General features: G+C 61.1%; 98 protein-coding genes and 1 pseudogene (1 of these 99 only partly in view). 48 read left to right on the top strand and 51 right to left on the bottom strand.

The window, feature by feature from the left end; genetic code table 11:
* Positions 1–87 carry the beginning of a TetR/AcrR family transcriptional regulator gene (locus HX868_RS27970; protein ID WP_177005062.1) on the bottom strand. 498 nt of this gene lie to the left of the window's left edge, so the window shows 87 of its 585 coding nt (coding positions 1–87); it begins with the start codon at positions 85–87; its stop codon lies beyond the left edge, outside the window.
* 112 nt (positions 88–199) lie between these two features.
* Between HX868_RS27970 and HX868_RS27965 the strand changes: the two genes are divergently transcribed.
* Positions 200–1,114: an ABC transporter six-transmembrane domain-containing protein gene (locus HX868_RS27965; RefSeq protein ID WP_177005061.1), complete on the top strand. Its 915-nt coding sequence runs from the start codon at positions 200–202 to the stop codon at positions 1,112–1,114.
* A 3-nt stretch (positions 1,115–1,117) separates the two neighbouring features.
* Here the strand turns inward: HX868_RS27965 and HX868_RS27960 are convergent, their stop codons facing one another.
* Both HX868_RS27960 and HX868_RS27955 read right to left on the bottom strand, forming a co-directional pair.
* Positions 1,118–3,094 carry a methyl-accepting chemotaxis protein gene (locus tag HX868_RS27960; protein WP_177005060.1) on the bottom strand — a complete coding sequence of 659 codons (1,977 nt, stop codon included), beginning with the start codon at positions 3,092–3,094 and terminating at the stop codon, positions 1,118–1,120.
* Between the two features lie 177 nt (positions 3,095–3,271).
* Positions 3,272–4,192, bottom strand: coding sequence for a LysR substrate-binding domain-containing protein (locus HX868_RS27955; RefSeq protein ID WP_016975905.1), 921 nt, complete (start codon positions 4,190–4,192; stop codon positions 3,272–3,274).
* A 152-nt stretch (positions 4,193–4,344) separates the two neighbouring features.
* On the opposite strand from HX868_RS27955, the gene HX868_RS27950 reads away from it, so the two are divergent.
* Positions 4,345–5,742 carry a NorM family multidrug efflux MATE transporter gene (locus HX868_RS27950; protein ID WP_122729853.1) on the top strand — a complete coding sequence of 466 codons (1,398 nt, stop codon included), beginning with the start codon at positions 4,345–4,347 and terminating at the stop codon, positions 5,740–5,742.
* 113 nt (positions 5,743–5,855) lie between these two features.
* Here HX868_RS27950 and HX868_RS27945 read toward each other — a convergent pair whose 3' ends face one another.
* Positions 5,856–7,520 (bottom strand): putative bifunctional diguanylate cyclase/phosphodiesterase, encoded by a 1,665-nt coding sequence (locus HX868_RS27945; protein ID WP_177005059.1) that lies wholly within the window; start codon positions 7,518–7,520, stop codon positions 5,856–5,858.
* Positions 7,521–7,775: 255 nt separating this feature from the next.
* Between HX868_RS27945 and rep the strand changes: the two genes are divergently transcribed.
* Both rep and HX868_RS27935 read left to right on the top strand, forming a co-directional pair.
* Complete coding sequence (gene rep, locus HX868_RS27940; RefSeq protein WP_028618459.1) at positions 7,776–9,785, top strand: DNA helicase Rep; 2,010 nt, start codon at positions 7,776–7,778, stop codon at positions 9,783–9,785.
* Positions 9,786–9,843: 58 nt separating this feature from the next.
* Positions 9,844–10,416: a xanthine phosphoribosyltransferase gene (locus HX868_RS27935; protein WP_025856334.1), complete on the top strand. Its 573-nt coding sequence runs from the start codon at positions 9,844–9,846 to the stop codon at positions 10,414–10,416.
* Positions 10,417–10,452: 36 nt separating this feature from the next.
* Here HX868_RS27935 and HX868_RS27930 read toward each other — a convergent pair whose 3' ends face one another.
* The 6 genes from HX868_RS27930 to dadA form a co-directional block, all read right to left on the bottom strand.
* Positions 10,453–12,375, bottom strand: a complete 1,923-nt coding sequence (locus tag HX868_RS27930; RefSeq protein ID WP_177005058.1) for an acetyl-CoA hydrolase/transferase C-terminal domain-containing protein — start codon at positions 12,373–12,375, stop codon at positions 10,453–10,455.
* A 133-nt stretch (positions 12,376–12,508) separates the two neighbouring features.
* The gene (locus HX868_RS27925; RefSeq protein ID WP_177005080.1) at positions 12,509–12,922 is read right to left on the bottom strand and encodes a c-type cytochrome; all 414 of its coding nucleotides are present in this window, start codon (positions 12,920–12,922) and stop codon (positions 12,509–12,511) included.
* A gap of 181 nt (positions 12,923–13,103) precedes the next feature.
* Positions 13,104–13,652, bottom strand: coding sequence for a cupin domain-containing protein (locus tag HX868_RS27920; RefSeq protein ID WP_003176893.1), 549 nt, complete (start codon positions 13,650–13,652; stop codon positions 13,104–13,106).
* A gap of 116 nt (positions 13,653–13,768) precedes the next feature.
* A complete protein-coding gene (gene alr / locus HX868_RS27915) occupies positions 13,769–14,842 on the bottom strand; it encodes an alanine racemase (RefSeq protein ID WP_177005057.1) in 1,074 nt (357 codons plus the stop codon).
* A 79-nt stretch (positions 14,843–14,921) separates the two neighbouring features.
* Positions 14,922–15,275, bottom strand: coding sequence for a RidA family protein (locus tag HX868_RS27910; RefSeq protein WP_028618462.1), 354 nt, complete (start codon positions 15,273–15,275; stop codon positions 14,922–14,924).
* A complete protein-coding gene (gene dadA, locus HX868_RS27905; protein WP_177005056.1) occupies positions 15,247–16,548 on the bottom strand; it encodes a D-amino acid dehydrogenase in 1,302 nt (433 codons plus the stop codon). Before dadA ends, HX868_RS27910 begins: the two co-directional genes overlap by 29 nt.
* A 156-nt stretch (positions 16,549–16,704) precedes the next feature.
* Between dadA and HX868_RS27900 the strand changes: the two genes are divergently transcribed.
* Positions 16,705–17,193 carry an Lrp/AsnC ligand binding domain-containing protein gene (locus HX868_RS27900; protein ID WP_003176896.1) on the top strand — a complete coding sequence of 163 codons (489 nt, stop codon included), beginning with the start codon at positions 16,705–16,707 and terminating at the stop codon, positions 17,191–17,193.
* 8 nt (positions 17,194–17,201) lie between these two features.
* Here HX868_RS27900 and HX868_RS27895 read toward each other — a convergent pair whose 3' ends face one another.
* A complete protein-coding gene (locus HX868_RS27895; protein ID WP_016975913.1) occupies positions 17,202–17,555 on the bottom strand; it encodes a YkgJ family cysteine cluster protein in 354 nt (117 codons plus the stop codon).
* Between the two features lie 114 nt (positions 17,556–17,669).
* Here HX868_RS27895 and HX868_RS27890 point away from each other — a divergent pair, with 114 nt between their 5' ends.
* The gene (locus HX868_RS27890; RefSeq protein ID WP_177005055.1) at positions 17,670–18,962 is read left to right on the top strand and encodes an NAD(P)/FAD-dependent oxidoreductase; all 1,293 of its coding nucleotides are present in this window, start codon (positions 17,670–17,672) and stop codon (positions 18,960–18,962) included.
* A 1-nt stretch (position 18,963) separates the two neighbouring features.
* On the opposite strand, the gene HX868_RS27885 is transcribed toward HX868_RS27890, so the two are convergent.
* On the bottom strand, positions 18,964–19,188 hold the full coding sequence (locus HX868_RS27885) for a DUF1127 domain-containing protein (protein ID WP_016975915.1): 225 nt from the start codon (positions 19,186–19,188) through the stop codon (positions 18,964–18,966).
* A 167-nt stretch (positions 19,189–19,355) separates the two neighbouring features.
* Here HX868_RS27885 and HX868_RS27880 point away from each other — a divergent pair, with 167 nt between their 5' ends.
* Both HX868_RS27880 and HX868_RS27875 read left to right on the top strand, forming a co-directional pair.
* Positions 19,356–20,780 carry an aminotransferase-like domain-containing protein gene (locus HX868_RS27880; protein WP_177005054.1) on the top strand — a complete coding sequence of 475 codons (1,425 nt, stop codon included), beginning with the start codon at positions 19,356–19,358 and terminating at the stop codon, positions 20,778–20,780.
* A 62-nt stretch (positions 20,781–20,842) separates the two neighbouring features.
* Positions 20,843–22,411, top strand: a complete 1,569-nt coding sequence (locus HX868_RS27875) for a phospholipase D family protein (protein ID WP_033901954.1) — start codon at positions 20,843–20,845, stop codon at positions 22,409–22,411.
* Between the two features lie 90 nt (positions 22,412–22,501).
* Here the strand turns inward: HX868_RS27875 and HX868_RS27870 are convergent, their stop codons facing one another.
* Together HX868_RS27870 and HX868_RS27865 are read right to left on the bottom strand one after the other, a co-directional pair.
* Positions 22,502–23,644 (bottom strand): MFS transporter, encoded by a 1,143-nt coding sequence (locus HX868_RS27870; RefSeq protein WP_177005053.1) that lies wholly within the window; start codon positions 23,642–23,644, stop codon positions 22,502–22,504.
* A 160-nt stretch (positions 23,645–23,804) separates the two neighbouring features.
* Positions 23,805–25,298 carry an aldehyde dehydrogenase gene (locus HX868_RS27865; protein ID WP_177005052.1) on the bottom strand — a complete coding sequence of 498 codons (1,494 nt, stop codon included), beginning with the start codon at positions 25,296–25,298 and terminating at the stop codon, positions 23,805–23,807.
* A gap of 229 nt (positions 25,299–25,527) precedes the next feature.
* Between HX868_RS27865 and HX868_RS27860 the strand changes: the two genes are divergently transcribed.
* Positions 25,528–25,890 carry a cupin domain-containing protein gene (locus tag HX868_RS27860; RefSeq protein WP_177005051.1) on the top strand — a complete coding sequence of 121 codons (363 nt, stop codon included), beginning with the start codon at positions 25,528–25,530 and terminating at the stop codon, positions 25,888–25,890.
* A gap of 71 nt (positions 25,891–25,961) precedes the next feature.
* Here the strand turns inward: HX868_RS27860 and rpmG are convergent, their stop codons facing one another.
* A complete protein-coding gene (gene rpmG / locus HX868_RS27855) occupies positions 25,962–26,117 on the bottom strand; it encodes a 50S ribosomal protein L33 (RefSeq protein WP_003176906.1) in 156 nt (51 codons plus the stop codon).
* An 11-nt stretch (positions 26,118–26,128) separates the two neighbouring features.
* Positions 26,129–26,362 carry a 50S ribosomal protein L28 gene (rpmB, locus tag HX868_RS27850; protein WP_010207494.1) on the bottom strand — a complete coding sequence of 78 codons (234 nt, stop codon included), beginning with the start codon at positions 26,360–26,362 and terminating at the stop codon, positions 26,129–26,131.
* 458 nt (positions 26,363–26,820) lie between these two features.
* Between rpmB and HX868_RS27845 the strand changes: the two genes are divergently transcribed.
* Positions 26,821–28,413, top strand: a complete 1,593-nt coding sequence (locus tag HX868_RS27845; RefSeq protein ID WP_177005050.1) for an ABC transporter substrate-binding protein — start codon at positions 26,821–26,823, stop codon at positions 28,411–28,413.
* A gap of 28 nt (positions 28,414–28,441) precedes the next feature.
* Here HX868_RS27845 and radC read toward each other — a convergent pair whose 3' ends face one another.
* A complete protein-coding gene (gene radC / locus HX868_RS27840) occupies positions 28,442–29,116 on the bottom strand; it encodes a RadC family protein (RefSeq protein ID WP_095013996.1) in 675 nt (224 codons plus the stop codon).
* Between the two features lie 157 nt (positions 29,117–29,273).
* Between radC and coaBC the strand changes: the two genes are divergently transcribed.
* The 4 genes and pseudogenes from coaBC (at position 29,274) to argB (ending at position 33,530) form a co-directional block, all read left to right on the top strand.
* Positions 29,274–30,482, top strand: coding sequence for a bifunctional phosphopantothenoylcysteine decarboxylase/phosphopantothenate--cysteine ligase CoaBC (gene coaBC, locus HX868_RS27835; protein WP_016970585.1), 1,209 nt, complete (start codon positions 29,274–29,276; stop codon positions 30,480–30,482).
* A gap of 5 nt (positions 30,483–30,487) precedes the next feature.
* Positions 30,488–30,943 carry a dUTP diphosphatase gene (gene dut / locus HX868_RS27830; RefSeq protein ID WP_110620471.1) on the top strand — a complete coding sequence of 152 codons (456 nt, stop codon included), beginning with the start codon at positions 30,488–30,490 and terminating at the stop codon, positions 30,941–30,943.
* A 240-nt stretch (positions 30,944–31,183) separates the two neighbouring features.
* Positions 31,184–32,605: pseudogene (locus HX868_RS27825) on the top strand (phosphomannomutase/phosphoglucomutase); the annotation flags it as partial.
* Positions 32,606–32,624: 19 nt separating this feature from the next.
* Positions 32,625–33,530, top strand: coding sequence for an acetylglutamate kinase (gene argB, locus HX868_RS27820; protein ID WP_016975925.1), 906 nt, complete (start codon positions 32,625–32,627; stop codon positions 33,528–33,530).
* Positions 33,531–33,678: 148 nt separating this feature from the next.
* Here the strand turns inward: argB and pyrE are convergent, their stop codons facing one another.
* Entirely contained in the window at positions 33,679–34,326 is a 648-nt protein-coding gene (pyrE, locus tag HX868_RS27815; RefSeq protein ID WP_177005048.1) for an orotate phosphoribosyltransferase, read from the bottom strand.
* An 82-nt stretch (positions 34,327–34,408) separates the two neighbouring features.
* Between pyrE and HX868_RS27810 the strand changes: the two genes are divergently transcribed.
* Positions 34,409–35,188 (top strand): exodeoxyribonuclease III, encoded by a 780-nt coding sequence (locus HX868_RS27810; protein WP_003195493.1) that lies wholly within the window; start codon positions 34,409–34,411, stop codon positions 35,186–35,188.
* A 58-nt stretch (positions 35,189–35,246) separates the two neighbouring features.
* Here HX868_RS27810 and HX868_RS27805 read toward each other — a convergent pair whose 3' ends face one another.
* The gene (locus tag HX868_RS27805; protein WP_177005047.1) at positions 35,247–35,615 is read right to left on the bottom strand and encodes a DUF4870 domain-containing protein; all 369 of its coding nucleotides are present in this window, start codon (positions 35,613–35,615) and stop codon (positions 35,247–35,249) included.
* 22 nt (positions 35,616–35,637) lie between these two features.
* On the bottom strand, positions 35,638–36,360 hold the full coding sequence (gene rph, locus HX868_RS27800) for a ribonuclease PH (protein WP_003213280.1): 723 nt from the start codon (positions 36,358–36,360) through the stop codon (positions 35,638–35,640).
* A 295-nt stretch (positions 36,361–36,655) separates the two neighbouring features.
* Here rph and HX868_RS27795 point away from each other — a divergent pair, with 295 nt between their 5' ends.
* The 6 genes from HX868_RS27795 to HX868_RS27770 all read left to right on the top strand — a co-directional run bounded on the left by HX868_RS27795 (position 36,656) and on the right by HX868_RS27770 (position 41,950).
* Entirely contained in the window at positions 36,656–37,519 is an 864-nt protein-coding gene (locus HX868_RS27795) for a YicC/YloC family endoribonuclease (RefSeq protein WP_177005046.1), read from the top strand.
* A gap of 10 nt (positions 37,520–37,529) precedes the next feature.
* On the top strand, positions 37,530–38,150 hold the full coding sequence (gene gmk / locus HX868_RS27790; protein WP_177005045.1) for a guanylate kinase: 621 nt from the start codon (positions 37,530–37,532) through the stop codon (positions 38,148–38,150).
* A 167-nt stretch (positions 38,151–38,317) separates the two neighbouring features.
* Complete coding sequence (gene rpoZ, locus HX868_RS27785; protein ID WP_003176920.1) at positions 38,318–38,581, top strand: DNA-directed RNA polymerase subunit omega; 264 nt, start codon at positions 38,318–38,320, stop codon at positions 38,579–38,581.
* A gap of 60 nt (positions 38,582–38,641) precedes the next feature.
* Complete coding sequence (spoT, locus tag HX868_RS27780) at positions 38,642–40,747, top strand: bifunctional GTP diphosphokinase/guanosine-3',5'-bis pyrophosphate 3'-pyrophosphohydrolase (RefSeq protein ID WP_016975931.1); 2,106 nt, start codon at positions 38,642–38,644, stop codon at positions 40,745–40,747.
* 22 nt (positions 40,748–40,769) lie between these two features.
* Positions 40,770–41,150 carry a RidA family protein gene (locus HX868_RS27775; RefSeq protein ID WP_003176922.1) on the top strand — a complete coding sequence of 127 codons (381 nt, stop codon included), beginning with the start codon at positions 40,770–40,772 and terminating at the stop codon, positions 41,148–41,150.
* A gap of 56 nt (positions 41,151–41,206) precedes the next feature.
* Positions 41,207–41,950, top strand: coding sequence for a hypothetical protein (locus tag HX868_RS27770; RefSeq protein WP_177005044.1), 744 nt, complete (start codon positions 41,207–41,209; stop codon positions 41,948–41,950).
* A 31-nt stretch (positions 41,951–41,981) separates the two neighbouring features.
* On the opposite strand, the gene HX868_RS27765 is transcribed toward HX868_RS27770, so the two are convergent.
* On the bottom strand, positions 41,982–42,839 hold the full coding sequence (locus HX868_RS27765; RefSeq protein ID WP_177005043.1) for an SDR family oxidoreductase: 858 nt from the start codon (positions 42,837–42,839) through the stop codon (positions 41,982–41,984).
* A gap of 188 nt (positions 42,840–43,027) precedes the next feature.
* Here HX868_RS27765 and exbB point away from each other — a divergent pair, with 188 nt between their 5' ends.
* The 6 genes from exbB to HX868_RS27735 all read left to right on the top strand — a co-directional run bounded on the left by exbB (position 43,028) and on the right by HX868_RS27735 (position 49,914).
* Positions 43,028–44,008 carry a tonB-system energizer ExbB gene (gene exbB, locus HX868_RS27760; RefSeq protein ID WP_177005042.1) on the top strand — a complete coding sequence of 327 codons (981 nt, stop codon included), beginning with the start codon at positions 43,028–43,030 and terminating at the stop codon, positions 44,006–44,008.
* 6 nt (positions 44,009–44,014) lie between these two features.
* On the top strand, positions 44,015–44,440 hold the full coding sequence (gene exbD / locus HX868_RS27755) for a TonB system transport protein ExbD (protein ID WP_003195519.1): 426 nt from the start codon (positions 44,015–44,017) through the stop codon (positions 44,438–44,440).
* On the top strand, positions 44,437–45,186 hold the full coding sequence (locus tag HX868_RS27750) for a TonB family protein (RefSeq protein ID WP_016975935.1): 750 nt from the start codon (positions 44,437–44,439) through the stop codon (positions 45,184–45,186). Before exbD ends, HX868_RS27750 begins: the two co-directional genes overlap by 4 nt.
* Positions 45,187–45,431: 245 nt before the next feature.
* A complete protein-coding gene (locus HX868_RS27745) occupies positions 45,432–46,352 on the top strand; it encodes a hydrogen peroxide-inducible genes activator (protein ID WP_010207523.1) in 921 nt (306 codons plus the stop codon).
* A gap of 8 nt (positions 46,353–46,360) precedes the next feature.
* Positions 46,361–48,436 carry an ATP-dependent DNA helicase RecG gene (recG, locus tag HX868_RS27740; RefSeq protein WP_177005041.1) on the top strand — a complete coding sequence of 692 codons (2,076 nt, stop codon included), beginning with the start codon at positions 46,361–46,363 and terminating at the stop codon, positions 48,434–48,436.
* Between the two features lie 77 nt (positions 48,437–48,513).
* Positions 48,514–49,914 carry an aminoacyl-tRNA deacylase and HDOD domain-containing protein gene (locus HX868_RS27735; protein ID WP_177005040.1) on the top strand — a complete coding sequence of 467 codons (1,401 nt, stop codon included), beginning with the start codon at positions 48,514–48,516 and terminating at the stop codon, positions 49,912–49,914.
* A gap of 117 nt (positions 49,915–50,031) precedes the next feature.
* Here HX868_RS27735 and HX868_RS27730 read toward each other — a convergent pair whose 3' ends face one another.
* The 13 genes from HX868_RS27730 to tagH all read right to left on the bottom strand — a co-directional run bounded on the left by HX868_RS27730 (position 50,032) and on the right by tagH (position 67,469).
* Complete coding sequence (locus tag HX868_RS27730) at positions 50,032–50,406, bottom strand: helicase (protein WP_177005039.1); 375 nt, start codon at positions 50,404–50,406, stop codon at positions 50,032–50,034.
* 123 nt (positions 50,407–50,529) lie between these two features.
* Positions 50,530–51,459, bottom strand: coding sequence for a type VI secretion system-associated lipoprotein TagQ (gene tagQ, locus HX868_RS27725; protein WP_177005038.1), 930 nt, complete (start codon positions 51,457–51,459; stop codon positions 50,530–50,532).
* Positions 51,460–51,543: 84 nt separating this feature from the next.
* The gene (locus HX868_RS27720) at positions 51,544–53,253 is read right to left on the bottom strand and encodes a formylglycine-generating enzyme family protein (protein WP_177005037.1); all 1,710 of its coding nucleotides are present in this window, start codon (positions 53,251–53,253) and stop codon (positions 51,544–51,546) included.
* Positions 53,246–54,430, bottom strand: a complete 1,185-nt coding sequence (locus HX868_RS27715) for an ABC transporter permease family protein (RefSeq protein WP_177005036.1) — start codon at positions 54,428–54,430, stop codon at positions 53,246–53,248. The genes HX868_RS27720 and HX868_RS27715 overlap by 8 nt, the downstream gene beginning before the upstream one ends.
* On the bottom strand, positions 54,430–55,134 hold the full coding sequence (locus tag HX868_RS27710; protein WP_177005035.1) for an ABC transporter ATP-binding protein: 705 nt from the start codon (positions 55,132–55,134) through the stop codon (positions 54,430–54,432). Before HX868_RS27710 ends, HX868_RS27715 begins: the two co-directional genes overlap by 1 nt.
* Entirely contained in the window at positions 55,134–58,094 is a 2,961-nt protein-coding gene (locus tag HX868_RS27705) for a serine/threonine-protein kinase (protein WP_177005034.1), read from the bottom strand. The genes HX868_RS27710 and HX868_RS27705 overlap by 1 nt, the downstream gene beginning before the upstream one ends.
* Positions 58,091–58,810, bottom strand: a complete 720-nt coding sequence (locus HX868_RS27700; protein WP_028618488.1) for a PP2C family protein-serine/threonine phosphatase — start codon at positions 58,808–58,810, stop codon at positions 58,091–58,093. The genes HX868_RS27705 and HX868_RS27700 overlap by 4 nt, the downstream gene beginning before the upstream one ends.
* On the bottom strand, positions 58,811–59,464 hold the full coding sequence (gene tagF / locus HX868_RS27695; protein WP_177005033.1) for a type VI secretion system-associated protein TagF: 654 nt from the start codon (positions 59,462–59,464) through the stop codon (positions 58,811–58,813).
* A complete protein-coding gene (tssM, locus tag HX868_RS27690) occupies positions 59,461–62,961 on the bottom strand; it encodes a type VI secretion system membrane subunit TssM (RefSeq protein ID WP_177005032.1) in 3,501 nt (1,166 codons plus the stop codon). Before tssM ends, tagF begins: the two co-directional genes overlap by 4 nt.
* A complete protein-coding gene (locus HX868_RS27685) occupies positions 62,958–64,247 on the bottom strand; it encodes a DotU family type VI secretion system protein (RefSeq protein WP_177005031.1) in 1,290 nt (429 codons plus the stop codon). The genes tssM and HX868_RS27685 overlap by 4 nt, the downstream gene beginning before the upstream one ends.
* Before the next feature lie 6 nt (positions 64,248–64,253).
* Positions 64,254–65,588 (bottom strand): type VI secretion system baseplate subunit TssK, encoded by a 1,335-nt coding sequence (gene tssK / locus HX868_RS27680; protein WP_177005030.1) that lies wholly within the window; start codon positions 65,586–65,588, stop codon positions 64,254–64,256.
* 18 nt (positions 65,589–65,606) lie between these two features.
* The gene (gene tssJ / locus HX868_RS27675; RefSeq protein ID WP_177005029.1) at positions 65,607–66,116 is read right to left on the bottom strand and encodes a type VI secretion system lipoprotein TssJ; all 510 of its coding nucleotides are present in this window, start codon (positions 66,114–66,116) and stop codon (positions 65,607–65,609) included.
* 57 nt (positions 66,117–66,173) lie between these two features.
* On the bottom strand, positions 66,174–67,469 hold the full coding sequence (tagH, locus tag HX868_RS27670) for a type VI secretion system-associated FHA domain protein TagH (RefSeq protein ID WP_177005028.1): 1,296 nt from the start codon (positions 67,467–67,469) through the stop codon (positions 66,174–66,176).
* 394 nt (positions 67,470–67,863) lie between these two features.
* On the opposite strand from tagH, the gene tssA reads away from it, so the two are divergent.
* The 12 genes from tssA (at position 67,864) to HX868_RS27610 (ending at position 85,154) form a co-directional block, all read left to right on the top strand.
* Positions 67,864–68,883 (top strand): type VI secretion system protein TssA, encoded by a 1,020-nt coding sequence (gene tssA / locus HX868_RS27665; protein ID WP_177005027.1) that lies wholly within the window; start codon positions 67,864–67,866, stop codon positions 68,881–68,883.
* A gap of 54 nt (positions 68,884–68,937) precedes the next feature.
* Positions 68,938–69,444 carry a type VI secretion system contractile sheath small subunit gene (gene tssB, locus HX868_RS27660; RefSeq protein ID WP_010207547.1) on the top strand — a complete coding sequence of 169 codons (507 nt, stop codon included), beginning with the start codon at positions 68,938–68,940 and terminating at the stop codon, positions 69,442–69,444.
* 2 nt (positions 69,445–69,446) lie between these two features.
* Positions 69,447–70,943 (top strand): type VI secretion system contractile sheath large subunit, encoded by a 1,497-nt coding sequence (tssC, locus tag HX868_RS27655; RefSeq protein WP_010207548.1) that lies wholly within the window; start codon positions 69,447–69,449, stop codon positions 70,941–70,943.
* Between the two features lie 134 nt (positions 70,944–71,077).
* Positions 71,078–71,566: an Hcp family type VI secretion system effector gene (locus tag HX868_RS27650; RefSeq protein WP_005792512.1), complete on the top strand. Its 489-nt coding sequence runs from the start codon at positions 71,078–71,080 to the stop codon at positions 71,564–71,566.
* Positions 71,567–71,644: 78 nt separating this feature from the next.
* Positions 71,645–72,160 carry a type VI secretion system baseplate subunit TssE gene (gene tssE / locus HX868_RS27645; protein WP_177005026.1) on the top strand — a complete coding sequence of 172 codons (516 nt, stop codon included), beginning with the start codon at positions 71,645–71,647 and terminating at the stop codon, positions 72,158–72,160.
* On the top strand, positions 72,157–74,016 hold the full coding sequence (gene tssF / locus HX868_RS27640) for a type VI secretion system baseplate subunit TssF (RefSeq protein WP_177005025.1): 1,860 nt from the start codon (positions 72,157–72,159) through the stop codon (positions 74,014–74,016). The genes tssE and tssF overlap by 4 nt, the downstream gene beginning before the upstream one ends.
* Positions 73,980–75,023, top strand: coding sequence for a type VI secretion system baseplate subunit TssG (gene tssG / locus HX868_RS27635; RefSeq protein WP_177005024.1), 1,044 nt, complete (start codon positions 73,980–73,982; stop codon positions 75,021–75,023). Before tssF ends, tssG begins: the two co-directional genes overlap by 37 nt.
* On the top strand, positions 75,016–77,679 hold the full coding sequence (gene tssH, locus HX868_RS27630) for a type VI secretion system ATPase TssH (RefSeq protein ID WP_177005023.1): 2,664 nt from the start codon (positions 75,016–75,018) through the stop codon (positions 77,677–77,679). The genes tssG and tssH overlap by 8 nt, the downstream gene beginning before the upstream one ends.
* Positions 77,680–77,829: 150 nt before the next feature.
* Positions 77,830–79,770, top strand: a complete 1,941-nt coding sequence (locus HX868_RS27625; protein WP_177005022.1) for a type VI secretion system Vgr family protein — start codon at positions 77,830–77,832, stop codon at positions 79,768–79,770.
* 15 nt (positions 79,771–79,785) lie between these two features.
* Positions 79,786–80,220 (top strand): DcrB-related protein, encoded by a 435-nt coding sequence (locus HX868_RS27620; protein WP_177005021.1) that lies wholly within the window; start codon positions 79,786–79,788, stop codon positions 80,218–80,220.
* A 12-nt stretch (positions 80,221–80,232) separates the two neighbouring features.
* The gene (locus HX868_RS27615; protein WP_177005020.1) at positions 80,233–84,681 is read left to right on the top strand and encodes an RHS repeat-associated core domain-containing protein; all 4,449 of its coding nucleotides are present in this window, start codon (positions 80,233–80,235) and stop codon (positions 84,679–84,681) included.
* Complete coding sequence (locus HX868_RS27610; RefSeq protein WP_071494648.1) at positions 84,678–85,154, top strand: Imm26 family immunity protein; 477 nt, start codon at positions 84,678–84,680, stop codon at positions 85,152–85,154. The genes HX868_RS27615 and HX868_RS27610 overlap by 4 nt, the downstream gene beginning before the upstream one ends.
* Positions 85,155–85,264: 110 nt before the next feature.
* On the opposite strand, the gene HX868_RS27605 is transcribed toward HX868_RS27610, so the two are convergent.
* From HX868_RS27605 to HX868_RS27595, 3 genes are all read right to left on the bottom strand, one after another.
* The gene (locus tag HX868_RS27605; RefSeq protein ID WP_003176958.1) at positions 85,265–85,540 is read right to left on the bottom strand and encodes an HU family DNA-binding protein; all 276 of its coding nucleotides are present in this window, start codon (positions 85,538–85,540) and stop codon (positions 85,265–85,267) included.
* 191 nt (positions 85,541–85,731) lie between these two features.
* Positions 85,732–86,880, bottom strand: coding sequence for an NAD(P)/FAD-dependent oxidoreductase (locus tag HX868_RS27600; protein ID WP_177005019.1), 1,149 nt, complete (start codon positions 86,878–86,880; stop codon positions 85,732–85,734).
* 37 nt (positions 86,881–86,917) lie between these two features.
* Positions 86,918–87,085 (bottom strand): rubredoxin, encoded by a 168-nt coding sequence (locus HX868_RS27595; RefSeq protein WP_015886569.1) that lies wholly within the window; start codon positions 87,083–87,085, stop codon positions 86,918–86,920.
* A gap of 194 nt (positions 87,086–87,279) precedes the next feature.
* On the opposite strand from HX868_RS27595, the gene HX868_RS27590 reads away from it, so the two are divergent.
* Both HX868_RS27590 and ubiA read left to right on the top strand, forming a co-directional pair.
* A complete protein-coding gene (locus HX868_RS27590; protein ID WP_177005018.1) occupies positions 87,280–87,843 on the top strand; it encodes a chorismate lyase in 564 nt (187 codons plus the stop codon).
* A complete protein-coding gene (gene ubiA / locus HX868_RS27585; protein WP_177005017.1) occupies positions 87,843–88,733 on the top strand; it encodes a 4-hydroxybenzoate octaprenyltransferase in 891 nt (296 codons plus the stop codon). The genes HX868_RS27590 and ubiA overlap by 1 nt, the downstream gene beginning before the upstream one ends.
* 31 nt (positions 88,734–88,764) lie before the next feature.
* Here ubiA and HX868_RS27580 read toward each other — a convergent pair whose 3' ends face one another.
* Positions 88,765–89,145 carry a COG4315 family predicted lipoprotein gene (locus HX868_RS27580; RefSeq protein ID WP_177005016.1) on the bottom strand — a complete coding sequence of 127 codons (381 nt, stop codon included), beginning with the start codon at positions 89,143–89,145 and terminating at the stop codon, positions 88,765–88,767.
* A 155-nt stretch (positions 89,146–89,300) separates the two neighbouring features.
* Between HX868_RS27580 and phoB the strand changes: the two genes are divergently transcribed.
* From phoB to HX868_RS27565, 3 genes are all read left to right on the top strand, one after another.
* Positions 89,301–89,990, top strand: a complete 690-nt coding sequence (gene phoB, locus HX868_RS27575; protein ID WP_003176964.1) for a phosphate regulon transcriptional regulator PhoB — start codon at positions 89,301–89,303, stop codon at positions 89,988–89,990.
* Between the two features lie 35 nt (positions 89,991–90,025).
* Positions 90,026–91,348, top strand: coding sequence for a phosphate regulon sensor histidine kinase PhoR (gene phoR / locus HX868_RS27570; protein WP_177005015.1), 1,323 nt, complete (start codon positions 90,026–90,028; stop codon positions 91,346–91,348).
* A gap of 124 nt (positions 91,349–91,472) precedes the next feature.
* Positions 91,473–92,813, top strand: coding sequence for a hemolysin family protein (locus tag HX868_RS27565; protein ID WP_010207573.1), 1,341 nt, complete (start codon positions 91,473–91,475; stop codon positions 92,811–92,813).
* 106 nt (positions 92,814–92,919) lie between these two features.
* Here the strand turns inward: HX868_RS27565 and HX868_RS27560 are convergent, their stop codons facing one another.
* The 8 genes from HX868_RS27560 to HX868_RS27525 form a co-directional block, all read right to left on the bottom strand.
* On the bottom strand, positions 92,920–93,582 hold the full coding sequence (locus tag HX868_RS27560) for a M23 family metallopeptidase (protein ID WP_177005014.1): 663 nt from the start codon (positions 93,580–93,582) through the stop codon (positions 92,920–92,922).
* 88 nt (positions 93,583–93,670) lie between these two features.
* Positions 93,671–94,579, bottom strand: coding sequence for a response regulator (locus HX868_RS27555; RefSeq protein WP_016978633.1), 909 nt, complete (start codon positions 94,577–94,579; stop codon positions 93,671–93,673).
* 168 nt (positions 94,580–94,747) lie between these two features.
* A complete protein-coding gene (gene phoU, locus HX868_RS27550; RefSeq protein ID WP_016978634.1) occupies positions 94,748–95,509 on the bottom strand; it encodes a phosphate signaling complex protein PhoU in 762 nt (253 codons plus the stop codon).
* A 70-nt stretch (positions 95,510–95,579) separates the two neighbouring features.
* Positions 95,580–96,413 (bottom strand): phosphate ABC transporter ATP-binding protein PstB, encoded by an 834-nt coding sequence (gene pstB / locus HX868_RS27545; RefSeq protein WP_010207582.1) that lies wholly within the window; start codon positions 96,411–96,413, stop codon positions 95,580–95,582.
* Between the two features lie 72 nt (positions 96,414–96,485).
* Positions 96,486–98,156 (bottom strand): phosphate ABC transporter permease PstA, encoded by a 1,671-nt coding sequence (gene pstA, locus HX868_RS27540; RefSeq protein WP_016978635.1) that lies wholly within the window; start codon positions 98,154–98,156, stop codon positions 96,486–96,488.
* Between the two features lie 15 nt (positions 98,157–98,171).
* Positions 98,172–100,205, bottom strand: coding sequence for an ABC transporter permease subunit (locus HX868_RS27535; protein WP_177005079.1), 2,034 nt, complete (start codon positions 100,203–100,205; stop codon positions 98,172–98,174).
* 384 nt (positions 100,206–100,589) lie between these two features.
* Positions 100,590–101,576, bottom strand: a complete 987-nt coding sequence (locus tag HX868_RS27530) for a phosphate ABC transporter substrate-binding protein PstS (protein WP_016978637.1) — start codon at positions 101,574–101,576, stop codon at positions 100,590–100,592.
* Positions 101,577–101,754: 178 nt separating this feature from the next.
* Positions 101,755–103,044, bottom strand: a complete 1,290-nt coding sequence (locus tag HX868_RS27525; RefSeq protein WP_010207587.1) for an MFS transporter — start codon at positions 103,042–103,044, stop codon at positions 101,755–101,757.
* 444 nt (positions 103,045–103,488) lie between these two features.
* Between HX868_RS27525 and HX868_RS27520 the strand changes: the two genes are divergently transcribed.
* From HX868_RS27520 to HX868_RS27510, 3 genes are all read left to right on the top strand, one after another.
* Positions 103,489–103,893, top strand: a complete 405-nt coding sequence (locus tag HX868_RS27520) for an acyl-CoA thioesterase (RefSeq protein ID WP_003176975.1) — start codon at positions 103,489–103,491, stop codon at positions 103,891–103,893.
* 58 nt (positions 103,894–103,951) lie between these two features.
* Positions 103,952–104,854, top strand: a complete 903-nt coding sequence (locus tag HX868_RS27515; protein WP_177005013.1) for a D-hexose-6-phosphate mutarotase — start codon at positions 103,952–103,954, stop codon at positions 104,852–104,854.
* Positions 104,855–105,014: 160 nt separating this feature from the next.
* Positions 105,015–110,600 (top strand): hypothetical protein, encoded by a 5,586-nt coding sequence (locus HX868_RS27510; RefSeq protein WP_177005012.1) that lies wholly within the window; start codon positions 105,015–105,017, stop codon positions 110,598–110,600.
* Between the two features lie 46 nt (positions 110,601–110,646).
* On the opposite strand, the gene HX868_RS27505 is transcribed toward HX868_RS27510, so the two are convergent.
* From HX868_RS27505 to purE, 4 genes are all read right to left on the bottom strand, one after another.
* Positions 110,647–111,183, bottom strand: a complete 537-nt coding sequence (locus tag HX868_RS27505; protein WP_177005011.1) for a DUF3299 domain-containing protein — start codon at positions 111,181–111,183, stop codon at positions 110,647–110,649.
* Positions 111,184–111,260: 77 nt separating this feature from the next.
* Entirely contained in the window at positions 111,261–111,506 is a 246-nt protein-coding gene (locus tag HX868_RS27500; RefSeq protein WP_016978642.1) for a GlsB/YeaQ/YmgE family stress response membrane protein, read from the bottom strand.
* Between the two features lie 104 nt (positions 111,507–111,610).
* Positions 111,611–112,696: a 5-(carboxyamino)imidazole ribonucleotide synthase gene (locus HX868_RS27495; protein ID WP_177005010.1), complete on the bottom strand. Its 1,086-nt coding sequence runs from the start codon at positions 112,694–112,696 to the stop codon at positions 111,611–111,613.
* Between the two features lie 11 nt (positions 112,697–112,707).
* Complete coding sequence (gene purE / locus HX868_RS27490) at positions 112,708–113,199, bottom strand: 5-(carboxyamino)imidazole ribonucleotide mutase (RefSeq protein WP_003176980.1); 492 nt, start codon at positions 113,197–113,199, stop codon at positions 112,708–112,710.
* A 388-nt stretch (positions 113,200–113,587) separates the two neighbouring features.
* Here purE and HX868_RS27485 point away from each other — a divergent pair, with 388 nt between their 5' ends.
* Positions 113,588–114,220 (top strand): zinc metalloprotease, encoded by a 633-nt coding sequence (locus HX868_RS27485; RefSeq protein ID WP_177005009.1) that lies wholly within the window; start codon positions 113,588–113,590, stop codon positions 114,218–114,220.
* A 64-nt stretch (positions 114,221–114,284) separates the two neighbouring features.
* Here HX868_RS27485 and HX868_RS27480 read toward each other — a convergent pair whose 3' ends face one another.
* Positions 114,285–115,193, bottom strand: coding sequence for a LysR substrate-binding domain-containing protein (locus HX868_RS27480; RefSeq protein ID WP_177005008.1), 909 nt, complete (start codon positions 115,191–115,193; stop codon positions 114,285–114,287).
* Positions 115,194–115,343 lie beyond the last annotated feature (150 nt).

The raw sequence follows: 115,343 nt of genomic DNA, 5'->3' as shown, positions 1-115,343 counted from the left end.
GCGGGTGGACACATCAGCAAACCCCTTGCTGCGAAACAGCTCCAGGGCGGCGGCGATGATCTGGTCTTTGCGGTCGATACGCGACATAGGCAATTCCTTTCGGCGCCAGCAGATAAGCGGCGCTTGCTTTTTGAGCGATCGCTCAAGGATACTTGAGCAGTCGCTCAATAATAGCGTCTATCATCCCTTTGGTGCACCCATGACATCCGTCACCCCTCAAATCCTGATCGAAGAAAGCAAGAAAATTGGCCAGCAATCCGCCGGCCAAACCCTCAAGGCGATCGCCAAAGCCTATCCCGGCAAGCTGTTCGGCACGCTGTCATTGGTCGCGCTGGAAAATGCCCTGCTGCTGGCATACCCGTTGTTTGCCGGGTTTGCGGTGGATGCAATCATCCGTGGCGACGCCAGCAACGCGCTGTTCTATGCCGCCGTGGTCCTGGCGTTCTGGGTCGTCGGTGCGGCACGCCGGGCGCTGGATACACGGACTTTTACCCGTATCTACGCCGACCTGGCGGTGCCGGTAATTCTGAACCAGCGCCTGCAGAACCACAGCACCTCCAAGTCAGCGGCACGGGTGGTGCTCGCACGGGAATTCGTCGACTTCTTTGAGAAGCACGTGCCGATCATCGCCACGGCGCTGGTATCGATTATTGGCGCGGCGGTGATGCTGATCGTGATCGAGCCCTGGGTCGGTCTCGCGTGCCTGGGCGCACTGGTGCTGTGCATCACGCTGTTGCCGCGCTTTGCCCAACGTAACCAAGAGCTGCATGAGCGCTTGAACAATCGCTTGGAAAAGGAAATCGGCCTGGTGGAAAAAGTCGGTGCGCCGACCTTGCGACGCCACTACCAGGTGCTGTCGCGCCTACGGATCTGGTTGTCAGACCGCGAGGCGGCTGCGTACCTGTTTCTCGGTACGCTGGCCGCCTTGCTCTTTGTGGTCGCCATCAGCCAGTTGGCCTTGTCCCCCGCCGTCAAGGCCGGTCACGTGTACGCGGTCATGACTTACCTGTGGACCTTCGTCACCAGCATGGACGAAGCCCCAGGCATGGTCGACCAACTGGCGCGCCTCAAGGACATCGGCAAGCGCGTGGACCCAGGGCTGGGCGACCGCTAGGTCTCAACGAAACCTATCCACCTCATGCCGCAAGCCTGCCGCCAGGGTCTCCAGTTCCTTGGCGGTGATCGCCAGGTTCGACACCACTTCGCGCTGCTCGCTGTTGGCCAACGCGATGCTCTGCAGGTTGCTGCTGAGCAAGGTTGCGGTGCTGCTCTGTTCTTGGGTGGCGGTGGTGATCGCCGCGAACTGCTGACCGGCGGAGCGGCTTTGCTCGTCGATACGCGCCAGGGCCGACGCCACGTCGGCGTTACGCGACAGGCCTTCCTGCATCAACACATTGCCGCGCTCCATGGTGCTGATGGCGTTGCCGGTTTCCTGCTGGATGCTCTGGATCATCCCGGAGATCTCGTCGGTGGCCTCTCGGGTACGCGACGCCAGGTTGCGTACTTCATCGGCGACCACGGCAAAGCCTCGGCCTTGCTCACCCGCGCGTGCGGCTTCGATGGCGGCGTTGAGTGCCAGCAGGTTGGTTTGTTCAGCAATCGAGGTGATCACACCGACGATCCCGCCGATTTCCTGGGAGCGCTGGCCGAGCGTGTTGATCACCGTGGCGGTGCTGTTCAGGGCGGTGGCGATGTGTTCCAGGGACGACGAAGCCTCTTGCATCGAGTTGCGCCCGATACGGGTTTGCTGGGCATTTTCCTGGGCCAGGCGTTCGGTGCTGCCCATATTGTCGGCGATGTTCAACGAGGTGGCGCTGAACTCTTCTACCGCGCCGGCCATGCTGGTGATCTCGCCGGACTGCTGCTCCATGCCTTCATACGCGCCACCGGACAACCCGGACAACGCCTGGGCGCGGCTGTTGACCTCTTCGGCCGCCTTGCGGATATGCGAGACCATGGTCGACAGCGCTTCACCCATCTGGTTGAAACTGCGCGCCAACTGGCCGATTTCGTCATGGCTGGACACATTCAGGCGTGCGCTCAAGTCGCCCGCACCCAGGGCTTCGGCCTGGCGCACCAGGTCGCCCAATGGCGCTAATTTGCTACGCAGCAGCCAAACCGTTGCGCCGACCGCCAGCAGCATGGCCAGCACGCTACCGATCACCAGGCGGATGCCGACGTCCCAGGTCACCGAGCGAATCTCGGCCTTGGGCATGCTCGCGACGACAGCCCACGGCCCGCCGTCGAAAGGCACCGACACACTGTAGAAGTCTTCGTTTTTGTCCGCCCAGAAGCGGCCCGAACCCGGCGCCTTGGCCAGGTCCAGCATCACTGGGATCGCCTGGTCCAGCGCCTGCACGCCCGCCGGCGGCACCAGCCAACGCTTCTGCTCGTCCAGCAACGCCAGGGAGCCGGTCTGGCCGATGCGGAAGCGCTTGAGGTTCTCGAACTGGGCATTCTGCGCATCGGTGTAGTCAAACCCGATGAACAACACGGCGATGACCTGGCCGCGGCTGTCACGCACCGGGCTGTACTGGGTCATGTAGGAGCGGTCGAACAACACTGCACGGCCGATGTAGGTCTGGCCGCTGAGCACGCGCTGATAGGCTGGCCCCTGACGATCCAGCACCGTACCGATGGCACGATTGCCGTCCTGCTTGGTCAAGGAGGTGCTGATACGGATGAAGTCTTCGCCGCTGCGCACAAACACCGTGGCCACGCCGCCGGACATCTGCTTGAACTCATCCACTTCATCGAAGTTGTTGTTCAGCACTTCACTGCCCAGGTACAGGCTAGGGGTCTGTACCCCAGCCACAGTCACCGGCTGGTCTGCATGCACACTCAAGCCCGCGCCGAAGCGCTTTTCAAACAGCCCACTCAAACGCTGGGTACTTTCGCGCAAGGTGCTGTGGAACGTATTGAGTTGGTCGGCGAGCAAGCGCGCCTCACTGGCCAGGTGTTCCTCACGGGTCGCGAGGTTGGCGGAGTCGAGAGAACGCAAGGCAAACACCGTACTGCCGCTGATGACGACAGCCAGAATCACGGCTAACGCGAGGCCTAACTGGGAGGCAATCCGAGCACGAGGTTGAGACATGACAGCTCCTGGCCGAGGCCAGGATCATCCTGATCTCATAGCGCTGCTCGGCAAATTATCTAGTGGGAAGCGTTGGTGCACGATGGTTCCAACACACCTACTTCGGCGGGCCGAGGCAATACTTGAGCGAATCACAGGGGTATCGCGCAAACGATTGCACGAACGGTCTGTCTCCGCTCAGTCGAGACGTTCGACCTGGGGCAATTCCATGGCCTTGACCTCTGCTTGCAGAAACTCCGCCAAACGCCGTAATCGCTCGCCGCCAGGGCGGGTTTTCGGCCACACGAGGTAATAATTTTCGCGACTGGCGACCGCCGTCGGCCAGGGCAGGCTCAGCCGCCCTTGGGCCACATCTTCGGCCACCATCAGCAAGTCGCCCATGGAGACGCCGTAACCTCGCGCGGCGGCAATCATGCCCAGTTCGAGGGTGTCGAACACCTGTCCGCCCTTGAGCGATACCTGGGATGACAAGCCCATGCGCTCCAGCCAGTTGCGCCAGTCACGACGGTCAGGCGTGGGGTGCAGCAGCTCGGCGGTGGCCAGGCGCGCGGCATCCCAGGGCCCATCCTCCAGCAGATTTGGCGCACCGACCGGAATCAGCAATTCCGGGAACAGATAACTGGCCTCCCAATCCGCCGGGAAATGCCCGTAGCTCAGCAGCACCGCACAGTCGAACGGCTCCTGGTTGAAATCCACCTCGTCCACGCTCATCCAGGCGCTGGTCAGTTGCACCTCATTGCCCGGCTGCAACGCGCGGAAACGGCTGAGCCGCGCCAACAGCCAACGCATGGTCAGGGTGGACGGCGCCTTCATGCGCAGGATGTCGTCTTCGGCATTCAAGGTATGGCAGGCCCGCTCCAGCGCGGCGAAACCCTCGCGCACGCCGGGCAATAGCAGGCGCGCCGCTTCGGTGAGCTGCAAAGTGCGACCACTGCGCTGGAACAGGCGGCAGGCGAAGTGCTCTTCCAACGTGCGGATATGTCGGCTCACCGCACTTTGCGTAATCGACAACTCCTCCGCCGCACGGGTGAAGGAGTTGTGCCGGGAAGCGGCCTCAAAGGCCCGCAAAGCGTAAAGAGGAGGAAGGCGACGGGACATTGGGAAGGCTCCGACAACGCAATGCGCAAACCCTACCAGAATCGAGCCGGCATGAGTTTTAATCATGTGAACGATCGCATTTATCCCTTTGTGCAATCAGCTGAGAGCGCCGAGAATCAACCCTTCCCCAATCCTCCGATTTCTCGAGTGTGATGATCATGCAACATCCAGCACGTACCGAACTCTGGGCCATTCTGCGGCTGTCAGGGCCGTTGATTGCTTCACAGTTGGCGCACATGCTGATGGTGCTGACCGACACCCTGATGATGGCGCGCCTGAGCCCCGAAGCCCTGGCCGGTGGCGGCCTGGGCGCGGCAAGCTATTCGTTCGTGTCGATCTTCTGCATCGGCGTGATTGCCGCCGTGGGCACGCTTGTCGCCATCCGTCACGGCGCCGGTGATATCGAAGGCGCCACCCGCCTGACCCAGGCCGGGCTGTGGCTCGCCTGGCTGATGGCCTTGGCGGCTGGCTTACTGCTGTGGAACCTCAAGCCGCTGCTGCTGATGTTCGGCCAGACGGAAACCAACGTGCAGTCGGCCGGGCAATTCCTGACGATCCTGCCGTTCGCGCTGCCCGGTTACTTGAGCTTCATGGCCTTGCGCGGCTTTACCAGCGCCATCGGCAAAGCCACTCCGGTGATGGTCATCAGCCTCGGCGGCACAGTACTGAATTATCTGCTCAACCACGCACTGATCGAGGGCATGTTCGGCCTGCCCAAGCTCGGCCTGATGGGCATCGGATTGGTCACCGCCATCGTCGCGAACGGCATGGCACTGGCGCTGATGTGGTACATCCGCAGCAACCGCGCCTATGCCGCCTACCCACTGGCCCCCGGCCTGATGCGCCTCAATACCCAGTACCTGCGCGAGTTGTGGCGCCTGGGCCTGCCGATTGGTGGCACCTATGCGGTGGAGGTCGGGTTGTTTGCCTTTGCGGCGCTGTGCATGGGCACCATGGGCAGCACGCAGTTGGCGGCGCACCAGATCGCGTTGCAGATTGTGTCGGTGGCGTTCATGGTGCCGGCGGGGATGTCCTACGCGGTGACCATGCGCATCGGCCAGCATTACGGCGCCGGGCAGTTGCTGCAAGCGCGCCTGGCCGGGCGTGTCGGCATAGGATTTGGCGCAGCGGTGATGTTGGGATTTGCCGCCATGCTGTGGCTTTATTCCGACCCGTTGATCGGACTGCTCATCGACCATAACGACCCGGCGTTCCACGACGTGATCGTCCTGGCCGTCAGCCTGCTGGCCGTGGCGGCGTGGTTCGAGTTGTTCGACGGCGTGCAAACCATCGCCATGGGCTGCATTCGCGGACTCAAGGACGCCAAGACCACCTTCCTGATCGGGGCGGGCTGCTATTGGCTGATTGGGGCACCGTCGGCCTGGCTGATGGCCTTCACCCTGGGCTGGGGGCCGACCGGCGTATGGTGGGGCTTGGCGCTGGGCCTGGCGTGCGCGGCAGTCAGCCTGACCTGGGCGTTTGAAGCGAAGATGAAGCGGATGATTCGGCAAGAACCGGAACCTCACCAGGCACTCCACACCGCGCATTAACCTGTAGGAGCCGGCTTGCCGGCGATAGCGCCGTGTCAGTCAGAACATCTGATACTGATACACCGCTATCGCCGGCAAGCCGGCTCCTACAGTTGACTGGGTTCGCAACCCATTCAACCCAGCAAGGCGTGCTGGCCATTGCCGAACGTCAGGTACTCCACCAACTCCGGCAACGGCAGCGGCTTGCTGATCAGGTATCCCTGGGCCTGGTCGCAGCCAAACAGCCTCAACAGCGCAAGCTGCTCCGGCGTTTCCACGCCTTCAGCGACCACTTCGAGGTTGAGGTTGTGCGCCAGGTTGATCATGGCGTGCACCAGCTTGCGGTTCTCTTCGCGCTCTTCCATGCCGCCGACAAAGCTCTTGTCGATCTTCAGCAAGGCAATCGGCAGGCTGTTGAGGTGCACGAACGATGAGAAGCCGGTGCCAAAGTCATCCAGGGAAAACCGCACACCCAGGCGGCCGAGGGCGTCCATGGTCTGCTTGACCAGGTCGCTGCGGCGCATCACGGCGGTTTCGGTGAGTTCAAACTCCAGCCATTGCGCCTCCACGCCCCGCTCGGCAATCAGCCGACTGAGGGTGGAGAGCAACTGGCTGTCCTGGAACTGGCGGAACGACAGGTTGACCGCCATGTGCAGCGGCGGCAGGCCGCGTTCGCGCAGGTCCTGCATGTCGCGCAGGGCGCGGGAGATCACCCAGTAGCCCAACGGCACGATCAGCCCGCTTTGCTCGGCCAGGGGCACAAATTCACTCGGCGGCAACAGGCCGCGCTCGCCATGCCGCCAGCGCACCAGGGCTTCAAGGCCGACGATGTGCCCGTCGTCCAGGTCCAGGCGCGGTTGGTAATGCAGCTCCAGTTCGTCACGACGCAGGGCGCGGCGCAGCTCACTTTCCAGGTCGGCCAGGCTGCGTGCGTTGCGATTGATGCGTTCATTGAAGATATGAAAGGTGCAGCCCTGGGTGCTCTTCGCCTGTTGCATGGCGATATGGGCATGCCACATCAGCGGGTCGGCGCCAGCACGGGCGCGGGCATGGGCCACGCCCAGGCTGCAGCCGATCAGCAGGCTTTCGCCATCCACCCAGTAGGGTTCCGCCATGACTTCGGTGATGCGCTCGGCCATCCACTCGGCACGCTGAGGTGCGCGACGGGTGTCGATCAATAGCGCGAATTCGTCACTGCCCAGGCGCGCCAGTTGGTCACCGACCTCAAGCTGGCTCTTGAGCCGCGAGACCACTTGCAGGATCAGCCGGTCGCCGGCCTGATGGCCGAGGGCATCGTTGGCGTGACGAAAATTGTCGAGGTCCAAATGGCCGAGGGCCAGGCCACGGCCTTCATTTTCGGCCAGGCGCGCGGTCAGCAGGGTCTGGAAGCCCTGGCGGTTGGCGATCCCGGTGAGCGGGTCCTGTTCGGCCAGGCGTTGCAGGGTGTTTTCCAATACCCCGCGCTCGCGGACGTGGCGCAGGCAGCGGCGCACTGTATCGGCATCCAATACATCCCGTACCAGCCAATCGCTGACGCCAAGCGGCGAAACCAACGGTTCCTGCTCCAGCAGCAATACACACGGCAGGCTGCAGCGGCCAGGACCGGGTTGCAGGCTGGGCGTGGTCAACAGCACGGCGCTGTGGTCGTCATCGAACAGACGGCTCACGGACTCCCAATTTGGCGCGCTGATCAGCACAGCCCCATCGCCCATCGGCGCCAGGCACTCGCGCAACAACGCTGCCCACGCCGGCTCATCGGCCAGCAGCAGCAAACGCAAGGGTTCGACAGGCGTAGACAAGCTAGCTCCCTAGACTCTGCAAAATTTCGTGGCGGCGGGCATTATGACGTGCGGCCAGATAATCACCAATGATAGGGGTTATCAAACACGCGAACTGTAAACATTAGTCGCAAATAACCCCGACATCCTGCGGCAAAGTATCAAAACCGGCAAATTTAGATCGAGTGGTACGTCACACTGTCGTTCTGACAGAGCAGAATCCTGCGAGCCTGTTAAAATGCCCGCCCTTTTGAACAACGACTCCTGAAATTCTGTATGTCCCGACTCAATCCCCGGCAGCAAGAAGCCGTGAACTACGTCGGCGGCCCTCTATTGGTGCTCGCCGGTGCAGGCTCCGGCAAGACCAGCGTGATCACCCGCAAGATCGCGCACCTGATCCAGCAGTGCGGCATCCGCGCCCAGTACATCGTCGCCATGACCTTTACCAACAAGGCGGCGCGGGAAATGAAGGAGCGCGTCGGCACCCTGCTCAAGGGTGGCGAAGGCCGCGGCCTCACCGTGTGCACCTTCCACAACCTGGGCCTGAACATTATCCGCAAGGAGCATGTACGCCTTGGCTATAAGCCCGGTTTCTCGATCTTCGACGAAACCGACGTGAAGTCGCTGATGACCGACATCATGCAAAAGGAATACGCAGGCGACGACGGCGTGGACGAGATCAAGAACATGATCGGCGCCTGGAAAAACGACCTGATTCTGCCCGCCCAGGCCCTGGAAAACGCACGCAATCCCAAGGAACAGACCGCCGCCATCGTCTACACCCACTACCAGCGCACGCTCAAGGCGTTCAACGCGGTGGACTTCGACGACCTGATCCTGCTGCCGGTGAAGCTGTTCGAAGAACACGCCGACATCCTCGAAAAATGGCAGAACAAGGTGCGCTACCTGCTGGTGGACGAATACCAGGACACCAACGCCAGCCAATACCTGCTGGTGAAAATGCTGATCGGCAAGCGCAACCAATTCACCGTGGTCGGCGACGATGACCAGTCGATCTACGCTTGGCGCGGTGCCCGCCCGGAAAACCTGATGCTGCTCAAGGACGACTACCCGTCCCTGAAAGTGGTGATGCTGGAGCAGAACTACCGCTCCACCAGCCGCATCCTGCGCTGCGCCAACGTGCTGATCTCGAACAACCCCCACGAATTTGAAAAACAACTGTGGAGTGAGATGGGCCACGGCGACGAGATCCGCGTGATCCGCTGCCGCAACGAAGACGCCGAAGCCGAGCGCGTGGCCGTGGAAATCCTCAGCCTGCACTTGCGCACCGACCGGCCTTACAGTGATTTTGCGATCCTGTACCGCGGCAACTACCAGGCCAAGCTGATCGAGCTGAAGTTACAGCATCACCAGGTGCCGTATCGCCTGTCGGGCGGCAACAGCTTTTTCGGACGCCAGGAAGTGAAAGACCTGATGGCCTACTTCCGCCTGATCGTAAACCCGGACGACGACAACGCCTTCCTGCGCGTGATCAACGTGCCGCGCCGCGAGATCGGCTCCACCACCCTGGAAAAACTCGGTAACTACGCCACCGAACGCAAGATCTCGATGTACGCCGCCACCGACGAAATCGGCCTGGGCGAACACCTGGACACGCGCTTCACCGATCGCCTGTCGCGCTTCAAGCGCTTCATGGACAAGGTGCGCGAGCAGTGCGCCGGCGAAGACCCGATCAGCGCCCTGCGCAGCATGGTCATGGACATCGACTACGAAAATTGGCTGCGCACCAACAGTTCCAGCGACAAGGCGGCGGATTACCGCATGAGCAACGTCTGGTTTCTGATCGAAGCGCTGAAGAACACCCTGGAAAAAGACGAAGACGGCGAAATGACCGTCGAAGACGCCATCGGCAAGCTGGTGCTGCGCGACATGCTCGAGCGCCAGCAGGAAGAGGAAGACGGCGCCGAAGGCGTGCAGATGATGACCTTGCATGCGTCCAAGGGCCTGGAATTTCCTTACGTGTTCATCATGGGCATGGAAGAGGAAATCCTCCCGCACCGCTCCAGTATCGAAGCCGACACCATCGAAGAAGAACGCCGCCTGGCCTACGTGGGGATTACCCGCGCGCGTCAGACGCTGGCCTTCACCTTTGCCGCCAAGCGCAAGCAATACGGCGAAATCATCGATTGTGCCCCCAGCCGGTTCCTGGATGAACTGCCGCCGGACGACCTGGCCTGGGAAGGCAATGACGACACCCCGACCGAGGTGAAGGCCGTTCGCGGCAACACCGCCTTGGCGGATATACGCGCGATGTTAAAGCGCTAGAATCGACTACTTTTTAATCTACTTTCGGCGCGCACCGCGCCATTAGAGGAAGCTTTCCGTGGAAGCACTGCACAAGAAAATTCGCGAAGAAGGCATCGTGCTTTCCGATCAGGTACTCAAGGTCGACGCCTTTCTGAACCACCAGATCGACCCGGCACTGATGAAACTGATCGGCGACGAATTCGCCGCACTGTTCAAGGATTCGGGCATCACCAAGATCGTCACCATCGAAGCCTCCGGCATCGCCCCGGCGATCATGACCGGCCTGAACCTGGGCGTACCGGTGATCTTTGCACGCAAGCAGCAATCCCTGACCCTCACGGAAAACCTGCTGTCGGCGACGGTGTACTCCTTCACCAAGAAGGTCGAAAGCACCGTGGCGATCTCCCCGCGCCACCTGACCAGCAGCGACCGTGTGCTGGTGATCGATGACTTCCTGGCCAATGGCAAGGCGTCCCAGGCGCTGATCTCGATCATCAAGCAGGCCGGCGCAACGGTCGCCGGTTTGGGGATTGTGATTGAGAAGTCATTCCAGGGTGGCCGTGCGGAGTTGGACGCGCAGGGTTATCGGGTTGAGTCGCTGGCGCGGGTGAAGTCGTTGGAAGGCGGCGTAGTGACCTTCATCGAATAATCAACGCCGCACCCGTAGGAGCGAGCTTGCTCGCTCCTACAATGCAGAGGCTTGAAGTCCTGCGAGCAAAAGCCGCTGATACAGATCCTCTTTCAGCCCCTCCGGCTTATCCAACCGCATCCGTTTCAGATGCTCTGGAAACGCCTCCGGCTCCGGCGCATCCAACGCCGCCTTGCCCAGCTCCAGCATCTCCGTCAGCTTGAATTTGCTCTTGAGCCAGTTCAACGCCCGCAACAAATCGCGCTCTTCCTCCGTGAAATCGCTGCCCAGCGGATACTCCGGGAACAGCCGGCGATGCCGCGCTTGAATACCTTGCAGCCGCTCCGGCGTGTTGTCGGCAAAACGCGGATCCAACCGGAAATCCTTCGGCAACTTGCCGGCCTTCTGTGCCTGTTCGATCAAATCGTCCTGGAAGCGTGAGTCGGTGATATTGAGCAACGCCTCGATCACCTTGGCATCTGTCTGCCCGCGCAAATCAGCAATGCCGTACTCGGTAATGACGATATCCCGCAGATGCCGAGGAATCGTGCAGTGGCCATAATCCCAGACGATATTGGAACTGACCTCCCCCCCCGACTCGCGCCAGCTGCGCAGGATCAGGATCGAGCGCGCACCTTCCAGCGCATGCCCTTGGGCAACAAAGTTGTACTGCCCGCCCACGCCGCTGAGCACGCGACCGTCCTCCAACTGATCGGCCACGCCCGCGCCGAGCAACGTCACCATGATCGCGCTGTTGATAAACCGCGCATCCAGGCGTTGCAGGCGCTTGAGTTCTTCCTGGCCGTACAGTTCGTTGATGTAGCTGATGCGGGTCATGTTGAATTCGAGGCGTTTGGCGTGGGTCATTTCCTGCAGGCGCTGATAGAAACTTCTCGGGCCGAGGAAAAAACCGCCGTGGATCGAGATGCCATCCGGCTGCGCAGCATCGTCAAGCATGCCGGCGTTAGCCTGTTCCTGGGTCGCCACGTCGGGGTAGACCTTGCGGCGGATAATCCCCGCGTCCGCCAGCACCAGCAGGCCGTTGACGAACATTTCGCTGCAACCGTAGAGGCCACGGGAGAACGGATCGACACCGCCTTCGTGACTGATCAGCGGCGCCCACTGGTAAACGTCCAAGTCCGTCAGCAGCAATCGGTAGGCTTCGTTATCCGCCTGGCGCGCGAGCAACGCGGCGGTCAGCGCATCGCCCATGGAACCTATGCCGATCTGCAAGGTGCCGCCATCGCGCACCAGGGTGCTGGCATGCAGGCCGATAAAGTGGTCCTGGAACCCCACCGGCATGTTCGGCGTGGAAAACAGCGTGGTGCTGTCTTTTTCATCGATCAGGTAATCGAAGGCGTCCATCCCCAGTTCAGCGTCCCCGGGCATGTAAGGCAAGTCGCTGTGAACCTGGCCGACCACCAGAATGGTTTCGCCGGCCTCACGACGCTTGGCAATCATGGGCAATAGGTCGAGGGTGATATCCGGGTTGCAGCTCAGGCTCAGGCGATCCGGATGCTCACTGCTGCTGGCGACCAATTGCGCCACCAGATTCAACCCTGCGGCGTTGATATCGCGGGCGGCGTGGCTGTAGTTACTGCTCACGTAGTCCTGCTGCGCCGACTCGCTGTGCAGCAAGCTGCCGGGCTGCATGAAGAACTGCTGCACATGGATATTTTTCGGGAGGCTGTCTTTGTGCAGGTCGGCAAGGAAATCCAGCTCGGGGTAATCGCCAAACACCCGCTCGATAAAGGGTTCGAGAAAGCGCTTCTGCAAACCATTGCCCATCGTCGGCCGGCCCAGGCTCAGCGCGGTGTAGATCGTCAGTGCCCGCTCCGGCAACTTGGCGACGCGCCGGTACAGCGCGTTGGCAAACAGGTTCGGCTTGCCCAAGCCCAACGGCATGCCCATGTGGATATGCGCCGGCAACCGCTCCAGCACATCGTCAACTGCTTGCTCGATTGAACACAACTGCACCATCCGACCCTCCTGAACATTCCATGATTAGGGGTTGGACCGAGCTTGCCGGGTCTTTGCTGCAAAGAACAGCGCTGAAACATAAATCACAGATACAAAAAAGCCGCTCGTAAGCGGCTTTTTGACGAAGATCGGTTTATTTCAACCCGGACATCTTCTCGATCGCACCTTTCAGGTCATCATCCGAGCAATCAGCACAAGTGCCTTTGGGCGGCATCGCGTTCAGGCCGGTGATGGCCTTGGCCAGCAGACCGTCGAGGCCGCCCTGGTGGTCGGCGCGTTCTTTCCAGGCGGCTGTATCGCCGATTTTCGGCGCGCCCAACAGGCCGGTGCCGTGACAAGCGTTGCAGTGCTTGGCGATGATCTCATCCGGCGTCTTCGCAGCGCCACCGCCTGCGGCGACCGCCACTTCCATGCCCTTGCACTCCTGGCCCTGGACGCAGACTTGGCCGACCGGCTCCAGGCGCTTGGCAATATCATCATTGGTCGCAGCTTGAGCGCTGACAGCCCATAGGGCCAGTACGGTTGCTGGTGCAGCCAGCATTTTCATAATTAGGTTCACGCGTTCACCCTCAATGGTGGCTATTCACGCCTGCGGCCACGGTTTCGCAGGCGGCGAAAGTATAACGGTTAGCCCGCCTGGCCGAAACAACCCTATTAAATAAAGGGAGATTGGGCTTCACGGATACAGCTACGGGAGTCTCTGCAACGCTGGCAGGACGCCTCTTTTCTTAAAAGTTCGCGGGTGTGGCTGCGCTGATTAGTCGCGCCGGCACGTCGAACGGATTGCGAAAACGATGAGGCTTGGTGCTTTCAAAGTAGTAGCTATCGCCGGCTTCGAGCACAAAAGTTTCAAGACCGACCACCAACTCCAGTCGACCTTCCACCAGGATCCCGGTTTCTTCGCCTTCGTGGGTGAGCATTTCTTCGCCCGTGTCGGCGCCCGGTGGGTAGATTTCGTTGAGAAACGCAATCGCCCGGCTGGGGTGCGCCCGGCCTACCAATTTCATGGTGACGGCGCCGTCAGAGATGTCGATCAGCTCATTGGCTTTATAGACGATCTGCGTCGGTATTTCCTGCAGGATCTCCTCGGAAAAGAACTCGACCATGGACATGGGGATGCCGCCCAGCACCTTGCGCAAGGAGCTGATCGAGGGGCTGACGCTGTTTTTTTCGATCATCGAAATGGTGCTGTTGGTGACACCCGCGCGCTTGGCGAGCTCGCGCTGGGAAAGACCCTTCAGTTTACGGATGGATTGCAGTCGTTCGCCGACGTCCAATGCAGGAGCCTCCTAGGATTCAGGCTTTGTTGTAATTGAGCGTTATCATGGCGACAGCGTTCAGTATTTACAACACTTGGGCCTAAATCCCGGGCGGTTGTGTTCGTACCGGGCGATCAAGCGCCGGAATAGAGCCTTGGCACGCGGCGCAGGTTGCAGAACAGTTGGTAGGGAATGGTCTCGGCGGCCACCGCAACATCACTGGCAAGGATGTTTTTACCCCACAGTTCCACGGTGGAACCGAGCCCGGCCTGCGGCACGTCCGTCAGGTCGATGCACAGCATGTCCATGGACACACGCCCCAACAATTGGCTGCGCTGCCCCGCCACCAGCACCGGCGTGCCGGTTGGCGCGTGACGCGGGTAGCCATCGGCATAACCCATGGCAACCACGCCGATGCGCATCGGCTTGGGCGTGATGAATTTGGCGCCGTAACCCACCGGCTCACCCGCTGGCAGTTCACGCACGCAGATCACCTTGGATTCCAGGGTCATTACCGGCTGCAAACGGGCCGCCACGGCCTGGTCTTCGCCAAACGGGGTGGCACCGTAAAGCATGATGCCGGGGCGCACCCAGTCGCTGGACACATTTGGCCAGCCCATCACCGATGGTGAATTGCGCAGGCTGACCTCAGCCGACAAGCCCTGGCGCGCCGCCTCGAACACCGCTACCTGCTCATCGCTGCGCACACAGTCGAGTTCATCGGCGCGCGCGAAGTGGCTCATCAACACGATCTTGGCGACTTTGCCACTGGCCAGCAGGCGTTGGTAAGCCTCGTGATAATCCTTCGGATGCAGGCCAACACGGTGCATGCCGGAATCGAGTTTGAGCCAGATAGTCAGCGGCTTGCTCAGCTTGGCCTGTTCGATCGCATCCAACTGCCACAGCGAATGCACCACGCACCAGAAGTCATGCTCGATGATCAGCGGCAGCTCGTCGGCCTCGAAAAAACCTTCCAGCAACAGCACCGGCGCACGAATTCCGGCGGCACGCAGCTCCAGGGCTTCCTCGATACACGCCACGGCAAACCCATCGGCCTCGGCTTCCAGCGCCTGGGCCACGCGTACGGCGCCATGCCCGTAGGCATCGGCCTTGATCACGGCAAGGGCCTTGGCCCCCGTGACTTCACGGGCCAATTGGTAGTTGTGGCGCAGGGCTTGGAGGTCGATCAGGGCACGGGCAGGACGCATGGCGGCAGGCTTCTAGGCGGCAGAGTGAAGAAAAACCGGCACCGACCAACAGCATCGGCACCGGGAGAGGGATCGTTGTTTAAGGCAAGGCCGCCACGACGGACAGCTCTACCAGGATTTCCGGTTCGCACAGCTTGGCTTCAACCGTGGCGCGGGCAGGTGCAACACCCTTGGGCAGCCACTTGTCCCACACCGCGTTCATGCCGGCGAAATCGGCGTCGATGTCTTTCAGGTAGATCGTCACCGACAGCAGCTTGCTCTTGTCCGTGCCAGCCAGGTCGAGCAAACGCTCAATATTGGCCAGGGTTTCACGGGTCTGCTGTTCAATCCCGGCGTTCATGTCGTCACCGACTTGCCCGGCCAGATACACGGTACCGCTGTGAACAACGATCTGGCTCATGCGCTCATTGGTGAGCTGGCGCTGGATTGACATGTTGTGCGGACTCCTGGTGGTTGCCATAACGGGAAATATCGAGGCCTTCGGCGCTGATCTGCGGGGTCTTCGAAGCCATCAGGTCAGCCAGCAAGCGACCGGACCCACAGGCCATGGTCCAACCGAGGGTGCCATGGCCGGTATTCAGGAACAGGTTCTTGAACGGAGTGGCACCGACAATCGGCGTACCGTCGGGGGTGGTCGGACGCAGGCCGGTCCAGAAAGTGGCTTCGGTCAAATCGCCGCCCTGAGGATAAAGGTCGTTGACGATCATCTCCAGGGTTTCGCGTCGACGCGGGTTCAGCGACAGGTCAAAACCGGCGATTTCAGCCATGCCACCGACACGGATGCGGTTGTCGAAACGGGTGATCGCGACCTTGTAGGTCTCGTCGAGAATGGTCGAAGTCGGCGCCATCGCCGGGTTGGTGATTGGCACGGTCAACGAGTAACCCTTGAGCGGGTACACCGGGGCCTTGATCCCCAGCGGCTTGAGCAATTTCGGCGAGTAACTGCCGAGGGCCAGTACGTAGCGGTCGGCGGTTTCCAGCTTGCCATCGATCCACACGCCGTTGATGCGGTCACCGGCGTAGTCGAGGCGCTGGATGTCTTGTTCGAAGCGGAACTCCACGCCCAGTTGCTTGCACATGTCGACCAGGCGGGTGGTGAACATCTGGCAGTCGCCGGTCTGGTCGTTCGGAAGGCGCAAGGCACCCGCGAGGATATCGGTGACGCTGGCCAGCGCCGGCTCAACGCGGGCGATGCCGGCGCGGTCGAGCACTTCAAACGGCACGCCGGACTCCTTCAGCACAGCGATGTCCTTGGCCGCGCCATCCAGTTGTGCCTGGGTACGGAACAGTTGGGTCGTGCCGAGGCTACGGCCTTCGTAGGCAATGCCGGTTTCTGCGCGCAGTTCGTCGAGGCAGTCGCGGCTGTACTCGGACAGGCGCACCATGCGCTCCTTGTTCACCGCATAACGGTTGGCGGTGCAGTTGCGCAGCATCTGCGCCATCCACAGGTATTGATCGATATCGGCGGTGGCCTTGATCGCCAGCGGCGCGTGGCGCTGCAACAGCCATTTGATTGCCTTGAGCGGCACGCCCGGCGCAGCCCATGGCGACGCATAGCCTGGGGAAACCTGGCCGGCGTTGGCGAAACTGGTTTCCATGGCAGCGGCGGGCTGACGGTCGACGACCACCACTTCAAAGCCGGCCCGCGCCAAATAGTAGGCACTGGTCACACCAATGACGCCGCTACCCAAGACCAGAACGCGCATTTTTATATCCTCATCGCGGGCATGGCCGCTGACGTGTGTTATTCGAGCAATGATGAGCGCAGTTTAAAAAACAATTGCCAGTGCATTTCACTATATAACTGCCTATATTTGGCGACAATTCTCGGCAAAAACCCTTTTCACAGAGGCGTATCCCCTATGCGAACCAACACCCAGACCAAGCGGGAGCTGGACAAGATCGACCGCAACATCCTGCGCATCCTGCAAACCGACGGGCGCATTTCGTTCACGGAGTTGGGGGAAAAGGTTGGGTTGTCGACTACGCCCTGCACCGAGCGCGTGCGCCGGCTGGAGCGTGAAGGGATCATCATGGGTTACAACGCGCGGCTCAACCCGCAGCATTTGAAGGGTAGTTTGCTGGTATTTGTCGAGATCAGCCTGGATTACAAGTCTGGCGACACCTTTGAGGAGTTCCGCCGCGCGGTGCTGAAACTGCCCCATGTGCTGGAGTGCCACTTGGTCTCAGGCGACTTCGACTACCTGGTGAAAGCGCGGATTTCCGAGATGGCGTCGTACCGCAAACTGCTGGGGGATATCCTGCTCAAGTTGCCCCATGTGCGGGAGTCCAAGAGCTATATCGTGATGGAAGAGGTGAAAGAGAGCCTTAACCTGCCGATCCCGGACTGAAGAGCGGGCTAAACCAAAACCTGCCGTGTGCTCGCCATGTACTCATGGATCTGTTTCTCCACCCGCGGATGTATCAGCTCCACCGGGCGCCGCCCGTTCGGGCACGGCAAGGTCTTGGTGGTGCCGAACAGCCGGCAGATCAACGGTCGCTCGTCGTAGACCGTGCAGCCGTTGGGCCCCAGGTGCACGCAGTTCAGTTCATCCATGGCCGCATCCTGCTCGGCGGCGGTCTTGCGCGGCAGACGCGACATTTCCTCGGGCGAGGTCGTCACCGGCCCACAGCAGTCGTGGCAACCGGGGACGCACTCGAACGAAGGAATCTGCCGACGCAGCGCGCTGATTTTCTGACTGTTGCAACTCATCGAAACATATACCGAACGGCGAATAGGCGTGGATTCTGCCGCAAAACGCCCTGCGCAGACAGCTGCATCCGACCGCTGTATCCTGCGTCAAATTTTCCAAACAGGGAGGCTCCCATGACTGCCAGCGCCCGGCACACCACTTCCTATTACGCCGCCAGCAGCGTGCCGCAACCCGATTACCCGGTGCTGACAGGCGACGTGACAGCCGATGTGTGCGTGGTGGGCGGCGGTTTTTCCGGGCTGAACACGGCGCTTGAGCTGGCCGAGCGGGGGTTCAGCGTGGTGCTGCTGGAGGCACGCAAGATCGCCTGGGGCGCCAGCGGACGTAACGGCGGTCAGCTGATCCGTGGCGTCGGCCATGGCCTGGATCAGTTCACCAATGTGATTGGCACCGATGGCGTGCGCCAGATGAAGCTGATGGGCCTGGAAGCCGTGGAGATCGTGCGTGAGCGCGTCGAACGCTTCCAGATCCCCTGCGACCTGACCTGGGGTTACTGCGACCTCGCCAACAAGCCTCGCGACCTGCAAGGCCTGGCCGACGACGCGGAAGAGCTGCGCGGCCTGGGTTATCGTCACGAAGTGCGCTTGCTGCAGGCCAACGAGATGAGCAGCGTAATCGGTTCGGAGCGCTACGTGGGCGGCATGATCGATATGGGTTCCGGTCACCTGCACCCGCTGAACCTGGCCCTTGGCGAAGCCGCCGCCGCGCAGCAACTGGGCGTGAAGCTGTTCGAGCAATCTGAAGTCACCCGTATCGACTACGGCCCCGAAGTCAACGTGCACACCGCCCAGGGCAACGTGCGCGCCAAGACCCTGGTGCTGGCGTGCAATGCTTACCTCAATGGCCTCAACCCACACCTGAGCGGCAAAGTGTTGCCCGCCGGCAGCTACATCATCGCCACCGAGCCGTTGAGCGAAGTGCAGGCCGCCCACCTGCTGCCGCAAAACATGGCGGTGTGCGACCAGCGCGTCACCGTGGATTACTTCCGGCTGTCCGCCGACCGTCGCCTGCTGTTCGGCGGCGCTTGTCACTACTCCGGTCGCGATCCGAAGGACATCGGCGCCTACATGCGTCCGAAAATGCTCCAGGTTTTCCCGCAATTGGCTGACGTTAAAATCGATTATCAATGGGGCGGCATGATCGGCATCGGCGCCAACCGCTTGCCGCAGATTGGCCGCCTGGCCGACCAACCCAACGTGTATTACGCCCAGGCCTACGCCGGCCATGGCCTCAACGCCACCCACCTGGCGGGCAAGTTGCTGGCCGAGGCCATCAGTGGCCAGCAACAGGGGCGCTTCGACCTGTTCGCCCAGGTGCCGCACATCACCTTCCCCGGCGGCAAGCACCTGCGCTCGCCGCTGTTGGCGTTGGGGATGCTCTGGCACCGCCTCAAAGAGCGGGTGTGATTCAGTCGCGCCAGAAGGGTTTCAGACCTTCCTGGCGCGCCTGTTCGGCGGTCAACCCGACATCGCGCAGTTGTTCGCGGGTCAGATGCAGCAATGCCTTGCGCGTGTGACGACGGTGCCAGAACAGACCCCAGCGGCTGATATCGCGCGGCGCCGTCGCCCGCTCTTGCCCTGCCTGCAGTTCCTGACCGTGTAGCGCCAGCCGCACATCGCTCATGCCGTTCATTTTGCTGCCCCTCATTTGCCTTGTTGCCTTGAGTGGCAAGGATGGGCGCAAGGCGAAAACCATTACAGATTCAACCCAACTTTATTAAATCCATACAGATACTGCCTAATGGCGGCTGAATCCTGTATTTTCGGGCTATCTGTAATGGTTTCTCGGGAGCGACCGCCATGACCCTGTACATGAACCTCGCCGAATTACTGGGCACCCGCATCGAACAGGGCTTCTATCGCCCTGGAGACAGGCTGCCTTCTGTAAGGGCTTTAAGCGTGGAACACGGGGTCAGCCTGAGCACCGTGCAACAGGCCTATCGTTTGCTGGAAGACAACGGCCTGGCAATGCCGAAGCCGAAATCCGGCTACTTTGTGCCAGTCGGCCGCGAGTTGCCGGCCCTGCCCGAAGTTGGTCGTCCGGCACAGCGGCCCGTGGAGATATCCCAGTGGGACCAGGTACTGGAGCTGGTTCGCGCAGTCCCGCGCAAAGATGTCATACAGATGGGGCGCGGCATGCCGGACGTATTGTCGCCGACCATGAAGCCGCTGCTGCGTAGCCTGGCCCGCGTGAGCCGCCGCCAGGATCTGCCGGGGCTGTATTACGACAACATCCTCGGCTGTATGGAGTTGCGCGAGCAGGTCGCGCGACTGTCACTGGATTCCGGCTGCCAACTGACGGCCGAGGACATCGTGATTACCACCGGTTGCCATGAGGCGCTGTCCGCCAGCATCCATGCGATCTGCGAGCCTGGCGACATCGTCGCGGTGGACTCGCCGAGCTTCCACGGCGCCATGCAGACCCTCAAGGGCCTGGGCATGAAAGCCCTGGAAATCCCCACCGACCCGATCACCGGCATCAGCCTCGAAGCCCTGGAATTGGCGCTGGAACAATGGCCGATCAAGGTCATCCAGCTGACCCCCAACTGCAACAATCCCCTCGGCTACATCATGCCCGAGGCACGTAAAAAAGCACTGCTGACCCTGGCCCAGCGCTTTGACGTGGCGATCATCGAGGACGATGTGTATGGCGAGCTGGCCTACAGCTACCCGCGCCCGCGCACCATCAAGTCCTTCGATGAGGACGGCCGTGTAGTGCTGTGCAGCTCATTCTCGAAAACCCTGGCGCCAGGTTTGCGCATCGGTTGGGTCGCGCCGGGTCGCTATCTGGAACGGGTGCTGCACATGAAATACATCAGCACCGGCTGCACCGCGACACAACCGCAGATCGCCATTGCCGAATTCCTCAAAGGTGGCCACTTCGAACCGCATTTGCGGCGGATGCGCACCCAATACCAGCGCAATCGTGACTTGATGATCGACTGGGTCAGCCGCTACTTTCCGGCAGGCACCCGTGCCAGTCGCCCCCAAGGCAGCTTCATGCTCTGGGTCGAACTGCCGGAAGGCTTCGATACACTGAAACTCAACCGTATCCTGATTGAGCAAGGCGTACAGGTGGCCGTCGGCAGCATCTTTTCGGCGTCGGGCAAGTACCGGAACTGCCTGCGTATGAACTACGGTGCCAAGCCCACCCCGCAGATTGAAGAAGCCGTGCGCAAGGTGGGTGCAGCCGCCATCAAGATGCTGGCCGAGGCCGCCGACTGACCTTTCGCGGGAATTTGCCGTCATATGCCGACAACCGCCCTGATCTGGAAGCAACTCCCTTGATGATTCAACGGCTATTACCGTTTTTCCTGTTGGGAGCCCTGGCCCTGGGCGGCTGCGCGACGGTGAGTACTCCGCGCATCCCCAGCGACGCCCTCCCCGCCGCGCAATCGTCGTTCGGCCGCTCGATCCAGGCCCAGGCGGCGCCTTATCAAGGCCGCTCCGGCTTTCGCCTGTTGCCCAACAGCAGCGAGGCGTTCATGGCCCGCGCCGAGCTGATCCGCAACGCCCAGACCAGCCTCGACCTGCAGTACTACATCGTGCACGACGGCATCAGCACGCGCATGCTGGTGGACGAACTGCTCAAGGCCGCCGACCGTGGCGTGCGGGTGCGCATCCTGCTGGACGACACCACCAGCGACGGCCTCGACCAGATCATCGCCACCCTTGCCGCCCATCCCAAGATCGAGATCCGCCTGTTCAACCCGTTACACCTAGGGCGCAGCACAGGCGTTACGCGCGCCATGGGCCGGCTGTTCAACCTCTCGCTGCAACACCGGCGCATGCATAACAAGCTGTGGCTGGCGGACAACAGCGTGGCCATCGTCGGCGGGCGCAACCTGGGGGATGAGTATTTCGACGCCGAACCCAACCTGAACTTCACTGATATCGATATGCTCAGCGTGGGCCCGGTGGCCGAACAGTTGGGTCACAGCTTCGACCAGTACTGGAACAGCGCGCTGAGCAAGCCGATTGATGACTTTGTCTCCAATACGCCCTCCAAAGGCGACCTGGCCGCTGCGCGCGTGCGCCTGGAAGCGTCTCTCGCCGAGTCGCGTCAACAGAACCACGCGCTGTACAACCGCTTGCGCACCTACCAAACCCAGCCGCGCATGGACACCTGGCGCCGTGAGCTGATCTGGGCCTGGAACCAGGCGCTGTGGGACGCGCCGAGCAAGGTGCTGGCCAAGGCCGATCCGGATCCTCGGTTGTTGCTCACCACGCAACTGGCGCCGGAGCTGGAAGGCGTCAACCACGAGTTGATGATGATTTCGGCTTATTTCGTGCCAGGGCAACCTGGACTGGTGTACCTGACGGGGCGCGCCGATGCAGGTGTGTCGGTGAGCCTGCTGACCAATTCCCTGGAAGCCACCGACGTGCCTGCCGTGCACGGCGGTTATGCGCCCTATCGCAAAGCGCTGCTGGAGCATGGAGTGAAGCTCTATGAGTTGCGCCGCCAACCGGGCGACCCCAGTGGCGGCAGCGGCCCCCACCTGTTTCGTCGCGGCACCTTCCGGGGTTCAGATTCGAGCTTGCACAGCAAGGCGATGATCTTTGATCGGGAGAAGTCGTTTATTGGTTCATTCAACTTCGACCCGCGCTCGGTGCTATGGAATACCGAAGTGGGTGTGCTGGTCGACAGCCCGGAGCTGGCAGAGCACGTGCGCAACCTGGCGCTGCAAGGCATGGCGCCGCCCTTGAGCTATGAGGCGAAACTGCAGGACGGCCAAGTCGTGTGGGTGACCGAAGATAACGGCCAACTGCACACTTTGACCCGCGAGCCGGGCAGTTGGTGGCGACGGTTCAATGCCTGGTTCGCCACCTCCGTCGGCCTGGAACGCATGTTGTAGGAGCGAGCTCGCTCGCGAAAAACGTTAACGATAACGCGTGCCGTCTGGTTTACCGCGGCGTCCTTGAGTTCTTCGCGAGCAAGCTCGCTCCTACACCGGCTGTGTTGCACCGAATGCGCCTTGGCGCAGCAACAGCAGCACCAGGCCCAGCGCACCCGCGGCCATCAGCAACGGCAATGCATGCCCGCTGATCCACTGGCTGCCCGCGCCTGCCACCAGTGGGCCAACCAGGCAACCGATTCCCCACAGTTGCGCAACATGGGCATTGGCACGCACCAGCGCATCGTCGCGGTAACGCTCGCCGATCAGGATCAACGATAGGGTGAACAACCCTCCGGCACTCGCGCCGAACAACACCCAGATCGGCCAGATCAACAGCGTGTGCATCAGCAGTGGAATCGCCAGGCTCGACACCAGCAACAACACCGCACAGCTCAGGAACAGCGTGCGTCGCGGCAGGTAGTCGGCCAGTGCCCCGATGGGCAACTGCAGCAGCGCATCGCCGACCACCACTGTGCTGACCATGGCCAGGGCGATTTCGGCGGTGAAGCCTTGTTGCAGGCAATACACCGGCAACAACGTCAGAATCATCGCCTCGAAGGCGGCGAATAAAGCCACCGCCCAGGCAATCGCCGGCAGACTCAGGCAGAAGCGCCAGAGGTCGGCGAAGGTCACGCTGAAGGACTCGGCGGTTGGCGCGCCGGAGCGGCCCAGCAACAGGAATGGCGCCACGACTAACAGGCCTGCGCCGACCCAGAAACCGTAGTCATGATCGGTACCGATCAAGCCCAGCAGCAACGGGCCTGACAGTTGACTCAAGGCATAACTGCAGCCATACAGCGCCACCAGCCGGCCGCGCCACTGCTCCACCACCAACTGGTTGATCCAGCTTTCGCCGAGGATAAACACGATAGTCAGAATCACGCCGATCATCAGGCGCAGCACCAACCAGACCGGGTAGCTGGGCAGGATCGCCAGCAAGCCGATGGACACCGCGCCCGCCCACAGGCACAGGCGCATGAGGTTGGCGGTGCCGAGCCATGAGGCCATGCGGCTGGAGATTTTCGCGCCGAGCAGTACGCCAAAGGCCGGCATGGCTGCCATCACGCCGATGGCGAAACTGCCGTAGCCCCAGCTTTCGAGGCGCAGGGACACCAGCGGCATACTGACGCCCAGGGCCAAACCGACGCTGAGCACCGAAGCCAGGACGGCGAAATAAGTCGCCCAACGCATGTCCACGCTCCTGTGGATAATTTTCAGGGAGTGCAAAACGAACTGTAGGAGCGAGCTTGCTCGCGAAAAACGTTAACGATGACGCGCCTATCCTGGATAAACGCGGCGCCTTCTAGTTCTTCGCGAGCACGCTCGCTCCTACAGGGATCAGCGGTGTTGCTTAGAGCTTGATCCAGGTCGCCTTCAGCTCGGTGTACTTGTCGAACGCATGCAGCGACTTGTCGCGACCGTTGCCCGACTGCTTGAAGCCACCAAACGGCGCGGTCATGTCACCGCCGTCGTACTGGTTGACCCACACACTACCGGCGCGCAGGGCTTTGGCGGTGAGGTGTGCCTTGGAGATATCCGCCGTCCACACCGCTGCGGCCAGACCGTAGATGGTGTCGTTGGCAATGGCGACCGCTTCTTCGGCGCTGTCGAAGGTAATCACCGACAGGACCGGGCCAAAGATCTCTTCCTTGGCGATCTTCATCGCGTTGGTCACACCGTCGAAAATCGTCGGCTCCACATAAGTGCCGCCGGTTTCTTCCAGCGTGCGCTTGCCACCGGCGACCAACTTGGCGCCATCGGCATGACCGGCTTCGATGTACGAGAGCACGGTGTTCATTTGCTGGGTGTCCACCAGCGCGCCGACGTTGGTGGCCGGATCCAGTGGGTTGCCAGGCTTCCAGCCCTTGAGGGCGTCGATCACCAGCGGCAGGAATGTGTCCTTGATGGAACGCTCGACCAGCAGGCGCGAACCGGCGGTGCAGACTTCGCCCTGGTTGAAGGCGATGGCGCCGGCGGCGGATTCGGCGGCGGCTTGCAGGTCGGGCGCATCGGCAAACACAATGTTCGGGCTCTTGCCACCGGCTTCCAGCCACACGCGCTTCATGTTCGATTCGCCGGAGCGGATCAACAGTTGCTTGGCGATCTTGGTCGAACCGGTGAACACCAGGGTGTCGACGTCCATGTGCAGCGCCAGCGCGTTGCCGACCGTGTGGCCATAACCTGGCAGCACGTTGAACACACCTTTGGGAATACCGGCTTCAACGGCCAGGGCCGCGATGCGGATGGCAGTCAGCGGGGATTTTTCAGACGGCTTGAGGATCACCGAGTTACCGGTGGACAGCGCCGGGCCAAGCTTCCAGCAGGCCATCATCAGCGGGAAGTTCCACGGCACAATCGCGCCGACCACACCAACCGGCTCGCGGGTCACTAGGCCCAACTGGTCGTGCGGGGTGGCGGCAACTTCGTCGTAGATCTTGTCGATGGCCTCGCCACTCCAGCTCAGGGCATTTGCCGCGCCGGGTACGTCGATGTTCAGGGAGTCGCTGATCGGCTTGCCCATGTCCAGGGTTTCGAGCAGCGCCAGCTCTTCGGCATTGGCCTTGAGCAACGCGGCGAAACGCAGCATGGCGGATTTGCGTTTGGCCGGCGCCAGGCGCGACCACACACCGGAGTTGAAGGTGGCGCGGGCGTTTTCGACGGCGCGCTGGGCGTCGGCCACGTCACAGCTGGCAACGGTGGCCAGCAGGCGGCCGTCGACCGGGCTAATGCATTCGAAGGTGTCACCGGAAACGGCGGCGGTGTACTCGCCATTGATGTAGGCGCGGCCTTCGATCTTCAGATCCTTGGCGCGTTGTTCCCAGTCGGCACGGGTCAGGGTGGTCATGCGAGTGTCCTCCTCTTATTGAATACAAGGGCCAGGGGATGTCCCTCGGCAGCCTTAAAGAATTCTTGCCCGCCAGCCAATGGTTCGGCGCAAGGCAGCTGCCACCCTAAACCAGCGGCTGGGGATGTTTCAATATATTTGACATAACGCCGGTAAACGCCCTTGCGATGTTCATTTTAATAAACATAGACTTTGGGCTCTCCAACCGCAGGCCAGACGGGACACGCACATGAGCATCCAGGACATCGTCGACTTCAGCCAAGCCAAGACCGCCGCCGAGCGCTACCGCCCTGCCGCCGAAAAAATCCTCAAGGGTGATCCCGAGCAAACGATCTACAACCACTACAACAGTCCCTGCGGCCAGATGAACGCGGGCGTTTGGGAAGGTGAAGTCGGGCAGTGGAAGGTCAACTACACCGAGCATGAATACTGCGAAATTGTGCAGGGCGTTTCAGTACTGCGTGATGCCGATGGCAACGCCAAGACCCTGCGCGCCGGTGACCGCTTCGTGATCCCGGCCGGGTTCAGCGGCACCTGGGAAGTGCTGGAGCCGTGCCGCAAGATCTACGTGGTGTTCGAACAGAAAGCCTGACCGGCAAATCGCAGGCAAAAAAAAGCCCGAATCGTGAGAGACGGGCTTTTTTTCACAAGGAGGAAAATCAATTACTTGATTTTGCCTTCTTTGTAGATCACGTGCTTGCGAACGCGCGGGTCGAACATTTTCTTTTCGAGCTTGTCCGGGGTAGTACGCTTGTTCTTGTCGGTAGTGTAGAAGTGACCAGTACCGGCGCTAGAGATCATTCGAATCAATTCACGCATGATATAGCTCCTTAGATTGTGCCAGCGCGGCGCAATTCAGCCAGCACGACAGTGATGCCACGCTTGTCGATGATGCGCATGCCTTTAGCAGATACGCGCAGACGGACGAAACGTTTCTCTTCTTCAACCCAGAAGCGGTGATGCTGCAGGTTCGGCAGGAAACGACGACGGGTTTTGTTATTTGCGTGGGAAATGTTATTCCCAGTCACCGGACCCTTACCGGTAACTTGACAGACTCTCGACATGCCTCAGCCCTCTAAAACCACATGCCCAACCCGGCATGGGTTGGCCGCTTAATCTCTCAGTCATTTGGCGCCAGGCGCCGCGTTTCTTTAGGGTCTTACCGGCTACACCTACAAGCGAAGGAACCGGGCCCCTAGAAAAGAGCGCTGCTTTATACCAGAAAGACCCAGGTGCAACAACAGCCCGAGTGTTTTTACTGGCGTAAATCTTGGCGGCAGACGCCTGAACCGTTGCCAGGAGGGGCCGCTGTCACAGCCGACCGCTCGTCGCACAGAATGATTTACAGCGCCCGCGCGCACGATGAAGTGCTCGGCAAAACGCGCTGAGGTGCCATCAAAACAGCATTTGGGGCAAAAGCACAGGCAAAAATGGGCTAGTCATTTACCAATCAGACCACTACGGTAGGACTTTTCCAGACTGCACTCGCAGATGGGCCTTCGATCTGCAAAGGAAACCGAACATGCGCCTCGCTGCCCTACCGCTATTGCTCGCCCCTCTCTTTATCGCGCCGCTGGCCTCTGCCGCCAGTAACTTGAGCGTCTGCACCGAGGCCAGCCCCGAAGGGTTCGATGTGGTGCAATACAACTCGCTGACCACCACCAACGCCTCGGCCGATGTGCTGATGAACCGCCTGGTGGACTACGACGCGGCCAGCGGGAAACTGGTGCCTAGCCTGGCGGACAGCTGGGAGGTCTCACCAGATGGCCTGACCTATACCTTCAAGCTGCACCCGGAGGTGAAATTCCACCGCACCGAATACTTCACCCCCAGCCGCACCCTGACCGCCGAAGACGTGCGCTTCAGCTTCGAGCGCATGCTTGACCCGGCCAACCCCTGGCACAAGATCGCCCAGAGTGGCTTCCCCCATGCGCAATCGTTGCAACTGCCAACGCTGGTCAAGAAAATCGACGCCCTCGACCCGCTGACCGTGCGCTTCACCCTGGATCACGCCGACTCCACCTTCATCGCCGCCCTGAGCATGGGTTTTGCCTCGATCTACCCGGCGGAATACGCCGACAAATTGCTCAAGGCGGGCACGCCGGAGAAGCTCAACAGCCAGCCGATCGGCACTGGGCCGTTCATCTTCAGCCGGTTCCAGAAAGATGCCGTGGTGCGCTACAAGGCCAACCCGGATTACTTCGCCGGCAAACCGTCTGTGGATAACTTGATCTTCGCCATCACTCCCGATGCCAACGTGCGCCTGCAGAAATTGCATCGCGACGAGTGCCAGATTGCCCTGTCACCCAAGCCACTGGATGTGGGCGAAGCCGAAAAAGACCCGGCACTGAAAGTGGAGAAAACGGCGGCCTTCATGACCGCCTTCGTGGCTATCAACAGCCAGCACCCACCCTTGGACAAGCCGGAAGTGCGCCAGGCGATCAACCTGGCTTTCGACAAAGGCAGCTACCTCAAGGCCGTATTTGAAGGCACCGCCGAAGCCGCCAACGGCCCCTACCCGCCTAACACCTGGAGCTACGCCAAGGACCTGCCGGGTTATCCACAGGACCTCGCCAAGGCCAAGGCACTGCTGGACCGCGTCGGGCTCAAGGACGGCTTCAAGACCACTATCTGGACACGCCCCACCGGCAGCCTGCTGAACCCTAATCCGAACCTTGGCGCACAACTGTTGCAGGCTGACCTGGCCAAGGTCGGCATCCAGGCCGAAATCCGCGTGATCGAATGGGGCGAGCTGATCCGCCGCGCCAAGGCCGGCGAGCACGACCTGCTGTTCATGGGCTGGGCCGGCGACAACGGCGACCCGGATAACTTCCTGACCCCGCAGTTCTCCTGCGCAGCGGTGAAATCCGGCACCAACTTCGCGCGCTACTGCGACCCCGCACTGGACAAGCTGATCAGTGCCGGCAAAACCACCAGCGAGCAAGGCGTGCGCAGCAAGCTCTACCAGCAGGCCCAGGCGCAGATCCAGCAACAGGCGCTGTGGTTGCCGCTCGCACACCCGACCGCGTTTGCCCTGGCCCGCAAGAGTGTCGAGGGCTACCAGGTGAGCCCGTTCGGGCGCCAGGATTTCTCGAAGGTCAGCGTCAAGCCCTGAGCACCCGGCCCGCCCCGATGGGGCGGGCTTACATCCACCCATACTCCGCCATCGACAACGGGTCTCCATCCCCCACGATGATGTGATCCAACACCCGCACATCCACCACTTCCAAGGCTTTTTGCAGCAACTTGGTCAATTTTCGATCAGCCGCGCTCGGTTCAAGGCTGCCCGAAGGATGGTTGTGGCACAGGATCAGTGCCGCCGCGTTGTATGCGAGGGCGCGCTTGACCACTTGCCGGGGGTAGACCATCGCCGCATCGATGGTGCCCTGGGACAACGCCTCGAAACCCAGCACCCGATGCTTTGAATCGAGAAACAGACACCCGAAGGTCTCATGAGGCTCATGGCGCAACAACGCCTTGAGATAATCACGCACGGCCACCGGGCTTTCCAGCACCGAGTCTTTGCGCAGGCGCTCGGCCATGTGGCGACGGGCCATTTCCAGCACCGCCTGCAACTGGGCGAACTTCGCCGGCCCCAACCCCAATTGCTGGCTGAACAGCGCCTGGCTGGCCTCCAGCAACGGGCGCAAACCACCAAATTGCGCCAACAGGTGGCGCGCCAGGTCCACCGCGCTGCGACCGGATACCCCGGTACGCAGGAATATCGCGAGCAGTTCGGCATCCGACAGGCTCGCCGCGCCCCCTTCCAAAAGCTTTTCCCGGGGCCGCTCCGCCACCGGCCAATCGCGAATACTCATTCCACCTCCCTCTCCATACGCGCCGTGGTATGTGCGCCGCTGTTGCCCAGCGGACGCTGTGTTATCGTAGGCCCTCTTTTTTGCATGTGATTTCCCCTGGGGAGGGGGCATCGCAGGCGTCACTGAACTGGCATCACTGAACTGGAAAGGCAAACCAATGCAGCGTCTGTATCGGAAACGCATCGTTCTCGGCGTTGGCGGCGGCATTGCCGCCTACAAGAGCGCAGAACTGGTTCGCAGGCTCCTGGACCAAGGCGCCGAAGTGCGCGTGGTCATGACCCGCGGTGGCAGTGAGTTCATCACCCCACTGACCATGCAGGCGCTCTCCGGCCACCCGGTTCACCTGGACCTGCTGGACCCGGCAGCCGAAGCCGCCATGGGCCATATCGAGCTGGCCAAATGGGCCGACCTGGTGCTGATCGCCCCGGCCACCGCCGACCTGATCGCCCGCCTGGCCCAAGGCATCGCCGATGACCTGCTGACCACCCTGGTACTGGCCACCGACGCCACCGTCGCCATCGCCCCGGCCATGAACCAGGCCATGTGGCGCGACCCGGCGACCCAGGCCAACACCCAACTCCTGCAAAGCCGTGGCCTCAAGGTGTTCGGCCCGGCGTCCGGCAGCCAGGCCTGCGGCGATGTCGGCATGGGCCGCATGCTCGAAGCTACCGACCTGGCGCTGTGCGCCGCCGAGTGTTTCCAGCACTTGGCCCTGACCGGCAAGCATGTGTTGATCACCGCCGGCCCGACCCAGGAAAACATCGACCCGGTGCGCTACATCACCAACCATAGCTCAGGAAAAATGGGCTTTGCCCTGGCTGAAGCGGCGGTCGAGGCAGGCGCACGCGTCACCCTGATCACCGGCCCGGTGCATTTGCCGACCCCGGATAGGGTCACGCGCATCGACGTAGTCAGCGCCCGGGACATGTTGGCGGCCTGTGAGGCGGCCATTCCGTGCGACCTGTTCATCGCCTCAGCAGCGGTTGCGGACTACCGCCCGGAAGTGGTCGCCCCGCAAAAGCTCAAGAAAGACCCTACAAGCGGCGACGGCCTGCTCCTGCAAATGGTGCGCAACCCAGATATCCTGGCCACCATCGCCACGCGCCCGGACCGTCCGTTCAGCGTCGGCTTCGCCGCCGAGACCGAGCATTTGCTGGACTACGCCGCACGCAAATTGAAAGACAAAAACCTCGACCTGATCGTTGCCAACGATGTCGCCAACCCGAGCATCGGCTTCAACAGCGAGGAAAACGCCTGCAGCGTGATCGACCGCGACCTGCACGCCACCCTTTTCGCCCAGACCAGCAAGGGCAAGATTGCCCGCCAACTGATCTCTTTTATCGCCCAACGGCTGAACCAGGTTTAATTTCCATGCACGCTTTGCAAGCCAAGATCCTCGACCCACGCATCGGCAACGAATTCCCACTGCCGGCCTACGCCACCCCAGGCTCCGCCGGCCTCGACCTGCGCGCCATGCTCAAGGAAGATACTGTCCTTGAGCCGGGCCAGACCCTTCTGATTCCGACCGGCCTGTCGATCTACGTGGGCGACCCTGGCCTGGCAGCGCTGATCCTGCCGCGCTCCGGCCTGGGCCATAAACACGGCATCGTGCTGGGCAACCTGGTGGGCCTGATCGACTCGGACTACCAGGGCGAACTGATGGTGTCGTGCTGGAACCGTGGCCAGACCGCGTTCAACATCGCCGTCGGCGAACGCATCGCCCAGTTGGTACTGGTTCCGGTAGTGCAAGCGCACTTCGAACTGGTACAGGAGTTTGATGAAACCCAACGCGGCGCAGGCGGTTTTGGGCATTCCGGCAGTCACTGACTAAGCTGAATCTGGCCGGGCGCCGTTGCCCGGCCCGACGCCACCGCAAGGCTTTTCAGGACGAAGAATGCGCGGATTTTATCAGCGAGATTTCTCAATAGAAATCAAAGCATTACGCAAGCATAAACACGGAGCCAGCGCTCCGATGGCATTTTTGCACCACGAACTCTCTGCCGAAAACACCGTCATACCCTTCAGTTTGAGCCTGCCGGTCAGCCACATTAAGGCCAGCTTTGCCCCCTTCAGATGGAGTTTCCCCCCGCGATGAGTACCGCAGCCCGCGTAGCCCCAGCATTTCCCGACAGTATCTTTCGCGCCTATGACATCCGTGGCGTGGTGCCCAAGACCCTGACGGCCGAAACCGCCTACTGGATTGGCCGCGCCATCGGCTCCCAGAGCCTGGCCCAGGATGAACCCAACGTTTCGGTCGGCCGTGACGGTCGCCTGTCCGGCCCGGAGCTGGTGGAGCAACTGATCCAGGGCCTGGCCGATAGCGGTTGCCATGTCAGCGACGTGGGCCTGGTGCCAACGCCCGCGCTGTACTACGCCGCCAACGTATTGGCCGGCAAGTCCGGGGTGATGCTCACCGGTAGCCACAACCCGTCGGACTACAACGGTTTCAAGATCGTCATCGCTGGCGACACCCTGGCCAACGAACAGATCCAGGCCCTTCACGACCGCCTGAAAAACAACGATCTGACCAGCGGCAAGGGCACCATCACCAAAGTCGACATCCTGCAACGCTACTCTGATGAAATCACCCGTGACGTCAAACTCGCGCGCCGCCTCAAAGTGGTGGTGGATTGCGGCAACGGCGCGGCTGGCGTGATCGCCCCGCAACTGCTCGAAGCCTTGAACTGCGAAGTGATTCCGTTGTTCTGCGAGGTCGACGGCAACTTCCCTAACCACCACCCGGACCCAGGCAAGCCTGAGAACCTGGTGGACCTGATCGCCAAGGTCAAGGAAACCGGAGCTGATGTCGGCCTGGCCTTTGACGGCGACGGCGACCGTGTGGGCGTAGTCACCGAAACGGGCGAGATCGTGTTCCCGGACCGCCTGCTGATGTTGTTTGCCCGCGATGTAGTCGCGCGCAACCCAGGCGCCGAGATCATCTTCGACGTGAAGTGCACCCGCCGCCTCACGCCGCTGATCAAGGAATATGGCGGTCGCCCGCTAATGTGGAAGACCGGTCACTCGTTGATCAAAAAGAAAATGAAGGAAACCGGCGCGCTGTTGGCCGGCGAAATGAGCGGCCACGTGTTCTTCAAGGAGCGCTGGTTCGGCTTTGACGACGGGATTTACAGCGCTGCGCGCCTGCTGGAGATCCTCAGCAAGGAAAAATCCACCGCCGAAGAGCTGTTCCAGACCTTCCCGAACGATATTTCTACGCCAGAGATCAATATCCATGTGACCGAGGAGAGCAAATTCAGCATCATTGACGCACTGCACGATGCGCAATGGGGCGAAGGCGCCAACCTGACCACCATTGATGGTGTGCGAGTCGATTACGCCAAAGGCTGGGGCCTGGTTCGCGCGTCCAACACCACACCGGTGCTGGTCCTGCGTTTCGAGGCGGATACCGAGGCTGAGTTGCAGCGCATCAAGGACGTGTTCCACGCCCAGTTGAAACGTGTTGCCCCTGATCTCCAATTACCGTTCTGATTTTTTACCGGAGCCCTGAATGACCCTCGAACGCGAAGCCGCTGCCAACACTGCCAAGGTCCTGTCCGAAGCGTTGCCTTATATCCGACGCTATGTCGGCAAGACGCTGGTGATCAAGTACGGCGGCAATGCCATGGAAAGCGACGAGCTGAAAACCGGCTTTGCCCGCGACATCGTGTTGATGAAAGCCGTGGGGATCAACCCGGTGGTGGTGCACGGCGGCGGCCCGCAAATCGGCGACCTGCTCAAGCGCTTGTCGATCGAGAGTCACTTCATCGATGGCATGCGCGTCACTGACGCGCAGACCATGGACGTGGTGGAGATGGTCCTCGGCGGCCAGGTCAACAAGGACATCGTCAACCTGATCAACCGTCACGGCGGCAGCGCCATCGGCTTGACCGGCAAGGACGCGGAGCTGATCCGCGCGAAAAAGCTGACGGTAACCCGTCAGACGCCAGAGATGACCCAGCCGGAAATCATCGACATCGGCCAAGTGGGCGAAGTGGTTGGCGTGAACACCGACCTGCTGAACCTGCTGGTGAAAGGCGACTTCATTCCGGTGATCGCGCCGATCGGCGTGGGTGCCAATGGCGAGTCCTACAACATCAACGCCGACCTGGTGGCCGGCAAGGTGGCCGAAGCGCTGAAAGCTGAAAAGCTGATGCTGCTGACCAACATCGCCGGCCTGATGGACAAGGAAGGCAAGGTGTTGACCGGCCTGACCACGCAACAAGTGGACGAGTTGATCGCCGACGGCACCATCTACGGCGGCATGCTGCCGAAGATCCGTTGCGCGCTGGAAGCGGTGCAAGGCGGCGTGGGCAGCTCGCTGATCATCGATGGCCGGGTACCGAATGCGGTACTGCTGGAGATCTTCACGGATACCGGCATGGGCACGCTGATCAGTAACCGCAAGCGTCCTTAAGCATCAAAAAAGCCCCACCTCCTGTAGGAGCGAGCTTGCTCGCGAAAAACCTGAAGGCGCCGCGTTTATCCAGAATAAACGCGTCATCGTTAACGTTCTTCGCGAGCAAGCTCGCTCCTACAGGGTGAGGCTTTTTGTTGGGTGGCGATTACTGAACGCCGAACTGCTCGCGATACGCCTTCACCGCCGGCAGGTGTTGCTTGAGCTGCGGGTCATCTTCCAGGAACTGCAGCACCTGGTTCAGCGATACGATGCTCACCACAGGAATGCCAAAATCACGCTCCACTTCCTGGATCGCCGACAATTCACCGTTGCCACGCTCCTGGCGGTTCAGCGCGATCAGCACGCCAGCAGCCTTGGCACCCTCTTGCGAAGCGATGATCTGCATCACTTCACGGATCGCGGTACCGGCGGTGATCACGTCATCGATGATCAGCACGTCGCCCTTGAGCGGAGCCCCGACCAGACTGCCGCCTTCACCGTGGGCCTTGGCCTCTTTGCGGTTGAAACACCATGGCAGGTCCTGGCCATGATGCTCAGCCAAAGCCACGGCTGTTGCCGCTGCCAGGGGGATACCCTTGTAGGCTGGACCGAACAGCACGTCGAAGGAAATACCGCTTTCAACGATGGCTGCCGCGTAGAAACGACCCAGTTGGGCCAGGGCCGAACCCGAGTTGAACAAGCCTGCATTGAAGAAATACGGGCTGGTGCGCCCGGACTTCAAAGTGAACTCACCGAAGCGCAAAACGCCGCGATCGATAGCAAAACGAATGAAATCGCGTTGATACGCCTGCATGAAAAAAGCCTCAGATACCACGGATTTAGCTAATTGGGTGGACGGCGTGTATCATACACGCACGCGATTTTTGGGGCCATTTATGCGGATCATCAGTGTGAACGTTAATGGTATTCAGGCTGCAGTCGAGCGTGGTTTGCTCAGTTGGCTGCAAGCCCAGAATGCCGACGTCATCTGCCTGCAGGATACCCGTGCCTCCGCCTTTGAACTGGACGACCCAGCCTTCCAACTGGATGGCTACTTCCTTTATGCCTGCGATGCCGAAGTGCCCACCCAAGGTGGCGTGGCTTTGTATTCGCGGTTGCAACCCAAGGCGGTCATCAGCGGCCTCGGCTTCGAGACAGCCGACCGCTACGGGCGCTACCTGCAAGCCGATTTCGATAAGGTCAGCATCGCGACCTTGCTGCTCCCTTCGGGGCAGAACGGCGATGAAGACTTGAACCAGAAGTTCAAGCTAATGGACGACTTCGCCCGTTACCTGGATAAACAGCGACGCAAACGTCGCGAGTACATTTATTGTGGCTCGCTGTACGTGGCGCAACAGAAGCTGGATATCAAGAACTGGCGCGACAGCCAGCAATCCCCGGGTTTCCTGGCGCCAGAACGGGCCTGGATGGACGAGATTGTCGGCAACATGGGTTATGTGGATGCCCTGCGCGAAGTCAGCCGCGAAGGCGACCAGTACAGCTGGTGGCCGGATAACGAACAGGCTGAGATGCTCAACCTGGGCTGGCGTTTTGACTATCAGCTGCTGACCCCAGGTCTGCGCCGGTTTGTTCGTAGCGCCCGCCTGCCGCGCCAGCCACGCTTCTCGCAGCACGCGCCGCTGATCGTGGACTACGACTGGACACTGACCATCTGAGGTCTTTTTCCAGGCACAAAAAAACCGACATTGCTGTCGGTTTTTTTGTGGACGCTCATTATTTGATCACACGCCAGGTCAACGGGTAGCGGTAGGCGATCCCCTTGTTGGCCTTGATGCTGCCGATGATGGTCAGCACGATTGTGGCGATCGCCATGGCAAACATCAGGAAAAACCCAACTATCGTGAACGCCAGTACGATGCAGGCTATCCAGGCGATGGCCACGGTGATCTGGAAGTTCAAGGCCTCCTTGCCCTGATCATCAATGAACGCATCCTTTTCCTTCTTCATTTGCCACAGGATCAGCGGCCCCACGACACTGCCGAAAGGGAACACAAACCCGAGAAACGCCGCGAGATGGCACAACATTGCCCCCTGCCGCACTTCGTAGGAAGGCGTGGACACCGGCACTTGGCTGTCATTCATGGCGCTTCTCCTTGAGGCGGGTTCAGTCAGCCAGGGCGGCATTCTGCAGTTCGAAGATTTCGGTCATGCCTTTCTGGGCCAGGGCCAGCATGGCGTTCAGGTCGGCCGGCTGGAATGGCGCGCCTTCGGCGGTGCCCTGTACTTCGATGAAACCACCGGTGCTGGTCATGACCACGTTCAGGTCGGTCTCGGCAGCAGAGTCTTCCAGGTAGTCCAGGTCCAGCACAGGCTCACCCTGGTACATGCCCACCGACACAGCGGCGATCATTTGCTTGAGCGGGTCACCGCCTTTCAGGCCGCCACGCTTCTTGATCACTTTGAGTGCATCAACCAGGGCCACCATGGCGCCGGTGATGGACGCAGTACGGGTACCGCCGTCGGCCTGGATCACGTCGCAGTCGACGTACAGGGTCACGTCGCCCAGCTTGGACATGTCCAGGGCTGCGCGTAGGGAGCGACCGATCAGGCGCTGGATCTCCAGGGTACGGCCGCCCTGCTTGCCACGGCTGGCTTCACGCTGGTTACGCTCGCCGGTGGCGCGCGGCAGCATGCCGTACTCGGCGGTCAACCAACCCTGGCCCTGGCCCTTGAGGAAACGCGGCACGCCGTTTTCGACGCTGACGGTGCAGATGACCTTGGTATCGCCAAACTCGACCAGTACAGAACCCTCGGCGTGTTTGGTGTAGTTGCGGGTGATGCGGATCGAGCGGAGCTGATCGGCAGCGCGACCACTTGGACGTTTCATAGGGAGACACCTGTACTGAGGACGAAAAACTGCCGAGCATTATAGAGCCGCGAGCCGTTTCGGGGCACTGCTAAAAAATCCGGTTACGAATGCTCGAGTTTGGGCGTGTCCGCCCCACTGCGCTACAATCCTGCGCCTTCAGACTGTAGGAGCGAGCTTGCTCGCGAAAAAGGTCAACGATAACGCGCCCTTCCAGATTTAACGCGGCGCACTTGAGTTCTTCGCGAGCAAGCTCGCTCCTACAAAAAGCCTAATCATCGGCCCGTGCTTGCGGGCTGCAACGCGAGGTACCTCCATGGTGCACAGCATGACCGCCTTCGCCCGCGTCGAAAAAGCCGGCGTCCAAGGCACCCTGAGCTGGGAATTGCGCTCGGTCAACAGCCGTTACCTGGAGCCGCACCTGCGCCTGCCGGAATCGTTTCGCGACCTCGAAGGCGCCGTGCGCGAAGCGCTGCGCCAGGGTATTTCCCGCGGCAAGCTGGAATGCACCCTGCGCTTTACCGAAGAAACCACCGGCAAGGCCTTGCAGATTGACCGCGACCGCGCCGCGCAACTGGTCGCCGCCGCCGAAACCATCGCCGGCCTGATCAAGCAGCCGGCCGCGCTCAACCCGCTGAAAGTGCTGGCCTGGCCCGGCGTGCTGGTGGCCGATGCCACCGACCCGCAAGCCCTCAACGCCGAAGCCCTGGCCCTGTTCAACCAAGGCCTCAAAGAGCTGAAAGCCGGCCGCGAGCGCGAAGGCGCCGAGCTGGCCCGCCTGATCAGCGAGCGCCTGACCGCCATCGAAGAAGACGTGATCACCCTGCGTGAGCTGGTGCCGCAGATGCTCGCCACCCAGCGCCAGAAGGTGCTCGACCGTTTCGCCGACATGAAGGCCGACCTCGACCCGACGCGCCTGGAACAGGAAATGGTCCTGCTCGCGCAGAAGAGCGACGTTGCCGAAGAACTCGATCGCCTGAGCACCCACATCCTCGAAGTGCGCCGCGTGCTCAAGTCCGGTGGTGCCGCCGGTCGGCGTTTGGACTTCCTGATGCAGGAACTCAACCGCGAAGCCAATACACTCGGCTCCAAGGCGTTCGACCCGCGCAGCACCACGGCGGCGGTCAACCTCAAAGTGTTGATCGAGCAGATGCGCGAACAAGTACAGAATATTGAGTAAGGCAACCTCCATGACCCACAGCACCGGCACCCTGTACATCATTTCCGCCCCCTCGGGCGCGGGCAAAAGCAGCCTGGTCAAGGCCCTGACCGACGCTGACGAGCAGATCCGCATCTCGGTCTCCCACACCACCCGCGCCATGCGTCCGGGTGAAGTGAACGGCGTGCACTATCACTTTGTCGAGCGCACCGAGTTCGTCAAGATGATCGAACACGGCGACTTCCTGGAGCGTGCCGAAGTATTCGGCAACCTCTACGGCACGTCGCAAAGCCACCTGCAGCAGACTCTGGATGAAGGCCACGACCTGATCCTGGAAATCGACTGGCAGGGCGCCGAGCAAGTCCGCAAGCTGATGCCCCAGGCGCGCTCGATCTTCATCCTGCCGCCATCGCTGGAAGCCTTGCACCAGCGCCTGACCAACCGTGGCCAGGACAGTGACGAGATCATCGATGGCCGCATGCGTGAAGCCGTCAGCGAAATGAGCCACTACGTCGACTACGACTACCTGATCATCAACGACGATTTTGCCCACGCACTGGACGATCTGAAGGCGATTTTCCGCACCAATCAACTCCAGCAAAAGCGCCAGCAACAGCGTTTCGGTAAATTACTGGCCGAACTGCTCGGTTGATTGGCTCTTCCCAAAACTGCTGCAAGGGCTTTACATTGGCACTTGTAGCGGTTTTGCGAGGGCCTGCGAAAAATCAGCGCTTCCCTAAACGCTGGTGATTTTTTAAACTGTTTAGTCCGCTCGCCCAACCGGGCAGCGCGCATCTTGCATTCGCTCCGAGGAATACCATGGCCCGCGTAACCGTTGAAGACTGCCTAGAACACGTGGATAACCGCTTTGAGCTGGTCATGCTCTCTACCAAGCGTGCCCGTCAACTGGCCACTGGCGGCAAAGAGCCCCTGGTCCAGTGGGAAAACGACAAGCCTACCGTTGTAGCCCTGCGTGAAATCGCTGAAGGCCTGATGAGCTACGAGTTCATCGCCAACGCCGAAATCGTTGAAGACGAACCGCTGTTTGCAGCGTTCGAGGACGAGTCCAACGAGGCCGTCTAAGCCTATGCCTGGTCGACGTAGCACGGCGCGGGGTCACAGCCAACGGCAGGAGTTCACACTTTGCCGAGCATAGACGCCCTCGCCGATCGCTTATCGGCCTACCTCGGCCCAGACCAGGTCAACCTGGTCCGCCGAGCGTATTTCTACGCCGAACAAGCCCACGACGGCCAGCGCCGCCGCAGTGGTGAGGCGTATGTCACCCATCCTCTTGCGGTGGCAAACATTCTTGCCGACATGCACATGGACCATCAGAGCCTGATGGCCGCGATGCTGCATGACGTGATCGAAGACACCGGCATCGCCAAGGAAGCGCTCAGCGCACAATTTGGCGAAACCGTGGCCGAACTGGTCGACGGGGTCAGCAAACTGACCCAGATGAATTTCGAGACCAAGGCCGAAGCCCAGGCGGAAAACTTCCAGAAAATGGCCATGGCCATGGCCCGCGATATCCGGGTGATCCTGGTCAAGCTGGCCGACCGGCTGCACAACATGCGCACGCTGGAAGTGCTGTCCGGCGAAAAACGCCGGCGCATCGCCAAGGAAACCCTGGAAATCTACGCGCCCATCGCCAACCGGCTGGGCATGCACGCCATTCGTATCGAATTCGAAGACCTCGGCTTCAAGGCCATGCACCCGATGCGTTCGGCACGCATCTACCAGGCGGTCAAGCGCGCCCGGGGCAACCGCAAGGAAATCGTCAACAAGATCGAAGAGTCGCTGAGCCATTGCCTGGCGATCGACGAAATCGAGGGCGAGGTCAGCGGCCGGCAGAAGCATATCTACGGCATCTACAAGAAGATGCGCGGCAAGCGTCGGGCCTTCAACGAGATCATGGACGTGTATGCGTTCCGGATCATCGTCGACAAGGTCGACACCTGCTACCGCGTGCTGGGCGCTGTACATAATTTGTACAAACCGCTGCCGGGGCGCTTCAAGGATTACATCGCAATTCCCAAGGCCAACGGCTACCAGTCGCTGCATACCACGCTGTTTGGTATGCATGGGGTGCCGATCGAGATCCAGATCCGTACCCGCGAAATGGAAGAGATGGCCAACAACGGCATCGCCGCCCATTGGCTGTACAAATCCAGCGGCGACGAGCAGCCAAAAGGCACTCATGCCCGCGCCCGTCAGTGGGTCAAGGGCGTGCTGGAAATGCAGCAACGTGCCGGCAACTCCCTAGAATTCATCGAAAGCGTGAAGATCGACCTGTTCCCGGACGAGGTCTACGTGTTCACGCCCAAAGGCCGAATCATGGAGCTGCCCAAAGGCTCCACGGCGGTCGACTTTGCCTATGCCGTGCACACTGACGTGGGCAACAGCTGCATCGCCTGTCGGATCAATCGTCGTCTCGCACCGCTGTCCGAGCCGCTGCAAAGTGGCTCCACGGTCGAGATCGTCAGCGCACCGGGCGCACGCCCGAACCCGGCCTGGCTGAACTTTGTGGTCACCGGCAAGGCGCGCACGCACATCCGCCACGCCCTGAAACTGCAGCGCCGCTCCGAGTCCATCAGCCTGGGCGAACGCCTGCTGAACAAGGTGCTCAACGGTTTCGACAGCGCCCTGGACAAGATTCCTACAGAGCGCGTGCAGGCGATGCTCCACGAATACCGCCAGGAAACCATCGAAGACCTGTTGGAAGATATCGGCCTGGGCAACCGCATGGCCTACGTAGTCGCCCGCCGCCTGCTTGGCGAAGGCGAACAGTTGCCAAGCCCGGAAGGCCCACTGGCGATTCGTGGCACCGAGGGCCTGGTGCTCAGTTACGCCAAGTGCTGCACGCCGATCCCGGGCGACCCGATTGTCGGCCATTTGTCGGCGGGCAAAGGCATGGTGGTGCACCTGGACAACTGCCGCAACATCACCGAAATCCGCCACAACCCGGAAAAATGCATCCAGCTCTCATGGGCCAAAGATGTCACCGGTGAATTCAATGTCGAGCTGCGCGTGGAGCTGGAACACCAGCGCGGCCTGATCGCCCTGCTGGCCAGCAGCGTCAACGCGGCCGACGGCAATATCGAGAAGATCAGCATGGACGAACGCGATGGTCGCATCAGCGTGGTCCAGTTGGTGGTCAGCGTTCACGACCGCGTGCACCTGGCCCGCGTGATCAAGAAACTGCGCGCCTTGACGGGTGTGATCCGCATCACTCGCATGCGCGCCTAAGCCACATTACAAGGAGTCATTCATGACCAAGACTGTTATCACCAGCGATAAAGCCCCGGCCGCCATCGGCACCTACTCCCAGGCGATCAAGGCAGGCAACACCGTCTACATGTCCGGCCAGATTCCACTGGACCCAAAGACCATGGAACTGGTTGAAGGCTTCGAAGCACAGACCGTACAGGTCTTCGAAAACCTCAAGTCGGTGGCCGAGGCTGCCGGCGGTTCGTTCAAAGACATCGTCAAGCTGAACATCTTTCTCACCGACCTGAGCCACTTCGCCAAGGTCAACGAGATCATGGGCAAGTACTTCGAACAGCCGTACCCAGCCCGCGCCGCCATCGGCGTTGCCGCCCTGCCAAAGGGCGCGCAGGTTGAGATGGACGCGATTCTGGTCATCGAGTAAAACACCCGGCGCAGCCCCCATAGGCTGCGCCGACTTCGTTTTAAAAGGATTTCATGATGCGCAAAGCGCTTGTAGCCTCATCACTGCTCGCCCTGTTGCTCGGCGGCTGCGCCAGCAACCCTGCCGACTTGGATGTGAGCGGCACCTGGATCAACCAGGTCGCCATCGATGCGGCAGCCAAAGGCGGCCCTTTGCGTGAAGCTCTGCAGAGCTTTGGCCCGAACCTCGAGTGGGAGGTGAATACCAAGGCTTCGCAGGCGCGCTACTACAACGGTTTTGAAGTAGCGGAAGGCAAATTGCTGGGTGAAAAATCCGGCGCCTGGAGCGTGGACTTCTACGGCAGCTCCGCCACCGAACTCAAGCGTAAAGGCAAACAGCTGCTGCAAGTGGCCAACGACAACGAGCCTGAACAGCTGTTCGCCCGCCCTAAAGAGCCCGCACCGGAAGGCGCGCCACTGGGCGCCAACTTCGAGCGCGCACTGTACGCCGCTTATATGGGGGGCGACTGGAAGATCCTCGACGGCTTCGGCAGCGGCGCCATCGTGCAATTCCAAGCCAACGGCAAAGTCGCAGGCCTGCCGAATGTCGATCAATACTCGCTGTGCCTGGCGGGTGATTGCGCGTCGATGAGCGGTGGCTACGACAGCATCTGGCTGCAATTGAATGGCCAGGGCAACCCGTGGATCTTTGTGCGCAAAGGCAAGCAACTGGAGATCTTCCAGGCGATCAATACCGCACAGGCGGATGAGGTGCCTCAGTTCACCCCTGGCCCTCGCCAATGGCTGCTGGAAAAACAGTGATAAAAAAGGAGCCCTTGGGCTCCTTTTTCATTTAACGCTGGCCTTCGAGGATCGCCGCGTAACCTTCCCGGTAACTCGGGTAGGTCGGCGTCCAACCCAACGCCTTGGCTCGGGCATTGCTGCATTGCTTGCTGCCAGCACGCCGCACACTCGCGTCATCAGCCCACTCGGTCACACCCAGGTACTCGCGCAACCAACCCACCACTTCAGCCAGCGGCGCAGGCGCATCGTCGACGCCGATGTAGACCTTCTCCAGCGAGCCGCCGTTTTCCACATGCCGCAACAAAAACGCCAGCAAACCCGCTGCGTCATCTGCGTGAATGCGGTTGCCATATAAAGGTGGGTCGATTGCCACGCGGTAGCCTTGGCGAACCTGGGTCAACAGCCATTCGCGGCCCGGTCCATAGATACCCGTCAGACGCACAATGCTGGCGGGGATGCCACTGTCGAGCGCAACTTGCTCAGCCTCCAACATTACCTGCCCGGAATATCCCTTCGCCTGCGTCTCCGACGTTTCGTCGACCCACTCGCCATTCTGCTGCCCGTAGACGCTGCTGCTGGACACAAACAGCAGGTGCTTAGGCTCCTGGCCGTAGTCGCCCAGCCACTCCAGCACATGTTTCAGCCCTTCTACATAAGCAGCGCGGTAGCCGGCTTCGTCATGGTCCGTCGCAGCCGCGCAGTACACCAGGTAATCCACCCCGCCGATCGGCCAGGTGTCAGGACAGTCCTTGTTGAACAGGTCACCGGCGATGCCGATCACACCGTCGGGCAGCCGCGAAACATCGCGGCGCAGGCCATGGACCTCCCATTCCGAGGCGAGCAACTGGCTGGCCAGCCGGCTCCCCACATCGCCACAGCCGGCAATCACAACAGAAGGCGCAGACATCACAAAACTCCGTACTGAAAGGTCTAGATTAGCCCTCGCGAGTGACAGACGGCCAGAAAAAGCACAAATAAAGTTACTGTATTACTTCTGTTAACAAGAATTACTTGCAATAATAACCGCCCATTTGTCCTCGACCCACTGGGTCTGGAAGGACGATCACTCATTTTTTTCTCTCAGGTCCGGCCAGCATGACACGTAATACAACCCCCGCTTCGCCAACCAAGCTTCACAGCCCATCCCGCGCCTGGCGCGCGATAGCTGCGCTGCTGTTCAGCGTCCTGCTGGCACCGACCGCCGCATTCGCTGATGCCACCGCACCCGCCACCCCGGCTGCCGCCGAGCACAACACTGCGACACCGGCTGCTCCAGCGGCTGCGCCGTTCGCCACCGACCCGGCCCTGGCGGCTGACCCGGCATCCGCCGACGACACCGGTGTGGTGCTGGAAGAAGACAACACCCTGGGCATGGCCCATGACCTGTCGCCGTGGGGCATGTACCAGAATGCTGACGTGGTGGTGAAAGCCGTCATGATCGGTCTGGCCATCGCGTCGATCATCACCTGGACCATCTGGATCGCCAAGGGCTTCGAGCTGCTGGGCGCCAAACGTCGTCTGCGCACTGAAATCGTCCACCTGAAAAAGGCTACCACCCTCAAGGAAGCCAGCGAAAGCGCGACCAAGAAGGGCACCCTGGCCAACACTCTGGTGCACGACGCGCTGGAAGAAATGCGCCTGTCGGCCAACACCCGCGAAAAAGAAGGCATCAAGGAACGTGTGGCCTTCCGTCTGGAGCGCCTGGTGGCGGCCTGCGGTCGCAACATGAGCAGCGGCACCGGCGTGCTGGCAACCATCGGTTCCACCGCGCCGTTCGTCGGCTTGTTCGGTACCGTGTGGGGCATCATGAACAGTTTCATCGGCATCGCCAAAACCCAGACCACCAACCTTGCCGTCGTTGCCCCTGGCATCGCCGAAGCCCTGCTGGCGACCGCCCTGGGCCTGGTTGCCGCAATTCCTGCGGTGGTGATCTACAACGTCTTCGCCCGTTCGATTGCCGGCTACAAGGCCCAGGTATCGGACGCGTCGGCAGAAGTCCTGCTGCTGGTCAGCCGCGACCTCGATCACCTGCCTACCGAGCGCAGCTCGCAACCGCACATGGTGAAAGTGGGGTAATCGGCCATGGGCCTGCATTTGAATCAAGGCGACGACGAACTCGTCGAGAACCACGAAATCAACGTCACGCCGTTTATCGACGTGATGCTGGTGCTGCTGATCATCTTCATGGTGGCGGCACCGTTGGCGACCGTGGACATCAAGGTCGACCTGCCCGCGTCCAGCGCAAAACCTGCGCCACGGCCGGAGAAACCGATCTTCCTCAGCGTCAAGGCGGACCAACGCCTGTTCCTGGGCGAAGAAGAAGTCAAAGCTGAAACCCTGGGCCCGGTGCTCGACGCCAAGACCCAAGGCAAGAAAGACACGACGATCTTCTTCCAGGCTGACAAGGGCGTGGACTATGGCGACTTGATGAGCGTGATGGATGCCCTGCGGGCAGCCGGCTACCTCAAGGTCGGCCTGGTCGGACTTGAGACGGCAGCCAAGAAATGATCACGACGCGCCACAAACTGACGCGTTATGGCACCAGCCTCGCCGTCGTACTGGGCGTGCATGCCGTCGCGATCGCTATCGCGCTTCATTGGTCGGCGCCGCGTACGGTGCAGCTACCACCGGCTGCCATGGTCATCGACCTGGCACCGATGCCAGCCCCGCCGCCGCCAGCACCGCCCAAGGTGGTAACGCCGCCGCAACCGCCTGCACCGGTGGAAGAGCTGCCCCTGCCGAAACTGGCCGAGGCGCCCAAGCCAACGATCCAGGTGCCCAAGCCGGTCAAGCCCAAGCCCAAACCGCAGCCGCCCAAGCCGGTGGAGAAGAAGATCGAGCCGCCCAAGGAGAAACCTTCCGAGGACCCGCCGAGCGACGCTCCGCCGACCCAGGCACCGGCAGAAAAATCGGCCCAGCCCGTACCTGGCCCTTCGCCGCAACAGATCGCTGCCAAAGCGTCCTGGGAAGGCACCCTGCTGGCGCACCTGCAGAAGTACAAGAAGTACCCGCCCGGCGCGCAGGCCCGTGGCAAGGAAGGCCTGAACCGCCTGAAGTTCGTGGTCGATGCCGAAGGCAACGTGCTGTCCTACGAGTTGGTGGGCCGCTCCGGCAACGCCGACCTGGACCGCGCCACCTTGGACATGATCCGTCGTGCCCAGCCGCTGCCCAAGCCACCGGCAGACATGCTCAAAGGTGGCAGCATCGAGATCGTTGCACCGTTCGTGTACAACATCGAGAAGCGTCGTCGGTAAAGGTTGCAGGAGTCAGCTTGTATGGGAGCTGGCTTGCCTGCGATAGCATCACCTCGGTGCAACTGATAGACCGAGGTGCCTGCATCGCGGGCAAGCCGGCTCCCACATTTGATTTCATTGCCTCAAAAATCCATTTTTCAGCTAAATCCTCCGCACTCCCCGCTCAATCCCCAGCAAAGTTCTGATAACGTGCGTCTATCGATTGCAGCCGGTATGCTTGGCCCGCAACTTCATGGACGCCTGCTATGACTCTTACAGAATTACGCTACATCGTTACCCTCGCCCAAGAGCAGCACTTCGGCCACGCGGCCGAGCGTTGCCATGTCAGCCAGCCGACGCTGTCGGTGGGCGTGAAAAAGCTTGAAGACGAACTCGGTGTGCTGATTTTCGAGCGCAGCAAGAGCGCCGTGCGCCTAACGCCGGTGGGCGAAGGCATTGTGGCCCAGGCCCAGAAGGTGCTGGAGCAGGCACAGAGCATTCGCGAACTGGCCCAGGCCGGCAAGAACCAGCTGACCGCACCGCTGAAAGTCGGCGCCATCTACACCGTCGGTCCTTACCTCTTCCCACACCTGATCCCGCAACTGCACCGCGTCGCGCCGCAGATGCCGTTGTATATCGAAGAAAACTTCACCCATGTGCTGCGCGACAAACTGCGCAACGGCGAGCTGGACGCGATCATCATCGCCCTGCCGTTCAACGAAGCGGACGTGTTGACACTGCCGCTCTACGACGAGCCGTTCCAGGTGCTGATGCCGGCCGACCATCCGTGGACCAAAAAAGACACCATTGACGCCGCCCTGCTCAACGACAAGAGCCTGCTGCTGCTGGGCGAAGGCCACTGCTTCCGTGACCAGGTATTGGAAGCCTGCCCGACCCTGACCAAGGGCAACGACGGCGCCAAACATACCACCGTGGAATCCAGCTCCTTGGAAACCATCCGGCACATGGTCGCCTCCGGCCTGGGCATTTCGATCCTGCCGCTGTCGGCGGTGGACAGCCATCACTACGCCCCCGGCGTGATCGAAGTGCGCCCACTGACGCCGCCGGTGCCGTTCCGCACCGTGGCGATTGCCTGGCGCGCCAGCTTCCCACGACCGAAAGCGATTGAGATCCTCGCCGATTCGATCCGCCTGTGCTCGGTGGCCAAGCCGACGGCTGCGAGCTAAGCAACGGTATGACTGAGCTGTCGCAGGTGTCGGTGACGGCACTCAAGGGTGTCGGTGAAGCCATGGCCGAGAAGTTGGCCAAGGTCGGCCTGGAAAACCTCCAGGACTTGTTGTTCCACCTGCCCCTGCGCTATCAGGACCGCACCCGCGTGGTGCCCATCGGCCAGTTGCGCCCTGGGCAGGACGCGGTGGTCGAAGGCACGGTCAGCGGCGCCGACGTGGTGATGGGCAAGCGTCGCAGCCTGGTGGTGCGTCTGCAGGACGGCACCGGTGGCCTGAGCCTGCGCTTCTACCATTTCAGCAACGCGCAGAAAGAAGGCCTAAAACGCGGCACCCGCGTGCGCTGCTACGGCGAGGCGCGGCCCGGCGCGTCGGGTCTTGAGATCTATCACCCGGAATACCGCGCCATCACCGGCGACGAACCGCCGCCAGTCGACACCACGCTCACACCGATCTACCCGCTCACCGAAGGTCTGACCCAGCAACGCCTGCGCCAACTGTGCATGCAGACGCTGACGATGCTCGGCCCGAAAAGCCTGCCCGACTGGCTGCCGCTGGAGCTGGCCCGCGACTATCAACTGGCGTCGCTGGACGATGCGATTCGCTACCTGCATCACCCGCCTGCCGATGCCGATGTCGACGAGCTGGCACTGGGTCATCACTGGGCCCAGCATCGCCTGGCGTTTGAAGAACTGCTGACCCACCAACTGTCCCAGCAGCGCCTGCGCGAAAGCATGCGTTCCCTGCGTGCGCCGGCGATGCCCAAGGCCACGCGTTTGCCCGCGCAATACCTGGCCAACCTGGGCTTTGCGCCGACCGGCGCCCAACAACGCGTCGGCAATGAAATTGCCTACGACCTCAGTCAGAAAGAGCCGATGCTACGGCTGATCCAGGGCGATGTGGGCGCAGGCAAGACCGTGGTCGCCGCTCTCGCCGCCTTGCAAGCGCTGGAAGCCGGTTACCAAGTGGCGTTGATGGCGCCCACCGAAATTCTTGCCGAGCAACACTTCATCACCTTCAAGCGCTGGCTCGAGCCGCTGGGCCTGGAAGTGGCGTGGCTGGCCGGCAAGCTCAAGGGCAAGGTACGCGCAGCGGCACTGGAACAGATTGCCGGTGGTGCACCCATGGTGGTGGGCACCCACGCGCTGTTTCAGGATGAAGTGCAATTCAAGAATCTGGCTCTGGTGATCATCGACGAACAACATCGATTCGGCGTGCAACAACGCCTGGCCCTGCGTCAGAAAGGCGTGGGCGGGCGCATGAACCCGCACCAGTTGATCATGACCGCCACGCCGATCCCGCGTACCCTGGCCATGAGCGCCTACGCCGACCTCGACACCTCGATCCTCGACGAACTGCCACCCGGCCGGACGCCGGTCAACACCGTATTGGTCACCGACACCCGGCGAGTCGAAGTGATCGAGCGCGTGCGCGGCGCCTGCGCCGAAGGGCGCCAGGCGTACTGGGTGTGCACGCTGATTGAAGAGTCCGAAGAGCTGACGTGCCAGGCCGCCGAGACTACTTTTGAAGACCTCACCAGTGCTCTGGGCGAGCTCAAGGTCGGCTTGATCCATGGCCGCATGAAACCCGCAGAAAAGGCCGCCGTGATGGCCGAATTCAAGGCCGGCAACCTGCAACTGTTGGTGGCTACCACGGTGATCGAGGTCGGTGTGGACGTACCCAACGCCAGCTTGATGATTATCGAGAACCCCGAGCGCCTTGGCCTGGCGCAACTGCACCAGTTGCGCGGCCGGGTCGGCCGGGGCAGCGCCGCCAGCCATTGCGTGCTGCTCTACCACCCGCCGCTGTCACAGATTGGTCGCCAGCGCCTGGGCATCATGCGTGAAACCAACGACGGTTTTATCATTGCCGAAAAAGACCTCGAGCTGCGCGGCCCCGGTGAAATGCTCGGCACCCGCCAGACCGGCCTGCTGCAATTCAAAGTCGCCGACCTGATGCGCGACGCCGACTTGCTGCCCGCCGTGCGCGATGCGGCGCAAGCGCTGCTCGAACGTTGGCCAGATCATGTCAGCCCATTGCTGGACCGCTGGCTACGCCATGGGCAGCAATACGGCCAAGTGTGACGCCTGACTCACTTAACCGACCAACACTTGTATCAAGCTGGTTATACTTCGTGGACTGTAAGAAATTGGATCAGGCCATGTCAGAAGTTGCCCTCGCCACAGCCCCACTGACCGCCCCGCCGGTCATTCGGGCTCTGCTCGCAAAACTCGCCATCCCCTACACGGAAGTCACCGACCTACCGGGCCTGAATCCAGCGCGAAAGATCCAGGCTGTGCTGCTGGAAGACGCGGTGGGCGCACTGATGGTGCTGTTCCCGCAGAACCAGTTGCTCGACCTCAACCGCCTCGCCGAACTCACCGGCCGTCGCCTCACAGCGGTATCGCCAGATCGCGTCGAACGCATGCTGGGCAAGCACGAACTAAGCCTGCTGCCGGGCCTGCCGCCGCTCACCAGTTCGCCGTGTCTGTATGAAGGCAGCCTGCTCAACGAGCCGAGCCTGCTGGTGCATTCGGGTGAAGCAGGCCTGCTGCTGGAGATCTCCAGCGACGCCTTCAAGACGATGCTCACCAAGGCCAGCGCCGGCCACTTCGGCGAGCCGCTGAGCAACATCCGCCCCAACCTTGACCGCCCGAATGATGACCGTGAGGAAATCACCCAGGCGATGCAGGCGTTCACCGCCCGCCGCATCCAGCAACGCCTGGAAGCGACCATCGAGATTCCACCGCTGGCCGACACGGCGCAGAAGATCATCAAGCTGCGCGTCGACCCCAATGCAACCATTGATGACATCACCGGCGTAGTGGAAACCGACCCAGCCCTGGCTGCGCAGGTCGTGAGCTGGGCCGCGTCGCCGTACTATGCGTCGCCGGGTAAGATCCGCTCCGTGGAAGACGCCATTGTGCGCGTGCTGGGCTTTGACCTGGTGATCAACTTGGCGCTGGGCCTGGCCTTGGGCAAAACCCTGAGCCTGCCCAAGGATCACCCGCACCAGTCCACACCCTACTGGCACCAGTCAATCTACACCGCCGCCGTGATCGAAGGCCTGACCCGCGCTATGCCCCGTGCCCAGCGCCCGGAAGCCGGCCTGACCTACCTCGCGGGCCTGCTGCACAACTTCGGTTACCTGCTGCTGGCCCACGTATTTCCACCGCACTTCTCGCTGATCTGCCGTCACCTGGAGGTCAACCCGCACCTTTGCCACAGCTATGTCGAGCAACACTTGCTGGGCATCAGTCGTGAGCAAATTGGTGCGTGGCTGATGCGTTACTGGGACATGCCGGACGAACTGTCCACTGCCCTGCGCTTCCAACATGATCCGACCTACGATGGTCAGTACGCCGAATACCCGAACCTGGTGTGTCTGGCGGTGCGTTTGCTGCGCAGCCGTGGGATTGGTTCGGGGCCGGATGAGGCGATTCCGGATACGCTGCTTGAGCGCCTGGGGCTGACGCGGGACAAGGCTGAGGAAGTGGTTGGCAAAGTGTTGGATGCCGAGGTGTTGTTGCGCGAGTTGGCGTCCCAGTTCAGCCAGAACTGAGCCACCCACTCCCTGTAGGAGCGAGCTTGCTCGCGAAAAACCTGAGAACACCGCGGGGCTCCAGACACCCCGCGTCATCGTTCACGGTCTTCGCGAGCAAGCTCGCTCCTACAGTGGTTACTTCTTTTTCTTCGGCTTCAAATACTTGGTCAACCCCTGGAACCAGATCACCAGCGCCGGGTTGCCCTTGATCTGGATCGATTTGTCCTGAATTCCCGTCATGAATGCCAGTTGCTTGTTCTTCGCCTGCATCGTGGCGAAGCCGTAGGCGGCATCTTTGAAGGCGATGGCGAACGCCGGCGACGGGTGAGCACCCGAGCGGCTGGTGATGCGCTGGTCTTTGACGATGAAGTGACGGGCAACGTTGCCGTCGAGGGTCTGCAACTGGAACGCCAGGTCTTTATCGCCCAACTGTTGCTGGAAGGCAGGATTGGTGCGGCTGGCTTTGCCCATCATCAGGCCCAGCACCCACAGGAGAAGACGAAATTTCATGACACGGCCTCGGTGTATTTATTGAGTGGCCGCAGCAGTTTAACGATTTGCAAAAAGAACGCCACCGATCTTGCGCATTAGCGGAAGATCGGCTGGCGTTTGACGCTTATAGCAGCATGTTGCTTAAACGTTCGGGCAAGGCACTGGCGCCCAGTCGGCCAGGTTAGGATCGCGGCAGGTGCCTTCGATCTGCGCCTTACCGGCGCTGGCGACCTGCTTGCTTTCAGCTTGCTTGGCCTGCACGGTCTGGATGCTCTTCTCAGTGGTTACCGCTTCTTTCGGCACAACCGGCAGGTCCTTCTTCTTCGCGACTTTCGGTGGTGTCTTGCCACCCTTCTTGGCCGGGACGACCGCAGGGGCTACGTCTGCCTGGGCCACGGTCACTACGTCGTTACGCTGCACACCCACTTGCTGCAGGTCTTTTTCGTAGGCCTGGGTGTAGTTGTTCAGGTCTTCGCTGGCTTTGCCGTTGACCGCGACGATCAGGTCATTGGATTCCTTCAGGCCCGCCACGATTTCCGCCAGGCGCTTGCGGCCTTCGGTGTCGTTGACGGTCTTGGCCTTGCGGTCGGCCACCAGCTTGGTGAACGCGCTCTGGTAGCACTGTTGCGACGCTTTGGCGTAGGCGGTGCTGCGGTCGATGTCGGAGGCGCTTTTGTTGAAGTCGGTGGAGTAGGAGGCAATGCGCTGGTTGTCATCGCTGATCTGCTTCTGACGCTCGGTGTAGTAACCCGCCGCGCCGCCGGCCAATGCGCCGCCCGCAGCACCGATGGCCGCGTTACGGCCGCGCTTGTCGGAGTCGCCGGTCAGGGCGCCCAGCAGTGCACCGCCAGCGGCGCCGATGGCCGCGCCGGTCACCACCGACTTGGTCATGTCCGAATCGGTCGCGCGCAGGTGCTGCACCGGCTCGTAGCAGTTCGGGTAGTACTCGACCTTGGTGCTCGACGCGACCTTGGAGGCCGGCGACGTGGCACAACCGGTCAACACAGTGCTGAAACCGGCCGCGATCAGCAGCAAGTGACGCTTGGAAACCGCCTTACGGGAAAAAAGCATAGGTGTGTTCTCGTTTAAGTTTGACTTGCCCAGCACGGCCCACCGCCGCCTGAGTCCCTTCCAAGCTCGCCATACAGCCAGCGCTCATCGCTGACCGCTCGCTGCGAGCAATTCCTTCAAGATCGTTGCCGGGTCGGCCCGCTGTTGCTTGCGGTAGTTGCCGACATGGCGAACGAACAGTGTTGCGCGCGTCACCAGGCTCTTACCGAGCACCGGCTTGCGATCCAACTCTTCCTTGATCCGTTGAAACTGCGCCTGGATCACCGCATCGGTGTAACGCGTGCCAGTGGCCAGGTTGTCGATATAGATCGCCACGGCGCCATCGAGGGCGCTGCGGCCGTTGGCAATCGCCATGTCGAACAGCTGCGCGCTGGCCTGATCCTTGTTGTCCAGGGACTGTTGGCGGCTCTTCTGCAGGTTGGCCAGGCGGATGTTGTAGTTGGCGATGGTTTCGGCCACCAGCGCGGCCGACTGGATCAGGTTGCCCGCCGCCTCTTCGCGTTGCTGGGCGATCAGCGAGACGTTGCGCTTGAGCTCTTCGTTGACCAGCCCCAGCTCGGCTTGCAGCTTGGGGTCGGCACTGGCGGCAATGATGCTGTCCAGGCGCTTGGTCGGGTCCTGAGCGTCGTCGATGGCGTCGGTCAGTGAAGCCAGGCGGCCTTCTTTCTGCCACTGCGCGAACAGCTCCTTGTAGCGCGAGCGCGGCGCCGACAAGGCGCCAATCGCCACGCGGAATCCGGTGGTCTCGTTGCTTTGCTCGGTGCCGTCAGCGGCGAACAGCGGGTACTCGCGGCGCATGCCGGTGAACAGCGTGCCCTCGCCTTCGAGGTAGTTGCCACCCTTGACCACAAAACCGCCATAGGTGCCCTGGCGACGCCCGGCGTGCACCAGCTGGAAGGATTCCTGGACCATCTCTGCGGCGTTGCCGATCACGTCGAACAGACCAATCGGGTTGGGCAATTTGGTGCCGATGGGCATAAGGCGCGCGGCCTGGCCGGTGCCGCCGGCGACCTGGTTGAACACGGCGTAATCGCCGAGCGGGCCGTCGCTGTCGCTGCCTTCAGTACGGCGCGGGAACAGGCGCCCTTCCAGGTCCTGGCGGCTGACGGCATGACCGCCGCGCGCGGCGAATTCCCACTCCACTTCGGTGGGCAGGCGCACAAAACCCAAGCCGCCGTCGTCCGCCGAAGAGCCGCGCCCGCTGACCGGCAGCAACTCACGGTGGTATTTCATCAGCCAGGCGCTGTACACCGCCGAGAAACGCTCGGCTTCAAAGCGCGACAGCTTCACCTTGGGCAAACGCCCGGCCATGCCGGTGGGCGCGTCGCACGCCGGCGCCGGTTCGCCGCTGGCCAGGGACTGCGCCTGAGACATCACCTGGGCGTACTGGCGTGCCGTCACTTCGTACTTGCCGATGAAGTAGAGCATGGGCTTGAGCGGAGTCTTGGCGTCGGTCTTCGGCATCAAGGGCGCGATGACTTTGTTCCAGTCTTTGGGCAGGTCCTTGAGGGTGAACTGGCCATTGATGAAGTCACGGCGGTAGCCGGAAATGAATGACTGCTGATAGCCCGCCTCGCCGTCGGCAAAGGGGTAGCCGAGGCTGATCTCGCGGTCATCCAGGGTGCCTTGGGCCAGCACGTAGGCGTAGCGGAACACCATGTTGCCTTCGCACGGCAGCGGCAGGCTGACGTCACCCTCCAGCGGTTTGGGGTTGTCGAGTTTGTCACTCGCCTCATCGGCCCAGGCCATCGAGGCCAAGGTCAGCGCCACACAGGCGCCCAGTAACTTATACATCTCTGATTCCTTCAGAAGCCTGGATCCTCGCCACTCGCCAACCGCCACAGGCCGCCGCCACGGCGCTGACGCCCATGACTGCAACCAGGGCCAGGCCGTAATGACGCGCCAACAGGTGGCTGGCGTATTCGCCCGGCACCTGCACAAATAACCTGTTCAACGCCGCCTCGGCCATGCCATACAGTCCGGCACTGAGCACGGCGGCGAAGCCAGCGCTGTACAGCGCCTGCACCACCACAAACAGCAACAACCCACCGGTGGAAAACCCCAACAGGCGCAACACCGACAATTCCCGACGCTTGCGCGCCACCGCGGCCAACGCCCCAGCAAAGATCGCCGCAAACGCGCCCGCCAACGCCAACCCGCAGATCACCCAGAACACGATCGACAGGTTGCGGCTCAACGACTGCACCTGCGCGATGGTCTGCGCCTGGGTCGATACCAGCAGGTTCTGCCCGGCGAAAAACACCCGCAACGGTTCTACGTCGGTGAGGTTGCGCGCATACAGGCGGAATGCCGGGTACACGCGTTGTTCACTCACACCGATCGCTTCACCTTCCCAGCCCAAGGCCGGTACTGCGCGGCCATCACGGTAATCTTCTGCGGCTTCCAGCAATTTCAAATCGGCAAACAAACCGTCACGGGCGAAGGCTTCCAGCGGCAATACCGCCAGCACCTGCAAACGCGTGCGCTGGGCCTCAAAGCGCCCTGCCACCTGCCGCGCAAAATGGGTCTCCAGCCAATCCCCCGGCCGTGCCGCCAGCTTCTCGGCAGCGGTGTGGCTCAGCACGATCTGGTCCAGGCCCTTGGGCACCGGCAGACCCGCCAGCAAGGGATCCCCCGACGCGGTCGGCAGCATTTCCAGGGCCAAGGTGCCTACCTGCGCCGTCGCCGCAATCTGTCGCGTACGCGGCAGTGCAAACGCCACATCGCTGCGCTGGCCGAGTTGCTCGATAAAAGCGCTGCTGAATCGACCACCGCCCAACGGAATAATTTCACGGGTGGCGGGGTCGGTCTGCAAACGTTCGGTCAAACTGCTAACCAGTCCAAATTTCAGGCCGAATAACACCAGCAACGGTGCGATGACGGCGACCAGCGCCAGCACCGAACAGGCCGACAGCCAGGCATCGTTGCGATAGTCCTGCCAGGCCAGCGACGCCACCAGACCGAGGCGCATCAGCACACCTCCCCGAGGGTCGCGGTGACGCCGCCGTCGGTGTCGCGACGGCAACTGATACGCCGCACCTGCAAGCCACTGGCGCGGGCCAGGGGTTCGTCATGGGTGGCGATTACACAGGCGGCGTGGTGTTCGCGCGCCTGGGCCAGCAGCGCCTGCATCACGCGCTCGGCGTTCAAGGGGTCGAGGGACGCCGTCGGTTCATCCGCCAACACCAGTTGCGGTGCATGGGCCAAGGCGCGGGCACAGCTGACGCGCTGGCGTTGACCCACCGAGAGCGCTGCCGGTTTCTTGGCCAACTGGTCGCTGATCTCCAACTGCTCGGCCAGGCGCGCCACGCTGCCGTCGTCCTTCAAGCCCAACAGTTGCCGTGACAAGGCGATATTGCCGCGCACATCGAGAAACCCCAGCAAGCCGCCGGTTTGCAGCACGTAACCCAGATGCTGGCTACGCAGCGCAGCCAGCGTGGATTGCTGATCACCGCGCCACAATCCGTCAATGTCCTGCTGATGAAATTCAAACTGCCCGACCTGATCCGGCGCCAATACCAACGCCAGCAAATCCAGCAAGGTGCTTTTGCCACAACCGCTGGGCCCGACAATCGCCAATTGCTCACCCGCACGCAGCGTCAGCGCCGGAATTACCAGGCTGTAGCGCTGACTGCCGACGCCCCGGCTCTTGTGCACCGCGTTCAGGTTCAGCATCACGGCAACGTCGACAACGGCACGCGGTACAACGCGTCACCCGGCTCGGCATCGCCGAAACGGACCCAGTTGGCCAGGTCATTGTGGAAGGTTTCGTAGAGGCGGATCTTCGAGTCCAGCTCGTCGATAAAGTCTTCCTGCTCGGCCACGCTCAACGACAACCACAGGTCCTGGGTCATATTCAGCGACTTGCTGCGGTACGGCAGGCCTTCCAAGTATTCGCCGAGGATGCCGCCGTCGGCCAGGTTGCCGCCCTTGCGCAGGGCTTGCGGGTCACGGCTCATGTAGGCCGAGGCGCTGGCGATTTCCTGGAAGAAGTCCTTGGGTGAAGTCTGGGTCTTGCGCGCTGCATCGACGATCAGTTTCAGCGACTGCTGCAGGTCATTGAGCTGCAGCTTGGTCAGCATCACGCACACCTGGAACGCCGGCAGTGCCGGGTTGGTCAGGTCGCGGTCGGCGGTCCAGGCGCTGACCAATTGTGGCGCCTGGCTTGCGGTTTTGCGCCCGAGGAAATCCATGTGCATGGCGTAACCGACGGCGGCGGATTTGTCCGCAAGGCTCGGCGCGCTGTTCAACAACGGCACCGGCTGTGGCGTGTTGCTGCGCACTTGATGTACGAGGTTGGCGAACACCGTGCCGATCTCATCCACACGTTCACCGAGTTTGCGCACATCGCCACCGGGCACCGCCGTGTAGAGGTCGCCGATCTGCGGGTTGGCGTCAGCGGTAAGGATGCGGTACTGGCTCTCGGCACCGGCATGGGTTTTCTTGCCGGCGTCGGTACGCAGGTGCAGGGCGTAGATCTTGATCTGTTTGCCCAGCGCGGCCTGGCGTACCTCGGCTTCGTTCATCTGGGTGGCGGCAAACGGATCGTTCTTGCGCAGCGCGCCGGCGTCGGTGACCAGCAGGATGATGCGTCCGCCATAGCCGGACCAATCCATGCCATCCACTGCCTGCATGACTCCGGCGAACGCATCTTCGTTGAAGGAATGGCTGGACACGGTGGACGCCTTGATCTGGCGCGCCATGTCGAGGAAACGTTGCGGGTCGCGGCCCTGATCGAGGGTGATCAGGGTCTTGGCGACGTATTCCAGGCCAGGGGTTTTCTTGATGCTGCTGCGAAAGCCGACCATGCCGAAGCTCACGCTGTCCAACTCGCCACGCTCGCCGATGCGGGTTTGCAGTTCGTGCACCACGTCGCGGATCTGGTCGATATAGGGCTGCATGGAAACGGTGGTATCGACCACCAGCACAACCGCCGTGCGGAAGGCATCGGCGTTGGCTTTGATCACCGGTGTCGAGGGCTTGGCGGCCGCGCTGCTGCCGGGATCGATGGAGGCCACATTGAGCAACTGCACCGGCTGGCCGTTTTCGTCGAAGCTCTCTTTGGAATCGAAGATCGGCAGCAGGTAGAACTGGTTTTGCGGCACTGCACTGGCGGTCGGTTCCAGGGCCAGGATCTGGCTGTTGTCCTCACTGTTTTTCTGCGCCTTGGCCAGTGCGCCTTTGGCGGCGGCCGGGTCAGCCAGCAACTTTTCCACTTCAGCGGATTGGCGCAGGAACATCACCGGCGCGCGGCCTGAACGCTCGGTGAACTTCAAGACCAGGCTCTGCTTCCAGTCGCTGACCTGGGACGCAGGCAACCAACCATCACTGCGGCCATCGGTGGCGGCGCCGACGCGCAGCCACGGGCTGCCGTCAACGTCCTTGCGCTGGTAGACGTAGAGCACGGAAAACGCCGGCAAGGCCTTGCCCGGCGCACTGCCGGCGTCGGTTGAAAGCTTGGCGCCGGGTTTGCTGAGGACGCGCTGGAACAGGGTTTTCTTGCCCGCCATCAGCAACGGACGCTGGCCGCCATCCACTTCTGCCACAGGCGGCGCCACTGGCGGCACAACCACCGCAGCCGGGGGTTTGGCCACAGGTTCATCGCTGCCGCTCAACCACCAATAACTGGCACCACCAATCGCCAACGCAACCGCCACTGCAACAGCGGCGAGTGCCAACACCGGCCCACGGCGCTGCTCGCTGTGCTGGGACGGCGGCACCACCGGTTGGCGCACCGGCTGGGGTTTGTCGGTGGGGATCTCGATGGATTCCGGGGTGATGCCAGCCAGATCAAAACTCATCGGGATCGGCAACGGCCGCACCAACGTAGCCTCTGGCGATTCCGACGGCAGGTTATCCAACGCCCGCAACAACGCCGCCGCATCCGCGAAACGCTCCGCCGGATCCTTGGCCAACAGCTTGCGCAGCACCTCCTGATAACGACCGTGGTGCACCGGCAATTCGGGCAGCGGTTCAGTCAGGTGCGCGAGCGCCGTGGAGAGTGCATCAGTGCCGGTGTACGGCAGCTTGCCGACGAGAATCTCGTACAGCACCACACCCAACGCGTACAGGTCGGCGCGACCATCAATCTCTTGGCCCCGCGCCTGTTCTGGGCTCATATAGCTCGGCGTGCCCACGGCAAACCCGGCCTGGGTGAACTGAGTGCGATCATCCAGCGACTTGGCGATACCGAAGTCGGACAGCACCGCCGTACCATCGGCGCGGAACAGAATGTTCGCCGGTTTCACATCGCGGTGCACCAGGCCCTGGGCGTGGGCATAGCCCAGCGCCGAGGCGATCTGGCGGATCAGCGTCACGCCCTGCTCCGGCGTCATGCCGGCGGCGATGCGCTCCTTGAGCGTGCCGTTGGGCAGGTATTCCATGGCCATGTAATACAGCTCACCGACATTGCCGATGTCATGGATGGTCACCGTGTGCGGATGCGACAAGCGCGCCAGGGTCTTGCCCTCACGCAGGAAGCGCTCGCAGAAGCTCGGGTCAGCCGCCAATGCCGCCGCCATCACCTTCAACGCCACCTTGCGCTCCAGGGAACGCTGGGTCGCCAGGTACACGCTGGCCATGGCGCCTTCGCCGATCTCGCCTTCGATGTCATAACCCGGAATCAGGATGTTCATGCCGATACCTTCACAACGATGGCGGTGATGTTGTCCGGCGCACCCCGGTTGAGCCCCAGGTGCACCAGGCTGCGCACGATTTCATCCGGCGTGTCGTGGCCGAGGACTTCGCGGATCTCATGGTCTTCGACGGTCTTGTTCAGGCCATCGCTGCACAGCAAATAGCTGTCACCGGGAGCGATCAGCAGGTCAACCACCGCCAGTTCCAGGTGCGCTTCCACGCCAATCGCACGGGTGACGATATTGGCCCGTGGATGCGTGCGGGCGTCGGCTTCGCTGAGCAGGCCGCTGTCTTGCAGGTCTTGCACGTAGCTGTGGTCGCGGGAGATGCCTTCCAGCACGCCGTCGCGCAGGCGGTACAAGCGGCTGTCGCCAGCCCACAGGCAAACGCCGCGCAGGCCACGCGCGGCCAACAGCACCACGGTGCTGCCCATCATGGTCACGCCACGGTGGGCGGTTTCTTCGCGCACGGCGGCGTTGATGCGCAGCAGGTCGTTGCGCAGCGCCGCCGTGTATTCATCCAGCGAGCGCCCCACCGGCACGCTGCGCAGGCTGTCGACGATCAGGCTGCTCACGTAATCCCCCGCCGCGTGCCCGCCCATGCCGTCGGCCACCACCCACAGGCGGTTTTCCGGCAGATCCAGGCAGGCGTCTTCGTTGACCTGGCGAACCATGCCCACATGGCTTTTGCTCGCGGATTTGTACGTCGACCCCATCTACACCACACCTTCTTGTCCGAGCAAAAACTGCGCAAAATCGCCGGCGGCAGGCAAGCCCTGACACCGCAACAAACCAGGGGAAATCGTCTGCGAGCCACGGCCCCACCACAGGCTCGCGCCTTCGCAGGCCTGTTCGGCCAGGGCGGTCATGCGCCCGTGAGGCACGGTGGCGGCCACCCGTTGCAAGCCGGCGAAACGGCCACCCACCGCGCGCGGCTCGCTCGCCGGAAAGCCCAGGCTGTCGAGGCCATCATTAAAACTTTCGAAGGTGGCGCCGGCATCCAGGGTGCTGAGCAGCAACGCTTCGGCCTGCTCGAACCAGGTGTCCGGCCCGCCGACCAGGGACGCAGGATTGGTGTCGTGATCGAGCAAGGTCACCACCGCCAGCGGGAAGTAACGCCCGACCCGGTCGATGCTCGGCATCACCACACCCGCCGCCGCGTCCGGTCCGCATACACCCGGCGCCAGCACAAAGCGCCACAACGGGCTGACCAGGTAGGTGTTGAGCCAGTCGCCGCCCAGGCTGCTCTGGCTGGCGAGCAGACCCGCCGCCAACCAGCTGTCCCACGGGCCGATAAAACTCTGGGGTAGCGCGCGGCTGACAAAGTCACCACGACTGGCCAACTTGCCGTAGAAACCCAGCGTCGTCATAGCCGCTCCGGCAGGCTGAAGCCACTGAGCACGCGACTCTTGAACGGGTTGAAGGCGCTGTTGGCGCGCAGTTCGTAGGCAATGCTCGCACCGTCGACACGCAGGCGCAGGTTGAAGCGGTCCGGGGAATTACCAGCGGTGAGGTCCGACTGTTCCAGCAAGCGGAACCAGGCCCACGGTCCGTCCAGGGTCACGCCGGAACGGCCACTGGCCGACGGCGGCATGATGGAGATACGCACCACGCCAATGCTGCCGGGGTTCGGCCATTGCATCGCCACTGGGCGGCTGGGGCCGTGGTCGTAGCTCAGTTGCTGACCGTCCAGGTCCAGCAGGAACTGGGTGATGGTCGGGTCCATCGACACCGGCTTGAGTTCGAACCGCACAATCGGCTGGGTGCCGCCAGCGCGGAAGAACGCATCGCGGATCGTCGCTGCGCGCTGGAAGGTTTGCAGCACGCCCGGCGCAATCCCCAGCTTCTGCGCCGCGCCCGGCTGCCAGCGCCAGGTCTGCGCGGAGGTGTCTACGTAAGGCTGCAGGTATTTGCGGAAGTAGTTGTCCATCACCCCGCCCACGCCGAAGAACTGGCCGAAGTCGTCCAGGGTGGCATCCCGCGCGCTGCCCGGCGACATGGGGTAGCGGCCGGCCAGGGACTGGCGATACACGTTGACCACTTCGCTGACCCAGGCCGCGTTCAGTTGATTGCGCACCCCGCCCATCATGCTGTTGGTGGTGGAGTTGACCACCGATTTGACCATGCCCTGCACCAGCGGCGGCTGGCGTTCGGCATTCAGGCTGACCCGCGTGGCCGCCGCTGCCGCCTGGTTCTTCGCCTCGCCGAGCAAGGCATCACCGCTGGCGCCAACCATGGCGCTGACCTGCACATACAGCGCATTCATGTCGGTGAGCAGGCCATCGATGGCCGCTGGCTCGCCTTCATTCTTGCTGACGATGCTGTTGAGTTCGGCAAAGTGTGCGGTCACCGGATCATCCGCCGCAGCCGGTGCATTGGCGCTCGGTTGCTCCTGGCCAAGCAGGCTGCCTAGGCGCTCCTTGAGCTTGTCGACGCCGCCTTCCACCGGCACGCCTTTAGCGGCCAATTGGCGCTCTTCGGCTTGCAGATCGGTTTCCTTGGCCACCGCCACCAGCAGTTTTTTCAGCGGAGAAGTCGGGCCGGAAATCACCCGCAATACGTCGGCCGCCTGGGCCACGCTGGTAATCGGCACAAAGTCGATGTCCGCCAGCATGGCGTCCCACTGACGCTGGTAATCCTGGAAATACAGGCGGCGTACGTCGGCGGCGAGGCTCACCACGTTCTGCTGGTCGGCCTGTTCGTGCCCCAACACCCACTGCTCTTCAGCCAGGGTGCCGGTCTGGTTCAGGCTGCTGAGCAAAAACGCCTGGCGATAGCCCTTGGCGGTGAAGAACCCACTCAACGGCTCGCCCAGCGGCTTGCCACTTTTGCGGCTGAACACCAGCGCCGCGTCACGACCGGCTGCTTCGTTGATGCGAAAGTCCGGGATCCCTTCAGGCAGTTTCTGGCGCTTGACCCGGTCATACACGCGCTGAGCCACCGGCAGTTGTTGCAGTTGGCGGCGCAGGTCGTCGATCAGCCGTGGATCCAGGCGTGCATTGGGCGGATGGCGTTCGAACAGCGACTGCAAGTGCCCGGCCAATGCCTGGCGCTGATCGGCCGGCAAGTCGCGCGGCAGGTTGCGGTCCCAGTCGAGGGCGATCCAGGCCTTGATGAAGTCCGGGTCGTAGTGCTCGGCATCGGCGAGCATCAAGTAGGCCTTGAGGCCTTCATAGAGGAAGTCGGAATTGCCGCCGCCGTGCAGTTGTTCTTCGATGCGCGTCACCAGGCGTGGTGCGAACACGGCGATCAACAGCTTGCGGTAGACGCTGGCGGACTCGGCTTCAAGCATGTCGCCCTGGTACAGCCCCAGGCCTTCGGACCAGCTCGGCGAGTCGCCGGCCAGGTTCTTCACGGCGTTGAGTAATGGCAGCACCGCGAGGATGTCACGCTGCGCCGGGCTCAGGTTCTGCACGGTCTGGCCCAGCGGTGCGACCTTCTGGTCGACCTGGGCGATATACGCCTGGTTGGCGCGGTAACTCATCCACCACAAACCGCTGACCACCACGACAGTCGCCACGGTGGCGGCCAGCACGCCGCGTGCAATCCACTTGCGTCGGCGCTCGACCTTGGGGTTCACCCCGACCAAGCCACGCTCGGCAAACGCCACGGCGGTGAAGAGTTTTTCGATGAAGTAACTGCGCCCTGTGCCGCTCTGACGCGCCAGGTGCTGGCGGTCCAGGTTCATGCTTTGAGCCATGGCGCCGATCAGGCGGTCGATCGGGCTGCCTTCCTGGGTGCCGCTGGTGAAATACACACCGCGCAGCAACACGCGCTCTTCAAAGGCATTGGGCTTGAACACGCCTTCGAGGAAGCTTTGCAGGCAATCCTTCAATGCGCCGAACTGCTGCGGGAAGCCGTAGATCAGGTCGCGCCGCGCCGGGTCGCGTTCCTGTTGCAGGCGTTCGACCAGACGTTCGTTGAGGCGCTGTTCCAGCCCGGCGAATTCGCTTTGCAGGTGCGCCAACGGGCTGTCGCTGTTTTTGCCGTCGTCCAGGGCAAAGGTCATGCCCCACACCTGGGCGCGCTCTTCCTTGCTCAGGTTGTCGAAGAACTCCATGAAGCCCGGCACCAGGTCGAGCTTGGTCAGCATCAGGTAGATCGGGAAGCGCACGCCCAGTTGGGTGTACAGCTCCTGGATCCGCAAGCGGATGGCGGCGGAGTGGGCGGCGCGCTCGGCGTCGGTGCCGAGCAACAGGTCCGACAGGCTGATGGCGATAAAGGCGCCATCGATCGGCCGACGCGAACGCTGCTTTTTCAGCAGGTCGAGGAAGCCCAGCCACGCGGCTTTATCCACCGTGGAGTTGCTGTCCTGGGTGGTGTAGCGCCCGGCGGTGTCGAGCAACACAGCCTGATCGGTAAACCACCAGTCGCAGTTGCGCGTGCCGCCGACACCCCGCACGGCACCGGCGCCCAACTGTGCCGCCAGCGGGAAATGCAGTCCGGAGTTGACCAGCGCCGTGGTCTTGCCCGAGCCCGGTGGGCCGATGATCACGTACCACGGCAGCTCGTAGAGGTTGCGGCGCTCATCGCCACCGAGCTTGGCCTTTTTCAGCAGCGCCAAGGCCTCGTCCATGCGCTGGCGCAGGGTGGTGAGTTCTTCGGCGGTGGCAACGCTGTTCGGGTCAGCCGGGGTTTCGGCGGCCAGGCTGCGCATCACTTCGGCGGCCTGACGCCGCGCCTGGATGATGCGGAATACGCGGTAGGCAATCCACACCGCGAACACCAGGATGATCAGCGCCCAGCGGCGCCCTTCCGGCACCAGCACGTCGAGCAACGGCCCGACAAACCAGATGATCAGGCTCAGGGCGATCAGGCCCAGCACGGGAATCACCCAGCGAATCATGAAACTGAAAAACGCCTTCACTCGACGCCCTCCGCCAATACGGTGATTTCAACCCGACGATTGCGGGCGCGGCCTTCTGCGGTGGCGTTGGTCGCCACTGGCTCGGTGTCGCTTCGGCCCTCGGCGCTGAAGCGATCCGCCTGGCCGGTCTTGGCCGCGAGGATTTCCAGCACAGACTTGGCGCGCGCTTCCGACAGCGCCCAGTTGGACGGGAAACGCAGCGTGGCAATCGGGCGGTTGTCGCTGTGCCCGGTCACGCGTACCTGGCCTTTCACTTTGCGAATGGCATCGGCGATGCGCAGCATCAGCGGTTGGTAGTCATCGACAATGCTGGAGCTGGCGGACGCAAACAGCTCGTCGCCACGGATGGTCACCACTGAACGGTCGACCGCATCTTCTACAGCAACGCGCCCGGCCTTGATGTCTTCCACCAGGAAACCGGCCAGGCGTGGGCGCTCGATTACTTTGGGTTGTGCCACCGGACGGTCGATGGCCTGCACCGGGATTTCGCCCAAGGCGTGGATGTTCTTGAACACCGGCTCGGCATCCGACGCCAGCTTCATGCGCAAACCAAACAGCAGCGCCAGCAACAGCGCCACGCCGATAGCCACGGCGATCCACGGCGGCATGAATTGCGCCAAGCGATCCCGCGCCACGGTCACGCCCCGCCAGTGTGGCGACAGTTCACGTTCGTGTTCGCCACGGGCGCTGCGAATGGCGGCAGCCGTGCGCTCACGCAGGGTTTCCAACTGACTGCGGCCGTCGTTCATTACGCGATAACGGCCTTCAAAACCCAGGCACATGCACAGGTACAGCAGCTCCAGCAGGTACAGGCGTTCCCGTGGACTTTGCAGGCAATGGTCGAGCAACTGAAAGACTTTCTCACCGCCCCAAGCTTCGTTATGCACCGTGATCAGCAGGCTCTGCTTGCCCCAGTCACTGGTGCTGCCCCAAGGCGTACTCAACACCGCTTCATCCAGCGCGGTGCACAGCGCATAACGCGCCAGCAGCACTTCGTTGCGGGCGATACCGGCCGCTTCGGCGCGCTCTTCAAACTGGCGCAGATACGCCAGCAACTGCGCGCGCAGGCTGGCCGGCGCTGGGTGGGAGATGGTGTTGCGCAGCCGCGTCAGCAGTGCCAACAACGGGCCGGCGGCGCTTTCCAGCGGGTTGAGGCCCTGGCTCTTGCCGGTGAGCATCGGCGCGGCCGGCATGGCCAGCGGTGAAGGTTCGGCACGCGCAGGCTCCGGCGCCCGGCCGCCCGGACGCGGCATGAACTGGGTGCGGTCATCATCATTGGGATGCATCGCGGATTATCCTCGGATCGCCCAAAAGGCCAGGTTCAAGCCCGGGAACTGCCCGGCGATGTGGAAGGCAAAGCCGCCGGAGTTGCCCAGCTGTTGCCAGGCCTCGCTGCCGCGATCTAGCTCGTAGTAGGTGGAACCTGCGTGGTACGGCAATTGGCGCGGCGCCACGGGCAGAGGCAACAGGGTGATGCCCGGCAGTTGCAGGTTGACCAGGTCGCGGATGTGCTCCACCGAACCGACTTTGCTCTGCTGGCCGAAGCGCGCGCGCAGGGTTTCGCCGGGAACATCGGCACGCACCACGAGGATGAAGCTGGCGTTGTCGAGCAGGGTCTTGTCGGCCAGCATCGCCACATGGACGCCGTAGGCTTTCTCCACAATCGGGATTGGCGTGGCCTTGCTGTCGATCAACATCGACAGCGCTTCACGCAGGGCGGCCATCACCGGAGCAAAGCTCAGCGCCAGGTCGTCGTGCTGGTACTGCGGGTACTCCTGGGGACGGCGGCCCGAGGTCGAGAAGGTCGAGAACTCACCGGCCAAGCTCACCAATTCACTGAAGAAACGCTCCGGGTGCAGCGGGCTCAACTGGCTCAAATGCTGGATCAGCGGTTGGGCGCGGTTGACCAGTTGCAGCAGCATGAAATCGGCAATCTCCGACGCGCCACCGGCGCCCGAAGCGACCACGCGCCCCGCCAGGGCTTCACCTCGTTGGTGCAGCAGGCCAAGCAGCTCGCTGCGAAATGCCGTCAGCGGTTTGCTCGCCGCCACGTCCAGCACGGGCGGGATGTAGGTGTCGTCGATGACCAGCGCGCGGTCGGCGCGTTTTTCCTTGATGCGCACCAGGCCAATAGCGGCGTAATCGCTGATGCCATCCTGGGTGGTCAGCAGGCGCAGAGCCCGGGAGCCCAAGGCCACCGGTGCGCGGTTTTCGAAGGGTGCATTATCGTCACGCACTTCGCGGACCTGGCTCACATAACGCGCCGCCTCCAGGGCTTCGCCTTCCTCCACAGTATCGCGGGCACCGGCACGCTTAAGCGGCAGCGCCAGGTACAACAGGCCATCGCGCAGGTTGTCATCGACGTTCAGCGGGCTCGGCGCCAGATCGTCCTGGGGAATGTTGAACGGCGTGCCGTCGGGCAACAGGCCACGCGCCGAGACGATCGCCAGCTTGCCCTGGGCCAGCAGGCCCTGGTCGATCAGCAGCTCGGAAAAACCCCAGGCCCCGGCAGACAACGGGCGGCTGCGGGCATCGATCAGGTTTTCCAGGTAACGGTCATGCTGCTGGAAGTGCTGCGTTCCGATGAACATGCCTTCCGACCAGACCACGCGATTGTTCCAGGACATGGGGGCTCCGATTGCTTCTTATTGGGCAGGGCTGGATGGGGTGACCACGACGTCGGCGCGCACGGCACGCACATCGAGGCTGATCTGGTATTCGGTGTATTGGCGCGCGGGCACGTTGATCACCGTGCGCCATTGCGCGCGGTCCAGCTCGCGATAGCCCACCAGCAAGCCGATCTGGCGTGTGGACGGGTCGAGGTCGCGCTGGATGCTCAGTTGCTCGCCGGGCTGCACCATCACTTCGTCCTGGTCCAGCAGGTCCAGGCCCAGGGTGGATTGGGCACGGTCGGCCAATGCGAAGTAATCGGAGCGGGCGAAGGTGGCGGCGTTTTTCAGTTCGAAGATGCGCACCCGCACTGGCGCGGCTTGGCCGTTGGCGCCGGGGTTGAGCCCGTTGATCGCATGAAAGTGCAGCTCGACGGCGGCCGTCTCCGCTTCGGTCTCAGCGGTGGTTTCGGGTTTGGCGGCGTCTTTGGCACACGCCGTCAGCAGCAGCAAGGTGGCGGCTGCGAGTAAAAACCTGGGAATCATCCTGCGTCCTCAATGACGTGTTTAGCTATCCGTTTATCCATGTGTTGCGGCGCGGTTTTATCGACGCTGTCGTGTGCTGTGCTCTTCGTAGGCCCGGCTGAATTCACGACCGAACAGGTCCTGGAAATCTTCCTGGGCCTCGCGGGAAATATTGCTGTAGAGCTCGGTGAACTGCTGCCAGTACTGGGCTTGGCGTGAGCCGTTGAAAATACTCGAGAGCCCGCCGGGCTTGCCCATGCGCTCTTCCAGTTGTGCTGGCTCAAAGCGCGTGAGCAGGTGTTTGATCGCCGCTTCCACGCCTGCCATCACCGCCAGTTGGTGGGCGCGCAGATCGTTGAAACTGTCACGCACGGCGGCATCCGGCGCCATAAACGCTTGGTTACCGTGGCGAAGCAAAAGCAGTAACGCTTCGTCGGCATTCGGGGCGAATTTCAACGGATTGTTTTCAGCGGGCTGGATCATGGTCTGCTGCATGCGGAACTCGCCCTTGAGGCTGGCGCGGGCACGCAACACGTCGATCAGGCCTTCGACCATCAGGCGGTAGCTGCGGCCGATGTTTTCCATCTGGGCCTCGGCCTGGGCTTTGTCCAGGCGCAGTTGATCGAGGCCAGCGCCGCGCAGAAAGGCTTGCAGGAGGTCGGTTTGCTGAGTGTTTGCCACAGGCTCGACCGCAGGTGGCGGCTGAATGACCGGTGCGGGCGGTGGTGCAACGGACGCAGGTGCATCGCCAAACAGGTCCCAATCCTCGGGAATCACCGAGCCCGAAACCACGGGTTTCTCGAGCGCAACCGGCGTCGGCGGACGGAAGTCATGCTGCTCGGACGGCACATGGTCCGGCACGGTCGGCGGCGGCACAGCAGTGGGGCTGAGGAAGTCGAACAGGTCCGGCAGCGTGTCCATCGACGAAGCGCCCTGGAACTGCGGCGCGATCACCGGCACCGGAGCAGGCTTGTTCGCCACGGCGCCCATCAGCGCTTCAAAGCTGTTCGGTGAATCGCCGGCAAACGGCTGGCTGTCGACGGCCTGCACGTTGAAATCGATACGCGCCTGAATCTCGTAATCGCCGATGCGGATCAACTCGCCATCTTGCAACAGCTCGCTATTACCTCTACGCAAACGAATACCGGCGTTAACCAACTCCACTCCGTTTGTACTGTTATCCGTTAGATAATAACGACCATCTTTGTATTGAATAACGCAATGTTGCGAGGAGACCAGGCGCTCTGGGTCAGGCAATACCCAGTCATTATCGGAACTGCGGCCAATAGCCATCGAGCCCTGACTCATGGACTTTTCGGAGCACTGCCCAGGGGTAATCTTGTGATAACTAGTGATAGTCAAACACAGCGACATCTTGCCTCCTTGCTGATACTTCGCGCGCGGTCGATTCCCAGGACAGCGCCTCCCGGGATATCGCCATCAGGTCGAGCAATCGACCGTCTAAAACCTGCCAATGCCAGCATGATCGCTGATCTTAACTGGGCTCTATGACAAAAATCCTGTCCCGGTGCGTCGTTCGACCCACCAGTCGCGCAGGTTGTTAAGCACCGCACATCTGTCACAGAGGGCGAATAGCTTACCTTGACAAGGCATAAGTACTACACCAAAAATGCACAACTTCTTGAATACCAGTGATGGCACATTAGTGGCATCTTGCTTATATGACCAAGAAAACATGCAAAGTTCCTCGCGCAACTAATGCATGAATTGCCCGCCATCTAACGGGCTGATAGGGAGATCAAATTCAGTGGATGTGCCGTTGCTGCTCACCGCCGTTTCCGCGACTTCGCCCTGTGGCGAAGACATGGAATATGACGCGCAATTTCTGCAATTGGAGCGTGATGCCAAGGGCCAACCCGAGCGCAGCATGGGCGACTCCATCCTGCCCGCTGAACCGCCGGAATGGCGCAGCATCCAGCAGCAAAGCCTCGACTTGCTCGCGCGCAGCAAAGACTTGCGCATCACCCATTTCCTGCTGCAAAGCGCCCTCGCCCTCCAGGGTGTGGCGGGCCTTGCCGAAGCACTGACGCTGATCGACGCGTTGCTGCGCGATTACTGGGCCGACCTGCACCCGCGCCTGGATGCCGACGACGACAACGACCCCACCGTGCGCATCAACGCCCTCACCGGCCTGACCTGCGACACCAACATTCGCTTGCTGCGTGAAAGCATCCTCACGCGTTCGCGCACTTTCGGGCCCGTGAGCCTGCGCGCGGCGCTCAACGCCAGTGGCCTGTTGAGCTTCCCCGACGAGCAACTCGGCGCCCAGCAGCTCAACGCCGCGTTCCTCGACAGCGACCCCGAGCACCTGCAAGCCACCCGCGACTCGCTGATTGCGGCGCGTGCGGCGTGTGAAGCCATCGAACGGCAGGTCAACGATCAGGTCGGTTCTGCCCAGGGCGTTGACCTCAGTGCCTTGAAGCAACCGCTCAAACAAGCGTTGCAGATCCTCAATCAAGCGGTGCCCGGCACCGACAGTAGCAGCGAACCCGAGGCCGTCAGTGACGACAATGCCCCCTCGGCCGACTTCGCCGCTGCGCCCGCAGCACCGCGCCCGGTTGGCGATATCGCCAGCCGCGACGACGTGCTGCGCAGCCTCGACAAGATCCTTGCGTACTACACCCGGCACGAGCCCTCGAGCCCGCTGCCGGTGCTGTTGAACCGGGCGAAGCATCTGGTGCACGCCGACTTCGCGGCCATCGTGCGCAATCTGATTCCCGACGGCATGTCCCAATTTGAAAACCTGCGCGGCCCGGACGGCGAATAAACCGCCCGACTGTGCAGTAACAACACCGTCGCTCAAGCGACCAGGAGCAGCAACGTGGCGAAGCAAAGTTCTCAGAAATTCATCGCGCGCAACCGCGCGCCTCGAGTGCAGATCGAGTACGACGTCGAGCTTTACGGCGCCGAGAAAAAGGTCCAACTGCCCTTCGTGATGGGCGTGATGGCCGACCTCGCCGGCAAGCCCGCCGAGCCTCTGGCGCCGGTGGCCGACCGCAAGTTCCTTGAAGTGGACGTCGACAACTTCGACTCGCGCCTCAAGGCGATGCAGCCGCGCGTGGCGTTCCACGTACCGAACGAGTTGACCGGCGAAGGCAACCTGAGCCTGGACATCACCTTCGAAAGCATGGACGACTTCAGCCCGGCCGCCGTGGCCCGTAAGGTCGACTCGCTGAACCAACTGCTCGAAGCCCGCACCCAACTGGCCAACCTGCTGACCTACATGGACGGCAAGACCGGCGCTGAAGAAATCATCATGAAGGCGATCAAGGACCCGGCACTGCTCCAGGCACTTGCCAGCGCGCCGAAGCCTGCAGGGGATCAGTAATCATGACCGACAATACCGCCCGCGAAGGCAGCCAGATCCTGGGTGCCACCGAAGAAGCCAGCGAGTTCGCCAACCTGCTGCTGCAAGAGTTCAAGCCCAAGACCGAGCGTGCCCGCGAAGCCGTGGAAACCGCGGTGCGCACCTTGGCCGAACAGGCTCTGGCGCAGACCGACCTGGTGTCCAATGACGCGATCAAGTCGATCGAATCGATCATCGCCGCCATCGACGCCAAGCTGACCGCCCAGGTCAACCAGATCATCCATCACCAGGATTTCCAGCAGCTGGAAAGCGCCTGGCGTGGCCTGCACTACTTGGTCAACAACACCGAGAGCGATGAGCAACTGAAGATCCGCGTGCTCAACATCTCCAAGCCGGACCTGCACAAGACCCTGAAGAAATTCAAAGGCACCGCGTGGGACCAGAGCCCGATCTTCAAGAAGATGTACGAAGAAGAATACGGCCAGTTCGGCGGCGAACCCTACGGCTGCCTGGTGGGCGACTACTACTTCGACCAGTCGCCACCGGACGTGGAACTGCTGGGCGAACTGTCGAAAGTCTGCGCAGCGATGCACTCGCCGTTCATCGCTGCGGCGTCGCCGACTGTGATGGGCATGGGCTCGTGGCAGGAACTGTCGAACCCGCGCGACCTGACCAAGATCTTCACCACCCCGGAATACGCGGGCTGGCGTTCGCTGCGTGAATCGGAAGACTCGCGCTACATCGGCCTGACCATGCCGCGCTTCCTGGCGCGCCTGCCGTACGGCGCCAAGACGGATCCGGTGGAAGCCTTCGCCTTCGAAGAAAACACCGACGGTGCCGACAGCTCCAAATACACCTGGGCCAACGCCGCGTACGCGATGGCAGTGAACATCAACCGTTCGTTCAAACACTACGGCTGGTGCTCGCGCATCCGTGGCATCGAGTCTGGCGGTGAAGTGGAAAACCTGCCGGCGCACACGTTCCCTACCGATGACGGTGGCGTGGACATGAAGTGCCCGACCGAAATCGCCATCAGCGACCGCCGTGAAGCGGAGCTGGCGAAGAACGGTTTCATGCCGCTGCTGCACAAGAAAAACACCGACTTCGCCGCGTTCATTGGCGCCCAGTCGTTGCAGAAACCGGCCGAATACGATGACCCGGACGCCACCGCCAACGCCAACCTGGCCGCACGCCTGCCGTACCTGTTCGCCACCTGCCGTTTCGCCCACTACTTGAAGTGCATCGTGCGCGACAAGATCGGTTCCTTCAAAGAGAAGGACGAAATGCAGCGCTGGTTGCAGGACTGGATCCTCAACTACGTGGACGGTGACCCTGCGCACTCCACCGAAACCACCAAGGCCCAGCACCCATTGGCGGCTGCCGAAGTGATCGTGGAAGAAGTGGAAGGCAACCCGGGTTACTACAACTCCAAGTTCTACCTGCGCCCGCACTATCAGCTTGAAGGGCTGACGGTGTCGTTGCGCCTGGTATCGAAGCTGCCTTCGGCGAAAAGCGCGTAAGAACCCGCATCGCCCTTTGTAGGAGCCGGCTTGCCGGCGATGGCGATCTTGAGGACGCCATCGCCGGCAAGCCGGCTCCTACAGGGACACGGCGTTAACCAAATATCGTGGCTGAGACCACACAGGGAGAAAACATGGCTGTTGATATTTTCATCAAGATCGGCGACATCAAGGGCGAGTCCATGGACAAGGCCCACAAGGACGAAATCGACGTGCTGAACTGGAGCTGGGGCATGGCCCAGTCCGGCAACATGCACGTGGGCGGTGGCGGCGGCGCGGGCAAGGTGAATATCCAGGACCTGTCGCTGACCAAGTACGTCGACAAGGCCTCGCCGAACCTGATGATGCACTGTGCCAGCGGCAAGCACATCGACAAGGTCAAGCTGACCGTGCGCAAGGCCGGTGGCGAAAGCCAGGTCGAGTACATGGTGATCAACCTGGAAGAAGTGCTGGTGACCTCCCTCAGCACCGGCGGTTCGGGCACCGATGACCGCCTGACCGAGAACGTCACCCTGAACTTCGCCCAAGTGATGGTCGACTACCAGCCGCAGAAAGCCGACGGCACCAAAGACGGCGGCGCGATCAAGTTTGGCTGGAACATCCGTTCCAACACCAAGCGCTGATAGCCCTTGAGGCCGTGGCTTCGCGCCACGGCCGCAGCCCACTTGTCCCTCTCACAACCCGTCCGTGGAGCCGCTTTGGTGGTCACTGAAATCGCTTCCCGCGACCGTCTGCAACCGTCCCTGTTGGACCGGTTGACTGACGACGATCCAACCAACCCCAAGGAAAGCGCCGACAAACGCGTGCTGTCCCTGACCCAATTGAAAGCCTCGGTGCTGCGCGACCTGGCGTGGCTGCTCAACACCACGTCGTTGCTCGATACCGACGCCACGTTGCACACACCGGCCGGTACGTCGGTGGTCAACTACGGCCTGCCGGCGCTGGCGGGCAACAGTGTTTCCAGTGTGGATATCAAGGCGCTGGAGGCCTTGATCTACCAGGCTATCGCCACCTTTGAACCGCGCATTCTGCGCCACACCCTGCGCGTCAAAGCCCGCGTCGGCCATGGCGAGATGAACCATAACGCGCTGAGTTTCGAGATCGAAGGCGACCTGTGGGCACAGCCGGTGCCGTTGCGCCTGCTGCTGCAAACCGATCTCGACCTGGAGTCCGGCCACGTGCGTGTCGTGAATGCCGACCAGCGGAGACGCCCATGAACCCGCGCCTGCTGGAGCTGTACAACCAGGAACTGCACCACGTGCGCGAAAGCGCCGCCGAGTTCGCCAAGGAATACCCGAAGATCGCCAGTCGGCTGACCCTGTCCGGTATGGACTGCGCCGACCCGTACGTCGAACGTTTGCTCGAGGGCTTTGCCTACCTCACGGCCCGCGTGCAGCTCAAGCTCGACGCCGAGTACCCGACCTTCACCCACAACCTGCTGGAAATCGCCTACCCGCATTACCTGGCACCCACGCCGTCGATGACCGTGGTGCAATTGCAGACCGACCCGGATGAAGGTTCGCTGGCCAGTGGTTTCCCGCTGCCCCGCGACACCGTATTGCGTGCTGCGCTGGGCCGCGAAACCCAGACCTGCTGCGAGTACCGCACCGCGCACCCGGTGACGCTGTGGCCGTTGCAGGTGAGCAATGCCGAATACTTCGGCAACCCTGCCGCCGTGTTGGGTCGCCTGGCGGCCAGTGAGCCGAAAGCCAAGGCCGGCCTGCGCCTGACCCTGCGCACCGGCGCCGAATTACCGTTCAACAGCCTCGACCTGGATAACCTGCCGCTCTATCTCAGCGGTGCCGACGAGCAACCATTCCGCCTCTACGAACAACTGCTGGGCAACGCCTGCGCGGTGTTTGCACGCAAGCCGGGTGGCGATTGGGTCGAACGCCTGCCGCAGGATGCACTGCGCTCCCGTGGTTTTGACGATGCCGACGCCGCCATGCCGGTGGTCGCACGCGCGTTCCAGGGCTATCGCCTGTTGCAGGAATACTTCGCCCTGCCCCACCGTTACCTGTTCGTCGAGTTCGCTGAACTGAGCCGTGCGGTCAAACGCTGCGACGGCCAGGAGCTGGAGCTGATCGTGTTGTTCGACCGTCATGAGCCAAGCTTGGAAGGCAGTGTCGGCGCGGCGCAATTCCTGCCGTTCTGTACGCCGGCAATCAACCTGTTCCCCAAGCGCGTCGACCGCATCCACTTGTCCGACCGGGTCAACGAACACCATGTGATCGCCGACCGCACGCGGCCGATGGACTTCGAGATTCACTCGTTGAGCGGCATCACCGGTCACGGTACCGGGCCGGAGCAGCCGTTTTTGCCGTTCTATGCCGTGCGTGATCCGTCGCGCTACGGCCGTGATCAGGCCTATTACACCGTACGCCGGGAGCCCCGCGTCTTATCCAGCGACCAGCGCCGCAACGGTCCACGCTCCACCTATGTGGGCAGCGAGACCTTTGTCAGCCTGGTGGACAGCCGCCAAGCGCCCTACGGCCATGACCTGCGCCAACTCGGCGTGACGGCGCTGTGCACCAACCGCGACTTGCCCCTGTTCATGAGCATTGGCAACGGCAAGACCGACTTCACCCTGGCCGACAGCGCCCCGGTGCTGTCCGTGCGTTGTGTGGCAGGCCCGAGCCGCCCGCGCGCCAGCCATGCCCATGACGCCAAGGCCTGGCGCTTGATCAGCCAGTTGTCGCTCAACTACCTGTCCCTGAGCGAACAGGGCCAAGGCGCGGCGGCCTTGCGCGAACTGCTGCGCCTGTACGGCGACAGCAACGACGCCGCCCTGCAATTGCAGATCGAAGGCCTGCGCGAGGTCAGCAGCAAAGCCGTGACCCGACGTTTGCCGATGCCCGGCCCGATCGTGTTTGGCCGTGGCCTGGAAATCACCTTGGAATTCGATGAAAACGCGTTTCGCGGCACCGGCGTGTTCCTGCTCGGTGCGGTGCTGGAACGCTTCCTGGCACGCTACGTGTCGATCAACAGCTTTACCGAGACGGTGATCCGTACCACCGAACGCGGCGAGATCATGCGATGGAAAGCCAAGCCCGGACGGCGTCCGACCCTGTGAGTACCCTGGATGCGATGCATCAGGAGCCCTGGGAATACGATTTCTTCCAGGCGCTGCGGCGTATCGAGTGCGAATCGCCGGGCCTGCCGCGCCTGGGTCATTCCCTGCGCCTGGCGGATGACCCGTTGCGCCTGGGCCAGCAGGCTGATTGCACCTTTGCGCCGGCCACCCTGGCCTCGGTCGATCCCGGTGGCGACGGCAAGCCGGCGCGGCTAGAGCAATTCTTCTTCGGCCTGGGCGGCCCCAATGGCCCGCTGCCGCTGCACATCACCGAGTACGTGCGCGAGCGTCAGCGCAACAACGCCGACAGCACCAGCAAACAGTTTTTGGACGTGTTCCACCATCGCCTGCTCAGCCTGTTTTACCGGGCGTGGGCCGAGGCGCGGCCGACGGTCAGCCACGACCGCCCGGACGATGATTACTGGTCCGCGCGCCTCGCCGCCCTGAGTGGACGCGGTATGCCGAGCCTGCTGAATCAGGGGCTCATCCCGGACACCGCGAAGCTGCATTACAGCGGCCACCTGTCGGCGCAAACCCGCTATCCAGACGGTCTGAAAGCGATTCTCAGCGAGTACTTCGGCCTGCCGGTGGAGATTGAAGAGTACGTCGGCCAATGGTTGGAACTGCCCGAGCGCAGCCGCGTCAGCGTGAGCGCCAACCGCCTGGGCGTGGACTTTTGCCTGGGCAGTTTCGTGTGGGACCGCCAGCACAAGTTCCGCATCCGCCTGGGGCCGCTCACGCTGGATGACTACATGGGCATGCTGCCTGGCCACCAGCCGTTCAACGAGCTGGTGGCGTGGGTGGCCGAGTACCTGGGCCATGAACTGGACTGGGACCTCAACCTGGTTTTGCAACAATCCGAAGTGCCGGCGCTGCAACTCAATGGTCAGTTCCGCCTGGGCTTCAACACCTGGCTCGGCAAGCCCGAGCATGACGCCAACGACCTAATCCTGGCTCGGCATTACGCCGATCACGCCACCACCTCAAGGAATCCAGAGCATGGGTGAAATCAGTCGCGCCGCACTGTTCGGCAAACTCAACAGCGTGGCCTACAAGGCCATCGAAGCCGCCACCGTGTTCTGCAAACTGCGGGGCAATCCGTATGTGGAACTGGCCCACTGGTTTCACCAGTTGCTGCAATTGCAGGACTCGGACCTGCACCGCATCATCCGCCAGTTCAACGTGGAGCCGGCGCGCCTGGCCCGTGACCTGACCGAAACGCTGGACCGTTTGCCGCGTGGCTCGACGTCGATCACCGACCTCTCCTCCCATGTGGAAGAAGCCGTGGAACGCGGTTGGGTCTACGGCAGCCTGATGTTTGGAGAAAGCCAGGTGCGTACCGGCTACTTGGTGCTCGGTATCCTGAAGACGCCTAGCCTGCGTCATGCGCTGTTGGGCTTGTCTGCCGAGTTCGACAAGATCAAGGCCGAGGCCCTGAGCGAGCGTTTCGACGAGTACGTCGGTGATTCGCCGGAGAACGCGCTGAGCGCCAGTGATGGTTTCAATGCCGGTGCCGTGCCCGGTGAAGCCAGCGGTGCCATGGCGCCGAGCGCGATGGGCAAGCAGGAAGCCCTCAAGCGCTTCACGGTCGACCTGACCGAACAGGCCCGCAGCGGCAAGCTCGACCCGATTGTTGGCCGTGACGAAGAGATCCGCCAACTGGTCGACATCCTCATGCGTCGGCGCCAGAACAACCCGATCCTCACTGGCGAAGCCGGGGTGGGCAAGACCGCCGTAGTCGAAGGTTTCGCCCTGCGCATCGTCGCCGGTGACGTGCCGCCAGCCCTGAAAGACGTGGAACTGCGCAGCCTCGACGTGGGCCTGCTGCAAGCTGGCGCGAGCATGAAAGGCGAGTTCGAACAGCGCCTGCGCCAGGTCATCGAAGACGTGCAGGCGTCGCCCAAGCCGATCATCCTGTTCATCGACGAAGCGCACACGCTGGTCGGTGCAGGTGGCGCCGCCGGCACCGGTGATGCGGCCAACCTGCTCAAGCCTGCCCTGGCCCGCGGTACTTTGCGCACCGTGGCCGCGACCACCTGGGCCGAGTACAAAAAGCACATTGAGAAAGACCCGGCCCTGACCCGCCGCTTTCAGGTGGTGCAGGTGGCCGAGCCGTCGGAAGACAAAGCGTTGCTGATGATGCGTGGCGTGGCGTCGACCATGGAGAAACACCACCAGGTGCAAATCCTCGACGAAGCGCTGGAAGCCTCGGTGAAGCTGTCCCACCGCTACATCCCGGCGCGCCAGTTGCCGGACAAATCCGTGAGCCTGCTGGACACCGCCTGCGCCCGCGTCGCCATCAGCCTGCACGCGGTGCCCGCGGAAGTGGACGACAGCCGTCGTCGCATCGAGGCGCTGGAAACCGAGTTGCAAATCATCGCCCGTGAGCATGCCATCGGCATTGTGATCGGTGCGCGCCAAACCAACACCGAGGCGCTGTTGAGCGCTGAGCGTGAGCGTCTGGCGACCTTGGAAAGCCGCTGGGCCGAAGAGAAAGCCCTGGTGGATGAACTGCTCGCCACCCGTGCAACGCTGCGTGAAAAGGCGGGCGTGGTGGACAGTGGCAACGATGAATTGCGCGCCCAACTGGTCGACCTGCAACAGCGCCTGACCGCCCTGCAAGGCGAAACCCCGCTGATCCTGCCCACCGTGGATTACCAGGCCGTGGCCTCGGTGGTCGCTGACTGGACCGGCATTCCGGTCGGTCGCATGGCGCGCAATGAACTGGAGACCGTGCTCAACCTCGACCAGCACCTGAAAAAACGCATCATCGGCCAGGACCATGCCCTGCAGATGATCGCCAAGCGCATCCAGACCTCCCGCGCCGGCCTCGACAACCCGAGCAAGCCGATTGGCGTGTTCATGCTCGCCGGCACCTCCGGGGTGGGCAAGACCGAAACTGCCCTGGCCCTGGCCGAAGCCATGTACGGCGGTGAGCAGAACGTCATCACCATCAACATGAGCGAATTCCAGGAAGCCCACACGGTGTCGACCCTCAAGGGCGCGCCACCCGGCTATATCGGCTACGGCGAAGGCGGCGTGCTGACCGAAGCGGTGCGGCGCAAACCCTACAGCGTGGTGCTGCTGGACGAGGTGGAAAAAGCCCACCCGGACGTGCATGAAATCTTCTTCCAGGTGTTCGACAAGGGCGTGATGGAAGACGGCGAAGGCCGGGTGATCGACTTCAAGAACACCCTGATCCTGCTGACCACCAACGCCGGCACCGAGCTGATTTCCCACGTCTGCAAAGACCCGGCGAACATCCCTGAACCGGAAGAAATCGCCAAGGCTTTGCGCCAGCCGCTGCTGGAGATCTTCCCGCCAGCCCTGCTCGGCCGTCTGGTGACCATCCCTTACTACCCGCTCAGCGACGAAATGCTCAAGGCGATCACCCGCCTGCAACTGGGCCGCATCAAGAAGCGTGTGGAGAGCACGCACAAGGTGGCCTTCGATTACGACGACGCGGTGGTCGACCTGATCGTCTCGCGCTGCACCGAGACCGAAAGTGGCGGGCGCATGATCGACACCATTCTGACCAACAGCCTGCTGCCGGACATGAGCCGTGAGTTCCTCACGCGCATGCTCGAAGGCAAGGCCCTGGCGGGTGTGCGGATCAGCAGCCGAGATAATGAATTGCACTACGACTTCAGCGACGCCAACTGACGGAACACCATTCAACTGTAGGAGCCGGCTTGCCGGCGATAGCGGCCTGACATTCAACATTGATGTTGGTTGATACACCGCTATCGCTGGCAAGCCAGCTCCTACAGGGGTTCGGTTTCGTCAGGTACATCGACATTTACGGGTTAACCGATGCTATTCAACCAAGCCTCACGCCTGGCCAAAATCACCAGCCCCCTCGGGCCGGATGTGCTGCTGCTCAATGAAATGGGCGGCGGCGAGGAGCTGGGCAGGCTGTTCAACTACGAGCTGCAACTGACGTCCCTGGACGCCAACATCGATCTCAACCAGTTGCTCGGCAAACCCATGAGCGTGGGCCTGCAGCTAGCGGACGGTGGCGAGCGGCACTTCCACGGCATCGTCGCGCGGTGCAGCCAGAATATCGACCAGGGCCAGTTCGCCAGTTATCAGGTAACGCTGCGCCCGTGGTTTTGGTTGCTCAGCCGCACTTCGGACTGCCGGATTTTCCAGAACCTGAGCATCCCGCAGATCATCAAGCAGGTGTTCCGCGACCTGGGTTTTTCCGACTTCGAAGACGCCCTGAGCCGGCCGTACCGCGAGTGGGAATACTGCGTGCAGTACCGCGAGACCAGCTTTGATTTCGTCAGCCGCTTGATGGAGCAGGAAGGTATTTACTACTTCTTCCGCCATGAGCAGGACCGCCATGTGCTGGTGCTGGCCGATGCCTACGGCGCCCACACCACGGTGCCGGGCTACGCGTCGATCCCGTACTACCCCAAGGACGAGCAGCAGCGCGAACGCGACCATATGCACAACTGGCACTTGGCGCACGAAGTACAGCCGGGCTCGCTGGAGCTTAACGACTACGACTTCCAGCGCCCCAGCGCGAGCATCGACGTGCGCTCGGCCATGCCTCGCCCGCACACCGCCGGCGACTATCCGCTGTATGACTACCCTGGCACCTACGTGCAAAGCGAAGACGGCGAGCACTACGCGCGCACCCGCATCGAAGCGCTGCAAACCCTGCATGAACAAATCGAGTTCAGCGGCAATGCTCGCGGCCTGGGCTCGGGGCATTTATTCAGCCTGACCGGCTTCAGTCGCCAGGACCAGAACCGTGAGTACCTGATCGTTGGCTGCCGCTACTACATCGTCCAGGAAAGCCTGGAAAGCGGCGGCGGGTCGGGTTCGGCACAGTTTGAAAGCAGCCTCACCTGCATCGACGCCCAGCAGAGCTTCCGCCCGCTGGCCAACACCCCTCGGCCCATCGTCAAAGGCCCGCAGACCGCGCTGGTGGTCGGGCCCAAGGGTGAGGAAATCTGGACCGACCAGTACGGCCGCGTGAAGGTACATTTCTACTGGGACCGTCATGACCAATCCAACGAGAACAGCTCGTGCTGGATTCGTGTGTCGCAATCCTGGGCTGGCAAGAACTGGGGCTCGATGCAGATTCCACGGATCGGCCAGGAAGTGATCGTGAGCTTCCTTGAGGGCGACCCCGACCGGCCGATCATCACCGGGCGGGTCTACAACGCTGAGCAGACCGTTCCTTACGACCTGCCGGAAAACGCCACCCAGAGCGGCATGAAAAGCCGTTCGAGCAAGGGCGGCACGCCGGCCAACTTCAATGAAATCCGCATGGAGGACAAGAAGGGGTTGGAGCAGTTGTACATCCATGCCGAGCGTAATCAGGACATCGTGGTCGAGGTGGATGAAAGCCATTCGGTGGGGCATGACCGCAACAAGAGCATCGGCCATAACGAGACGGTGACCATCGGCAACAACCGCCTGCGCATCGTCAAGCAAGAAGACATCCTCTCGGTGGGCCAGCGCAAGACCGACAGCATCAGCCAGAGCTATGTCATCGAAGTCGGTGAAAACCTGCGCCTGGTCTGCGGCGAAAGCATCCTGGAGTTGAACGCCAGCGGGCAGATCAACCTCACTGGCGTGCAAATCAGCTTCTATGCCAGCGGCGATGCCGAGTTCAACACCGGCGGCGTGCTGCACCTGAACAACGGCGGCGGCCCCGGCGCCACGCCCGACGGCCAGGGCCAGAAAGCCGCCATCGACGCCAATATCAAAGCCGCGTTCCCCGCGCCCAAAAGCTCCTGACGAGACCTGTTTGCCATGACGTACCGGATCAACGAATTCCAGTTTCAACTGCCGGCCAGCGAGCTGCAGGACGCAACGATCAATATCCTCAAGTTTCCGGAATTGGGCACTTCCCTGATCGTCAGCCGCAGCCTGCTCGCCGAGGGTGAAACCCTGCACAGCAACTTCAATGATCAACTCCAGCGCCTGGAAAAACAGGTGCAGGATTTGCGCTATCAACCGGGCGTGGACGTGCGCTTGGGCACAGCTCAAGAAGTGGAAGGCATCGAGCTGCGCAGCCAGTTCAACAAGGGCAATGACAAGGTGTTCCAGTATCAACTGGCGCTGGTGCTACCGGGTACGCGCAAGATGCTCGCGTTGAGCTACGTGAAGGCGGACAAGCTTGGGGACGCCGAGGCGGCTCACTGGGCGTTGATCAAAAATTCGCTGTCGTTCGACGCGATTTCTTGATGAGCTGCCGGCATGTCTGATGCTCTATGGGCTGCCCGGATGGGCGATGCGCTGACCCACACCTCCATGATGGCCGATATCCTCGGCGGCGTGCTGGAGGTGGCGGCCAACGTAGCGATCACGGCGCTGGCGACTGCCGCAGTCGCGGCCGCCGTGGGGGTGACTATTGCTACCGCCGGTATCGGCGGCTGCATCCTCGGCGCGGTGGTGGGCATTGTCGTCGGTATGGCCATGAGCAAGACGGGGGCCGACAAGGGCCTCAGCAAAATGTGCGAGAGCTTCGCCAATGCGCTGTTTCCACCGGTGGTGGAAGCCACGATTGCGGTGGGCTCGACCGACACGTTCGTCAACAGCATTCCGGCTGCGCGGGCCGCAGGCTCCATTCCCTCGCACGTGGCGCCCGCTGGTACGGAGCTTGAGCAAGCGCCGCCTGAGCCCGACCCCGAGCCAAAACCCGAGCCTGGCTTTCTGGACATGGCCGAGGGTTTCTTCTCCCAGCTATGGCGGCCCACCGTCGCCACGCCTGCACCGGGCGTGGTACCGGCCCTCACCGACATGGTCCTGTGCGCCCGCCATCCGCCGATGCCGCCGCAGCTCCTCGCCGAGGGTTCGGATAAGGTCACCATCAACGGTCAGCCGGCCGTGCGCAGCGGCGACCGCAGTATGTGCGATGCGACAGTGGTCTCGTCGGGGCTGATCTCGCCGAACGTCACGATTGGTGGCGGTACAGTCGTGGTGCAGGAAATCCGAAGCGGGAAAACACCAGGTGTTGGGCTGGCGATTGAAGCATTGATGATGTTGAAGGGGGCGAAGGGCAAAACGCTGAGTAATTTGCCGTGCATGTTGTTGGGCGGCGTGACGTCCTACCTGGTTAGTCAAGGAATGAGCGCAGCAGCCAATGCGGCAATAGGCTCGCCGAATCCGGTACATGCGGCGACCGGGGCCAAAGTGCTGGGCGGTGATACCGAGCTGGATTTTGTCTTGCCTGGGGTCCTGCCGATCGATTGGCAGCGCTTTTACAACAGTCGCGATGAGCGACTTGGCGGAATGCTCGGCACCGGCTGGAGTGTGCCCTACGAAATCTGCGTCGAAATCTTGCCGCATCCGGACGGCGGTGAGGATTTGATTTACATCGACGAGCAGGGACGGCGTATCAACCTGGGCGCTGTCCCTCTGGGTTATGCAATGTTCAGTGCAGGCGAGGGCTTGAAAATCCGACGTCACCGCAATGGGCAATTGTTGATCGAGAGTGATAACGGACTGTATCGCCTTTTCGACGCCGCACCGGGAGCGACTCATGTATTGCGGTTAAGTCAGCTCGGCGACCGCAATGACAACCGCATCTACCTCGACTATGACAAAGCAGGACAGTTGGTTCGGCTGCGTGACACCTTTGATCACGTGCAAGTGGAACTGGTTCGGGAGCAGGGGCGCGTCATCCGAATAGAGCGCCTGTACCCCGATCAACATCGAGAGACCCTTGCCAGTTACCGTTACGACACTGCAGGCAATCTGGCAGAGGTGCGCGACGCATCAGGGCATATCAATCGACGCTTCGCCTACGACGCAAGCCGGCGAATGGTCGAGCACCAACTACCCACTGGGTTACGTTGCTTTTATGAATGGGGGTTGGTTGAAGGCGTTGAATGGCGTGTCGTTCGTCACTGGACCGATGAAGGCGATGAGTACACGTTCAACTATGATCTGGGCGCAGGCATTACATGCATCACCGATGGCTTGGCGCGCACCAGTACACGGGTGTGGAACACTCAACACCAGATCATTTCCTACACCGATAACCTTGAGCAAACCTGGTTGTTTGAGTGGAACGACGAGCGCCAACTACTCAGTGCAACCGACCCCGAAGGTGGTCGGTACACCTACAGCTATGATGAATCCGGCAATCTGATTGGCGAACTGGACCCTCTGGAACGCAGAAGATCATCGAAATGGCTTGAACATTGGGCATTGCCATTGGTGGAGACTGATGCTGCTGGGCACAGCTGGAGATACCGCTACGACCCGCGCGGCAACTGCATCAGCGAAACCGATCCACTTGGCAACACTACCCAGTATCGCTACGACACCCACGGGCAAGTCGTGGAAATCATTGATGCAACTGGAAAAAGCAAAAAGCTGCGCTGGAACGCACTCGGTCAACTCGTAGAACGCATTGACTGTTCTGGTTACTCAACGCGATACAGCTACGACGAACGAGGCTTTCTGAAGTCCATTATCGACGCACTTGGAGAACGCACTCAATTCACCTACGACGTACAGGGTCGTTTGCTCAGTAGCCAGTTACCGGACGGGCGCAGTGCACATTATCAACGTGACGCCAGTGGTCAGTTGCAAGGCTTTACCGATCCTGATGGGCACACTACACATTATCAGCATAACCGTCGCGGACAGGTCCGGCAGCGTACGGATGCCCTTGGGCGACAGGTGTTTTTCAACTACGACCCCTATGGCCGGTTAACGACGCTGACCAATGAAAACGCAGAGAGTTATCGATTTACCTGGGATGCCGGTGACAGGCTGATTCAGCAACACAACCTGGATGGCAGTGTTCGCCGCTACCGCTATGGAGCATTAGACAAGGTCGCCATTGTTGAGGCCATCCCTGCGCCCTATGGCGGTGGTCTTGCGGTGATATCACCACCGCCCCTACCCATCGTGCATTACCTGGAGCGCGATGCCGTAGGGCGCCTGATTGCAAAAATCACGGACGACGCCCGCACGGATTATCGGTACGATCCCTCCAATCAACTGACCGCTGTTACTGTGACAGACGCCGCCGCCAATATGCAGGCGCTGGGTTTTATCTACGATGCGGCAGGTCAACTGGTGGAGGAACACAATACCGCCGGGACATTGCGCCATCGCTATGATGAACTGGGTAATCTGACACAAACGCAATTGCCCGATGGCCGCTGGGTAAATCGGCTGTATTACGGCAGCGGGCATCTTCACCAGATCAATCTAAACGGTCAGGTGATCAGCGACTTCGAGCGTGACCGACTGCATCGTGAAGTGTCGCGTACTCAAGGCAGCCTCATCACCCATAGCGAATATGATCGCAGCGGTCGCCTCCGCTCACGCAGACGCAGGTCTGCTGAACAACCGTCAGCGTTCAGCACAGGCGATCAACAACATTTTGAGTACGACCCCGGCGACAACTTGATCGCCCGCGTGGACCAGCATTCCGGCGGTCCCTACCGTAAGCTGTTTCACTACGACGCTACTCAGAGAATCATTGCCAGCCAGGAGAACCTTTACGGTCAAAGCGAGACCTTTGCCTATGACGCCGCCGCAAATCTTCTCGATAGCCCCATCGCCGGCGCCGGTTTGGTGGTGCATAACCAACTGCTGACTTATCAGGATAAGCGGTATCGCTACGATGGCTTCGGCCGAGTGATCGAAAAGCGCAGTGCAGAACGAGGTGTGCAACGCATGAGCTACGATGCGGAGCACCGCCTGGTTGAAGTTAGAAACCAAACCTGTAACGGTGAAACCGTCGTACGTATGAGCTATGACCCTGTAGGACGCAGGATCAGCAAAAGCGAGCACGACACTAACGGCCACCTCCTCGGCGAAACACACTTCACGTGGGGCTGCCAGCAACTCTTGCAAGAAAACCGAAATCAGCAGTCCAGCCTTTACATCTACGAAGGCAGTGGCTATCAGCCACTGGCCAGGGTAGACGGCGTCGGTGCGTTGGCCAAAGTCCGGTACTACCACAACGACTTGAACGGTTTACCTCAGGTGCTGACTGAAACCGATGGGCATGTCGTCTGGGAAGCTCGGTATCGGGTCTGGGGTAACACCGTAAAAGAGGTTCGAGAGCCCTATTACATTGAAGAGCAGAACCTGAGGTTCCAAGGTCAGTATCTGGACAGGGAAACAGGGTTGCACTACAACACGTTCCGTTTTTACGACCCCGATATCGGCCGGTTTACCACACCGGACCCCGTGGGCCTGAGAGGGGGACTCAATCTCTACACCTACGCCAGTAACCCGATCAGTTATGTGGACCCACTCGGTCTCACGCCTGCCAACGCCCCTGGATACCACGTGTACGGTCTATACGACCTGGATATACATGGAAATACCGTAGGGGATCCTTATTACATCGGTATCACTAACGACATTTCGCGTAGGACGGAAGAACATCAAGCCTCCGGCCGACTGACGAAGGACGACAGCACTACAGGTCTTCGTCGCATTGAGAAAAACGTCACCTACGGCGAAGCCAGGGGTTATGAGCAAGCCTACATAGAGCGCTACAAGACAAAAACAGGGGAAATTGGCGCCGCAACCTCCCAAAGCAACAGAGGAAATAAATACAATTCCTTCGATCACAACAACACGACTCGCGATCGGGATAGGCATCGATATTTCAAAGAGGCTTATAACCGGAAAAAAACGAGCCTCATCGGTAAAGGAGGAAAGTGCTCATGAGTGACCTGACTTTTTTTGGCTGGGACAAAAAACCCAGGACAACACTACGCGCCATAAAGCCCGGAGATATTTTCTGCTTCAAATTCACAGAGGACACATTCGGATTTGGGCGAATACTGTCCACTATGGACGAAGGCCACTGCGCCGAGATTCTGGATTTTTTTTCCACAGAGCCGGCTATCTCCGCACAACAATTGGAACAAGCCAAGCGCGTGTCACATCCAATACTGCTGAACAGCTACGGACTCTTTGATAAAAAGAGTTCGGGGGAGTGGCGGATCATTGCTTCTGATCCCGGTTATACGCCTGAAAATATCGAAGGCTTTTACTTCATCTACGGGGTTCCCGGTGATCTGAAGAAAATCGACATTCTAGGTAACGACAGCCCCATATCCGACGCCCAGGCAAAAGCTTATCCAAGTTGTGTACCAAAAAGTGATGCACACGTTAAGTCTTTTATTGCGCTCGCATAACGCCTTACTTTTCGGGCAAAGCCTGACGTCACCAACAAAAATGGGCACCCGACCCAGTCGGCGTGCCCATTTTTTCCTACCCTCCCGCCCCCTTCGAGACGGTAACGCCCTTACGCGTTAACAGTGTCTTTCAGCGATTTGCCCGGCTTGAACGCAACAGTGTTGCTGGCCTTGATTTTCACCGGCTCACCGGTTTGAGGGTTTTTGCCAGTGCGGGCGCCGCGGTGGCGTTGCAGGAAGGTGCCGAAGCCAACCAGGGTGACGCTGTCCTTGCGGTGCAGGGCGCCGGTGATTTCTTCGAGAACGGCGTTGAGGACGCGGTTGGCCTGTTCTTTGGTGAGATCCGCTTTTTCAGCGATGGCGGCTGCGAGTTCTGGTTTACGCATAAGTGAAGCCTCTTTGACGGTTTTTTGTTGTTATGTCCGTGCTGCTCTCTTCTGGAGCAGCGCCCAAAGCGCCGCAGGCTCTACTCTGCGGCAGACGGGAGTGAGGATGGCATGCCATCGCACGCTCCGCCAGTCTCGCGGCGACCTTTCTAGGGTGAAAAACGCGGTTATTCCGACAGAACGACCGGTATTTACGCCAGCAACGGCGGAAGCTCTTTATTGAGGGCGAGTTTTTCCATCACGGCGCTGCCGGTCAGGGCATAGCCCAGCAGGCGACCGCTGGCGTCGCGGCACAGGGCCTTGATATCGGCGCCCTCGCCTTCCACGCTCCAGACGCCTTCGGTGCCGCGTGGTGGTGGCGAGACCACCAGCGGGCAGACTGGCGTCTTGACGGTCACCGGCATCGGGCCATAGCTGACCGCCGTAGCGTTGCCAGCCAAGGTCTGGGCCAGAGCACGGGCGCAGCTCATCAGCGGCATCACGTACAGCAGGTTCAGGCCGTCGACCTCGGCGCAGTCACCCAGGGCGTAGATATTGGCGTGGGAGGTCTTGAGGTGGCGGTCCACCATGATCCCGCGATTGGTCTGCAGGCCGGCGGCGGCGGCCAGGTCGACGCGTGGGCGCAGACCGATGGCCGAGACCACCAGGTCGCAGGCGATCACTTTACCGTCCGACAGGTGGGCTTCCAGGCCGTCAGCGGTGCGCTGCAGACGATTGAGTACTGGGCCAAGATGGAAACGCGCGCCGAGGCTTTGCAGTCCGGCCTGTACCGCTGCGGCGGCGGCCGGGTGCAGCAAGGTCGGCATGACTTGCTCGCACGGCGCCACCAGGTCGATTTCGTAACCGCCCAGGATCAGGTCGTTGGCGAATTCACAGCCGATCAAGCCCGCGCCGAGCAGCAGCACGCGGCGCTTGCCAGCTGCGGCTGCGCGAAAGCGTGCGTAGTCTTCGAGGTCATTGATCGGGAAAACCAGGTCAGCCGCATCACCTTCAACCGGCACACGCACGGTTTCAGCGCCCCAGGCCAGGATCAGGTCGCGGTAAGCCACCGCTTCCTCACCGATCCACAAACGCTTGTGGCCAGGGTCGATGCCACTGATGCGGGTGTGGGTGCGCACTTCGGCCTTGAGTTGCTCGGCCATGGCGCCGGGTTCAGCCATGCTCAGGCCATCGGCTTCCTTATTCTTGCCAAAACCTGTGGAGAGCATGGGCTTGGAGTAGGAACGCCCGTCATCGGCGGTGATCAGCAACAAGGGGGTCTCGCTGTCGAGCTTGCGAAACTCCCGGGCCACGTTGTAACCGGCCAATCCTGTGCCGATGATCACGACAGGTGCGTTCATTCCTTTCTCCTTGTAGTACTTATCTGAAAACCAAAAATCAGCCGATTTCGATCATTTCGAAATCCATTTTGCCCACGCCGCAGTCCGGGCACAGCCAGTCTTCCGGGACGTCTTCCCAACGGGTGCCAGGCAGAATTCCGTCATCCGGCCAGCCGTCTTTCTCGTCATAGATCAGGCCACAGACTACACATTGCCACTTCTTCATCACTTGCTTCCTCAGGGTCAGGCATCTTGGCCGACGGTCGATAGACCCGCGTTGCCGTGCGGCTCAGGGCGTTTTGTACTGATCGGGGCCGGCAGATGCAAGCACGATCGACGCAAACAGCCGGTTCAGACCGGCAAAAACCCGGGACGCCATGGTAAGCTCGCCGCCTCTTTTACTGCCAATACTGACTCACCGTGCCGCACTCAATCGACCCTCCCGATGCTTGCCAATGGCTGATCCAGAGCCTTCTGCTCCCTGCGCCCGCGCCCTTGACCCTCAATTGGCTGTTCAACGAAGACTCGCTGACGCGGCGGCTGACGTGGCTGTCCAACGATGGTTTCAGCGTGACGCCGCTGTTCGAGGGCTGGCAACCGCTGCGCGACGATGAATGCGCCGCACTGGGCCTGCCCCCGGCGACTATCGGCTGGGTACGCGAGGTGTATTTGCGCGGGCACGGCCAGCCGTGGGTGTTCGCGCGCAGTGTGGCGGCGCGCAGTGCCCTGCAGGGCGACGGCTTGCATATGGATGAATTGGGCAGCCGCTCACTGGGCGAGTTGCTGTTCTGCGACCAGGCCTTCACGCGCCAGGCCATCGAGGTGTGCCATTACCCACAACAATGGCTGCCTGTGGCGGATCAGGTCGACGGCCTATGGGCGCGCCGTTCACGTTTTGATCGCGGGCCGCTGAGCGTGTTGGTTGCGGAGATCTTTCTGCCAAGCTTCTGGCACGCGTTGCACGCCCATCCGGAGAACTGCTGATGTACCAGCGTCTGCTCAAATCCCTGAACCATCTGAACCCGAGGGCCTGGGATTTCATCCAACTGACCCGTATGGACAAGCCCATCGGCATCTACCTGCTGCTGTGGCCAACGTTGTGGGCGCTGTGGATCGCCGGCAAGGGCTCGCCTTCCCTGCTCAATATCGTGATTTTCGTGTTGGGCGTGGTGCTGACCCGCGCCGGCGGTTGCGTGATCAATGACTGGGCCGACCGCAAGGTCGACGGCCATGTGAAGCGCACCGAGCAGCGCCCGCTGGTGAGCGGCAAGATCAGTTCGAAAGAGGCGCTGGTGTTTTTCGCGGTGCTGATGGGCATCAGTTTCCTGCTGGTGCTGCTGACCAACGCCACCACCATCCTGCTGTCCCTCGGCGGCCTGGCCCTGGCGGCGAGCTACCCGTTCATGAAGCGCTACACCTACTACCCGCAGGTGGTGCTTGGGGCGGCGTTTTCCTGGGGCATGCCGATGGCGTTCACCGCCGAGACCGGCAGCCTGCCCGCCACCGCGTGGCTGCTGTATATCGCCAACCTGCTGTGGACGGTGGGCTACGACACTTATTACGCGATGACCGACCGCGATGACGACTTGAAGATCGGCGTGAAGTCCACGGCCATCCTGTTCGGTGAAGCTGATCGCGTGATCATTCTGACCTTGCAGGGGCTATCACTGTGCTGCCTGTTGTTGGCCGGGGCACGGTTTGAGCTGGGCGGTTGGTTCCACCTGGGGTTGCTGGCGGCGGCGGGCTGTTTTGCCTGGGAGTTCTGGTATACGCGGGACAAGGATCGGATGAAGTGCTTCAAGGCGTTTTTGCACAACCACTGGGCGGGGTTGGCGATTTTTGTCGGGATTGTGGCGGATTACGCATTTCGATGAGGGGCAGGCCCCTCACCGTTAGGGGTATGAATCAAGGTTTGGCGACTTTCCAGGCTCCTTCCATTTTGCCGTCACCGGTCATGTCGCCCGCCTTCTTGTCCATGATGAAGGTATAGAGCGGGTTCCCGCTGTAAGCCCATTGGCTTTTCTGATCGTCACGGGTGATGACGGTCCATTTCCCCATGGGCTTATCGGTGGACTCAGCCATCAGTGGGGGCCAGTTAGTGGCGCACTTGTCATTGCACACGGACTTGCCATCGGCGTCCTTGGCAAAGGTGTAGAGGGTCATGCCATTGTGATCGACCAGCATCCCGTCTTTCGTCATCGCCGGTTCCGCCGCGAACGCCAGGGTCGGCAGCGTCAACGCCGCCGTTACCAGCAGGGCTTTCCAGGAAATCGTGCTGTAAGTCATCGGAACCTTCCTTTTGTGGTTGTCAGGATTCGGACCCAAAGCGTAGTCCAGAGAGGCGGGAATTGCCCGAGCGACTAAATTACTGTCACACGACTGCAATAATTCCGTTATCTAATGCGGCGCAAGACAGTTAAATGACAAGAGGATTTTTGAGCATGGTTGGCAGGAGCATTCTGATTGTTGACGACGAAGCGCCCATCCGCGAGATGATCGCCGTTGCGTTGGAAATGGCCGGCTACGACTGCCTGGAGGCGGAGAACTCCCAGCAGGCCCATGCCATTATCGTCGACCGTAAGCCGGACCTGATCCTGCTGGACTGGATGCTGCCCGGCACCTCCGGCATCGAGCTGGCCCGTCGCCTCAAGCGTGACGAGCTGACCGGGGACATCCCGATCATCATGCTCACTGCCAAGGGCGAAGAGGACAACAAGATCCAGGGCCTGGAAGTCGGCGCCGATGACTACATCACCAAGCCGTTTTCCCCACGCGAGTTGGTAGCGCGTCTGAAAGCCGTATTGCGCCGTGCCGGCCCGACCGATGGCGAAGCGCCGATCGAAGTCGGCGGCCTGCTGCTGGACCCGATCAGCCACCGCGTGACCATCGACGGCAAGCCGGCCGAGATGGGCCCGACCGAATACCGTCTGCTGCAATTCTTCATGACGCATCAGGAACGCGCCTATACCCGTGGCCAGTTGCTGGACCAGGTGTGGGGCGGCAACGTGTATGTGGAGGAGCGCACCGTGGACGTGCATATCCGCCGCCTGCGCAAAGCCTTGGGCGATGCCTACGAGAATCTGGTACAAACCGTGCGCGGCACCGGTTATCGGTTTTCGACCAAAGGCTGAGCCTGACTTAACAGCTGACAAGGACGCATGTTCAAGTGAACCAAAACTGGCATGGCACCCTGATCCGCCACATGCTTTTGCTGATCACCGGCTGCCTGTTGGTAGGCCTGATCAGTGGTTATTACGGCTGGAGCCTGGCAGTCGGCATTGCCTTGTACCTGGGCTGGACCCTCAAGCAACTGCTGCGCCTGCATGAATGGTTGCGCCAGCACAAACCCGACGAAGCACCGCCCGATGGCTACGGCCTGTGGGGCGAAGTATTCGACAGCATCTATCACCTGCAACGCCGCGACCAACGGGTGCGCGGTCGCCTGCAAGCCGTGATCGACCGGGTGCAGGAGTCCACTGCCGCGCTCAAAGATGCGGTGATCATGCTCGACAGCGACGGCAACCTGGAATGGTGGAACCGCGCCGCCGAGACCCTGCTGGGCCTCAAGACGCCCCAGGACAGCGGCCAGCCGGTGACCAACCTGGTGCGCCATCCGCGCTTCAAGGAGTACTTCGAACAGGAGAACTACGAAGAAGCCCTGGAAATCCCCTCGCCCACCAATGACCGCGTGCGCATCCAGCTGTACCTGACGCGCTATGGCAACAACGAGCACCTGATGCTGGTGCGCGACGTCACCCGCATCCACCAGCTGGAACAGATGCGCAAGGACTTCGTCGCCAACGTCTCACACGAGTTGCGCACACCGCTGACGGTGATTTGCGGCTACCTGGAGACGCTGCTGGATAACGTCGACGAGATCAACCCGCGCTGGAGCCGGGCCCTGCAGCAAATGCAGCAGCAAGGTTCACGCATGCAGACATTGCTCAACGACCTGCTGTTGCTCGCCAAGCTGGAAGCCACCGATTACCCGTCGGATAACCACCCAGTGGCGGTGCAGAGCCTGCTGCAGACCATCAAGAACGACGCCCAGGCCCTCTCCGGCCAACGCGGCCAGCAGATCACCCTGGAAGCCGACCCCGCCGTGCTGCTCAAAGGCAGCGAAGGCGAGTTGCGCAGCGCGTTTTCCAATCTGGTGTTCAACGCCGTGAAGTACACCCAAGACAAAGGCAACATCCGCATCCGCTGGTGGGCCGACGAACAGGGCGCGCACCTGAGCGTGCAGGACTCCGGCATCGGCATCGACGCCAAGCACTTGCCGCGCCTGACCGAGCGCTTCTACCGCGTCGACTCCAGCCGCAACTCCAACACTGGCGGCACCGGGCTTGGCCTGGCGATCGTCAAGCACGTGTTGCTGCGTCACCGCGCACGCCTTGAGATCAGCAGCGTATTGGGCCATGGCAGTACGTTTACCTGCCATTTCCCGCCGGCACAGATGACCCGATCGAAGGCAATTAACCAGGACACCTGACGGCCCGCCCGGCAGTGGGCACTAGGCAAGCGCCCCGTCAGCCGCTACATTGGCCGACTTGCGCCTGCCTTTCAGGCCCACCTGCCCCCCCTTATTGAACACACGGAACCTGCAAAACCCCATCATGGACCCTTCCCCTGGTATCACCCTCGCTACACTCTTCGCCGACTTCGGCATGATTCTTTTTGCACTGATCCTGGTACTGCTCAACGGTTTCTTCGTTGCGGCGGAATTTGCCATGGTCAAACTGCGCGCGACCCGGGTCGAGGCGATCGCCCACAAGAACGGCTGGCGCGGGCAGATCCTGCGCACCGTACACAGCCAGCTCGACGCCTACCTGTCGGCCTGCCAGCTGGGTATCACCCTCGCCTCCCTGGGCCTGGGCTGGGTCGGTGAACCGGCCTTCGCGCACATCCTCGAGCCGCTGCTGGGCGCCGTGGGCGTCGAGTCGCCGGAAGTGATCAAGGGCGTGTCGTTCTTTGCCGCCTTCTTCGTGATTTCCTACCTGCACATCGTGGTCGGTGAGCTGGCGCCCAAGTCCTGGGCGATCCGCAAGCCCGAGCTGCTGTCGTTGTGGACGGCGGTGCCGCTGTACCTTTTCTACTGGGCCATGTACCCGGCGATCTACCTGCTCAACGCCAGCGCCAACGCCATCCTGCGCATCGCCGGCCAAGGCGAACCCGGCCCGCACCACGAACACCATTACAGCCGTGAAGAACTCAAGCTTATCCTGCACTCCAGCCGTGGCCAGGACCCGAGCGACCAAGGCATGCGCGTGCTGGCCTCCGCCGTGGAAATGGGCGAGCTGGAAGTGGTGGACTGGGCCAACTCCCGAGAGGACCTGGTCACCCTGGACTTCAACGCCCCGCTCAAGGAAATCCTCGCGCTGTTCCGTCGCCACAAATTCAGCCGCTACCCGGTGTATGACGCGGTGCGCAACGAATTCGTGGGCCTGCTGCACATCAAGGACCTGCTGCTGGAACTGGCGGCCCTGGACCACATCCCCGAGTCGTTCAACCTCGCCGAGCTGACCCGCCCGCTGGAACGTGTGTCGCGGCACATGCCGCTGTCGCAACTGCTGGAACAGTTCCGCAAAGGCGGCGCGCACTTCGCCCTGGTGGAAGAAGCCGACGGCAAGATCATCGGCTACCTGACCATGGAAGACGTGCTGGAAGTGCTGGTGGGCGATATCCAGGACGAACACCGCAAGGCCGAGCGCGGCATCCTGGCCTATCAGCCGGGCAAGCTGCTGGTGCGTGGCGACACGCCGCTGTTCAAGGTGGAGCGCCTGCTGGGCGTGGACCTGGACCACATCGAAGCCGAAACTCTGGCCGGTCTGATCTACGACACCCTCAAGCGCGTGCCGGAAGAGGAAGAAGTGCTGGAGGTCGAAGGCTTGCGCATCATCATCAAGAAGATGAAAGGGCCGAAGATCGTGCTGGCCAAGGTGCTGTTGCTGGACTAACTGTAGGAGCGGGCTTGCCCGCGAAAATCGTCAACGATAACGCGCAAAGCCTGAAACCCTGCGGCGCTCTGACATTTTTTCGCGAGCAAGCTCGCTCCTACATCCTTCAATTGCCCAATGCAAAATTGGGCAATGCGCCGACCGGCTGGTTGAACTCATACGGGATCGACACCAGCCCTGCCTCGGTGGCGCGCTGTACCACGAAATGCAAGTGCGGCCCGCTGCTGTTGCCGGTATTGCCCGACAGGGCCAGCGGGCTACCCACCGCCACACGTTGACCTGCCCGGACACTGACCGAACCTTGCTTGAGGTGCAGGTACACCGCCTCACTGCCGTCGTCATGGCGCACTCGCACAAAATTCCCGGACGCATCATTGCCACGCCCGACCTGCTCATTCTCGGTCTTCACCACCATTCCGCTGCGCGCCGCAATAATCGGCGTGCCTTCGGGCATGGCGATGTCCCTGGCGTAGCGGCTCTTACTATCGGTATGGCTGAAAGTGCCGTTGGGGCCTTGGGTCAGGCGAAATGGGCCGCCGCGCCAGGGCAAGGGATAGCGGTAGGCCTGAGGCGGGTAGCGGGCTGGAGGCCTGTCGAGTATTGGCCGTTCAAGCTTGCGCTCCTGGATCACGAACGCCAGGGCGCCCGGCGTATACCGGTCGCTGATAAACACCACGCCATCGGCATCGACGGATTTGTAGAGGGTCATGGCCTGGGTCGACACGGCGACCGTGGCCAGCCCACAGCACAGCAAAAAGCGCATGAGCATGGCGCGAACCTGCCGGGATGACTGAACGGCAGGCTAGCAAGGGATCGTTACAGTCTGTAGTGAGCGGGCTTGCCCCGCTCACTACAAATCACGCACCCGGCACAAAGTGCTTCTGTGCCGTGCCACGTGCTATCAGGCGGGAGATGTAGTCGAGCTTCTGCGCATCCTGGTCGATAAACCGGAAGGTCAGCTGCAGCCAATCGCTGTCAGGCTTGGGCTCAAAGGCGACGATGGCGTGCAGGTAGCCATTGAGACGAGCGACTTCGGCGTTGTCGCCCTGCTCCAGGTCGAGCACGGCGCTTTCCAGTACCTGAGGCAGGACTTCGCCACGACGTACCACCAGCAGCGCTTCCTTGATGCTCAGCGCTTTGATTACGCATTGTTGGTTGCCGCTGGACAGCCGCAGTTGGCCCTGGCCACGACCGCCGGCCGGCGCCGCTGAAGGTGCCTGTACCGGTGGACTGTTGAGCAAGCCTTTGCTCGGCGCTGGAGCGGCTGCAACAACCGGCGCTGCACGTGCAGCTTCGGGCTTGCCGCCGGTCAGCGCGCTGAGGGAATCGTTGCCAAACGCCGAGTTCATTTTGGTCGGTGCACTGGCAACCAGCGCGTCGAGCCGACCGATCTTGTGCAGGGCCTGCTTGACCTTGTTCAGCAACTGTTCGTTGGTGAACGGCTTGCTGACGTAGCCCGAAACCCCGGCCTGGATGGCCTGGACCACGTTTTCCTTGTCGCCACGGCTGGTCACCATCACGAACGGCATGGCCTTGAGATGAGGTTGCTCACGGCACCAGGTCAACAGTTCAAGGCCGGACATCTCCGGCATTTCCCAGTCGCACAGCACCAGGTCGAAGCTCTCGCGCATCAGGATGGCCTGGGCCTTTTTGCCGTTCACCGCGTCTTCAAGCTTGATCCCGGGGAAGTAGTTGCGCAGGCACTTCTTCACCAGGTCGCGGATAAACGAGGCGTCATCCACCACCAATACACTGACTTTACTCATCGACCCTTCATCCTATTAACACTTCGGCACGCAAGACGCCTGACTGATGGCATTTTGCCAAAACTCGGTAGTCACGTTGGGAATTTATCTCGCTCAACGTGTAAAAAATTCAGTGGCCACAAACAAAAACGCCCGACCAAAGGCCGGGCGTTAATTTCTCGGGCAACCTTACTTATCGTCAGTTTGGCCCGGAACATTAGGGATAAGATCGGCCGAACCTTCAACTTCGGCCTTCATGCGCTTGAGGCCCATGTGCCGTACGTCGGTGCCGCGCACCAGGTAAATCACCAATTCCGAGATGTTGCGCGCGTGGTCGCCGATACGCTCCAGGGAACGCAGCACCCAGATAATGCTCAAGACCCTCGAGATAGAGCGTGGGTCTTCCATCATGTAGGTCGCCAGCTCACGCAGCGCGGTCTTGTATTCGCGGTCGATGATCTTGTCGTACTGGGCCACCGACAGTGCCAGCTCAGCATCGAAGCGAGCAAAGGCGTCGAGGGCATCGCGCACCATGTTGCGCACCTGGTCGCCGATGTGGCGCACTTCCACGTAACCGCGCGGCGCTTCGCCTTCTTCGCACAGTTGGATGGCGCGGCGGGCGATCTTGGTGGCTTCGTCGCCGATGCGCTCCAAGTCGATCACCGACTTGGAGATGCTGATGATCAAACGCAGGTCGGACGCTGCCGGCTGGCGACGGGCCAGAATGCGCAGGCATTCTTCGTCGATGTTGCGTTCCATCTGGTTGATCTGGTCATCGATCTCACGCACTTGCTGGGCCAGGCCAGAGTCGGCCTCGATCAGCGCGGTGACGGCGTCGTTGACTTGCTTCTCCACCAGCCCGCCCATCGCCAGGAGGTGGCTGCGCACTTCCTCAAGCTCGGCGTTGAACTGCGCGGAGATGTGGTGGGTAAGGCCTTCTTTGCTAATCATGTTGGCGTCCTTGGAGCGTCCGGTAAGGTGCGGAGAACCGCAGCGTCAGTGCGAGGAAAATCCCGGCATCCTAGCCGTAGCGACCGGTGATGTAGTCTTCGGTCTGCTTCTTCGCCGGATTGGTGAACAGGGTGTCGGTATCGCCGAACTCCACCAGCTTGCCCATGTACATGAACGCGGTGTAGTCGGAAACCCGCGCCGCCTGTTGCATGTTGTGGGTCACGATGACGATGGTGAACTTGGACTTGAGCTCGTAGATCAGCTCTTCGACTTTCAGTGTGGAGATCGGGTCGAGTGCCGAGCAAGGTTCGTCGAGCAGCAGTACTTCCGGCTCAACGGCGATGGTGCGGGCAATGACCAGACGCTGTTGCTGACCGCCGGACAGGCCGAGGGCCGATTCGTGCAGACGGTCCTTCACTTCGTCCCACAGCGCTGCGCCTTTCAAGGCCCACTCAACCGCTTCGTCAAGGATGCGCTTCTTGTTGATGCCTTGGATGCGCAGGCCGTAGACCACGTTTTCGTAGATGGTCTTGGGGAACGGGTTGGGCTTCTGGAACACCATGCCCACCCGGCGACGCAGCTCGGCCACGTCCTCGCCCTTGCGGTAGATGTTGGTCCCGTAGAGGTTGATCGCACCGTCTACGCGGCAGCCGTCCACCAGGTCGTTCATGCGGTTGAACGTGCGCAGCAGCGTGGACTTGCCGCAGCCCGACGGGCCGATGAAGGCGGTCACGCGCTGCTTGGGGATGTTCATGCTGACGTCGAACAGCGCCTGTTTTTCACCGTAGTACAGGCTCAAGCCCGGCACTTCGATGGCCACGGTTTCCTGGGCCAGGCTCAGGCTCTGCTTGTCGCGACCCAGGGCAGACATGTTGATGCCGTGGGTGTGGGTATCTTGTTGCATGGGATGCTCCCTGTGCTACCAATTCGTTGTGTTGAACCGCAGGCATCGGGCCTGCGGCAAGCAATATTCAGATCAGCTATCCAACGCCTTGTATTTTTCGCGCAGGTGGTTACGGATCCACACCGCCGACAAGTTGAGCGTGGCGATCACCAGCACCAGCAGCAGCGCGGTGGCGTACACCAGCGGCCGCGCTGCTTCGACGTTGGGGCTCTGGAAGCCGACGTCATAAATATGGAAGCCCAGGTGCATGATCTTCTGGTCCAGGTGCAGGTACGGGTAGTTGCCGTCCAGCGGAAGGGACGGTGCCAGTTTCACCACACCGACCAGCATCAGCGGCGCCACTTCACCGGCGGCGCGGGCCACGGCGAGGATCATGCCGGTCATCATCGCCGGGCTGGCCATCGGCAGTACGATCTTCCACAGCGTTTCCGCCTTGGTCGCGCCCAGTGCCAGGGAGCCTTCACGTACGGTGCGAGGAATCCGCGCCAAGCCTTCTTCGGTGGCTACGATCACCACCGGCACCGCCAGCAGCGCCAGGGTCAGCGAGGCCCACAACAGGCCCGGCGTGCCAAAGGTCGGCGCCGGCAAGGCTTCGGCGAAGAACAGGCGGTCAACCGAACCACCCAATACATACACGAAGAAGCCCAGGCCGAACACGCCGTAGACGATGGCCGGTACACCGGCCAGGTTGTTCACGGCGATACGGATGACGCGGGTCAGGGTGTTCTGCTTGGCGTATTCACGCAGGTACACCGCCGCCAGCACGCCGAACGGGGTGACGATCATCGCCATGATCAGGGTCATCATCACGGTGCCGAAGATGGCCGGGAAGATCCCGCCTTCGGTGTTGGCCTCCCGTGGGTCATCGCTGAGGAATTCCCAGACCTTGCTGAAGTAGAAGCCGATCTTGGTAATCGTACCCATGGCGTTCGGCTGGTAGGCGTGCACCACTTTGCCGATGCCGATTTCGATTTCCTTGCCGTTGCCGTCGCGAGCGGTCAGCGCGTCGCGGTTGAACTGGGCGTGCAGGTCGGCCAGGCGGGCTTCGATGTCTTGGTAACGGGCATTCAGCTCGGCGCGGTCGGCATCCATGTCGGCCTGGGCGGCAGCGTCGAGCTTGCCTTCCAGTTCCAGTTTGCGGCCGTGCAGGCGAATGCGCTCCAAACCGGCGTTGATCGCGCCGATGTCGGATTTTTCCAGGGTTTTGAGTTGAGCGGCCAGCTTGTTGACGCGATCCACACGGGCCTGCAGCTCCGGCCATGCGGCCTCGCCTTCGGCGATGACTTTACCGTCCTGTTTAACGTTGACCAGGGTGCCGTAGAAATTACCCCACTCACGGCGTTCGATGGTCATCAGGTTGGCTGGGGTGGTCTGGTCCTTGAGCCACTCGCCGACGATCCAGGTAAAGTCGTTGCCGTTCAGGTCACGGTTGCCGACCTTGATCAGCTCGCGGGTCATGAACTCCGGGCCTTGGTCCGGCACCGGCAGGCCAGCGCTTTTCAGGCGCTCGCGGGGGACTTCTTCCTTCTGCACCACTTCGCCGATGACGATATGGTTTGCCTGGCCCGGCACGTTGTAGTTGGCCTGGATCAGGTCGGCCGGCCAGAAGTGGCCCAAGCCACGCACGGCGATCACCGCCAGCAAACCAATGGTCATGATGACCGCGATGGACACCGCGCCACCGCTGATCCAGACGCCGGGGGCGCCGCTCTTGAACCATCCATTCAGGGAGTTCTGTTTCACAGACTTCTACCTTTCTTAAAGCGACGAGTATTTCTTGCGCAGACGCTGACGAATCAGCTCGGCGAGGGTGTTCATGATGAAGGTGAACAGCAGCAGCACCAGTGCCGAGAGGAACAGCACGCGGTAGTGACTGCCGCCCACTTCCGACTCGGGCATTTCCACTGCGACGTTGGCCGCCAAGGTGCGCAAGCCTTCGAACAGGTTCATCTCCATCACCGGGGTGTTACCGGTGGCCATCAACACGATCATGGTTTCGCCGACTGCACGGCCCATGCCGATCATCAGCGCCGAGAAAATGCCCGGGCTGGCGGTCAGAATCACCACGCGAGTCATGGTCTGCCACGGCGTGGCGCCCAGAGCCAGCGAGCCCAGGGTCAGGCCGCGTGGCACGCTGAATACGGCGTCTTCGGCGATGGAGTAGATGTTCGGGATCACCGCGAAACCCATGGCCAAACCCACTACCAGAGCGTTGCGCTGATCGTAGGTGATGCCCAGGTCGTGGGAGATCCACATGCGCATATCGCCGCCGAAGAACCAGGTTTCCAGGTACGGGCTCATGTACAGCGAGAGCCAACCGACGAACAGGATCACCGGGATCAGGATCGCGCTTTCCCAGCCATCGGGAACACGCAGGCGGATCGATTCAGGCAAGCGGCTGAAGATGAAGCCGGCGACAAGGATGCCAATCGGCAGCAGCATCAACAGACTGAAAATGCCCGGTAGATGCCCTTCCACATACGGCGCCAGGAACAGGCCGGCGAAGAAGCCGAGGATCACCGTCGGCATCGCTTCCATCAGCTCAATCACCGGCTTGACCTTGCGGCGCAGGCTCGGGGCCATGAAATAAGCGGTGTAGATCGCCGCGGCAACCGCCAGAGGCGCTGCCAGCAGCATGGCGTAGAATGCGGCCTTCAGGGTGCCGAAGGTCAGCGGGGCCAGGCTCATCTTGGGTTCGAAGTCGGTGTTGGCGGCGGTCGATTGCCAGACGTATTTAGGCTCGTCGTAGTTTTCGTACCAAACCTTGCTCCACAGTGCGCTCCACGATACTTCCGGATGCGGGTTGTCGAGCATCAGCGGTTGCAGCTTGCCGCCGGCTTCCACGATCACGCGGTTGGCCCGTGGCGACATGCCGTACACGCCTTGGCCATCGACTACAGGGTCGACCAACAGGGTGCGGTGCGCCGTGCTGTGGAACACACCGAACTTGCCGGAAGCATCGAGGGCGGTGAAGCCTTTGCGACGTTCTTCGGCAGAAATTTCTACGATAGGCGTAGTACCCATCTGGAAGGTGCGGATCTGCTTGAAGCGCTGCTCGCCATCCGGGTCGCGGGCCATGAACCACTGGGCCAGGCCGCCCTTGGAGTTGCCGATGATCAGCGAGATACCGCCCACCAGCTGCGTGCTGGCGGTGATTTCGGCCGTGCCGTCTTCGAGCAATTTGTAGCGCCCGTTGAGGCTCTTGTCGCGCAGGCTGAACACATCGGCCAGGGCGCGGCCGTTGATCACGTACAACCATTGCTGGCGCGGGTCGATGAAGATCGCTTTCACCGGCTCGGTCATCTGCGGCAGCTCGATGCGCTTCTGCTCGCTGGTGACTTCGCCGGTCATCATGTTTTCTTCGCGGCTCAGGGACAGCACGTTCAAGTGCGAACCGGCGGAACCCGCAACCACCAAGGTTGAATCGGTGGCGTTAAGGGCGACATGCTCCAGCGGGCGACCGGCGTCATCCAGCACGATCGGCGTTTCACCGTAGGGGTATTCGATTGCAGGCGTAATGGTTTTCTTACCGTCCGGGTAGGACACCTTATAGGTGTGGCGGAACACCATGGACTGGCCATTGGACAGGCCGAGGATCACCAACGGGCTACCGGGCTGGTCTTCACCGATAGAAGCAACGCTGGTGCCGGCAGGCAGTGGCAGGTCGACACGTTTGAGTTCGGCGCCGGTTTCCACATTAAAGAACAACGCCTGGCCCTTGTCGGAAACCCGCATGGCGACTTGGTTCTGTTCTTCGAGGGAGATCATCAGCGGCTTGCCCGCGTCCTGGATCCAGGCCGGGGTCAGGGCGTCTTCCTTGGTCAACGAGGCGCCTTGAAACAGTGGCGCAACGACATAGGCCAGAAAGAAGAAAATCAGGGTGATGGCGCCGAGGACGGCGAGACCGCCGACCAGCACATACCAACGGGTCAGGCGATCCTTGAGCGCGCGAATGCGGCGCTTGCGTTGCAGCTCAGGCGTATTGAAGTCAATGCGCTTGGGGGGAGAAGTCGTCGTCATGGTGGAATTGGCCAGATCATTCATGCGCACACCCTAGCGATCCTGTATGACAGAAAGATGACAGTGCAGTGACGCAACAAAGCCGCCGCGAAGCAAGGCTGGCAGCGGACTAGAAAATTCGGATGCGGGGCCGGTACTCCGGCCCCGCAGAGGCAATCAGTTGCCTTCTTTCAGACCCAGGTCAGCCAGGGCCTTGGCGGCGACTTTGGCTGGCAGTGGGATGTAGCCGTCTTTCACCACAACTTCCTGGCCCTGCTTGGACAGAACCAGCTTCACGAACTCAGCTTCCAGCGGGGCCAGAGGCTTGTTCGGAGCTTTGTTGACGTAAACGTAGAGGAAACGCGACAGCGGGTATTTGCCGTTCAGGGCGTTTTCTTCACTGTCTTCGATGAAGTCAGTGCTGCCTTTCTTGGCCAGGGCCACGGTTTTCACACTGGCGGTCTTGTAGCCGATGCCCGAGTAACCGATGCCGTTCAGCGAGGAGCTGATCGACTGCACGACCGAAGCCGAGCCAGGTTGTTCGTTCACGTTTGGCTTGTAGTCGCCTTTGCACAGGGCTTCTTCTTTGAAGTAGCCGTAGGTGCCGGATACCGAGTTACGACCGAACAGTTGAACCGGCTTGTTGGCCAGGTCGCCGGTCACACCCAGGTCACCCCAGGTTTTCACGTCGGCTTTGCCACCGCACAGGCGAGTCGAGGAGAAGATCGCGTCGACTTGCTCCATGGTCAGGTGCTGGATCGGGTTGTCCTTGTGCACGAACACGGCCAGGGCATCCACGGCAACCGGGATAGCGGTTGGCTTGTAGCCGTACTTCTGCTCGAAGGCCGCCAGTTCGGTGTCCTTCATCTTGCGGCTCATCGGGCCCAGGTTGGAGGTGCCTTCAGTCAGCGCAGGTGGCGCAGTCGCAGAGCCGGCAGCTTGAATCTGGATGTTGACGTTCGGGTATTCCTTTTTGTAACCCTCGGCCCACAGGGTCATCAGGTTCGCCAGGGTATCGGAACCGACGCTGGACAAGTTGCCCGACACACCAGTGGTCTTCACGTACGCCGGGATTGCCGGATCAACACCAGCGGCCACCGCGTTGGCGGTCGCAACGCCAGCAGCGACAAAAGTCATTGCCGCCATCAAACGTTTCAGTTTCATGCCTTGCTCCTAGCAGATAGGGATAGTTGGATCGGGGCCAAGTATCGGGAGGCCGTGTGAACACTCTATGTCTGGAATGTGACAGTTAGATGAAAGGCCACTATTGGCAAGGAGAAGGGGCGCAGCGGGGAGTTGCCATCGCTCCCACGCAGGGCGCGGGAGCGAGCATGTCAAGGAATCAGCGCGAACGCTTCCACAGATACCCACCCACCACCATCCCCATCAAGCACAGGGCGGCAACGTAGTAAGCCGGGCCCATCGGGCTTTCCTTCATCAGCAGCGACACCGCCAGCGGCGTCAGCCCGCCGAACACGGCGTAGGCCACGTTGTAGGAAAACGACAAGCCACTGAAACGCACAACAGGCGGGAAGGCTTTGACCATCACATACGGCACCACGCCGATGGTGCCCACGAACAGGCCGGTCAGTGCGTACAGCGGGAACAACCAATCCGGGTGCGCCATGAGGCTGTGATACAGCGTCCAGGACGTCGCCAGCAGCAGTGCACAACCGGTGACCAGCACGCGGCCGGCGCCGAAGCGGTCAGCCAAGGCGCCCGAGGCGATGCAACCCAGGCTCAGGGTAACAATGGCCAGACTGTTGGCCTGCAGCGCCACGGTCGGGCTGAAGTGGTAGACGGTCTGCAGCACGGTCGGGGTCATCAGGATGACCACCACAACGCCTGCCGACAGCAGCCAGGTCAGCAGCATCGACAGCACGATGGCACCCCGGTGATCACGCAGTACTGCACGCAATGGCAGCTCGGCGGCCAGGGTCTTGCGCTGCTGCATTTCGGCGAAGATCGGCGTCTCATGCAGCCAGCGGCGCAGGTACACCGACAACAGGCCGAACACGCCGCCGAGCAGGAACGGGATGCGCCAGGCGAAATCCGAGACCTGCTCCGGGCTATAAAGAGTGTTGATCGCGGTAGCCACCAGCGAACCCAGCAAAATACCCGCAGTGAGGCCGCTGGTCAGGGTGCCACAGGCGTAGCCGATATGGCGTGGCGGCACGTGTTCGGAGACGAACACCCAGGCGCCAGGCACTTCACCACCGATTGCGGCGCCCTGGATGATGCGCATCAACAGCAACAGGACCGGCGCCCACAGACCGATCTGCGCGTAGGTCGGCAGCAGGCCCATGATCAGGGTTGGCACGGCCATCATGAAGATGCTCAGGGTGAACATTTTCTTGCGGCCCAGCAGATCGCCGAAGTGCGCCATGATGATGCCGCCGAGTGGGCGCGCCAGGTAGCCGGCGGCAAAGATGCCGAAGGTCTGCATCATGCGCAGCCATTCGGGCATGTCCACGGGGAAAAAGAGTTTCCCGACCACGGTGGCGAAAAACACGAAAATGATGAAATCATAAAACTCCAGCGCCCCGCCCAAGGCAGACAGCGACAGGGTTTTGTAGTCGTTGCGGGTCAGCGGGCGCGAAGGTTGCGCACTGCTTGCGGGCACGGAGGACATGGCAAGGCTTCTCTTATAGTAATCAGGACGGCAAGCGGGACTTGCGGCAGGTTTGGCAAGATAGCAAATCGCTAGAAAAAGCACAGCGTTGAGCGAATAACAGTTCAAAGGCACTAAATATTCCCCATTAACTGCGCCCAGAAGCACAGTTGCCGGAAAAAGCCGCGATACAGCCGCTAAATGCCGACCAAATGAACGCCCAGAGGTCGTCGTGGCGACAGGGTCTCGATATACTCGGCCCTTGCAAGCGCAAGAACCGCAGTCTTGAGGGGCTGCTGTGCCAAAACGTCGTTGAGCGCCATCCAGCCGATTTGGCAGAGTTTCCCTTTAGTACGCCTTACGAGAAACGCATCACGCGGTGTATGTTGGTGCTGAAACGTTTTTTTCGAAGACGGCTATCCACTTGAAATACCCATGAAGCGTTACGGGTCAGAGGCCCTCGGCATGATCGAACTCGAACAAGAAGATCCTATCCCGCAAGGCGATCTCGCCCTGCAAATCACCGCGCTCCCGCGTGAAACCAACGGTTTTGGCGACATCTTCGGCGGCTGGCTGGTCGCGCAGATGGACCTGGCCGGCACGGCCATGGCCAGCAAGGTCGCAGGTGGGCGTGTGGCAACCGTGGCCATTGATCGCATGGCGTTCCTGGTACCGGTCGCGGTGGGCGCGCAGCTCTCCTTTTATACCCAGGCCCTGGAAATAGGCCGCAGTTCGATCCAGATGATGGTCGAAGTGTGGAGCGACGACCCGCTGTCCAGCGAGTGGCGCAAGGTGACCGAGGCGGTATTTGTATTCGTCGCCATCGACGGCAGCGGTCGCACGCGTTCGGTTCCGTCGCGCGCACGTTAAACCTCGCCGGGATTTGACGGTCAATTGCCCCATTGCCTGCCATGAAGAGTGCTTTGTTATGCCGACGCCCCACGTTGAAACCGTGAAAATCGACGAGCTGGACTGCTGGCGCATTCGCCACAACGGCGCCGAACTGATGGTGGCGCAGCAGGGCGCGCACATCTTCAGTTACGGGCGCGATGGCGAACAGCCGCTGATCTGGCCGAACCCTGAAGCGGTGTTCAAGCAGGGCAAGGGCATCCGTACTGGCGTGCCGGTGTGCTGGCCGTGGTTTGGTGTATTCGACCGCAACCCGCAGAGCGTCAAGGCGATGCGCCAGAGTGACCAGCCCGCCGGCGCCCACGGTTTCGTGCGCACCGCGTTGTGGGAATTAGCCACAACCGAGCTTGAAGGTGAAGCGCTCCGCGTGGATCTGGTACTGCCGGTGCCGGCAGGCGGCTATCCTGGCTGGCCCCACCAGGTTGACCTGACGCTGAGCCTGCTGCTGGATGAGCAACTGCATATCCGCCTCACCAGCCATAACCGTGGCACCGACACCGTCACCCTCAGCCAGGCACTGCACACCTACTTCGCCGTCAGCGATGTGCGCAATGTACAGGTCGAAGGGCTGGACGGGCTGACGTATATCGATACCGCCGACAACTGGGCCGAGAAGACACAATCCGGCCTGCTGCACTTCACCGCCGAGACCGATCGCATCTACCTCGACACGCCGTCCCAGTTGAGTATTGTCGACAAGGACTGGCAGCGCCGTATTCAGCTCACTGCCGAGGGTTCGAAGTCGACGGTGATCTGGAACCCCTGGACCGAACGCGCCAAGGCGTTTGATGACATGGCCGATGATGGCTGGCAGGGCATGCTGTGCATCGAGACGGCGAATGTGCTGGATGATGTGGTGGTGTTGGCGCCCAGTGAAAAGCACACGCTGAAGGTGAGCTTCACAGCTATAGCGACGGGCTGATCGCTGCGCTGCGCGGTGCACGGTGACATTACTTATATAGGACCGAGTGTCTGAACAGACTCGCTAGAGTGCGAAAATCGCATCTACTAGCAGAGGCAACACGATGGTCCGCTCTCCCCAGGAAGTAACGCAACAGCCTCCCGCCGACGTGGCCAAACTCATGGCTACTTACAATGACGCACTTATCGAGACACTCAGCGCTCAACCCTCACTGACCTTTTGCGCAAATAAACAGGTGTTGGAAGAGATCAACGGATTGTTTGATCGGTACGCAACCCAACACATCTACCTGAAAAACCCGGAAGACGCCTTGACTGCCCCGCCCACTGATCAGGATAGGGCGTTGATAACACTGGTAAACGTTGCGCTCCATCAATGCCGAATTCCGGAGTACTTCACCCCGCAAAGTGACTTCTACCTCTATAGAAACAACACATTTACCCGACTTGACGACTCAAGCCAGATAGAAATCAGAGCCCTGATCAATAACTTGCTGGAGCCAGATGCTTATCTGAACGATCTCAACCGGTTCTGGAACGCTGATCACAGCGCAACCCAGCAACCCCGTCGAACCTTCGTCGCTCAAGCCATCGCGCTGTTGACCCAGTGCGAGGCGTCATTGAGATTCGAAACGGGCTCACTTGAGCCCGCCAGCGTTGCACTGGTGCGGCAGTTGAGTACAACTGCCCTGCCAGAAACGCTGAATATCTCTCACCTCTGCTTGCAAGACATAACGCGTACCGACGAAATTGCGCTGGTCGGTGCATTCGCCTTAAGCATCTGGCCACCGGGCGATCAACGAACCGCCAACCCCACCGTGCTCTACCTTCCCGGTCAACGCCTGACTGAGTTTGCCAACCCGATGGCGCTGAAAAAACAGCTGGCGAGCCTTTTTAAAAGCACGCGCGGGCGTCAGCAACTGCTGCCCAGCGTTGCTCACCGTCAACATGCGGCGTTCGAAAGCCTGGCGCAACGTGCCAGCCAAGACGGGCGCGTCAATCTGATACCGGTCGCAGCCGTTGAGGATTTTTTCAACCATCAGGTCAGCCTGCTGATCACCAAACAACGCCAGGATGTCGAACACCATTGGGCCGTGAGTCGCAACGTCCCAGATGGCGTCATTGAAGTGATCAACCAGGCGACCAACCTTGCACCGTTGCTGAACTTCAGCGAGGCGGTCGAGCGGTACGCCCGCGAACTCCTGACCCTCAGCGCGCAACGCAGCGAAGCCACGCGCGCGGCTCAGCAACGGCTGACACAGTTACAAATCTACCGAACCATTGATTTCACTGGCTTGCTGGTACAGCTCAAAAGCCTCCAGGCAGAGTCCGCACGGCAACCACTGGCGCAGCAATTCTTTATACCTCAGCGCCATTCACCGCTATACAACGCGTGTGCGCGGGCAGTAGGCGTCTTACAGAAACTCAAGAATGACACCGATTTTTCAGCCTGGCTGGCCAATCGATCGAAAAAGACCGAGTTCGATTGGTCGCCTTTGTTGGTAGTTGAAACGCTCATCAATAACCAGCCAGCTATTGTGGACTCGCCGCTGACACGTTTTACCATTCAGGGCGTGCTACTGCCGCTGAGCGAGGTGCCCACCTATTGGCGCAATGATATCGACGTGCTGATAGAGGCGCGGCGCGACATCGGTGATGGAATTCGAGAAGACGGCACTGTTCGGCTTGATCTTGCACTCAAGTTCTACAGTGTCCAAACCACCGCCAATAGCCCTCTCCAGCTTTTGATTGAACGGCTGCAGGAGCGCGCCGCCACGCTATCGCTCGGGATGGGTGAAGGCAGAGTGCCGTTTGATGAAATCATTGACGAGCAAGGCGATGCCATCCTGAAACAGCGGCTTAATCAACGTCAACTGACAGGTAGCGATTCGATCTTCAACCAAATGACAGAAGATTTTCTGACGCCACAACGCGAAACGCAGGCCTTGAAGACCCCCACGGTGGTACTCGAACAATGGCTCAATACCCCGCAATGCCTTGAACTTGGCAAGCAACTGGTCGAGGCACTGGATTGGTATACCGCCGAAGATGAAACACCCCCGGCAAAAGTGTTGCGCGGCTTGGTCTGGCGGGCATTTTGGCTGCACTTTCATGGCCCAACCGACAATGATCGAGTGAGCGTCGCCGGAGAGGAAATAGCAACGTCACGGCACTGGGGCTGCAGCTATAGCGCTATTCGCCGACAAATTGAACAGTCCCTGAGCCGCAACCACCCACTCACGCCCGGCGGTGTGCAATTGGCCATGCGCCTGGTGCAAGAGGCTTCTGCCGCGGAAATCTGGGTGAAGGACATTCCCGACGACCTCCATTTCGCCAGCTCCATCGCCTGGGTGAATTTCAAGGCCGGCGTGATACTTGCGCAAGCCATAGCACCGGACGCTGCGCAACACACGACATTCCAACAATTACTCGGGTTACTGGCGACAGCCAGCCAGGATGCAACGCCCGAGCAAGAACTGGTCATCTCTCTAGCCAGGGTGGGGCCAACGGTGGAATGGGCCAAAGCGAACGGGGTGCTGACGACCGAAAACACCGAATTGAGCCCTGAACAAGCCCAACTGGCCGTAGAAGCCTTGGAGCAACACGAACAGGAAATCATTCAGGCGACCGAAACGATCGCTCACTCCCCCCCTGGCCGTTGGCGCTTCACCACGGATGATGCATTCGAACAAGGGTTCAGTAATTACTTGAGCGGCGTCAAAACAGCCTACCAGACCTTGATCAGAGCCTTGTTGCCCAACCTGCCGTTGCCTGATCGTCGCGCTATCGAAAACGGCGAAGTAACGCTCTATGCCCTGCGCCAGGAGCTTCGCGACCTGCAAGTTCAACAAGAAACCGCGCAGAACATCGCTGCCGCAAGAGGTCGCCACGGTTTCATCATCCAGGCCCTATTTCAGCACCGCACCACTTATTACGAGGTGTTCCCTCGGGCCGCACTCATCCGCGCGCGCCCAGATATTCAAACGCTGACGATCAATGGCAACGTTGTCGTAAGAAAGACGGGCGGCTCAACCCGTTCAAGCAGGGGATCGTTTCGACTCGCGACGTCCATGCCGTTCGACTGGGACGCGTATCAACACGGCCAGCGCCCTCGGGACGATGTGTCCAGCCAGGTGATCGCCGAGCAGATCGGCCACGTATTGCCAGCCACTGCAGCTGCCCCTTCGGGGTCCATACGGGCACCGCAATCATGGTCTTCAGCACGCAGTCGACGGCTTGCAGCCATCGTTGCCAATGACCTGTTTCACACTGACGAATCTCAACTCAAATTGTCCGCCCAGCGTAACGTTTCCGTGCTGGATGCCCCGCAACAAGCCATTGACGACTTTATCTACTACGCCAAGATGCTGGTGCCCTTCTGGGGCGGTGTCGAGGACATCACCTCGGGCGATCCGCAACGCGTGGAGAGAGGAGCGTTGTCGTTGTTCACCGACTTGGTCTCCTTCGCCGTTCCCATCGGTAAATACGTCGGCGGTTCGGCACGCCTGGTTGCACAAGGCGGGAGAATCAGTTTTCAGGCAGCGCTGCCTAAGTTCGCAACACTCACCAAAACCTTTTTGCTGGGCACTCTCGCAGAGCTAAACCCACTGGCGGTCGTGCCCGCTCTGCTCAAGCTCGCGGGCTTAGGTCTGTTGCGGCTCAGCTCTGCAGCGGTGCGTCAGATAAATGCAGGCCTGGCGTTGTTCAAAAAAGCCCTCAGCAAACCCGCGATCGTGCCCACTGGACGAACATTACAGTCGGTAGACCCACGCGTCTGGAAACCCCTTGAAGCGCAGGACAGTCTGTTTAACGTAGGCGGCGTAGACCACGTTCCGCTGCGCAGTGTCGGCACCGACCTGTTGCCGGAGTATCGCCTGATCGATCCACTGAGCAATACCATATTCGGCCCCCGGTACATTCCAATGGGGGCAGAGGGTCTGCAGCGAATTCCGGACCTAGACGACTACATAGCACCCGTCTCGTATGAGCAAGCCGCAGAATTCAGCCGTCGAGCCAACGGTGTCTACGATGGCAAGAATCAGCAGAGCTACGTTCGCGCCCGGGGCCAATGGTATGCCATCGAAACCCGCTACAGCCTCACAGGCGATACTGAGTTTTATATCGTTCACCCCTACAACAAGACACGCCCTGCTCACCGCGTCATCAATAAGGACGGGGGTTGGCTGCCGGTCGACGAACGTGGGCATGCCGGAGGAAAAAGGCTGGAAGAACTTAAAAAAGCGAAGGCTGAAAGAGACGCGTACCACAAAAATGCGCACGACAAAATGCATACCGCCACACACCTGCTGGATGAGACCGCTCAATCGACCGCTTTCAACATGAAAAACCTGATTATCGACAGATCTCACCTGCACTGGGAGGCCACTCGAGAACTGGGTCTGATACACACTAAGAACACTGCCTTGCCGGTATTCGAATCCAAGAATTTCGCTTCCACACCTGACCTCGGCAGAGCGCGACTGATTGAAACCATTGAAGTGGCTGACACCCTCAGCCCGCGCTATGCAGCGGTCATTGATCATCTGGAAGGCTACTTGGAGGCTCAGCAAAAAAATATTCAACGGCTGAAGGAGACCGGCATAATCAGTCAGCAAGACGCAGCGTCTAAACAGTTGACCGATTTTTTTGACTCCAAAAACAAGGCCGTCGGCACCGTAATAGAGCAGGCCAAGGTATTTAAGTCACTACTGGACGAAGACTTGGATCACATGCTGGATGTCCTGGAAAAACTCCCAGTGAATAAAGCCGGGCCCTCACGCGTGCCCTCCGCACTGCCCGGCACATCGAAACCTGCGCCCTCCGCCACGCCGACGCCCCTGAAACCTACGCCGGAAAATCGCATCCCAATACTGATCGCCGGCGAACACCCCCGCGCCTCTGTAACCGTACTCGCCAAGCCCAGAGCCGGGAATAGCAATGTCGCAGACGTCCTAAACAACGATGGTCAGCGCATTGGCACCTATATCAGGGTCGGCGAAGACAAGCTCTGGATCCAATCGAACATCCAAATCAAAGAACCCAGTCAATTAGCCTCTTTAAGCCAGGCGACTGTTACTCAGGAGCTGAACGGTGCTGCCAGGACCCTGCAAAACATGATTGAGGAGTTTGATGACCTCATCGTGTTTTACCGGAACAAAGCGGCGGCCGAACCTGCGGGTGCCGAAGCCCTTATCAGGTCCGGCGCGACCAAGCTCAATCAGGGAGCCGATGACCTTCAGGCGGCTTGCACTGCAATCACCGATGAAGCAACCAGACAAAGCCTGCTGGCGCAATTACCTCACTTCAGGGAGAACGCAGCCCGTTATAACGCCATGGCCAAAGCAGTGCGTGCGGATCTGATTTCCAAGCAAGCTCCCAATGGCCAAGCGCTAGCGTTTTTACACAGCCAGCCGGGTGGTCTGAGCATTCGTAAAACTCAGAACCGAGTGGCCGGTATCCGACAGGTGCAAAAACCCGGCGGCCGAGGCTGGACAAACGTCCCTGACTTCCTGGACGAGTTCGAGATTCACATCAGAGGCAAACCGTGGGCCTATGCGCACATGCGCTTTGAACAGGCCACCAGCACCGTCCCCACCAGTTGCAATCTCAAGACACCGGCACAGCGAGCGCTGGCGGCAAACGCCCAAACGAATGTGGCGCGCGAAGGCCGACGCTTGGATTTTTATCGCGCAGAAATCGATTGGCCACAGGCCAGACGGGTGTTTTACCCAGCATTGGCAGAATAACGCGACGCGCTCGTCGTCCGCACCGCTAAGTGCGGACGACAACCGGTTAAAGATCCGACTCTTTGACCACCCGTACTTTCCCGGCATCCAGGGCATAGGCAGCATCGGCCAGGTCGTTGTTGACCTTCTCGACCTTGAGAGTGCCGGTGACCCACAGCGGCGTATAGATATCATCCAGCTTCAAGCCCTTGGGGTAGCGCACCAGCACCAACTGGTTAGGTGGTGGTGGCGGCACATGGATGCAGGCGCCTGGGTACGGCACCAGGAAAAACAAGGTGCTGCGGCCCTTGGCGTCGGTTTCCAACGGCACCGGGTAGCCGCCGATGCGGATGTTCTTGCCGTTCATGGCGCCCACGGTCTTGGTCGAATACATCACCGCCGGCAAGCCCTTGCTCTGCTTCAAGCCACCTTTTTCGGTAAAGGTGCCCTGGGCTTCGGGGGAGTTGTGGTCGATCTCGGGCATGGCTTCGAGGGCTTTCTGGTCGGAAAGCGGCATCAGGTCAAGCCAGTCGGTTTCCGGCAGTTCACCGGCGTACGCCAGGCCAGGGCCCAGCAAAAGGAGAATCAACAGAAGACGGCGCATGGAGAAGCTCGGCAAGTACAAGTGCCGAGCATTCTAGCCCCCTGCGCCTGCGCAGCGCAGAGGACTTTGTCGGCTGATTACTTCTTTTTGATCAGGCCGTAGATCACCAGCAGGATGATCGCGCCAACCAGGGCACCGATGAAGCCTGCACCTTGGCCCGCTTGGTAGATACCCAGCGCCTGACCACCGTAGGTCGCGGCCAGGGAGCCGGCGATACCCAGCAGGATGGTCATGATCCAACCCATGCTGTCGTCGCCTGGTTTCAGGAAACGCGCCAGCAGGCCGACGATCAAGCCGATAAAGATGGTTCCGATGATACCCATGGCATTTCCCTCTGATTGAAGTGAGCTATGCCAAAGCCTAGTCAGGCTTTGGCATCCTGCAATCAGAGAGACGACGGTCACCAATGGTTCCCGTCAGACTTGCCTTATTGCTCGGCGATCAGCGCTTCAACCTTGAGGATCTGCGCTTGCAGCGTTGCGCGATCCTTACAGCGCAGGTTGGCGTGGCCGACCTTGCGCCCAGCCTTGAAGGCCTTGCCGTAGTGGTGCAGATGGCAGTCGTCGATGGCGATGACTTTATTCACCGCAGGCACGGTGCCGATGAAGTTGAGCATGGCGCTCTCGCCGACCTTGGCCGTGGAACCCAGCGGCAAGCCCGCTACCGCCCGCAGGTGGTTTTCGAACTGGCTGCACTCGGCGCCTTCGGTGGTCCAGTGCCCGGAGTTGTGCACGCGCGGGGCGATTTCGTTGGCCTTGAGGCCACCGTCGACTTCAAAGAACTCGAACGCCATCACGCCGACGTAATCCAGCTGCTTGAGCACACGGCTGGAATAATCTTCCGCCAGGGCCTGCAACGGGTGGTCGGTGCTGGCCACGGACAGCTTGAGGATGCCGCTGTCGTGGGTGTTGTGCACCAACGGGTAGAAGCGGGTTTCGCCATCACGGGCACGCACGGCGATCAGCGAGACTTCACCGGTGAACGGCACGAAGCCTTCCAAAAGGCACGCAACGCTGCCCAGTTCGGCAAAGGTGCCCACTACGTCAGCGGGGTTACGCAGGACTTTCTGGCCCTTGCCGTCATAACCCAGGGTGCGGGTTTTCAACACGGCCGGCAGGCCGATGCTGGCGACGGCCGCGTCCAGGTCCGCCTGGGACTGGATGTCGGCGAAGGCCGGGGTCGGGATGCCCAGGTCCTTGAACATGCTTTTCTCGAACCAGCGATCGCGGGCGATGCGCAAGGCTTCGGCGCTCGGGTACACCGGCACGAACTGCGACAGGAACGCCACGGTTTCAGCCGGGACGCTTTCGAACTCAAACGTCACCAGGTCGACTTCGTCGGCCAGTTGGCGCAGGTGGTCCGGGTCGCTGTAGTCAGCCCGCAGGTGTTCACCCAACGCGGCCGCGCAGGCGTCCGGGGCCGGATCCAGGAAAGCGAAGTTCATCCCCAGCGGGGTTCCCGCCAGGGCCAGCATGCGGCCCAGTTGGCCGCCACCGATTACACCGATTTTCATCGTCAACAACCTCAGGCGATGCGTGGGTCTGGATTGTCCAGCACGCTGTCTGTCTGCTCAGCACGGAATTTTTTCAGCACCGCGTGGAACTGCGGGTGCTTGGCGCCCAGGATGCTGGCGGACAGCAGGGCGGCGTTGATCGCGCCAGCCTTGCCGATCGCCAGGGTCGCCACCGGAATGCCAGCCGGCATCTGCACGATGGACAACAGCGAGTCCACGCCCGAGAGCATCGCCGATTGCACCGGCACGCCAAGCACCGGCAGGTGGGTCTTGGCCGCACACATGCCTGGCAGGTGCGCTGCACCGCCGGCACCGGCGATGATCACCTCGATGCCACGGGATTCTGCTTCATCGGCATACTGGAACAGCAAGTCCGGGGTGCGGTGGGCAGAGACCACTTTCACTTCATACGGAATGCCGAGTTTTTCCAGCATATCGGCGGTGTGGCTAAGGGTGGACCAATCGGACTTGGAGCCCATGATCACGCCAACCAATGCACTCATCGTCGTGCCTCTTCTCTCTGGGCGCCCGCAGGCGCGTCAAAAAACAACAAGCCACGCGGGAAATCCGGCGTGGCTTGGTGTACGAATTAAGGCCGGTTGGACCGGCCGAAGGCCGCGCAGTATACCGTAATAATCAAGATAAACAGCCCCTTCGACGACCATCTGTCACGTGCCTCGCAAAGAGGTTTATCTGACTTAAAAGTCAACCAAATGAAGGCGTCAATCGCAACATAAGTCCCTATCGAGCACTGCCAAAAATAACAACCACTTTAAATATGTAGCGATAACCCTTTGACATGAAAAACTTAAGGTAACAATCACAATATTTACAACATCGGAACATCTTGTTTAATTGAACGCTCTTTTATACAACTTAGGAAGCCATACCGTGAATCAAATTAACCGATCACCATTCGATTTTAGACACCTTATTAACGTGGGTGAAAAGCCCACTCCCCCAGCGTCTAAAAACCCTATCCACATTGAAGTTATCCTACATGAAGACATTCCGTATCCCACCTTCGACGGTGAGCTGATGAAAAAAAACCTTAATGCGGCCAAAAAAGAGTTAGAAAAGGCAACCGGACGTAAGGTTGAGATAACCCTCAATCAGGATCCAAACCTACGTGCCTTTCAATATAAATACAAAGGCAATGTGCATCGAGATCTTGAAGAAAGTATGGCCCGTTTTGAAAGAATGCAAAGCAAACCAATCAACGAAAGCTCGGCCAAACTTCACAAGTATTTACTTGTAACGCCAAGTTCCATTAACGGCCACATTGGTGTCGGCGCACCAGACTCGAAAGTCGGCGTAGCGGCATTGAACGATGACCGAGGTATCGCCCATGCAATAGGACATATGTTTGGCGCAACACATAAGGACGCAACCGTCACATACAACGGTTGGTGGAATGATACGCTCATGAATGTCGACGCCGGCTCCGCATTTCGAGGTAACGACTTCACCTACAGCGAAAAAAACCGAGCGAATATCCGTAAGCACTTCAGCGAGCTCGCCTGATCGCTTGGTATCCACTGCGGGGGCGGGTGCACGCCAGGCCGCGAGGACACTCACCCGCGTCTCATCAAACCGGTCCCGCTGCCCCACCCTCCAACTTGCGCCACAACAAGCGCACATTCGCCTTGCGCACCAACGCGCAGCGATACAGGCGAATTTCCAGCGGCACATGCCATTGCGGGCCGCCGCACACCACCAGCTCACCGCGCGCCAACTCCGCCCGTACGCTCAGTTGCGGCACCCAGGCGATGCCCAGCCCTTCCAAAGCCATGCTCTTGAGGCTGTCAGCCATGGCGGTTTCATACACGGTGGTAAAGCGTAGGGCGCGCTGGCGCAACAGCAGGTGCACCGAGCGGCCAAGAAACGCACCGGCGCTATAGGCCAACAACGGCACGCTGCCCTCGCCTTCCAGGTCGAACAGCGGCTTGCCATCGGCATCGGCGGCGCATACCGGCAGCATTTCAGTGTTGCCCAGGTGCAGGGAGGGGAAGATTTCCGCGTCCATCTGCATCGCCGCGTCCGGGTCGTAGAACGCCAGCATCAAGTCACAACCGCCTTCGCGCAGGGCGTGCACCGCGTCGCCGACGTTGGTGGCCACCAGCCGCGTGGCGATGTTCAGGCCTTCGTTGCGCAGTTGGGCAATCCAGCGTGGAAAGAAACCCAGCGCCAGGGAGTGAGCCGCTGCCACTTGCATGACTTCGCCCTGCCCGCCTTCCAGATGATGCAAATGGCGCAGCACTTCACCGAGTTGTTCGACCACGGTCCGCGCAGTCACCAGAAATAGCTGCCCCGCTGCCGTCAGTTCGACCGGCGTGCGCGAACGGTTGACCAGCGTCAGCCCCAACGCCGCTTCCAGGCTACGGATCCGTCGGCTGAACGCCGGCTGGGTCACAAAGCGTCGCTCCGCCGCCTGGGAAAAGCTGCGGGTGGCCGCCAAGGCGCTGAAGTCTTCCAGCCATTTGCTCTCAAGGTTCATCACTTCCTCCCACGGGCACGCACCATTTTGGCACACACGCCCGTCATGATAGCCGGGTCACACCTGCATTATGCCGTTTGTGCATAGGCCAGTGTTTAACAGCATTGGCCCAAAAACTTCCACAAGCCTAGCATTCGCAGCGTTCCGGCC

This window comes from Pseudomonas reactans, from assembly GCF_013385825.1.
In the GTDB taxonomy this organism is placed as follows: Bacteria; Pseudomonadota; Gammaproteobacteria; order Pseudomonadales; family Pseudomonadaceae; genus Aquipseudomonas; species Aquipseudomonas reactans.
The sequence above is the reverse complement of the archived record's forward strand: the minus strand, read 5'-3'. Positions and strand labels throughout refer to the sequence as shown.

What these genes read in the sequence shown, in the direction of transcription:
- HX868_RS27765 (WP_177005043.1), bottom strand. Translation starts at nt 42,839, where the DNA reads ATGTCTGCGCCTTCTGTTGTGATTGCCGGCTGTGGCGATGTGGGGAGC.
- rpmG (WP_003176906.1), bottom strand. Translation starts at nt 26,117, where the DNA reads ATGCGTGAATTGATTCGAATGATCTCTAGCGCCGGTACTGGTCACTTC.
- tssJ (WP_177005029.1), bottom strand. Translation starts at nt 66,116, where the DNA reads ATGATTCCCAGGTTTTTACTCGCAGCCGCCACCTTGCTGCTGCTGACG.
- dut (WP_110620471.1), top strand. Translation starts at nt 30,488, where the DNA reads ATGCACGCTTTGCAAGCCAAGATCCTCGACCCACGCATCGGCAACGAA.
- HX868_RS27750 (WP_016975935.1), top strand. Translation starts at nt 44,437, where the DNA reads ATGATCACGACGCGCCACAAACTGACGCGTTATGGCACCAGCCTCGCC.
- HX868_RS27515 (WP_177005013.1), top strand. Translation starts at nt 103,952, where the DNA reads ATGCCGACGCCCCACGTTGAAACCGTGAAAATCGACGAGCTGGACTGC.
- HX868_RS27885 (WP_016975915.1), bottom strand. Translation starts at nt 19,188, where the DNA reads ATGAACGGCATGAGCGATGTGCGGCTGGCGCTACACGGTCAGGAACTG.
- HX868_RS27610 (WP_071494648.1), top strand. Translation starts at nt 84,678, where the DNA reads ATGAGTGACCTGACTTTTTTTGGCTGGGACAAAAAACCCAGGACAACA.
- HX868_RS27600 (WP_177005019.1), bottom strand. Translation starts at nt 86,880, where the DNA reads ATGAACGCACCTGTCGTGATCATCGGCACAGGATTGGCCGGTTACAAC.
- HX868_RS27865 (WP_177005052.1), bottom strand. Translation starts at nt 25,298, where the DNA reads ATGACCACCCTGACCCGTGCCGACTGGGAACAACGCGCCAAGGATCTG.
- rep (WP_028618459.1), top strand. Translation starts at nt 7,776, where the DNA reads ATGTCCCGACTCAATCCCCGGCAGCAAGAAGCCGTGAACTACGTCGGC.
- HX868_RS27890 (WP_177005055.1), top strand. Translation starts at nt 17,670, where the DNA reads ATGACTGCCAGCGCCCGGCACACCACTTCCTATTACGCCGCCAGCAGC.
- HX868_RS27625 (WP_177005022.1), top strand. Translation starts at nt 77,830, where the DNA reads ATGCTATTCAACCAAGCCTCACGCCTGGCCAAAATCACCAGCCCCCTC.
- HX868_RS27805 (WP_177005047.1), bottom strand. Translation starts at nt 35,615, where the DNA reads ATGAATGACAGCCAAGTGCCGGTGTCCACGCCTTCCTACGAAGTGCGG.
- recG (WP_177005041.1), top strand. Translation starts at nt 46,361, where the DNA reads ATGACTGAGCTGTCGCAGGTGTCGGTGACGGCACTCAAGGGTGTCGGT.
- HX868_RS27555 (WP_016978633.1), bottom strand. Translation starts at nt 94,579, where the DNA reads ATGAGTAAAGTCAGTGTATTGGTGGTGGATGACGCCTCGTTTATCCGC.
- HX868_RS27860 (WP_177005051.1), top strand. Translation starts at nt 25,528, where the DNA reads ATGAGCATCCAGGACATCGTCGACTTCAGCCAAGCCAAGACCGCCGCC.
- HX868_RS27510 (WP_177005012.1), top strand. Translation starts at nt 105,015, where the DNA reads ATGGCTACTTACAATGACGCACTTATCGAGACACTCAGCGCTCAACCC.
- HX868_RS27620 (WP_177005021.1), top strand. Translation starts at nt 79,786, where the DNA reads ATGACGTACCGGATCAACGAATTCCAGTTTCAACTGCCGGCCAGCGAG.
- ubiA (WP_177005017.1), top strand. Translation starts at nt 87,843, where the DNA reads ATGTACCAGCGTCTGCTCAAATCCCTGAACCATCTGAACCCGAGGGCC.
- HX868_RS27685 (WP_177005031.1), bottom strand. Translation starts at nt 64,247, where the DNA reads ATGCATCCCAATGATGATGACCGCACCCAGTTCATGCCGCGTCCGGGC.
- rph (WP_003213280.1), bottom strand. Translation starts at nt 36,360, where the DNA reads ATGAAACGTCCAAGTGGTCGCGCTGCCGATCAGCTCCGCTCGATCCGC.
- phoU (WP_016978634.1), bottom strand. Translation starts at nt 95,509, where the DNA reads ATGATTAGCAAAGAAGGCCTTACCCACCACATCTCCGCGCAGTTCAAC.
- HX868_RS27650 (WP_005792512.1), top strand. Translation starts at nt 71,078, where the DNA reads ATGGCTGTTGATATTTTCATCAAGATCGGCGACATCAAGGGCGAGTCC.
- rpoZ (WP_003176920.1), top strand. Translation starts at nt 38,318, where the DNA reads ATGGCCCGCGTAACCGTTGAAGACTGCCTAGAACACGTGGATAACCGC.
- HX868_RS27730 (WP_177005039.1), bottom strand. Translation starts at nt 50,406, where the DNA reads ATGAAATTTCGTCTTCTCCTGTGGGTGCTGGGCCTGATGATGGGCAAA.
- pstB (WP_010207582.1), bottom strand. Translation starts at nt 96,413, where the DNA reads ATGCAACAAGATACCCACACCCACGGCATCAACATGTCTGCCCTGGGT.
- tssG (WP_177005024.1), top strand. Translation starts at nt 73,980, where the DNA reads ATGGAAAGCCAAGCCCGGACGGCGTCCGACCCTGTGAGTACCCTGGAT.
- HX868_RS27810 (WP_003195493.1), top strand. Translation starts at nt 34,409, where the DNA reads ATGCGGATCATCAGTGTGAACGTTAATGGTATTCAGGCTGCAGTCGAG.
- HX868_RS27530 (WP_016978637.1), bottom strand. Translation starts at nt 101,576, where the DNA reads ATGAAACTGAAACGTTTGATGGCGGCAATGACTTTTGTCGCTGCTGGC.
- HX868_RS27700 (WP_028618488.1), bottom strand. Translation starts at nt 58,810, where the DNA reads ATGGGGTCGACGTACAAATCCGCGAGCAAAAGCCATGTGGGCATGGTT.
- HX868_RS27950 (WP_122729853.1), top strand. Translation starts at nt 4,345, where the DNA reads ATGATCATGCAACATCCAGCACGTACCGAACTCTGGGCCATTCTGCGG.
- tssK (WP_177005030.1), bottom strand. Translation starts at nt 65,588, where the DNA reads ATGTCCTGGAACAATCGCGTGGTCTGGTCGGAAGGCATGTTCATCGGA.
- tagQ (WP_177005038.1), bottom strand. Translation starts at nt 51,459, where the DNA reads ATGCTTTTTTCCCGTAAGGCGGTTTCCAAGCGTCACTTGCTGCTGATC.
- tagH (WP_177005028.1), bottom strand. Translation starts at nt 67,469, where the DNA reads ATGTCGCTGTGTTTGACTATCACTAGTTATCACAAGATTACCCCTGGG.
- alr (WP_177005057.1), bottom strand. Translation starts at nt 14,842, where the DNA reads ATGCGTCCTGCCCGTGCCCTGATCGACCTCCAAGCCCTGCGCCACAAC.
- HX868_RS27870 (WP_177005053.1), bottom strand. Translation starts at nt 23,644, where the DNA reads ATGCGTTGGGCGACTTATTTCGCCGTCCTGGCTTCGGTGCTCAGCGTC.
- HX868_RS27500 (WP_016978642.1), bottom strand. Translation starts at nt 111,506, where the DNA reads ATGGGTATCATCGGAACCATCTTTATCGGCTTGATCGTCGGCCTGCTG.
- HX868_RS27605 (WP_003176958.1), bottom strand. Translation starts at nt 85,540, where the DNA reads ATGCGTAAACCAGAACTCGCAGCCGCCATCGCTGAAAAAGCGGATCTC.
- radC (WP_095013996.1), bottom strand. Translation starts at nt 29,116, where the DNA reads ATGAGTATTCGCGATTGGCCGGTGGCGGAGCGGCCCCGGGAAAAGCTT.
- HX868_RS27965 (WP_177005061.1), top strand. Translation starts at nt 200, where the DNA reads ATGACATCCGTCACCCCTCAAATCCTGATCGAAGAAAGCAAGAAAATT.
- HX868_RS27615 (WP_177005020.1), top strand. Translation starts at nt 80,233, where the DNA reads ATGTCTGATGCTCTATGGGCTGCCCGGATGGGCGATGCGCTGACCCAC.
- HX868_RS27775 (WP_003176922.1), top strand. Translation starts at nt 40,770, where the DNA reads ATGACCAAGACTGTTATCACCAGCGATAAAGCCCCGGCCGCCATCGGC.
- exbB (WP_177005042.1), top strand. Translation starts at nt 43,028, where the DNA reads ATGACACGTAATACAACCCCCGCTTCGCCAACCAAGCTTCACAGCCCA.
- HX868_RS27910 (WP_028618462.1), bottom strand. Translation starts at nt 15,275, where the DNA reads ATGTCAATCCAGCGCCAGCTCACCAATGAGCGCATGAGCCAGATCGTT.
- HX868_RS27735 (WP_177005040.1), top strand. Translation starts at nt 48,514, where the DNA reads ATGTCAGAAGTTGCCCTCGCCACAGCCCCACTGACCGCCCCGCCGGTC.
- rpmB (WP_010207494.1), bottom strand. Translation starts at nt 26,362, where the DNA reads ATGTCGAGAGTCTGTCAAGTTACCGGTAAGGGTCCGGTGACTGGGAAT.
- tssC (WP_010207548.1), top strand. Translation starts at nt 69,447, where the DNA reads ATGACCGACAATACCGCCCGCGAAGGCAGCCAGATCCTGGGTGCCACC.
- HX868_RS27705 (WP_177005034.1), bottom strand. Translation starts at nt 58,094, where the DNA reads ATGAACATCCTGATTCCGGGTTATGACATCGAAGGCGAGATCGGCGAA.
- HX868_RS27560 (WP_177005014.1), bottom strand. Translation starts at nt 93,582, where the DNA reads ATGCTCATGCGCTTTTTGCTGTGCTGTGGGCTGGCCACGGTCGCCGTG.
- HX868_RS27875 (WP_033901954.1), top strand. Translation starts at nt 20,843, where the DNA reads ATGATTCAACGGCTATTACCGTTTTTCCTGTTGGGAGCCCTGGCCCTG.
- HX868_RS27895 (WP_016975913.1), bottom strand. Translation starts at nt 17,555, where the DNA reads ATGAGTTGCAACAGTCAGAAAATCAGCGCGCTGCGTCGGCAGATTCCT.
- HX868_RS27795 (WP_177005046.1), top strand. Translation starts at nt 36,656, where the DNA reads ATGGTGCACAGCATGACCGCCTTCGCCCGCGTCGAAAAAGCCGGCGTC.
- HX868_RS27580 (WP_177005016.1), bottom strand. Translation starts at nt 89,145, where the DNA reads ATGACTTACAGCACGATTTCCTGGAAAGCCCTGCTGGTAACGGCGGCG.
- phoB (WP_003176964.1), top strand. Translation starts at nt 89,301, where the DNA reads ATGGTTGGCAGGAGCATTCTGATTGTTGACGACGAAGCGCCCATCCGC.
- HX868_RS27930 (WP_177005058.1), bottom strand. Translation starts at nt 12,375, where the DNA reads ATGGTGCAGTTGTGTTCAATCGAGCAAGCAGTTGACGATGTGCTGGAG.
- purE (WP_003176980.1), bottom strand. Translation starts at nt 113,199, where the DNA reads ATGAGTGCATTGGTTGGCGTGATCATGGGCTCCAAGTCCGATTGGTCC.
- HX868_RS27520 (WP_003176975.1), top strand. Translation starts at nt 103,489, where the DNA reads ATGATCGAACTCGAACAAGAAGATCCTATCCCGCAAGGCGATCTCGCC.
- tssF (WP_177005025.1), top strand. Translation starts at nt 72,157, where the DNA reads ATGAACCCGCGCCTGCTGGAGCTGTACAACCAGGAACTGCACCACGTG.
- exbD (WP_003195519.1), top strand. Translation starts at nt 44,015, where the DNA reads ATGGGCCTGCATTTGAATCAAGGCGACGACGAACTCGTCGAGAACCAC.
- HX868_RS27525 (WP_010207587.1), bottom strand. Translation starts at nt 103,044, where the DNA reads ATGTCCTCCGTGCCCGCAAGCAGTGCGCAACCTTCGCGCCCGCTGACC.
- HX868_RS27720 (WP_177005037.1), bottom strand. Translation starts at nt 53,253, where the DNA reads ATGTATAAGTTACTGGGCGCCTGTGTGGCGCTGACCTTGGCCTCGATG.
- dadA (WP_177005056.1), bottom strand. Translation starts at nt 16,548, where the DNA reads ATGCGCGTTCTGGTCTTGGGTAGCGGCGTCATTGGTGTGACCAGTGCC.
- HX868_RS27745 (WP_010207523.1), top strand. Translation starts at nt 45,432, where the DNA reads ATGACTCTTACAGAATTACGCTACATCGTTACCCTCGCCCAAGAGCAG.
- HX868_RS27565 (WP_010207573.1), top strand. Translation starts at nt 91,473, where the DNA reads ATGGACCCTTCCCCTGGTATCACCCTCGCTACACTCTTCGCCGACTTC.
- HX868_RS27505 (WP_177005011.1), bottom strand. Translation starts at nt 111,183, where the DNA reads ATGCGCCGTCTTCTGTTGATTCTCCTTTTGCTGGGCCCTGGCCTGGCG.
- HX868_RS27925 (WP_177005080.1), bottom strand. Translation starts at nt 12,922, where the DNA reads ATGAAAATGCTGGCTGCACCAGCAACCGTACTGGCCCTATGGGCTGTC.
- HX868_RS27900 (WP_003176896.1), top strand. Translation starts at nt 16,705, where the DNA reads ATGCGAACCAACACCCAGACCAAGCGGGAGCTGGACAAGATCGACCGC.
- HX868_RS27955 (WP_016975905.1), bottom strand. Translation starts at nt 4,192, where the DNA reads ATGTCCCGTCGCCTTCCTCCTCTTTACGCTTTGCGGGCCTTTGAGGCC.
- pyrE (WP_177005048.1), bottom strand. Translation starts at nt 34,326, where the DNA reads ATGCAGGCGTATCAACGCGATTTCATTCGTTTTGCTATCGATCGCGGC.
- HX868_RS27960 (WP_177005060.1), bottom strand. Translation starts at nt 3,094, where the DNA reads ATGTCTCAACCTCGTGCTCGGATTGCCTCCCAGTTAGGCCTCGCGTTA.
- HX868_RS27715 (WP_177005036.1), bottom strand. Translation starts at nt 54,430, where the DNA reads ATGCGCCTCGGTCTGGTGGCGTCGCTGGCCTGGCAGGACTATCGCAAC.
- HX868_RS27770 (WP_177005044.1), top strand. Translation starts at nt 41,207, where the DNA reads ATGCGCAAAGCGCTTGTAGCCTCATCACTGCTCGCCCTGTTGCTCGGC.
- HX868_RS27480 (WP_177005008.1), bottom strand. Translation starts at nt 115,193, where the DNA reads ATGAACCTTGAGAGCAAATGGCTGGAAGACTTCAGCGCCTTGGCGGCC.
- HX868_RS27595 (WP_015886569.1), bottom strand. Translation starts at nt 87,085, where the DNA reads ATGAAGAAGTGGCAATGTGTAGTCTGTGGCCTGATCTATGACGAGAAA.
- HX868_RS27845 (WP_177005050.1), top strand. Translation starts at nt 26,821, where the DNA reads ATGCGCCTCGCTGCCCTACCGCTATTGCTCGCCCCTCTCTTTATCGCG.
- HX868_RS27710 (WP_177005035.1), bottom strand. Translation starts at nt 55,134, where the DNA reads ATGCTGAACCTGAACGCGGTGCACAAGAGCCGGGGCGTCGGCAGTCAG.
- gmk (WP_177005045.1), top strand. Translation starts at nt 37,530, where the DNA reads ATGACCCACAGCACCGGCACCCTGTACATCATTTCCGCCCCCTCGGGC.
- HX868_RS27880 (WP_177005054.1), top strand. Translation starts at nt 19,356, where the DNA reads ATGACCCTGTACATGAACCTCGCCGAATTACTGGGCACCCGCATCGAA.
- argB (WP_016975925.1), top strand. Translation starts at nt 32,625, where the DNA reads ATGACCCTCGAACGCGAAGCCGCTGCCAACACTGCCAAGGTCCTGTCC.
- tagF (WP_177005033.1), bottom strand. Translation starts at nt 59,464, where the DNA reads ATGACGACGCTGGGTTTCTACGGCAAGTTGGCCAGTCGTGGTGACTTT.
- coaBC (WP_016970585.1), top strand. Translation starts at nt 29,274, where the DNA reads ATGCAGCGTCTGTATCGGAAACGCATCGTTCTCGGCGTTGGCGGCGGC.
- tssH (WP_177005023.1), top strand. Translation starts at nt 75,016, where the DNA reads ATGGGTGAAATCAGTCGCGCCGCACTGTTCGGCAAACTCAACAGCGTG.
- HX868_RS27495 (WP_177005010.1), bottom strand. Translation starts at nt 112,696, where the DNA reads ATGAAAATCGGTGTAATCGGTGGCGGCCAACTGGGCCGCATGCTGGCC.